Source organism: Burkholderia lata, assembly GCF_902499335.1.
Classification (GTDB): Bacteria; Pseudomonadota; Gammaproteobacteria; order Burkholderiales; family Burkholderiaceae; genus Burkholderia; species Burkholderia lata_B.
The window spans coordinates 1-113,085 of record NZ_CABVQK010000010.1 but is presented as its reverse complement, the minus strand read 5'-3'; the positions used below and the strand labels follow the sequence as shown (position 1 = coordinate 113,085).

The window sequence follows — 113,085 nt, the reverse complement described above, 5'->3', positions numbered from 1 at the left end:
CGCACCGACTGCGAAGCCAAGCTCGACGCGCTCGATACACGCGTTGCCGAAGCGCGCGCCGCCCATGCCGAGGATCGCGTCGCCCGCCTGCGCGCGGTGCGCGAACGCGTCCGCCACTTCTGCGCACGCGGGCACGGCCATGCGTCGGCCGTCCACGCGCCGGCACCTGGCGCACGCTCGCCCGGCGCGACCTCGCAGCCCACCGCGAAGCAACCGGTGTAACGATGCCGGGGCGCGCAAGCCGCGCGCCGATGTTTGCATGGGACGAAAAAAAGCCCGAACGGCTGGTTCGGGCTTAATCCACCATAGGAGGAGGGTGGAGGAGACATTCGGAGGTTGCCGCAGCGCGACAACCAATGAGGCTCATTATACGAACGCACCACCGACTCCACAAGAAAATTTGCATTACGAAATCAAACACCATAATGCGGAATTTCAAGCGGCGCGTTTGAAAAATTTGTTTTCCCTTTAAAATCAATCACCTGATCTCGACGAGTCTGATCAGGCACCGCCCTCGTCTAGAGCAAAACCCCTAAAAACGGACGGGAATTGGCCGTCCGACGCACCGCGCGCGCGGCGCCTGCGTTGCGCGTCGTGCAGCGCATCAGCCGACCGTTACGCAGCGGGCTACAATGCCGGATCGAATCCGAATCAGGCAACGCTGGAGTGCAAGCATGGAATGCAAAGTAAGCTGGATGGGCCAGGACGGCATGGCGTTTTCCGCCGAGACCGGTAGCGGCCACCTCGTCACGATGGATGGCGCGCCCGAAGGTGGCGGCCACAATCTCGCGCCGCGCCCGATGGAAATGGTGCTGCTCGGCACCGGCGGCTGCACTGCCTATGACGTCGTGCTGATCCTGAAGAAGAGCCGCCAGGAAGTCAGCGGCTGCTCGGTCACGCTGAAGGCCGAGCGCGCGAGCGAAGACCCGAAGGTGTTCACGAAGGTGCATTTCCACTTCACCGTCACCGGCCGCAACCTGAACCCGTCCACGGTCGAACGCGCGATCAACCTGTCGCACGACAAGTATTGCTCCGCGTCGATCATGATCGCGAAGACGGCCGAACTCACGCATTCGTTCGACATCGTCGCCGGCTGAACGCACGGCGAGCGCGCATGAAAAAAGGGCCGGCGCTCCGCAAGGAGACGCCGGCCCTTTCGCATTCGAACGGCAAAGCAGGCCGATAAGCCGGATTCTGTGCACGCTGCGCGCCGAAGCGCACAACGCGTGGCAGCCATTCCTCTAGGCGCGCCATTGCTGACGCGCTCAAGCTTCCTACCCGCAGACGAGACGGGGGCCCCGTCCTGCATCCGAAAATGCGCGCCTGCCTACTTGGAATTGCTCCGGGTGGAGGTTACCGTGCCGGCGAACGTCGCCGTCGCCGCGGTGCGCTCTTACCGCACCGTTTCACCCTTACCTGATCCCGGCTTGCGCCGGGCCATCGGCGGTTTGCTTTCTGTTGCCCTGTTCCGCGTGTCACCACGGATGGCCGTTAGCCATCACCCTGCCCTGTGGAGTCCGGACTTTCCTCGCCCCCGCGCGCCCGAAGGCGGCGAGGCCGCGACTGCCTGGCCTGCTTTGCGACGCGCATTCTAGCACCGAGCGCTACCGGCCGTGTGGCCGGGTTCGCGCGGCGGCGCGGGGGTCAAACCAGTTTCCAGCCGATCGTCTCGCCGCCGCGCAGCGGCACGACGGGCGTATCGCCCGCGAAGATCTCGCGGGGCAGTTCCCATGACTCGCGACGCAGCGTGACCGTGTCGGCGCTGCGCGGCAGCCCGTAGAAATCGGCGCCGAAGAAGCTCGCGAAGCCTTCCAGCTTGTCGAGCGCGCCGGCGTGGTCGAACGCTTCCGCATACAGTTCGAGCGCGTGCAGCGCCGTGTAGCAGCCCGCACAGCCGCACGCGGTTTCCTTCGCGTCGCGCGCATGCGGCGCGCTGTCGGTGCCGAGGAAGAAGCGCGGGTTGCCCGACGTCGCGGCCTCGACCAGCGCGACGCGATGCGTCTCGCGCTTCAGCACCGGCAGGCAGTAGTAATGCGGGCGAATCCCGCCGACGAACAGCGCATTGCGGTTGTACAGCAGGTGATGCGCGGTGATCGTCGCGCCGAGCAGGCCGGGCGCCGCATCCGCGTCGCGCACGTAGTCGGCCGCATCCTTCGTCGTGATGTGTTCGAACACGACCTTCAGGCCCGGGAAATCGCGGCGCAGCGGCGTCATCACGCGGTCGATGAAGACCTTCTCGCGGTCGAACAGGTCGATCGACGCATCGGTCACTTCGCCGTGCACGAGCAGCGGCATGCCGGTTTCCTGCATCGCCTCGAGCGTCTTCGCGCATTTCGCGAGATCGGTGACGCCGTGGTCGGAATTCGTCGTCGCGCCGGCCGGATACAGCTTCACGCCGTGCACGAAACCGCTTTCGCGCGCGCGGCGGATCTCGTCGGGCGGCGTGTTGTCGGTCAGGTACAGCGTCATCAGCGGTTCGAACGTCATCCCGGCCGGCAGCGCGGCGAGGATACGCTCACGATAGGCCTGCGCCTGCGCGGTGGTCGTCACCGGCGGCTTCAGGTTCGGCATGACGATCGCGCGGCCGAACTGGCGCGCGGTGTGCGGCAGCACGGCGGCCAGCATGTCGCCGTCTCGCAGGTGCAGGTGCCAGTCGTCGGGACGGGCGAGCGAGAGCGTCGCCGGGGAGGAAGCGTTCGAGGCAGTCATAGGAGGCGTCGTGAGGAACGGCCGGGCCATCGGCGGGGCCGGAACGCGCGTGCGCGGGCCGACTGACGGCAAACCGCAACACGGGGCCTTCGGCCGGCGGAATCCGCTTTTTACCGCTCGGGGCTCGGTGATATGCTAGAAGCCGCATTGTACCGGGGTTCGCCCGGTTCGTTACCCCCCCGCCTCAGCCTGCTGCCCCAAGTAAAATGTGCCAACTCTTAGGAATGAACTGCGCCGCGCCGACGGACGTCACATTCTCCTTCACAGGTTTCGCGGCCCGGGGCGGGCTCACCGATCACCATGCCGACGGCTGGGGCATCGCGTTCTTCGAAGATAAAGCCTGCCGCCTGTTCATCGATCACCAGGCATCGGCCACATCGCCGATCGCCGAAATGGTGAAGCGCTACCCGATCAAATCCAAGAACACGATCGCGCACATCCGCAAGGCGACGCAAGGCCACATCCTGCTCGAGAACAGCCATCCGTTCATGCGCGAGCTGTGGGGCCGGCACTGGATCTTCGCGCATAACGGCGACCTGCAGGACTACGCACCGGACATGGACGGCAGCGTCTACCATCCGGTCGGCACGACCGACAGCGAACAGGCATTCTGCGTGCTGATGCAGGGGCTGCGCGAAGCGTTCCCCGGCGCGCAGCCGCCGCTGCCCGAGCTGTTCGAGCGCGTCGGCGAGCTGACCCGCGGCATCACCGATCACGGCGTGTTCAACTTCCTGATGTCGAACGGCCAGGCGCTGTTCGCACACTGCTCGACACGGCTGCACTACCTCGTGCGGCGCTGGCCGTTCTCGACTGCCCACCTCGTCGACGAAGACCTGTCGATCGACTTCGCGAAATACACGACGCCCGAGGATCGCGTCGCGGTGATCGCGACGCAGCCGCTCACCGACAATGAAGTGTGGACCGCGTTCGAGCCGGGCGAGCTGATCATGTTCCAGTGCGGCGACGTCGCCGCGCGGATGCGGATCCCGGTGCCCGAACGCGTGCTCGAGAAGCTGCGCAATCCGTCACTCGACGCGTCGGCGTCGGCGCCGCGCGACGCACGCGAGGCGCTCGCCACCGCCGCCGACGTCGATTCCGACGACGCGATCGACTTCTGAGCCCGGCGCGCCGGCGCCCGCTTCCCTTCATCTGGCCGCCGCTGCACGGCGAGTCGATGGCCTGCTACGCGTAATCGTGGCCGGCCATTTCGTGCGCATGCGACGCGACGACGTTCGCCATCGGCACAAATAGCCCACCCGAGCACGGATTTCGTTTCATCCGGATCACATTCCGGTATATCGAAGCGGTGCCGATCGACATGCTCTTGATTTAATTTATTTCCAAGAGAAAATAATTCAACGGTAAAAAATAAAACACTCCTCCTGACAACAAATAATCCGGGGGCCGCACTTTAACGCACCAATTTTGCGTGAACCGTGCGTCACCCCACCGATCCGGCAATCGCGAATTCACATCGCTTGAATCGACCAAACCCTTACACTTCAAGGACTTCAGTTCGATTCATCACACAAACAAAAAACATCAAATGAAAACGGCACGATTGCCGCATTTGTAAGCTTCCCGACAATCGCTCACGCTCCCGATCAATAGACTCCGCTCATCCACGGTGTAACGAATCGCGATTGGCGGAGAAACGGCCACGGCCGCCGCGCACCCATTCACGCCATTCCCCACCGCGGATTGCGATTTCACTGCACCGCGGTGAAAACCACATCAAAACAAGAGAGAGGGGCTTGTCGTGAATCATTCATTTCGATCGATCTGGAGCGAGACCACCGGCTGCTGGGTCGCGGTTGCGGAAACGGCACGGGCGCGCAGCAAGCGTTCGGGCCGGCCATCTGGCGCGAGCCGCCGCGTCGCACACGCGGCAACGCGCCGGCCATCGCTTCGCATCGCCGCAGTCGGCGCCGCGCTGGCCGCGCTGTCGGCCGGCTCCGCGTACGCGTCGACGTGCGGCAGCGGCGCGGTCGTCGCGACTGGCGGCACCTGCGCGCTCGGCAGCTTCAGCCCGACCGTCAACGACAACCTCGTCGGCGCCACGACCGTGTCGGGCGGCGACCGGGTCGGCCTGACAGGTGCATGGACCGGTGCGGCCGGCGACATGGGCTACACGCAGATGCCGCTCGGCAGCACGTCCGTCGTGTCGGGCAACCCGAATCAACCGCTGCTGTCGATCGGCGGCAAGACTCGAAGCGTCAGCACGCCCGATTCGATCACCGGTGGCCGGACATCGATCGCGACCTACGATTCGGCCACGTTCTCCGCATCGACTGCGGGCTCGACCAACGTACCGGTCTATCACGACGTGAACGGCAACCAGTACGTGAACACGCGAATCGGCACCGTCGATCGCTCCGGCGGGACGCTCGACGTGTCGATCGGCAATCCGGCAGGCTCGCCGACGGCAACCGGCAACGCGATCACGATGGCGCCGAAGCAGACGGACCTGTTCGTCGCGGACGGCACCGGTTCGGCGCAAAGCGTCATCAACTGGAATTCGCGCAACCAGGTCTGGCTGGGTACCGGTGACTATCTCGCGAATGGCGGCCCCGCAGGTCATGTCCTGCTCGAGGTGCCGGCGTATGCGGGCAGCTTCACCGCCTTCGACGGCAGCACGTGGACCGTCACCGACGAGGCGTCGCTTGCCGCATACAACAACTTCCTCGTGCGCTCGGTGAGCAGCGGCGCGCTCGGCTCGCAGGCCGCCTACGACAGCGCGTTCAACCAGGCCGTCACGTTCACCACGCAATCGTTCGGGTACGCGAACAACGTGTCGCCGGGCGACGAGAACGCGCTGCCGATGAACTACCTGACCGCACTGCACGGCACGGGCGCGAACGCGACACTGCATATCGGCAAGGATGGGCAGATCGACTTCCGCGGCACCAACACGATCGACTCGAGCTCGGCGGTCCTCGCGGAAAACGGCGCGCACTTCGTCAACGACGGCGGCCTGTCGGGCGACTTCACGCTCGTGCGCCTGCTGACCGGCGCGAGCGGCGTCAACAACGGCGTGATCTCGTCCGGCTATGCCGCCGGCGACAACTTCAACACGGGCGGCGCCGCGCCGCCCGACAACTTCAGCCTCAACGCGTACACCGAGGGCAACGGCGTCTACGCGAACGGCGCCGGCACGACCTTCGTCAACAACGGCGTGATGAACGTCGGCGCGTGGACCTTCAACACCACCCGCCCGGACCTGCAGAACTACGCGGTGGCCGCGACCGACGGCGCGAGCGCATCGAACGCCGGCACGATCAACGTCGGCGTCAACGCGACGACGCTCGACAGCCAGGTGATCGGCGGCCTCGTCGCCGGCGGCAGCTTCACGAACGAAGCCGGCGGCACGATCTATCTCGGCCGCGCGGCCCAGTACGATGCCGGCGCGCCGGAAGCCGTGAACGACGTCGCGCTGTCCGCGCACGCGTACGGCATCCTGCTCGGCGCCTCGGGCACCGCGAGCAACCTCGGCACGATCGTGATCGGCTCGCAAACGCAGAACGGCGCCGCGCTGGCGAGCATCGGCTCGTCGTCCGGCACGCTGACCAACGCGGGCGCGATCGTCGTCAACGGCGCGGCGTCCGGCACGCCGCTCGCCAACGTCGGCATGCTCGCGGCCGACACCGCCGCGACCGTGACCAACACCGGCACCATCACGCTGAACGGCGTCAACGGCATCGGCATCATGGTCGTCGGTGCCGGCACGACCGCGACCGCCGCGACCTCGACCGGCACGATCAACGTGGCCGGCGGCCTCGATCCCGCCTCGGGCACGCGCAACTATGGCGTGTGGGCCGAGGGGCCGCGCGCGAAGGCCACGCTCGACGGCGCGCTCAACCTGACGGGCACCGGCGCGATCGGCGTGCATGCGCGTTCTGGCGCGACGATCGACGTCGGCGCCAATGCCGTGCCCGCCTTCATGTCGGGCACCAACCAGATCGGCTTCTACGCGTATGGCACGGGCTCGAAGATCAACGTCGCCGCACAGCACCTCAGCGTCGACACCGACGATTCGACGCTGTTCCGCGTCGCGGGCGGCGCGGCCTACACGGGCGCGTCGACGGCCGGCACGCTGACGACCGACGTCAACGGCCAGCGCGCGCACGGCGTGCTCGCGACCGACGCCGGCACCGTGCTGTCGACCGGCAACGCGACCTACAACGTCAACGGCGCGAACGGCATCGCGATCGCGGTCGAAGGCGGCGCGCAAGGCACGATCGACGCGGGCGCGACGATCAACCTGAACGCGGCCGGTGCGATCGCCGGCGTCGTCGACGGCCAGGCGCACGACCTCGCCGGTGCCAATGCAGGCGCACCGGTCGCGACGATGCTCACCAACCACGCCGCCGTCACGTCATCGACGGCCGGCGTGACCGGCTTCGTCGCGCAGAACCTCGGCACGCTCGAGAACCGCGACACCGTGCTGCTGACGGGCGCCGGCTCGACGGGCGTCGTGATCGGCGCGCTCGGCACGGTGAACAACGCGTCGACGATCCACGTATCCGACGGCACCGGTGCGCTCGTCCAGGGTGCGTCGGCGACGCTCGCCAACGCGGGTTCGATCGAGGCCGACGACGGCATCGCGGGCGTGCACCTGACGGGTGCCGGCGCCTCGGTCGCGCTGTCGGGTGCCGGCACCGTGATCGCGAACGGCAGCGCCGACGGCGTGCTGATCGACCCGACCGTGACGGGCGGCGGGCTCGCGGCCGGCGCGACGTCGATCGCGGTCGGCGGCTCGGGCAAGGGAATCGACAACCAGGGGACGAACGCGACGATCGCGCTGTCCGGCACGCAGATCGGCACGACCGGCGGGGGCGCCGACGGACTGTCGTCGACAGGGGCCGGCGCACGCATCGCGGCCGATGCGGCGACCGTCGTCCGGACCACCGGCGACAACGCGCGCGGCTTCTTCGTGTCGGGTGCGGCTTCGACGCTGGCGGCCAACGGCACGATGGTTTCGACGACCGGCGCGGGTTCGGCCGCGATCGTGACGAACGGCGGCGCGACCGCACTGCTGTCGGGCGCGAAGATCACCACGTCGGGCACGACGGCCGACGGCCTCGTCGCGCAGAACGGCGGCCGCATCGGCGATACGGGCTCGACGATCGCCAGCGCCGCCGGCAACGGCGCCACCGCCGACAGCGGCGGCATGCTCGCGTTGACCGGCACGACGCTCAAGGGTGCGACGGCCGGCGTGCTGACGTCCGATACGCTCGCAAACGGCGCGACGAGTTCGGTGCTGGTCGACGGCGGCAGCGTCACGTCCGCCACCGGGCCGGCCTTCGCCGCGCGCGGCGGCACGGCCGACATCGCCGTGCGCAACGGCACGGTCGTGACCGCCGGCAACGGCACGCTGCTCGACCTGTCGAACCGCAGCAACACCACCTTCACCGCATCGGCCGTGAACCTGGCCGGCGACATCGTCTCCGACGCATCGAGCACCGGCAACGTGTTCCTCGCGAACGGCACCACGCTGACCGGCAAGATCGATCCGGTCGCGCTGACGGTGGACAACACCAGCACGTGGCGCATGACGGGCAGCTCCGTGCTGAGCAGCCTGAACAACGCGGGCCTGGTCGCATTCGCGGCACCGACCGGTTCGCCGACGCTCGCGGGCAGCTACAAGACGCTGACAACCGGCAGCTACGTCGGCAACGGCGGCACGATCGCGCTCAACACGTTCCTCGGCGCCGACGCATCGCCGACCGATCGGGTGATCGTGAACGGCGGCGCGGCGAGCGGCACGACGGGCCTGAAGATCGCCAACACGGCCGGCACCGGCGCACAGACGAAGGGCGACGGGATTCCGGTGGTCGTCACGACCAACGGCGGCACGACCACCACATCGGCGTTCCAGCTCGCAGGCCCCGTGCAGGCGGGTGCGTACGAATACCGGCTCTATCGCGGCGGGCAAGGCGACGCGAACGGCTGGTACCTGCGGTCGCAGCTCGATTCGACGGACCCCGGCGACCCGATCCATCCGTCCGGCGGCGGTGATGGCGACGGTAGCGGCAACGGAAACGGCGGCGGCACGCTCGCGTATCGGCCTGGCGTCTCGGGCTATGCGCTCACGCCGCTGCTCAACGCCGACTATGGCTTCTCGACGCTCGGCAAGCTGCACGAGCGTGTCGGTGACATCTACAACCTCGAAAAACAGCAGCCCGGCAATCGCGACGGCGTGTGGGGGCGCATCGGCGGCCAGAGCCTCGACGCGAACGCGGGCCGCTTCGCGGCCGACGAACGCACGTTCTTCGCGCAGTTCGGCAAGGACTGGACGCTCGACCAGGCACCGAACGGCGGTGGCAGCACGCATGCGGGCGTGACGGCCAGCATCGGCGTGTCGAACGCGAGCTTCAGCGACATGGCGCGCGCCGATACGGCCAACCTGTCGACGTCGACTGGCTCGGTCGAGATGCACGCGCAGAGCATCGGCGGCTACTGGACGAAGTACCTGTCCGACGGAACGTACTTCGACAGCGTCGGGCAGGTCACGCACTACGGCAACCGCTATCGCGACAGCTACGGCAACGAGGCGTCGCAGAACGGCTTCGGCATCGCGCTGTCGCAGGAAGTCGGCAAGCCGTTCGCGATCGGCGCGCTGCCGGTTGCGGTCGAGCCGCAAGCGCAGTTGATGGCCCAGTACCTGAAGCTGAACGGGTTCAACGACAACGTCTCGGCGGTATCGGGCACGACGACGAACGCGCTGCGCGGCCGCGTCGGCGTGCGCATCTTCCGGCCGAACCTCCAGTCGGATTCGGGCGGCGGCGCCGCGACGCCGTACTTCACGGCCGACGTGCTGCACGACTTCCTGTCGCCGGGCCAGACCGTCGTCGGCGGCACGCCGTTCGCGACGCATCTCGGTCGCACGTGGTACGAGCTCGGCGTCGGCGTGACCGCGGGCTTCGGCAAATCGGGCGAGCTGTATGCGAACGCGAAGATCGCGCGCAACATCGGCGGCGACTACCGGCGCGGCATCGTCGGGCAGGTCGGCTACCGCTACAGCTGGTAACGCACGACCTGCGGACGAAAAAAAACCGCCCGGCGCTCGGCCGGGCGGTTTTCGCATCGACGCACCTGCAGCGCCGACGAGCGCGGACGCTCAGTGCAGGATTTTCGCGAGGAAGTCCTTCGCGCGTTCCGATTTCGGATTCGAGAAGAAATCGTCCTTGCGGTCGTCCTCGACGATCGCGCCCTTGTCCATGAAGATCACGCGATGGGCGACCTTCTTCGCGAAGCCCATTTCGTGCGTGACGACCATCATCGTCATCCCTTCCTGCGCGAGTTCGACCATCACGTCGAGCACTTCGTTGATCATCTCGGGGTCGAGCGCGGACGTCGGCTCGTCGAACAGCATCGCGATCGGATCCATCGACAGCGCGCGCGCAATCGCGACACGCTGCTGCTGGCCGCCCGACAGCTGCCCCGGGAACTTGTGCGCATGCGCCTTCAAGCCGACGCGATCGAGCAGCTTCATGCCCTTCTCGTTCGCCTCGTCCTTGCCGCGGCCGAGCACCTTGACCTGCGCGAGCGTCAGGTTCTCGGTGATCGACAGGTGCGGGAACAGCTCGAAATGCTGGAACACCATCCCGACCTTCGAGCGCAGCTTCGACAGGTTCGTCTTCTTGTCGCCGACCGACTGGCCGTTCACGAGGATCTCGCCCTGCTGGAACGGCTCGAGGCCGTTCACGGTCTTGATCAGCGTCGACTTGCCCGAGCCCGACGGGCCGCACACGACGACCACTTCGCCTTTCTTGACCTCGGTCGTGCAGTCGGTGAGGACCTGAAACTGGCCGTACCACTTCGAAACGTTCTTGATGGAAATCATCTTGTGACCTTTTTCTGGAGACCCTTGACGAGAGCAGACGCCAACGAGCAAATCACGAAATAGCATGCGCCGGCGAACAGGACCATCTCGACGGTCGTGCCGTCGCGATCGCCGACGTTGGCCGCCGTGCGGAAGAAGTCCGCGAGACTGATCACGTACACGAGCGACGTATCCTGGAACAGGACGATCGCCTGCGTGAGCAGCAGCGGGATCATCGCGCGGAACGCCTGCGGCAGGATCACGAGGCGCATCGCCTGCGCGTAGTTCATGCCGAGCGCGAACGCGGCGTTCACCTGCCCGCGCGGCACCGCCTGGATGCCGGCGCGGATGATCTCGGAATAATACGCGGCTTCGAACAGCGAGAACGCGACCATCGCCGATGCGAGACGGATGTCGATCGTCGGCGACAATCCGAGCACGCCCTGCAGCAGCTGCGGCACGATCAGGAAGAACCACAGCAGCACCATCACGAGCGGGATCGAACGGAACACCGTCACGTAGCCCTGCGCGAACCACGCGAGCGGCTTGACGCCCGACAGCCGCATCAGCGCCAGCAGCGTGCCCCAGACGATCCCGATCACGATCGCGATCAGCGTGATCTGGAACGTGACGACCGCCCCCGTCCACAGCGTCGGCAGCGCGCCGGGAATACTACTCCAGTCGAACTGATGCATCACTTGCCTCCGATATAGCCGGGCAGCCGCGTACGGCCTTCGATCCAGCGCATGAACGCCATCACGATGAGGTTGATGATCACGTACGCGAGCGTCACCGCAATGAACGACTCATACGTCTGCGCGGTGTAGTCGACGAGCTGGCGCGCCTGCGCGGACAGGTCGAGCAGGCCGATCGTCGACGCGACCGCGGAGTTCTTGAAGATGTTCAGGAATTCCGACGTGAGCGGCGGCACGATGATCCGGTACGCAACCGGCAGCAGCACGTAGCGGTACGTCTGCCATTGCGTGAAGCCCATCGCGAGGCCGGCGGCGCGCTGGCCCTTCGGCAGCGCGTTGATCCCCGAGCGCACCTGTTCGCACACGCGCGCGCCCGTGAACAGGCCGAGACAGATGATCGACGCGGTGAAGAACTGCGTGGTGGGCGGCAACTGCTTGATCCAGGTGCCGATCGACGCGGGCAGCAGCTCCGGTATCACGAGATACCAGACGAAGAACTGCACGATCAGCGGAATGTTCCGGAAGATCGACACGTACAGGGTGCCGAGCGCGGACAGCCATTTGTTCGGCACGGTGCGCAGCACGCCGAACAGCGAACCGACGATCAGCGCGATGACCCAGGCGACGAGCGACACTTCGATCGTCACCCAGAAGCCGGACATCAGCCATCCGAAATAAGTCGTCGGCTCGCCGGTCGACACGGGGCTCAGGAAGATGCCCCAGTTCCAGTGGTAAGACATGGGCAAGACTCCAGCAAAAAGAGACGGAAGAAGCGTGGCCTCTTCCGTCTCATTAGCGTCATTTCTGCATCAACGGCCGTGCGGTCAGTCGAGCGCCTTGTCGTTCGGGTTCGCGTACAGCTTCTTCATCGAATCGGACAGCGGGAAGTTCAGGTTCAGCCCCTTCGGCGGAATCGGGTTCTCGAACCACTTCGCGTAGATCTTCGCGGCGTCGCCCGATTTCTCGACTTGCGAGATCGCGTCGTCGACGACCTTCTTGAAGTCCGCATCGCCCTTGCGCATCATGCAGCCGTACGCTTCTTCCGATTGCGGCGTGCCGACGATCACCCACTCGCCCGGCTGCTTCGCCTTCGCGCGCTCGCCCGCGAGCAGCGCGTCATCCATCATGAACGCGACCGCGCGGCCCGATTCCAGCGTGTTGAACGAATCGCCGTGATCCTTCGCGCTGATGATGTTCATGCCGAGCTGCTTCTCGTTGTTCATCTTGCGCAGCAGGCGCTCGGACGTCGTGCCGGCAGTGGTCACGACCGTCTTGCCCTTCAGGTCGGCGAAATCCTTGACGCCCGAATCCTTCTTCGTCATCAGGCGCGTGCCGATCACGAAGATCGTGTCGGAGAACGCAGCCTGCTGCTGGCGTTCCGCGTTGTTGGTCGTCGAGCCGCACTCGATGTCGACCGTGCCGTTCTGCACGAGCGGGATGCGGTTCTGCGACGTGACCGGAATGTTCTTCACCTGCAGGTTCGGCAGGTTCAGCTTCTTCTTCACCGCGTCGACCACCTTCAGCTGGAATTCGCGCGAATAGCCGACCACCTGCTGGTTCTGGTCGTAGTAGGAGAACGGAATCGACGATTCGCGGTGCCCCAGCGCGATCACGCCCGTGTCCTTGATCTTCTTCAGCGTGCCCGTCTCCTGAGCATGCGCGCCGCTTGCGAACGCGCAAAGCGCCGCGAACATCAGGACTGCCTTTTGGTATTTCATTTTGGTCATCTCCTTGGCTAAAACCCGCGCCAGTGTATCAAAGTAATATTTTTGAAAGTACTGGTTGTTTACCGAACCACGAATCGCGCTGTGCGAAGCCTTCCTCCCGGCTTCGGGCGCCCCTTCCGGCGCCTGAATGCGCACGCGGGCGATGCCGGATTCGGCACCGCCCGCGAGGGTTCATGCACGCAACCGGATGGATTGCGTCATGGATTGATCGTAGTCAACCGATCCGAAATCGGCAACCACCAATCAGGGGTACAGGCCGCGCATTTCGCGCGCCATCAGGATGCGCTTGCACGCAACGATGAACGCCGCCGTACGCACCGACACCTTGTGCTCTTCCGCGACCGCCCACACGCCGGAGAACGCTTCGCGCATCACGCGCTCGAGACGATGGTTGATCTCGTCTTCCGTCCAGAAGAAGCTCGAGAAATCCTGCACCCACTCGAAGTACGACACGGTCACGCCGCCTGCGTTCGCGATCACGTCCGGGATCACGAGCACGCCGTTCGCGGTCAGGATGTCGTCCGCCGCCGTCGTCGTCGGGCCGTTCGCGCCTTCGACGATGATCTTCGTGCGGATCTTCGCTGCGTTCTTCTCGGTGATCTGGTTTTCCAGTGCCGCCGGGATCAGGATGTCGGTTTCGACCGTCCAGAACTCGTCATTCGGCATCGGCTCCGCGCCTTCGAAGCCCGCGACGCCGCCCGTGCGTGCGACGTGCTCGAGCAGCTTGTTCGAATCGAGGCCGGCCGGCTGGTAGATCGTGCCCGTGTGATCCTGCACCGCGATCACCTTCGAACCCGCTTCCTGGAACAGCTTCGCCGCGATGCCGCCGACGTTGCCGAAGCCCTGCACCGCGATGCGTGCGCCTGCGATCTCGAGGCCCTTCTTCTTCGCCGCTTCGCTGCCGACGACGAACACGCCGCGGCCCGTTGCTTCCTTGCGGCCGAGCGAACCGCCGAGTGCGATCGGCTTGCCGGTCACGACGCCGGTCGACGTCTGGCCCTGGTTCATCGAGTACGTGTCCATCATCCACGCCATCACCTGTTCGTTGGTGTTGACGTCCGGCGCCGGAATGTCGGTGTTCGGGCCGATGATGATGCCGATTTCGCTGGTGTAGCGGCGCGTCACGCGCTCGAGCTCACCACGCGACAGCTTGCGCGGGTCGACGCGGATACCGCCCTTCGCGCCGCCGTACGGCACGTTCACGGCCGCGTTCTTGACCGACATCCACGCGGACAGTGCCATCACTTCCGACAGCGTCACGTCCTGGTGGTAACGCACACCGCCCTTGCCCGGGCCGCGCGACACGTTGTGCTGCACGCGATAGCCTTCGAAGTGCGCGACGGTGCCGTTATCGAGCTCGATGGGGCAGTCGACGATCAGGATGCGCTTCGGGCGCTTCAGCGTTTCGAGCCAGCGCGACAGCGAGCCGAGGTACGGCGCGACGCGATCGACTTGCTGAAGATAGTTGCCCCACGGGCCGAGATCGTCGGCGTGCAGGTAGGACGGGATGGACTGCAATTGCGAAGACATGGATGCTCCAACGGTCAACAGGTGCGCACATTGTCGAAAAACCCGTTTTTTTTATCCAATGCCGTTTGCTTATTCGATTATGCGTTTCTTGCATGATCGCGATTTTTCGCAAATCTGCGGTCGATTTGCGCAAGAACGCACGCGATCGATCGTGCATCGCGTGCGTGAAAAATCGTGTTTCCTGGAAGCGGGACGGCCGCCGGACAGCCGCCCGACAGGCGCCGCAAGCTCGGCGACAGCCGGCCGGCCAACGCGGGCGCGGTTAACCGCCCACGGTTAACCCGCGGTTTCGCGCAGTTCGTCGCGCACGACGTCCCACAGCGCACGCACGAGCTTCTGGCGAGGATCGTCGCCCTGCAGCGCGAGCTTGTCGCAGTACAGCCGGATCTCCATCGTCAGCGTGAACGGATGCGCGCCGCCGCGCACCGACCGGTCGAGCCGGATCAGGCGGCCGCCCGCGACCGCATCCTCGACCGCGCTGTGCGGCAGGAACGCGACGCCGTGGCCCGCGAGCGCCATCGCCTTCAGCCCTTCGGCCATGTCGGTTTCATAGACGCGATCGAGGAACAGCGGCGTCGACGCATTCGCGACGATGACCTCCGTCATCCGGCCGAGATACGCGTTCGGCGTATACGACAGGTACGGCACGCGCGCGTCGGCCGTGCCGGGCAGCGTATAGCGCGGCCGCCCCGCGCGGCCCGGCGCCGAGAACGGGCTGATCGGCTCGCTGCCGAGGACCAGCATGTCGTAGCGCGCCGGGTCGAGCGCGACCGGATGGCTCGGGTGGTGGTAGCCCATCACGAGATCGCAGCCGCCCTCGACGAGCGACAGCACCGCGTCGTGCACGTTCAGCGCGCGCAGCCGCGTATGGACCTGGCCCATCTTCGCCTCGATCCGCTGCAGCCAGCGCGGGAAATACGTGAGCGACAGCGTGTGCGGCACCGCGAACTCGATCGTCGGCACCGGCGCGCCGACGTGGCCGCGCAGCAGCGTGCGCGCCTCGTGCGCCTGCGACAGCATCGTCAGCGCCTGTTCGTAGAAGATCTGCCCGGCCTGCGTGAGCCGCGTCGGATAAACCGAACGATCGATCAGTTCGGTCGCGAGCCATGCCTCGAGCGCCTGGATGCGCCGCGAAAACGCCGGCTGCGACACGTGCCGCAGCTCGGCGGACCGGCTAAAGCTGCGCGTTTCCGCGAGCGAAACGAAGTCTTCGAGCCATTTCAGTTCCATGCAGGCAGGCGCGGCGGGCGGCGGTCGGGAAGAAGCCTGCATTCTACCGGCGGGCGGGCCCCGCAGGCGGCCCGGCGAGCGGCCCGGCGCCCCGCCGCGGACGGGCGCCGGCACGGCGTCCGCACGCGGAGACGCCCGCCGGCCGCGCGCGACCGGGATCGTCCCGCGCCGATGGTAAAATGCCGGATTCTCCTTCCCCTCGCTCGACCCGGCCCCAAGGCCCGCCCGATCATGTCCGACACTCGTCCCGATACGCTTTTCGCCCTCACCGCGCTTTCGCCCATCGACGGCCGCTACGCCAGCAAGACCGAAGCGCTGCGCGACTGGCTCTCCGAAGCCGCCTTCATGCGCCACCGCGTCACCGTCGAGGTGCACTGGCTGATCGCGCTGTCGCGCGCCGGCTTCGCGGAAGTCCCGCGCTTCTCCGATGCGTCCGAACAGTTCCTGCTGCAGCTCGCCGAGCGCTTCACCGCGCACGACGCCGCCCGCATCAAGGAAATCGAGCGCGTGACGAACCACGACGTGAAAGCCGTCGAATACTGGCTGAAGGAATCGGTAAAGGGCCAGGAAGAGCTCGAAAAGGCCAGCGAATTCATCCACTTCGCGTGCACGTCGGAAGACATCAACAACACGTCGCACGGGATGATGCTCGCCGGCGCGCGCGAACACGTGATCCTGCCGGCGCTGCGCACGGTCTACCAGCGCCTCGTCGCACTCGCGCACGCGCACGCCGAGCAGCCGATGCTGTCGCGCACGCACGGCCAGCCGGCCAGCCCGACGACGCTCGGCAAGGAACTCGCGAACGTCGCGGCCCGCCTCGCCCGTGCGATCACGCGCATCGAGAAGGTCGAGATCCTCGGCAAGATGAACGGCGCGGTCGGCAACTTCAACGCGCATCTCTCGGCGTACCCGGAATTCGACTGGGAAGCGTTCTCGCGCGACGTGATCGAGACCCGCCTGAAGCTCACGTTCAACCCGTACACGATCCAGATCGAGCCGCACGACTACATGGCCGAGCTGTTCGACGCCGTGGCGCGCGCGAACACGATCCTGCTCGACCTCGACCGCGACGTGTGGGGCTACATCTCGGTCGGCTACTTCAAGCAGAAGACGAAGGCCGGTGAAATCGGCTCGTCGACGATGCCGCACAAGGTCAACCCGATCGACTTCGAGAACTCGGAAGGCAACCTCGGCCTCGCGAACGCGACGCTGCGCCACCTCGCCGACAAGCTGCCGGTATCGCGCTGGCAGCGCGACCTGACCGACTCGACGGTGCTGCGCAACATGGGCGTCGCGCTCGGCTACTCGCTGCTCGCGTATGACTCGCTGATCCGCGGCCTCGACAAGCTCGAAGTGAACCCGGCACGCCTGAACGAAGACCTCGACAACTGCTGGGAAGTGCTCGCCGAGCCGGTGCAGACGGTGATGCGCCGCTACGGCATCGAGAACCCGTACGAGCAGCTGAAGGAACTGACGCGCGGCAAGGGCATCACGCGCGAAGCGCTGCAGGAATTCGTCGGCACGCTCGCGATCCCGCAGGATGCGAAGGATCGCCTGCTCGCGATGACGCCTGCGTCATACATCGGCAAGGCCGTCGAACTCGCGAAGCGGATCGCGTAAGCGCCGCCGTTTTCGCATGTAAAAAAGCCCGGTGCGAGCAATCGCATCGGGCTTTTTTGTTGCCTGCCGCAGCCGGTCAGAACGAGATCATCCGCCCCGGGTTAAGCGCGCTCATCACGCTCATCGCAGCCTTCGCGGCGGGAATCGCGATCGGCGACAACTGGCGGCCGAGCGGAATCGCACGGTGATCGATCCCGGTCAGCATCGAGAAATCGTCGTTGCGACCGACGAAATCGTCGCAGATCGCCTTGCCGATCCGCACCGTCTGCGCGACGCCGTGGCCGCTCCAGCCCTGCACCATGTACATCGGCACGCGGCCGTCGGTCTTGCGGCTGTCCGTCGCGCCGTTCAGCGTGAAGTCGCTCACGCCACTCCAGCAGTAGTCGAGCGCGAACTGGCCGTCGACCTGCGGGAACACCGTGTTCAGCCGCGTCAGCAGGTACGCGTTCACGTCCGGCTGCGCCCAACACGTGCCGGTGCCCTGCCCGCCGAACAGCAGGCGGTTACCGCGTACCGGCCGGTAGTAGTCGATCTGGAACTGCGTGTCGTACACGGGCATGCCGGCCGGCATCAGTGTCGCGACATCGACGTCGAGCGGCGCCGTCACGCTCACGTAGGTAAAGAACGGCACGGTTGTCGCGGCGCCGTCGTCGAGCAGCCGGAACGTCGTGTTGTGCAGCGCCAGCACGACACCCTTGCGCGCGGTGATCGTGCCGCCCGGCGTCGTCGCGACGACACCCTCCGGCGTCTCGTCGAGTTCGAGCACCTCGGTGCCCTCGAACAGCGCGCCGCCGTTCAGCCGGAAGCCGTGCACAAGGCCGCGCACCAGCGCGAGCGGATGGATCTGCCCGCCGATCGCGTCGATCGCCGCGCCGTGGTACAGCCCCGAGCGCACGTATTCGTCATGCAGCTGATGGCGGCCGACGAGCGTCACACCCGCGTCGCCGAGATGGCGGCGCGCGTCCGCGCCGTCGAGCAGCGCGCTCATGTGGCCCGGGTGGACCGCGGCCGTAATGTGGCCGCGCTTGCGGTCGAGCTCGAGCGCGTAACGTGCGCCGATCGCGTCGATCAGGTCCATCGATTCGGCCGATGCAAAGCGCCACAGCTGCTTCGCGTCGTCGTGCGACAGGTGGTCGATCATGTCGGCGGCTTCCCAGCGCGCGAGGCCGGGCGTGAGCTGCCCGCCGTTGCGGCCCGATGCGGCCGAGCCGACGTGGTGCTTGTCGACGAGGATGGTATCGACGCCCGCTTCCGCGAGATGCAGCGCGGCCGACGCGCCGAGCAGGCCCGCGCCGATCACGAGCACGTCGCATACGGCATCGTGCGCGAGCGGCGCGCCGTTCGCGTGGCGCGACAGCGACGCCTCGTACCAGTTCGCCGGGCGCTCGCCGTCGTAGCGGGCCGGGTCGCACCAGTTCCAGTTGTCTTTTTCGATGTTCAGTTGCGTTTGTTCGAAACGCGATTCGCCCTGGATCAGGGTTTGATGATTGAAAGTCATGATTGCACTTGCATGGTCTTGGGCCGCCTGTCGAAGAGCCTTCTGGCTTCGCGGGTGGGGCAGCCGGTTCCACATGGGTGTCAACGAGATAAAGGGCGCGATGGCCCGTGTTGACGGCGGGCACGCTCGTGCCGCCTCGATCCCGGACTGTGCGAAAGCACGTATTGAGAGGTGCCGGGACACCCAATTTCTACACCGCAGAAATAATTCTACAGTGTAGAATTAACTTTCGTCAAGTTTACAGCCGGTGCCGCACCGGCCCGTCAGCCCGCATCGATGAAAGACAAACCCGCCCAGGGCCCGCGCGGCCTCGACAAGGACGCGATCGTCGCGGCCGCGCTCGCGTTGCTCGAAGACGTCGGCGAAGCCGCGTTCAGCGTGCGCAAGCTCGCGCAGTCGGTCGGCTGCGACCCGATGAGCGTGCTGTATCACTTCAAGTCGAAGGAAGGCCTGAGCCGCGCGATCGCGAACGCGCTGTCGCGCTCGCTCGTGCCGGTCGACGCCGCGCTGCCGTGGCGCGAACGGCTGCGCGACCTCGCGCGCCAGTACCGCGCGCTCGCGCTGCGCTACCCGGCCGCGTTCGCGCTGCTGCAGCGGCACATGAGTACGGGGCCGGCCGATCTCGCGCACATCGAGGCCGTGCATCGCGCGCTGGCCGACGCCGGCATCCCGCGCGCGGCGCTGCCGTCGGTGTGCGTCGGCTGGTATGCGAGCGTGATCGGGCTTGCCGCGGCCGAGGCCGGCGGCCTCACGCGCGCCGCGAACGACGTCGAGCTCGCGGAAATGGAAGCGCTGTCCGACGCCGCGCATCCGCTCGTCAAGGCGGCCGCCCCGCTCTATGCCCAGCTCGATCCGGCAGCCGTGCACGACACGATGCTCGACGTGCTGCTCGACGGCATCGCGAAGCAGGCGCCCGCGGCCTGACCCGCCCGCGGCTCACGGGCCGTCAACGAAAAAGGCGCCCCGAAGGGCGCCTTTTGCATGACGATTGCCGCGAACCGCGCTCAGTGCTGCTGCGCGATGCCGATCTTCAGCATGACCTGATCGACGATCTGTTCGGGCGTCAGCTCGATGCTGACCTCGATCGCTTCGTCCGGGCCCGGTTCCTCGAGCGTGTCGAGCTGGCTCTTCAGCAGCGACGGATCGAAGAAATGGCCGGTGCGGCTCTTCAGGCGCTCGTGCAACATCTCGAACGAACCCTTCAGGTACACGAACCGCACGTCGGTGTCGGTGCCGCGCAGCACGTCGCGGTACGACCGCTTCAGCGACGAACACGTGAACACGGCCGTCTCACCGGCACGCTGCTTTTCCTCGATGGCCGCGCGGATCGTGCGCAGCCACGGCCAGCGGTCGTCGTCGGTCAGCGGAATGCCGTTGTGCATCTTTTCCTTGTTCGCCGCGCTGTGAAACGCGTCGCCATCGGTATAGCTGCACGACAGGCGTTCCGCCAGCATTTCGCCGATTAGCGACTTGCCCGCGCCCGACACGCCCATTGCGATCAGAATCATTGCCTACCCCTTGTTACAGAACCATGCTCAGCAGCAGTGTAAAGCCGAGACCGAGCACCGAGATGATCGTTTCGAGCAACGACCAGGTCTTGAACGTCTGACCGACCGTCATCCCGAAGTATTCCTTGATCAGCCAGAAGCCGCCGTCGTTCACGTGCGAGAAGATCAGCGAGCCCGAGCCCGTCGCGAGCACCAGCAGCTCCGGGCTGACCGCCGCGCCGGACGCCGCCGCGATCGGTGCGACGATGCCGCAGGCCGTCGTCATCGCGACCGTGGCCGAACCCGTCGCTAGACGCATCAGCGCCGCAACGAACCAACCGAGCAGCAGCGGCGACAGGTGCGCGTGCTTCGCGGTCTCGACGATCTGCTGCGAGATCCCGCTGTCGCGCAGGACGCCGCCGAAGCCGCCGCCCGCGCCGACGATCAGCGTGATGCCGGCGATCGGTGCCAGGCACTCGCTGCAGAACTTCTGGATCTGGTCGCGGTTGAAGCCCTGCAGCTTGCCGAACGTGAAGAAGCTCACGAGCACGGCGATCAGCAGCGCGACGTCCGAGTTGCCGGCGAAGCGCAGCAGGTTGTTCGGCAGCGACTTCGGCGTGAACAGCAGATCGGCCCAGCTGCCGACGAGCATCAGCACGACGGGCAGCAGGATCGTGAACAGCGTGATGCCGAAGCTCGGCAGTTCACGCTTGCGGCCATCCGTGTGCGTATCGACGAACTGCGCGGCGAGCGGGTTGTTTTCCGGCAGCTTCACGAACTTCGAGATCGTCAGCGCGAACAGCGGACCCGCGATGATCGCGGTCGGCACGCCGACGATCAGGCCAAACGCGATCGTCTTGCCGATATCGGCGCCGTATTGCTGAACGGCCAGCAGCGCGGCCGGGTGCGGCGGGATCAGGCCGTGCACGACGGACAGGCCGGCCACCATCGGCAGGCCGACGACGAGCAGCGACTTGCCGGTGCGCTTCGCGACGTTGAACGCGATCGGGATCAGCAGCACGAAGCCGACTTCGAAGAACACCGGCAGGCCGACGATGATCGCGACGAACATCATCGCCCAGTGGATGTTCTTTTCACCGAACCAGTCGATCAGCGTGGTCGCGATCCGTTCGGCGCCGCCCGATTCGGCCATCATCTTGCCGAGCATCGTGCCGAGGCCGACGACGATCGCGATGTGGCCGAGCGTGCCGCCGGTGCCCGTCTCGAACGACTTGACGATCTTGTCCATCGGCATGCCGACGACAAGGCCCAAGCCGAGCGAAACGATGATCAGCACCAGGAACGGGTAGATCTTGTAGCGCGCGATCATCAGGATCAGCGCGGCAATCGCGATCAGCGTGAATACGAGCAGCATGCTGCCTTGGACAGCCCCCATGTGGCACTCCTCCTAGAATTGTTCGAACCGGGCGAGTTGTTGCGAGTATGCCCGGCTATGCAGGTCTCCGAAACACGGGGGGTACCCACCCCGTCAGGACGCTGAATTTTACTTATCTTTGCGGCTCGCGGATAGAACCGGTTCCATCAGCAAAAACCCTCGGTAAAACAAGCACTAAGGCTCGCTTTCCGAGGGTCAAACTGTCATTTCGTACAAGTCTTAACGGGGGAGCTGGCTCGCGGCTTGCGCGAGGCGTGTGACTTCGGCCCAGTCCTGCGCGGCGAGCGCGGCTTTCGGCGTGAGCCACGAACCGCCGACGCACACGACGTTCGGCAGCTTCAGGAAGTTCGGCGCGGTCTCGACCGTGATGCCGCCGGTCGGGCAGAACTTCAGCGCCGGGAACGGGCCGTGGAACGCCTGCAGCATCGGCACGCCGCCCGCCTGCTGCGCGGGGAAGAACTTCACGATCTCGTAGCCGAATTCGAGCGCCTGGATGATGTCGCTCGGCGTCATCACGCCCGGCAGCAGCGGCAGGCCCGCGTCGAGCGACGCGAGGTGCAGCTCTTTCGTCAGGCCCGGCGACACGCCGAACTTCGCGCCCGCGCGCTTCGCCTGCTCGCAATGCTCGGGCTTCGTGATCGTGCCGACGCCGACGACGATGTCGTCCGCGAGCTGGCTGGCGCGCTGGATCGCTTCCAGGCCGGCCGGCGTGCGCAGCGTGATCTCGAGCACCTTCATGCCGCCGGCGTGCAGTGCACGCGACACGTGTTCGCCCTGCTCGACCGAGTCGAATGCGAGCACCGGGATGACCGGGCCCAGCTTCACGATTTCAGCAATCGTCTTCATTGAATTGGCTCCTTGAAATTCATGCGGCGACGTGGGCGGCCGTTTCGCCGACCAGCGTGCCGAAAACCGATGCGCCCTGCTCGGCCGGCGCGGCGGCCGCGCGGAACACGCCGAACAGTTCACGCCCGAAACCGACTTCGTTCTCGGCCTGGTGCAGCGGCTGCGCGACCGGACGCGCCTGCCACTCGGCGGCGTCGACCTCGATGTCGAGCACGCCGGCTTCCGCGTCGATCACGAGCGTATCGCCCGTCTTCACCTTGCCGAGCGGGCCGGCCAGCAGCGCCTCCGGCGACACGTGGATCACGGCCGGCACCTTGCCCGACGCGCCCGACATGCGGCCGTCGGTGACGAGCGCGACATGGAAGCCCTGATCCTGCAGCACGCCGAGCAGCGGCGTCAAACGGTGCAGCTCGGGCATCCCGTTCGCACGCGCGCCCTGGAAGCGCACCACCGCGACGAAATCGCGCTTCAGCTCGCCGCGATCGAACGCTTCCTGCACGGCTTCCTGCGAGTCGAACACGATCGCGGGCGCCGTCACCTTGCGGTGCTCGGGCGCGACCGCCGAAATCTTGATCACGCCGCGGCCGAGGCGGCCTTGCATCAGGCGCAGGCCGCCGTCCGGCTGGAACGGCTCGCGGATGCCGCGCAGCACCTTCGTGTCGTGGCTCTCGGCCGCGCCGTCGACCCACGTGAGCTTGCCGTCGATCAGCTTCGGCTCCTTCGTGTAGTGCGACAGGCCACGGCCGGCGACCGTCGTCACGTCCTCGTGCAGCAGCCCGCCTTCGAGCAGGTTGCGTACCAGGAAGGCAACCCCGCCCGCCGCGTGGAAGTGGTTCACGTCGGCCTTGCCGTTCGGGTAGATCTTCGCGAGCAGCGGCACGACGGCAGACAGTTCGTCGAAGTCGTTCCAGTCGATCAGGATGCCGGCCGCGCGGGCGATCGCGACGAGGTGCAGCGTGTGGTTGGTCGAGCCGCCCGTCGCGAGCAGCGCGACGATCCCGTTGACGATCGCCTTCTCGTCGATCACATGGCCGATCGGCGTGTAATGGCCGCGCTCGACGGTCAGGTCGAGCACGCGGCGCGCAGCCTCGGCGGTGAGCGCGGTGCGCAGCGGCGTGTGCGGATGAACGAATGCCGAGCCCGGCAGGTGCAGCCCCATCAGCTCCATCAGCATCTGGTTACTGTTCGCGGTGCCGTAGAACGTGCAGGTGCCGTGGCCGTGATACGCGGCCGATTCGGCTTCGAGCAGCGCGTCGCGGCCGACCTGGCCGGTCGCGAACTGCTGGCGGATCTTCGCCTTGTCGTCGTTCGACAGGCCGCTCGTCATCGGGCCGGCCGGCACGAAGATCGTCGGCAGGTGGCCGAACTGCAACGCGCCGATCAACAGGCCCGGCACGATCTTGTCGCAGATGCCGAGGCAGAGCGCCGCGTCGAACATGTTGTGCGTGAGCGCGATCGCCGTACCCATCGCGATCGCCTCGCGCGAGAACAGCGACAGCTCCATCCCCGGGTTGCCCTGCGTGACGCCGTCGCACATCGCCGGCACGCCGCCCGCGAACTGCGCGACACCGCCGTTCTCGCGTGCGGCTGCCTTGATGATCTCGGGGAAATCCTTGTACGGCGCATGCGCGGACAGCATCTCGTTGTACGAGGACACGATGCCGATGTTCGGCTCGCGGATCGCCTTGATCGAGAACTTGTCGCTGCCCTCGAGGCCCGCGAAGCCGTGCGCGAGGTTCGCGCACGACAGCGCGCCGCGTGCCGGGAACTTGCCCTGCGCGCCGTCGATGCGCTGCAGATAGGCGGAACGGGTCGATTGGCTGCGGGCGATCACGCGTTCGGTGACCTTCGCCAGAGTGGGGTGCAGCGACGTCATGCTGGGCGCTCCTGTATGCCGGCCGACACCGGCGGTTGGAATCGTGGGGACGGTCGAACGCGTCGACAGAACGAAGTCAGTCTAGTAGAAAAACTACATGCATGCAATGCAGATTCATCGACCCGCAACCCTTATTCCCGCTACCAGTAAGGCGATACCTAGTGAAAACCCTAATCAACTCCATCGAATGCACCACGCCGGCGCTAGCATTTTCTTGTAGATTTTCTACAATTCGATTGCGATACACTCGCTCATCCGAACCCGATTTCCACGTGCCGTCCCATGCTGCCCCGCATTGAAGCGATCCGCGCCGAGTTGCGCCCGTCCGAGCGCAAGCTCGCCGACTACATTCTCGCCGCGCCGCGCGAGGTGCTCGACCTCGCGATGACCGAGCTGTCGACCCGCGCGGGCGTCAGCCAGCCGACGATCGCCCGCTTCTGCCAGGCGCTCGGCTGCAGCGGCTTTCGCGAATTCAAGATCCGGCTCGCGCAGAGCGTCGCGCCGGGCGTGTCGTCCGTCTATCGCGACGTCGAGCCCGACGAACCGGCGCCCGGCATCATCGGCAAGGTGTTCGACCGCACGATCGGCGCGCTGATCGAGGTGCGCAACAGTCTGTCCGCGGGCAGCGTCGCCGATGCGATCGCGCTGCTGTCGAATGCATCGCGGATCGAGTTCTACGGCGCCGGCGGCTCCGGCATCGCCGCGCAGGACATCCAGCACAAGTTCTTCCGGCTCGGCGTGCCGAGCGTCGCGTATTCGGATCCGCACACGTTCTCGATGTCGTCGGCGCTGCTCGGCCCGCATGACGTCGTCGTCGCGATCTCGAACACCGGCCGCACGCGCGACATCGTCGATGCCGCGCGCTCCGCGCTCGCATGCGGCGCGAAAGTCGTCGCGATCACGCAGAGCCATTCGCCGCTCGCGAAGCTCGCGACGGTGAGTCTCGCGTCGAACGTTGCGGAGGAAACGGACGTGTTCTCGCCGATGACGTCGCGGATGTCGCATCTCGCGATCGGCGACATCCTCGCGGTCGGTGTCGCGCTGTCGCGCGGCCCCGCGCTGATGGAACGGGTCGGCCGCGCGAAGGAGGCGATCACGCGCCGCCGGATCGACGACGGCGCGAAGGATTGAGCAGCCACCGCACCGGCCACGCGTAAACGACGAACGGCGCCCCGTGGGGCGCCGTTGCGCATCAGGTGGTGCCGGCAACCGCGCCGGCGATGCCGCTCAGAACGGCTTGATCACGACCAGCGCGACCGCCGCGAGCATGCCGAGCACCGGCAGCTCGTTGAACACGCGATACCACTTGTCGGTGCGGCGGTTCTCGCCACGCTCGAACACCCGCAGCAGGTGCCCGCAGTACGCGTGATAGACGATGAGCAGCAGCACGACCGTCACCTTCGCGTGGATCCAGCCCTGCCCCTGCCCGATGCCGATCGACAGCCAGAGCCACAGCCCGCAGGCCAGCGCCGGCACCGCGATCATCGTCATGAAGCGGAACAGCTTGCGCGCCATCAGCAGCAAGCGTCGCACGGCGGCCGGATCGGTTTCCATGGCCAGGTTCACGTAGATGCGCGGCAGGTAGAACAGCCCTGCAAACCACGCGGCGATCAGAACGATATGGAACGTCTTGACCCAGAGCATCGCCATCGGTTGTGTGCCTCGCTTTTTACTGGCGGCCTTCGCCGTGTCCGAGCACGACGTACTTCAGCGACGTCAGCCCTTCCAGGCCGACGGGGCCGCGTGCGTGCAGCTTGTCGTTCGAGATGCCGATTTCCGCGCCGAGGCCGAATTCGAAGCCGTCCGCGAAGCGCGTCGACGCGTTGACCATCACGCTCGCCGAATCGACCTCGCGCAGGAACCGCATCGCGCGGTCGTGATCCTCGGTGACGATCGCATCCGTGTGGTGCGAGCCGTAATGGTTGATGTGCTCGATCGCGGCGTCGAGGCCGTCGACGACCTTGATCGCGAGCACCGGCGCGAGATACTCAGTGTGCCAGTCTTCCTCGGTTGCATCGACGAGCGGGCCGACGCCCGCATCGGCGAGCACCGTGCGCGCGGCCGCATCGACGCGCAGTTCGACCTGCTTGTCGCGATACAGCTTGCCGAGCGGCGGCAGCAGCTTCGCCGCGACACCGCTCGAAACGAGCAGCGTCTCCATCGTGTTGCAGGTGCCGTAGCGGTGCGTCTTCGCGTTGTCGCAGACGGTCAGCGCCTTGTTCAGATCGGCGCGATCGTCGACGTACACGTGGCAGATGCCGTCGAGATGCTTGATCATCGGCACGCGCGCCTCGTTGATCAGGCGCTCGATCAGGCTCTTGCCGCCGCGCGGCACGATCACGTCGACGTACTCGGTCATCGTGATCAGCTTGCCGACCGCCGCGCGATCGGCCGTCGCGACGACCTGCACCGCATCCTGCGGCAGGCCGGCCGCTTCGAGCCCTTCGCCGATCAGCTTCGCGAGCGCCGCGTTCGACTCGAGCGCTTCGGAGCCGCCGCGCAGGATCGTCGCGTTGCCCGACTTCAGGCACAGCGCAGCCGCGTCGATCGTCACGTTCGGGCGCGATTCGTAGATGATGCCGATCACACCGAGCGGCACGCGCATCTGGCCGACCTGGATGCCGCTCGGGCGGTACTTGAGGTTGCTGATCTCGCCGATCGGATCGGCCAGCGACGCCACCTGGCGCAAGCCTTCGACCATCGTCTTCAGCGCCTTGTCCGACAGCGTCAGGCGATCGACGAACGCCGCATCGAGACCCTTTTCACGGGCACGGACGACATCGCGGGCATTCGCATCCTTCAGCGCCTGCGCGTCGCGTTCGATCGCACGCGCCACGGCGTCGAGCGCCGCGTTCTTCGCGGCCGTGCTGGCGCGCGCCATCGCGCGGGAAGCGTGCCTGGCGCGACGGCCCAGGTCGGTCATGTACTGATCGATATCCATCGTGTGACTCGAGAAGCGCGCCGCGCTGGGCGGCATGAATTCGTGGGGAAGCGTGGGCAGCGGCGGCCGACGGGCCGCGCCAGCAGCTATCGAAACATTGTAAGCGGGTTGCGCAGCGCGCGCTGAAGGCCCGAACGGGACTTAGCGTCGCACGCGACCCGCGGTCGGCGGTCGCTCGCCGCGGGCACCGGCCACCGTCATCGCGAGCTGGAACAGCCCGTCCCACGGATCGGGCGGCGGCTCGTCCTGCGTGCGGCGGCCCGGCACGACGGCCGTGAGCCCCTTGACCTGCCGGTCGAGCTTCGCGGCAAACGCAAGCGCCTTCTCGAGCACGGCTTCCGACACGCGATTCAGCGCGGGGCCGATCAGCCGCTCGCGCGGCCCCCACACGCGGTTCTCGCGCAGCAGCGTCGCGAGCGGCTTGCCGGCCGTCGTGCCGCGCTTGATCCGCAGCAGCGTGCGCAACTCCTCGACGACGGCCCACATCACGAGCACGATCGCCTCGCCCTCGCCCTTCAGCCCGTCGATCATCCGCGCGAGCCGCGCGGCGTCGCCGGCGAGCATCGCTTCATTCAGCTTGAAGACGTCGTAACGCGCGACGTTCAGCACCGCGTCGTGCACCTGCTCGAACGACAGTGCGCCTTGCGGATACAACAGCCCGAGCTTCTGGATTTCCTGGTGCGCGGCAAGCAGGTTGCCCTCGACGCGCTCGGCGATGAACTGCAGCGCGCGCCGCCCGTCCTCGCCGGGCGCGGCACGCTGGCCCTGCATCGCGAGGCGCTGGCCGATCCAGTTCGGCAGCTGCGCGCGGTCGACCGGATCGATCTTCAGCGCGACGCCGCCGTTCTGCAGCGCGGTGAACCACGCGGATTTCTGCGTGGCCGCGTCGAGGCGCGGCAACGTGACGAGCATCAGCGCGTCGGGGTTCGGCGTGGCCGCGAGCGTCTTCAGCGCATCGGCGCCTTCCTTGCCGGGCTTGCCCGACGGAATGCGCAGCTCGATCAGCTGACGCTCGCCGAACAACGACATCGCCTGGGTTGCGCCGAGCAGCACACTCCAGTCGAAGCCGCGCTCGACCGTATGCACCGAACGCTCGGTGAAGCCGGCCGCGCGCGCGGCCGCACGAATGCGGTCGCACGCTTCCTGCGCGAGCAGCGGCTCGTCGCCGTAGACGGTATAGAGCCCTGCCAACCCCTTCGCGAGGTGCGGCTCCAGCGCATCAAGTCGCAGTTGCATCGATACGTGCGCCGTCGATCAAAGCGGCGGCGGCGGCAGCGGCGCGCGCGGCGCGACGCCCGGCACCACGTCTTCCGGCGCCGGCGTCAGCGAATGGACGATCGCGAGACGCCGCATCAGCTGGTCGACTGCGTCGCTCTGCATGTCGGCGTACAGGATGTCGGCTTCCTGCGCCTTCGCGTTCGTATACTGATCGCTGTACGTCATTGCGCGGTTCAGCGCGATCACGCTCGGCGGAATCAGCACGGTGCCGTCCTTGCTCGTCAGCGTGTAGTTCAGCGTATAGAACAACGCGTATTCCTGCGCCGAGCCGTACTTGTTGAGCGTCAGCGTGTTCTGGCCACGCGACTCCCACATGCGCAGCACGGCATCGGCGTCGTCCGCCAACTTGACGATCTTCGTGTCGCTGCCAGCCTCGACGAGGCGCACGAGGCGCGCCTCGACCGGCGCCGGCGCGCCGGCGATCAGCAGGTGCTTGAACGCGTAGTCCTGCTGGCCGCGCAACTGGAAGCCGCATGCCGACAGCGCGACCGCGCTGCCGACAGCGAGCATCAAAAACGATCTGCGGATCACCTTCGCTCCTTCTGGGTACGTCCGACGGCCAGCGGCCGTCAGACGACGATGTTCACGAGACGGCCCGGCACGACGACGATCTTCTTCGCCGGCTTGCCGTCGCTGAACTTCGCGAACGCGTCGTCGGCCACCGCCGCGGCTTCGATCGCGTCGCGGCTCGCGTCCTTCGCGACCTTCAGCGCGCCACGCACCTTGCCGTTCACCTGCAGCACGAGTTCGATCTCGGCCTGCTCGAGCGCGGCCTCGTCGACCTTCGGCCACGGCGCGTCGAGCAGCGGGCCGAATTCGTCCGCGTAGCCAAGCGCCTTCCACAGCTCGAACGTGACGTGCGGCACGACCGGGTACAGCACGCGCAGCAGCACGCCATACGTTTCGCGCTGCACGCCGGGCGTCGCGCCCTTCGCGCCGTCGATCGCGTTCAGCATCTTCATCGCGGCCGACACGACCGTGTTGTACTGCAGGCGCTGGTAGTCGAAATCGGCCTGCTTCAGCACGCTGTAGATCTCGCGGCGCAGCGCCTTGTCGGCTTCGCCGAGCGCGGCCGCATCGAAGCCCGCGCGCGCAGCGAGCGCCTCGCGGTTCGTCGCACCGAAGCTCCACACACGGCGCAGGAAGCGGCTCGCGCCTTCGACGCCCGCACCCGACCACTCGAGCTGCTGCTCGGGCGGTGCGGCGAACATCGTGAACAGGCGCGCGGTATCCGCGCCGTACTGGTCGATCAGCACCTGCGGATCGACGCCGTTGTTCTTCGACTTCGACATCTTCTCGATACCGCCGAGCACGACCGGCTGGCCGTCCGTGTTCAGCGTCGCACCGACCGGGCGGCCCTTGTCGTCGAACGCGACCGTCACGTCGGCCGGGTTGTACCAGGTCTTCTTGCCGGAAGCGTCTTCACGGTAGAACGTCTCGTTCAGCACCATCCCCTGCGTGAGCAGGTTCTTCGCCGGCTCGCCGAACTTCACGAGGCCGAGGTCGCGCATCACCTTGGTCCAGAAGCGCGAATACAGCAGGTGCAGGATCGCGTGCTCGATGCCGCCGATGTACTGATCCATCGGCATCCAGTAATCGGTGCGCGCGTCGACCATCGTCTCGGCGTCCGGCGCCGTGTAGCGCGAGAAGTACCACGACGAATCGACGAAGGTGTCCATCGTGTCGGTTTCGCGCTTCGCGGCCGCGCCGCACTTCGGGCACGCGCAGTTCAGGAACGCTTCCGACTTCGCGAGCGGGTTGCCCGAGCCGTCCGGCACGAGGTCTTCCGGCAGCACGACGGGCAGATCCTGCTCGGGCACCGGCACGTCGCCGCACGACGGGCAGTGGATGATCGGGATCGGCGTGCCCCAGTAGCGCTGGCGCGACACGCCCCAGTCGCGCAGTCGCCACGTGACCTGCTTGTCGCCGAAGCCGCCGGCGTTGAGATCGGCCGCGACGGCGTCGACGGCTTCCGCGTAATGCAGGCCGTCATACTTGCCGCTGTTCACGCAGACCGCGGTTTCCTTGTCGCCGTACCACTCCTGCCATGCGTCGAGCGAGTACTGCTGGCCTTCGGCCGAGATCACCTGCTTGATCGGCAGGTCGTATTTCTTCGCGAACGCGAAATCGCGCTCGTCGTGGCCCGGCACGCCCATCACCGCGCCTTCGCCATAGCTCATCAGCACGTAGTTGCCGATCCACACCTCGACCGGCTCGCCGGTCAGCGGGTGCGTGACCGAGAAGCCCGTCGCGACGCCCTTCTTCTCCATCGTCGCAACGTCGGCCTCGGCGACGCCGCCGCGCTTGCATTCGTCGATGAACGCGAGCAGTTCCGGCTTGTCCTGTGCGAGGCGCGTGGCGAGCGGATGCTCGGCCGCGACCGCGCAGAACGTGACGCCCATGATCGTGTCGGCGCGCGTCGTGAACACGCGCAGCAACTTCTTCTCGCCGTCGAGTTCGTACGGGAAGCCGAAGTTCACGCCGAAGCTCTTGCCGATCCAGTTCTGCTGCATGATCTTCACGCGCTCGGGCCAGCCAAGGCCGTCGAGGTCGTTCAGCAGCTCATCCGCGTACTGCGTGATGCGCAGGTAGTACATCGGGATCTCGCGCTTCTCGACGAGCGCGCCCGACCGCCAGCCGCGGCCGTCGATCACCTGCTCGTTCGCGAGCACGGTCTGGTCGACCGGGTCCCAGTTCACGGTGCCCGTCTTCTTGTACGCGATGCCCTTCTCGAGCATCTTCAGGAACAGCCACTGGTTCCACTTGTAGTAGTCGGGCTTGCACGTCGCGATTTCGCGCGACCAGTCGATCGCGAGGCCCATCGACTGCATCTGGCCCTTCATGTAGTCGATGTTGTCGTAGGTCCACTTCGCGGGCGGCACGCCGTTCGCCATCGCGGCGTTTTCGGCCGGCATCCCGAACGCGTCCCAGCCCATCGGCATCAGCGTGTTGTAGCCGTTCATCCGCAGATAACGGTACATCACGTCGTTGATCGTGTAGTTGCGCACGTGACCCATGTGCAGCTTGCCGGACGGGTACGGCAGCATCGACACGCAGTAGAACTTCGGCTTCTGCGAATCTTCCTGCGTCTTGTAGGCATCGGCTGCGCGCCAGTCGCCCTGGGCGGCGGCTTCGACGTCGGCGGGTACGTATCTCTCGTGCATGGTGTGGTTCGGACTAGGCTTTAAGCGGCGCGACGGCGCGCGCGCAGGAGTGGATCGAAAATCGTGCTTGCCCGGCGGACCCGCAGGTTCGCTGCTGCCGGACCTGTTCACGGTTTCCGGGCATTTTCCGGGTAACCCGCAGCATGCCCGGGTAGCCTGGAAAATTCCGGGTTACCTGAAAAAGCCTGCCAACCGGGAAAAACGTTGATTATACCGCCCGCGCCGGCCCATTCGACCGGTCTTGCGGCGTGCGGCCCGATCCCGCGGCAGGGACGGGCCCGCCGGCTCCGCTCAGCGGTTGGCCGGCACGGCAGGCGCCGCCGCGGAACCGCCCGCCTGCGGCGGCACGTCGGTCACGAAGCCGATCCGCGTGAGGCCGGCGGCCTGCGCGGCGCCCATCACCTGCGCGATCACGTCGTAGCGGGTCGCACGCGACGCGCGCAGCCGCAGCTCGGGCGGCGCGCCGCCCGCGGCCGCGGCCCGGAAGCGCGCGGGCAGCGCGTCGAGCGCCACGGGCGCATCGTCCCAGTACAGCTTGCCCGCGTCGTCGATCGACAATGTGACGGATTGCGGCGTGTCGCGCGCGACGCTGGCCGCGACCTTCGGCAGGTCGAGCCGGATCGCGTGCGTCATCAGCGGCGCGGTGATGATGAAGATGACGAGCAGCACCAGCATCACGTCGATCAGCGGGGTCATGTTGATCTCCGCCATCGGCGCGGACGTCTTGTGGTGCTCGAGTCCGCCGAATGCCATGGTCGCTCCTCCGGAATGGGCGCGTCAGGCGTCCTGCGCGCACACGAACACGTGCAGGTCGCGCGCGAAGCCGTCGAGTTCCTCGGCGAGCTGCCGCACGAGGCGCCCGAGGATGTTGTAGGCCAGCACCGCGGGAATCGCGACGACGAGCCCGAACGCGGTCATGATCAGCGCCTCGCCGACCGGCCCCGCGACATTCTCGATCTGCGCCTGCCCGCTCGCGGCGATGCTGCCGAGCGCATGATAGATGCCCCACACGGTGCCGAGCAGCCCGACGAACGGTGCGGTGCTGCCGATCGACGCGAGCAGCACCTGGCCGAATTCGAGACGCCGCTGCGAGCGCAGCATCGCGTGCCGCAACGCGCGCAGCACGCGTTCGCCGCGTTCGACGCGCGCGGCCAGCGCGGCCGGGTCGTGGTCGCCGGCCGCATCGCGCGCGGCTTCGGCGAGCGGCACGAACACGCGCTCGCGATCGGCGCCGGCGAGCGCGGCAATGCCCGCGTCGAGCGAAGGCGCGCGCCAGAACGCGGCGAGCGCGCGCGGCCCCTGCCGCTTCGCGCGGACCAGCAGCCAGGCCTTCATGAGGAGGAAGCACCAGCTGGCGACGGACATCGCCAGCAGCACATAGGCAACGGCATGCGTGATCGCATCGCCGCTTTCGAGGTAGTGGACAACGCCGGTGGGTATCGCCATCGGAGTTTCCCCGTGGTGTCAGCGCAGGTCGAGCACGTCCTGCATGTCGAACAGGCCGGCGCCGCGCGCCGACAGGAAGCGGACCGCGCGCAGCGCGCCCTGCGCGTACGACACGCGGCTCGACGACTTGTGCGTGATCTCGATGCGCTCGCCGATCCCCGCGAACAGCACGGTGTGATCGCCGACGATGTCGCCGCCGCGCACCGCGGCAAAGCCGATCGACGACGGATCGCGCTCGCCCGTCACGCCATGGCGGCCGTACACCGCGCACTCGTCGAGCGTGCGCCCGAGCGCGCCGGCGACGGCTTCACCCATCATCAGCGCGGTGCCCGACGGCGCATCGACCTTGTGGCGGTGATGCGCCTCGATGATCTCGATGTCGTAGCCGTGCGAGAAATGCTTCGCCGCGAATTCGAGCAGCTTCAGCGTGACGTTCACGCCGACACTCATGTTCGCCGCGAACACGATGCCGATCTTGCCCGCCGCGGCCTGCAGTTCGGCCTTCTGCTCGGCGGTGAAGCCGGTCGTGCCGATCACGAGCTTCACGTCGTGGCGCAGCGCGGCCTCGATATGGGCCATCGTGCCTTCCGGGCGCGTGAAATCGATCAGGTAGTCGGCCTGCGCGAACACGGCGTCGAGGTCGGCGGTCAGCTTGACCCCGGTTTCCTTGCCGAGGAACGCGCCGGCGTCCTGGCCGAGGAACGGCGAATCGGCGCGGTCGAGCGCGCCGACGAGCTGCGCGTCGGAATCGTTGAGAACGGCTTCGATCAGCATCCGGCCCATACGGCCCGATGCGCCGGCAATCGCAATCTTCATGGCTTTCTACACGACAGGTCTAAAGGCGGGCGGCACATGCCGCCCTGTTTCCGCACGCGGACTTACTGGGCCGGCGCGGTGATCGGCTGGTTCTGCAGCGTGTCCGAGCCTTTCGGGCCGACCGGCGGCGCAGCCTCGTTCGACGCATTCGGCGGCGGCGGACGATGGAACTGGAACTGCGGCTGGATCGCGGGCGCAGCGCCCGGCGGCTGGCCGCCCGGCACCGGTGCGCCGGCCGCTGCCTGCGCGGACGGCGTGAAACGACGCCCGGCCGAACCCTGCCCGGATACCTGGTTGGTCGCGCGGTTCGCCGCGCGTGCAGCCTGCGCGTTCGCATCCTGGTCGACCGCCGCGCCGGACGCCGGCGCGGTGGACGGGCTAGCGGCAACCTCCTGCGCCGGCGCGCTCGCCGCCGCTTGGGCGGCGCTCGCGGCAGCGGCGGCCTCGGCGGCCTTCTTCGCCGCTGCGGCCGCCTTCGCCTTCTTGCCGCCACGGTCGCCGTCGATGTCGGCCAGCAGGTCGAGTTCGGAAGGCAGGTTGTCCGCCCCCGTCCAGCCCGCCAGGCGATCGCCCGAGAACGTCACGACGAGATCGCGCTGCTGGACGACCGCCGTCGAGCCGCGCTTGAAGTAGAAGAGGTAATCCCAGCGGTCGGCGTGGAACATGTCGGCCAGCAGCGGGGTGCCGAGCAGCGCGCGCACCTGCTCGCGCGACATGCCGACCTGTAGCTGCGCGGCCTTCTCCTGCGACACGAAGTTGCCTTGCACGACGGTGATCCGGTAGGGGGTGATGCTCTGCGCGATGCGCTGCGTCACGCTGTCGTACGACGAACAACCAGCCAGCGCGGCAACGGCGGCGGCAGCGATGATGACACTCCGCATGCGACTCCTCTGAAAGTGCGAAAGAGATTCTGGAATCATTTCCCTCACCGTGCAGGCCCGCGTCGCAGGCCGCGCGTATTTCTGGAATGGCGAAAAGCCGGTAACATTGAAGCCCTGCATTGTACTCTAGGGATGCCTAGCCATGACCAATCCGACGGATCTCAAGAATATCGGGCTAAAGGCCACCCTACCGCGCCTCAAGATTCTCGAGATCTTCCAGCAAAGCCCGGTGCGCCATCTGACGGCAGAAGACGTCTACCGGAACCTGCTCAACGAGCAGCTCGACATCGGGCTGGCCACCGTCTACCGCGTGCTGACGCAGTTCGAGCAGGCCGGCCTGCTGTCGCGCAGCAACTTCGAATCCGGCAAGGCCGTGTTCGAACTGAACGAAGGCTCGCACCACGACCACCTCGTGTGCCTCGATTGCGGCCGCGTCGAGGAATTCTTCGACGCCGAGATCGAAAGCCGCCAGCAGGCGATCGCAAAGGAGCGCGGCTTCCGCCTCCAGGAGCACTCGCTCGCGATGTACGGTTCCTGCACGACCGAGAACTGCCCGCACCGCAAGCACTGAATCCGCGCGACCCGCGCATGCGGCACGGCCCGGCCGGCATCTCGCCGCCCGGGCCGTGTTCTTTTCGGGATAAGGCCGCGCAAGCGTTGCGCCCCAGGCTTTCGAAAACCCTTCGACACGCCCGCCCGGGCTGCCGCCAGGCAACCGGAGCCGGGTGCCGCGCCTGCGTCAGGCCGCGCAGGCCGGCTCGAACTCCAGCGCCCACGCGCGCTCGAGCGGGATCTCGTCGCAATTCGGCTGCGGACCGCCGCGATCGACGATCACGAAATCGCTGACCGCATCGAGCGCGAGCAGCGGATGGTGCCAGACGCCCTTCGCATAGTTCACGCCCTGCCAGCCTTCCGCGAGGAATGCACGCATCGCGTCGGGCCGGAATTCGCCGGCCGGCGCGACGACGATCGCGTAGCGCGACACGGCGGCGAGCGGGATGAACGCCTGGCTGCCGTGCGGATGGCGCTCCATCAGCGTGACCGCGACCGGCAGCGGGCGCGGCTGTGCACGGAACACGCTGACGAGCGGGCGGCCGCCGTCCGCGCACACGTCGATCGTCGCGAGATCGTGGAAGCGCTCGGTCGTGCCTCCGTTGATCGGGAAATGCCGCGCACCTTCGAGCGCGATCACGTCGCCGAACGGCGCGAACGCTTCGCGGGTCAGTCGCTCGACGCGCAGGATGTGGGATCCGCTCATGCCGTTGCCCTCCTTCAAGCCGGCTCGCCCCACAGACGCAGGCGCGACACGCCGCCGTCCGGGAAGATGTTGAAACGCACGTGCGTGACGGGGCCGAGCGCGGCAAGCTGGTCGAACGTGTGGACGTGGTCCATCTGCAGCTTCTGCTCGCCGAGCAGTTCGGCCCAGAACATCGCCTGCGTGACGAGCGAATCGTCGGTGCCGCCCGCGACCCGCGCGGCCTGCAGCGAGCAGCGGTCGGGGAAATTACCCTTGAAGAACGCGGTATCCACTTCGACGCGCCGAATGATGCCCGGCCGCGCAAGCGCGACGATCGCCCAGTCGTTGCCGGGCTCGCGGCGGCGCCGCGTTTCCCAGCCGTCGCCCATGTTCACGCCGCGCCCCGGCATCAGCATCTGCGACGCCGGGCCGAAGTGCTGGTTGTTCGCGGCCACCAGGTAGCCGCCGTTCTCGATTGCCGCGAGATCGACGAGCTCGCCGGCCGGCACCTGGCGCCAGTCGCGCTGCGGCTGGCCGTACACGCGCAGCCGTGCGAGGCCGCCGTCCGGGTACAGGTTCACGCGCAGGTGCGTATAGGGCTGCGCGTCGTCGACGCTCACGTAGTGATGCGAATTGCCCTGCAGCGTCGTCGCCGGGACGATCGGACGCCATTCGGCGGTGTCGGGCGGCGTGTCGCCTTCGGCGACGCACGCGTCGATCGACGCGGCCGGCGGGAAGTTGCCGGTGAAGTGGCTCGTGTCGAGGTCGACGCCATGGATCACGCCCGGCCGCGCGAGCCGCACCACGCAGAAATCGTGGCCGGTCGTGCGCTTGCGGCGCGTTTCCCAGCCGTCCATCCACTTGCCGTGGTCGTCGTACTTGCCGGGAATGAACACGGCCGGCTCAGGATTCAGCATGCGCTCCTTCGGCGCGAAGAATTCATCGCTGGCAAAGAGCGCCTGCGCCCCGAGGCGCGGGTCGGCGAGGTTCATGTAACGCCGCGTGAAGGCCGGCGCGTTCGGATCGAGGATGGGGGCTGCCATGTCGTCTCCTGATGTTTGATGTCGTGCCGGCGCATCGAGGCGCCGGCCACATGAATTGCGGTTGCGCGGGACGACCAGGGGAAGCCGCCCCGCGCGGGGGGTGCGCTCAGAGCGCGTGAGCCTGGTCGCCGGCGACCGGCGCCGCGCGATCTTCCTCTTCGGCCGGCACGTAGCGCAGCTCGCGGTTCAGCACGCGTTTCGCGCGGGCTCGATCGATGTCGTTCTCCCACACCGCGACGACCACCGTCGCGACGCAGTTGCCGATCAGGTTGGTCAGCGCTCGGGCGATGCCGACGAACCAGTCGACCGGCAGGATCAGCACGAGGCCGAGCACCGGGATCGCGGGAATCGCCGACAGCGTCGCTGCGAGGATCACGATCGCCGAGCCCGGGATCCCGTGCGCGCCCTTCGACGTGACGAGCGACACGAGCAGCACGACGATCAGGTCATGCGTCGACAGCGGCGTGTTGGTGGCCTGCGCGATGAACAGCACGGCGAGCGTCAGGTAGATCGAGAAGCCGTCGAGGTTGAACGAATAGCCGGTCGGGATCACGAGGCCGACCGTCGAATCCTTCACGCCCATGTATTCGAGCTTGCGCATCACCTGCGGCAGCACCGCGTCCGACGATGCCGTACCGAGCACGATCGACAGTTCCTCGCGCAGGTAGCGGATCAGCTTGAACACCGAGAAGCCCGCGAGCCGCATCACCGTGCCGAGCACGACCGTGACGAACACGAAGCAGCTCAGGTAGAACACCGCGACCAGATAGCCGAGCTGCTTGAGCGACGCGACGCCGTACTTGCCGGTCGTGAACGCGATCGCGCCGAGCACGCCGAGCGGTGCGAGCTTGATGATGAAGCCGATGATCCGGAAGAACACGTGCGACAGTTCCTCGATCAGCGAGTTGACGCGCTGCGCCTTGTCGCCGAGCAGCGACAGCGCGGAGCCGAACAGCACCGCGAACACGAGGATCTGCAGGATGTCGCCCTTCGCGAACGCGTCGATCGCGGTCTCGGGGATGATCTTCATCAGGTAGCCGGCCGTGTCCTTCAGGCTTTCGGCGTTCTTCGCGTACGACGCGAGCGACGACGCGTCGAGCGAGCGCAGGTCGATGTTCATCCCGACGCCCGGGCGCGTGAGCCACGCAAGCACGAGGCCGATGCCGAGCGCGAGCGTCGTCATGATCTCGAAGTAGATGACGGCCTTCAGGCCGACCCGGCCGACCTTCTTCAGGTCGCCCGCGTTGGCCATCCCGCTGACCACCACGCAGAACACGATCGGCCCGATCACCATCTTGATGAGCTTCAGGAAGCCGTCGCCGAGCGGTCGCAACGACTCGGCGAAATGCGGGAAAAACGCGCCCAGCGCGATCCCTAGAATCAATGCGACGACTACCCGGCCAAACAGCGAATTGAGGAATTTCGACACGGCGCTCTCCCGATCCAACGGTTGCAGTTTCGTCTGTTCATACTGGTAAGACCAGTGATGTTATGGTGGATAGTAGGAAGCCGATATAGTCGCGTCAAGGACGATCAAAATAGGGATTTCCCGCCCCTTGCAAGCCAGGTTCCGATGCACCGGACAGGGGCGGATCGTGGCTTTCCCGTAGGCCGGGCATGCACCGCCTGCGTGCGGATTACAATGCCGGTCAGACCGGCCAAAGTTCACATCATGAAAAACGTTCCGCATACCGTGACCGACGCCGCCATCGCGACGATCCGCGACCGGATCGAGGCAGGCGTGTATCCGGTCGGCAGCCTGCTGCCGGCCCAGCGCCAGCTCTCCGAGGAGCTGGAGATTAGCCGCGCGTCGCTGCGCGAGGCGCTGTCGACGCTCGAGGCGCTCGGGATGCTGCGCATCCGCGCCGGCAAGGGCGTGTATGTCGAAAGCGCGCAGGCCACGGCCGCGCATGCATGGCGATTCGCCGAGCAGTCGTCGCCGCCCGACACGTACCAGATGCGCTATGCGCTCGAAGGCTTCGCCGCGCGGATGGCCGCGCACGTCGTCAGCGATGACGACATCGCGTGGTTCGAGGACAACCTCGCCAGCCTGCACGTCGCGCTCACCGAAAGCGCGCTCGACGAGGCGTCGCAGCTCGACTTCGACTTCCACATGCGGATCATCCATCTCGCCGGCAACGCGGCGATCGAGTCGGTGCTGCGCAGCAGCGCGGACATCATGAAGGAAAGCCAGCGCATGCCGTTCTACCGGCGCGAACTGCTGCTGTCGACGTGGCAGGAGCACCGCGCGATCGTCGACGCGCTGATCGCGCGCGACGCGGCCGCCGCGGGCACCGCGATCGAAACGCACATCGCGAACGCCGCGCAGCGCGCGGGCATCTTCTTCCCGACACCCCGCGCGTAACGCGGTCGGGCGGTCAGGCGGCCGCCCGTCGCGCGCGCCGCCCGGTCGGACCGGTCAATCTCCCGACGGATCGCGATACGCGAGCGCACGCTCGATGAACGCGCGCGCCGCAACGCTGCGGTAAGCACCCTTGCGCGTCAGCAGCGCGGCCGTGCGCGCGGGCAGCGGCGGATCGATCTCCAACGCGCACAGGTCGGCGCTCTCGCGCGCGATCGCGTCGGGCAGCACCGTCGCGAGCCGGCCGCACCGCACGAGTTCCAGCACCGCGCTGATCGTATTCGTCTCGATCGCGATCTTCGGCTGCGCGCCATGCTCGATGAAATACCGGTCGATGCTTTCGCGCGTCGCGAACGCGCGGCTCAGCAGCACCAGCGGCTCGCCGCCGAGCTCGGCCGGCGTCAGTGCGCGGCGGCGTCGCGCGAGACGGTGCGTGCGGCCCGTCACGAGCGCGAGCGGCTCGTCCCACAGCGGCAGCGCGTCGATGTCCGGCGCGCGCGGCGGCATGAACGCGAAGCCCGCGTCGAGCCGGTCGTCGGCGAGCAGCGCCTCGATGCGTTCCTGCGGCATCGCGTCGATCGTCAGCGCGACGTTCGGATAGTCGGCATGGAACGCGTCGATCAGCGAGCCGCTCAGGTAGGCCGCGAAGGTCGGCATCATCGCGAGCCGCAACGACCCGCTGCCGAGATCGGCGACGTCGTGCAACGCGCGCTGCCCCGTATCGAGCTCGTGCAGCGCGGCGCGCGCATGGCGCGCATAGACCTCGCCGAACTCGGTGAGCTGCACCGTGCGGCCCGAGCGGTCGAACAGTTGCACGCCGAGCGTTTCCTCGAGCTGGCGCACCTGCTGCGACAGCGTCGGCTGCGATACGTGCAGCGCGTCGGCCGCGCGCGTGAAACTGCGCTGCTCGGCGACGGCCAGGAAATAGCGGATGTGGCGGAGTAGCATGACGGCCGATGTATTGGTTTTACCAATGAAGACCATAACGATCCAGTCTTGGACGCTATGGTTCGATTCCCGCATCATACGCACATCCGTTCCCGTGCATTACCGCTGTCACCGCACCGGAACGGCCCGCCCGGGCCCGCCCTGCCTCCGCCCGCCGCACGACGATCCGCCGCCCGCCCGATCCGGGCCCGGCCGCGATCCGCCCGGCGCGCATCGGCTCACCGCCGATCCGTCGACGCCGGCCCCGATTTCCGTCACCCCGCGCAACCGACGGCCCCGTGCCGCCGGCCGGCGCCGCTGTTTTTCGCGACCATGGAACCGCATCACGACACCCATCCTCCCCTGACCCGCGGCATGACGCTGCTGTTCGCCTGCGCGTGCGGCATCGTCATCGGCAACATCTACTACGCGCAGCCGCTGCTCGCCGCGATCGCGCGCAGCTTCGGGCGTGCACCGACCGAGCTCGGCTATCTCGTCACGCTGACGCAGCTCGGCTACGCGGCGAGCCTGCTGCTGATCGTTCCGCTCGGCGACGCGGTCAACCGTCATACGCTGATCGTGCGGCTGCTGATGCTCAACGTCGTCGCGCTGATCGCGGTCACGTTCAGCACGAACTTCACGATGTTCGTCGTCGCGAACGTCGCGGTCGGCTTCGTCACCTGTTCGACGCAGCTGCTGGTGCCATTCGCCGCGTCGCTCGCCGATGCACGCTCGCGCGGCCGCGCCGTCGGCACCGTGATGAGCGGGCTGCTGCTCGGCATCCTGCTTGCGCGCGTCGCGGCCGGTGCGATCGCCGACGGGTTCGGCTGGCGTGCGGTGTACGGCATCGCCGCGGTGATGGTGGCGGCGCTGACCGCCGTGCTCGCCGCGAAGCTGCCGAAGGATCGGCGCGACGCGCGCCTCGACTATGCGGCGCTGATGAAGTCGCTCGTCGCGCTGGTGCGCGCGCAACCGCTGATCGCGCTGCGCTCCACTTACGGCGCACTCGTGTTCGCGTGCTTCAGCCTGCTGTGGACGGGCCTCACGTTCCTGCTGAGCCAGCCGCCGTACAGCTATTCCGAAGGCCAGATCGGCCTGTTCGGGATCGTCGGCGCGGTCGGTGCGCTCGCAGCGACGTCGGCCGGCCGGCTCGTCGATCGCGGGCACGGCAATGCGGCGACGGGGCTGTTCGCGGCGGCCGTGCTCGGGTCGTTCGCGCTGATCGCGACCGGCGCGCACTCGCTCGCGGCACTGATCGCCGGCATCCTGCTGCTCGACGTCGGCGTGCAGGGCATGCACATCTCGAACCAGAGCGTGATCTATGCGCTGGCCGGCAACGCGCGCAGCCGCGTGACGACGATCTACCTGACGAGCTACTTCATCGGCGGCGCGTTCGGGTCGTTCGCGGCCAGCGTCGCGTACGGCATCGACGGCTGGCGCGGCATGTGCATCGCGGGCGCGGGGCTCGCGGGCGTGCTGATCGCGTTGTGGCTCGCGTCGCAGCGCGTCGGCGTGCGGCAGGTCACGCAGTAATGCAGTCAGCCAATTCCTCGTCACCATGAAAAAAGGCACGCCCCGCGAATCGCGGGCGTGCCTTTTTTCCGATGGCGTCGTGACCGCCTCGCGCCAGCGCGTGACCGTGACCGCTACGCCGCCTCGTCCGCGAAATCGATCAGCACCTTCATCGCGCGCTGCCGGTCGCCGGCCAGTTCGAACGCGAGATTCGCGTCACGCATCGGGAACACGCGCGTGACGGCCGGCCGCAGGTCGACGCGCCCCGCATTGATCAGTTGCACCGCGAGCGCAAACTCCGCGTGGAAGCGGAACGATCCGCAGATCGACAACTCCTTCGCGACCACGACGTTCTGCGGCAGGCTGACGTCGCCGCCGAGCCCGAGCTGCACGACGACCCCGCGCGGGCGCATCACGTCCAGCCCGTCGCGCAGCGCACGCGCATTGCCCGAACACTCGATCATCACGTCGAACGTGCCCTTGTCGGCACTGTAGCGCTCGACCCATCCGGAATCGGCTGCCGCATTGATCGTGCGGTCGGCGCCGAGCGCGCTCGCCACTTCCAGCGGCGCCTCGACCACGTCGGTCGCGACGATCTCCGCCGCGCCGTGCACGCGCGCCGCCGCAACCGCCAGCACGCCGATCGGCCCGCAGCCCGACACGAGCACGCGCTTGCCGATCAGCGGGCCCGCGCGCGACACCGCATGCAGCCCGACCGCGAACGGTTCGGCGAGCGCCGCGAGCGACAGCGGCACGTGATCGGCGACCTTCACGCACTGCACCGCGTCGCACACGAGCGCGTTGCGGAACGCGCCCTGCACGTGCGGCATCCGCATCGCGCTGCCGTAGAAGCGCATGTCGAGACACTGGTTCGGCAGCCCTTCGAGACAGTAGCGGCACGCGCCGCACGGCCGGCTCGGATTGACCGCGACGCGATCGCCGACCTTCACCGACGTCACGTCCGGCGCCACTTCCGCGACCGTGCCGGCCACCTCGTGGCCGAGCACCATCGGCTGCTGCAGCCGGATCGCACCGAAGCCACCGTGCCGGAAGTAATGGAGATCGGAGCCGCAGATGCCGCCCATCGCGACATCGACGCGCACCTGGCCCGGGCCGATCTCGCCTGCGTCCTGCTCTTCCACCCGCAGGTCGTTCGGCCCGTGGATCACGACACACATGCAACGCATACGCATGACAGCCTCCTCAGACGACCGGCGTGACCAGCGGCTCGCCGGCGAAGTGCGCGGCAAGGTTGTCGCGCACGAGCCAGCCCATCGCCTGGCGCGTCTCGATCGTACCGCTCGCATGGTGCGGCTGCAGCAGCACGTTCGGCAACGCGAGGAAACGCGGGTCGATGCGCGGCTCGTTCCAGAACACGTCGAGCGCGGCGCCGGCGATCGCATTGCGCTCGAGTGCGTCGAGCAGCGCCGGTTCGTCGACGGTCGTGCCGCGCGACACGTTCACCAGGTAGCCTTGCGGCCCGAGCGCATCGAGCACGGCCGCGTCGACGAGGTGACGCGTCGTCGGCCCGCCCGCGAGCGTGACGATCAGCAGGTCGCACCAGCCGGCCAGCTCCGCAAGATCGCCGAAGAAGCGGTGCGGGCTGTCCGCGCGCGGCGCGACGTCGAAGTAGCCGAGCTCGACGTCGAAGCCGGACAGCCGGCGCGCGATCGTCGTGCCGATCCGGCCGAAGCCGACCACGCCGACGCGCTTGCCGTAGAGCCGCGTGACGAGCGGCATGTCGCCGTCGCGCCATGCGCCGGAGCGCACGTATGCGTCGCCGGCACCGATGCGGCGCAGCATCGCGAGCGCGAGCCCGACGCCGAGATCGGCCACATCGCCGGTCAGCACGTCGGGCGTATTCGTCACGCGGATGCCGCGCTCGCGCGCGGCGGCGAGATCGATCGCATCGGTGCCGACGCCGTAGCACGAGATGATCTCGAGCTTCGGCAGCGCGGCGATCAGCTCGGCATTCGCGCCGAGATCGCCGCGCGTCGCGATCGCGCGCACGCCGGCGCCGTGTTCGGCGAGGAATGCCGCACGGTCGGCGGCCTCCCACAGCCGGTGGACGTCGTAGCCGGCCGACAGCCATGCGTCGTCCCACGGCTGGTAAGGGCCCGTCATCAGCAGTTCGGGCCGCTGGGTCGATTCGTGCGCCATCTGCGCTTGCTCCTGTCGAGATAAGTTGAATGCGAAAGCGTGCCGGGCCGCGTCAGCCGCCCGGCCCGTTCATGCGTGCCGCGCGAGCGAATCGGCGTCCGGTGCCGGCGCCGCCTGTGCCGCGTCGAGCGGATCGTCGAGATCGCGGTTCAGCGTTTCCGGCATCCGCGACGTCGTGAACAGCGTGATCAGCGTCAGCAGCACCAGGTACGCGGCGATCGGCACCCACGCGCGCACGCCGGCCGCGTGGTCGCCGCCGTGCAGCGCGATCACTGTCGCGATGATCGTCGCGCCGACGAGCGGTGCAATCCCGCCCGCGAGCACCGCCGATACTTCACGTGAGAACGACACGCCCATGTAGCGATGGCGCGCGCCGAACAGTTCGGGCAGCAGCGCGGCCTGCGCGCCGAGCATCCCCCAGTTCGCGAAGCCCTGCGCAACCGAGATCGCGATCACGCTCGCGACCACGTTGCCGTGACTGAAGATCCACCACACCGGAAATGCGAGCGCGAGCTGCAGCCACGCGAACGTGCGATACACGCGCACACGGCCGAAGCGGTCACTCAGCCAGCCGGCCAGCGGCACCGTGCACGCGCCGACGGTCGCCGCGCACACCAGCGCGAGCGCGCCGATCGGCCCCTTCATCCCGATCACGCCGGCGAGATAGCTGACCGCGAGCGCCTGGTAGATCGACGAGCCGCCGTTCTCGGCCATCCGCAGGCCGATGCCGATCAGCAACGAGCGCTTCGAATGCTGCACGGCGCTCTTCAGCGGATTCGCCGACACCTGCGCACGCTTCTCGAGCCGCACGAAGGTCGGCGACTCGTGCAGCCGCACGCGCATGTAGATCCCGACCGCGACGATCACCGCGCTGAACAGGAACGGCACGCGCCAGCCCCAGCCGTCCGTCACGCGATCGATGTTCGCGAGCAGCAGGAAATAGACGGCCGCCGCCAGCACCGTGCCGAGCTGGATGCCGAGGAACGGCAGCGACGCATAGAAGCCGCGCTTGCCCGGCGGCGCATATTCGGTCATCAGCACCGCGGCGCCGGCCTGTTCCGCGCCGGCACCGAGGCCCTGCATGATGCGCAGCAGGATCAGCAGCGCGGGCGCCCAGTAGCCGGCCGTCGCGAAGGTCGGCAGCACGCCGATCAGCGTGCTCGCGACACCCATCAGCAGTACCGTCGCGGTCAGCACGAACTTGCGGCCGATGCGGTCGCCGAGCACGCCGAACACGACGCCGCCGAGCGGGCGCACCGCGAAGCCGACGAAGTAGGTGCCGAAGCTCGCGATCAGCCGCATCTCGGCAGTCTGCGTGGGAAAGAACAGCGGCCCGAACACCAGCGCGGACGCGAGCGTGTACAACGCGAAATCGTAGTATTCGAGCGCGCTGCCGAGCAAGCAGGTCCATGCCGCGCGGTTGAGCTGCTTCGTGTCGACGCCGCGGCGCCCGGCGGTCCCGCCCGGCGCGCCGGACCCTGCATCGTGCCGCGCGGGCGGCGGGGAAATGCGATCCATCGTTGTCTCCTGTCTCCTGCCTTCCGTTCCGGAACCCGGCCGCGTGTCGTGCGACCGGGACATCGGCCCGCTCGTGCGGCGGGCTCTTCTGGGAATTCGGATGCCGGCCTCAGCCGGCGCAACGGCGCTCCGCGCACGGCGCGGGCACGCCGCCGCTCAGACGGCGCTGGTCAGGCCGCCGTCGACGAACAGCGTCTGGCCGTTCACGAAATCGGACGCGGCCGATGCGAGGAAGATCGCCGCGCCGCACAGCTCGTCGACGCGCCCCCAGCGGCCGGCCGGCGTGCGTTTGCACAACCAGTCCGAGAACGCCGCATCGTCGACCAGCGCGCGGTTGAGTTCGGTTTCGAAATAGCCGGGCGCAAGGCCGTTCGCCTGGATGCCGTGGCGCGCCCAGTCGGCGCACATCCCTTTCGTCAGCATCCGCACCGCGCCCTTGGTCGCCGCATACGGCGCGATCGTCGGCCGCGCGAGCTCGCTCTGCACCGAGCAGATGTTGATGATCTTGCCGCGGCCGCGCGCAATCATGTGCCGCGCGACGGCCTGCGCGACGTTGAACACGCCGTCGAGGTTCACGCGCATCAGCGCATGCCAGTCGTCCGGTTCGAACGCGTCGAGCGGCGCGCGGCGCTGGATGCCCGCGTTGTTCACGAGGATGTCGATCGCGCCGACGCGCGCCTCGAAATCGTCGATCGCCGCGCGCACCTGCGCGTGCTCGGCGACGTCGAATACCGCGTAGTCGGCCGTGAAGCCTTCCTCGCGCAGGTGCCGCACGAGCGTCGCGGCCTTCTCCTCATTGCGATCGTTGATGACGATCGCCGCCCCCGCTTCGGCCAGCCCGCGGGCGAGCGTCAGCCCGATCCCGCGTCCGGAACCGGTAATCAGTGCGCGGCGGCCGTCGAGGCGGAACCGTTCAAGCGCGTTGGTCATGCGTGTCTCCTCGTGCCAGTCGAGCCGGCGGCCCATCGCGGCCGGTCTCGCGTTGACGGTATCTTCGGCTGCTGGCCGGGCGTCGCGCCAATGGTCTTTTTTGATCCGGTTATCATGAAACCTGATTACCGCCCTCGCCTGCCCGCCGCCCATGGAACTCAAGCAATTGCGCGCCTTCGTCACGCTCGCGGAAGAGCTGCATTTCGGGCGCGCCGCGCAGCGCCTGTTCATCGTGCAGCCCGCGCTGAGCATGCAGATCAAGGCGCTCGAGGAAGAACTCGGCGCGCGCCTGTTCGAGCGCGACCGGCACAAGGTCGAACTGAGCGATACGGGGCGCGTGTTCCTGCCCGAAGCGCGCGCCACGCTGCAGCAGGCCGCGCGCGCGGAACAGATGGCGCGGCTGTCGAGTCGCGGCGAGATCGGCACGCTGCGGATCGCGTTCGTGTCGTCGGTGCTGCCTACGCTGCTGCCGGCCGTGCTGCGTACGATGCGCGAGCGCTATCCGCTGATCACGCTCGAACTGAAGGACATGCCGACGCCCGACCAGATCGCCGCGCTGCGCGACCGGCGGATCGATTTCGGGATGATCCGACTGCCGGCCGCGTATGCGGGCATCGACACGCGCGTGGTGCTCGAGGAAGGCTTCGTCGTCGCGCTGCCGCTCGACCATCCGCTCGCCGCACACGATGCGATCTCACCGGCCGCGCTGCGCGGCCAGCCCGCGTTCGTGCTCGCGCGCCGCTACGCGCCGGGCTTTCACGACGACATGCTGCTCGCGCTGAGCCGCGCGGGCACGACGCTCGAAATCGCGCAGGAGTTCGGGGAGTTCACGACGATGCTCGCGCTCGTCGCGGCGGGGATGGGCATCGGGCTGATTCCGGCGGAAGCCGCCAGCGCACTGCCGCCGAACGTGCTCGCGCGGCCGCTCGACCTGGCCGGGCACCGCACCGGCATCGGTCTCGCGTGGACCGATCTCGACAGCCCGCTGAAGCGCGCGTTCGTCACCGCGCTCGAGCAGGTGACGGCGGCATCAAGCAATAACGGCGGACAATAAAAAAGCCCGGCCGGAAAACCGGGCCGGGCTCGTTCGCTACGCAGGCCGCCTTGCGGCGGCCGCGCAACGTGCGGGATTACTTCGCGTTCGCGAACGCGACAGCCGTATCCAGCATGCGGTTCGAGAAACCCCACTCGTTGTCGTACCAGCTCGACACCTTCACGAGGCGGCCCGACACCTTGGTCAGCGTTGCGTCGAACGTCGACGAAGCCGGGTTGTGGTTGAAGTCGATCGACACCAGCGGTGCGGTGTTGTAGCCGAGGATGCCCTTCAGCGCGCCTTCCGATGCTTCCTTCATGATCGCGTTGACTTCCTCGACCGTCGTGTCGCGCTTCGCGATGAACGACAGGTCGACGATCGACACGTTGATCGTCGGGACGCGGATCGCGTAGCCGTCGAGCTTGCCGTTCAGTTCCGGCAGCACCAGGCCAACCGCCGAAGCAGCACCCGTCTTCGCCGGGATCTGGCTGTGCGTGGCCGAACGCGCGCGGCGCAGGTCTTCGTGATAGACGTCCGTCAGCACCTGGTCGTTGGTGTAAGCGTGGATCGTCGTCATCAGGCCCGTTTCGAGGCCGATCTTGTCGTGCAGCGGCTTGACGAGCGGTGCGAGGCAGTTCGTCGTGCACGATGCGTTCGAGATGACGGTGTGCTCGGCCTTCAGCACGTTGTGGTTCACGCCGTAGACGATCGTTGCGTCGACGTCCTTGCCGCCCGGCGCCGAGATGATCACCTTCTTCGCGCCGCCCTTCAGGTGCGCGCTCGCCTTTTCCTTCGTCGTGAAGAAGCCCGTGCACTCCATCACGATGTCGACACCGAGCTCGCCCCACGGCAGTTCGGCCGGGTTGCGGTTCGCCAGCACGCGGATCCTGTCGCCGTTCACGATGAGGTAATCGCCGTCGACCGACACTTCACCCGGGAACTTGCCGTGCGCGGTGTCGTACTGGGTCAGGTGCGCGTTGGTCTTCGCATCGCCCAGATCGTTGATCGCGACGATCTCGATGTCGTGCTTCTTGCCGTTCTCGTAGAACGCGCGCAGCGTGTTGCGGCCGATGCGGCCGTAGCCGTTGATTGCGACGCGAATCGTCATGGTCTATCTCCTGATGGCTGAAAAAAATTCGTTTCGTGCAGCTTCACGGTGCGACGCGCGCGAGGGGTAGCGCGCGTCGCGTATGCTTTTAGGCCAGCACGGCCTTGGCGGTCTCGACGACGTGCTCGACGGTGAAGCCGAAGTACTTGAACAGCACGCCGGCCGGCGCCGATTCACCGAACGTGTCGATCCCGACGACGCCGCCTTCGAGGCCGACGTACTTGTGCCAGAAGGCCGTCACGCCCGCTTCGATCGCGACGCGGCGCACGCCCTGCGGCAGCACGCGCTCACGGTACTCGGCGTCCTGGCGGTCGAACACGTTGGTCGACGGCATCGACACGACGCGTGCCGCGATGCCTTGCTGCGCGAGCGGCTCGACGGCCTTCATCGCGAGTTCGACTTCCGAGCCCGTCGCGATCAGGATGATCTTGCGCGCGACGATCTCTTCGTCCCAGTCCTTCAGCACGTAGCCGCCCTTGTCGATGTTCGCGATCTGCGCATCGGTACGCGGATTGAATGCCAGGTTCTGGCGGCTGAAGATCAGGCTCGACGGACGGTCGGCTGCAACCGCGTGCGTCCATGCGACGGCCGTTTCGACCGTGTCGGCCGGACGCCACACGTCGTGGTTCGGGATCAGGCGCAGGCTCGACACGTGCTCGATCGACTGGTGCGTCGGGCCGTCTTCGCCGAGGCCGATCGAATCGTGCGTGAACACGAAGATCGACGGCAGCTTCATCAGCGCGGCCACGCGCAGCGCGTTGCGGCTGTAGTCGGAGAACGTCAGGAACGTGCCGCCGAACGGCTTGTGGCCGCCGTGCAGCGCGAGGCCGTTGATCGCGGCGCTCATGCCGAATTCGCGCACGCCGTAGTTGATGTGGTTGCCCAGCTGGACGCCCGGGCCTTCCGGATTCGCACGGACGGCCTTCGACGCCTTCCAGTTGGTCAGGTTCGAGCCGGTCAGGTCGGCCGAGCCGCCGAGCAGCTCGGGCAGCGCGGCAGCCAGACCTTCGATCGCCTGCTGCGATGCCTTGCGGGTCGCCACCGTCTCGCCGCGCTCGTTCGCGCCGGCGATGATCGCCGCAGCCTTCTCGGCCCAGTCGGCCGGCAGCTGGTTGGCCATCCGGCGCTCGAATTCGGCGGCTTCTGCCGGGAACTTGGCGCGATATGCAGCGAACTTCGCGTCCCATTCGGTTTCCGCGCGCTTGCCGGCTTCCTTCGCGTCCCATGCCGCATAGACTTCCTGCGGAATCACGAACGGCGCCCACGTCCAGCCGAGCGCTTCGCGCGTCTTCGCGATTTCTTCCGCGCCGAGCGCCGCGCCGTGCACGTCGTGGCCGCCGGCCTTGGTCGCCGCGCCCTGGCCGATCACCGTCTTGCAGCAGATCAGCGTCGGCTTGTCCGACAGCTTCGCCTTCGCGATGGCCGCGTCGACCGCGTCGACGTCATGGCCGTTCACGTTCGGGATCACGTTCCAGCCGTAGGCTTCGAAACGCTTCGGGGTATCGTCGTGGAACCAGTTGACGACGTCGCCGTCGATCGAGATGCCGTTGTCGTCGTACAGCGCGATCAGCTTGTTCAGCTTCAGCGTGCCGGCGAGCGAGCAGGCTTCGTGCGAGATGCCTTCCATCAGGCAGCCGTCGCCGAGGAACACGTACGTGTGGTGATCGACGATCTTCGCACCGTCACGGTTGAACTCGTCGGCCATCAGCGCTTCGCCGAGTGCCATGCCGACCGCGTTCGCGAGACCCTGGCCGAGCGGGCCGGTGGTCGTCTCGACGCCCGGCGTGATGCCGTATTCCGGGTGGCCCGGCGTCTTCGAGTGCAGCTGGCGGAAGTTCTTCAGCTCTTCCATCGGCAGATCGTAGCCGGTCAGGTGCAGCAGCGAGTACAGCAGCATCGAGCCATGGCCGTTCGACAGCACGAAGCGGTCGCGGTCCGCCCAGTGCGGGTTCGTCGGGTTGTGTTTCAGATGGCGCGACCAGAGCGCGACGCCGATTTCGGCCATGCCCATCGGCATGCCGGGGTGGCCGGAGTTCGCTTGCTGAACGGCGTCCATCGCGAGCGCACGGATCGCGTTGGCCATCAGGGTGGTGGAGGCGGGAGACGAAGTCGTCATGTCGAGTCCGGAGAACGAGTCGAGGAAACGGGGGCACGGCGGCATCCGGAAGCTCGAGCGTCAATCGTTCCCGGCGCGCGGTGCGGCGCCTGACGGACGCGAAGCGGACGGAGCCTACGGACGGGGCTGCAAAGCTCGTCATTTTAACAGATGGGCTGACATTTCCCTTGTCGGCGAGTAGTGTTCCGGCACGGTTTTCCGTCAAACCGCCCGCCTCCTATAATTCAGACGTCGGAACTGCCTGCCCGGAGTGGCCCGCCCGTGAGCACGACTCTTCTCTTCCACCCTACGCCCGACTCCGCCTACGGCTTCCCGAACGCCCGGCGCCTCGCGCACGTCGCGTCGCCGCACCAGCAGATCGAGGTCTGGGAAACCCCGCAGCTCGGCCGCCTGTTCACGCTGGACGGCCGGCCGATGACGTCGGTCGGCGACGAGTACGTCTATCACGAGTGCATGACGCACCCGGCCGCGCTCGCGCATCCGTCGCCGCGCCGGGCGCTCGTGCTCGGCGGCGGCGACGGCGGCGCGGCGCGTCAGTTGCTCAAGCATGCGTGCATCGAGCGGATCGTGATCGCGGAACTCGACGACGAGGTGGTCGGGATGGCGCGCCGTTATCTCGACGACGTGCACCAGGGCGCGCTCGACGACCCGCGTGTCGAGGTCGTGATCGGCGACGCCGCGCATTTCGTCGATTCGACCGTCGAGCATTTCGATCTCGTCGTGTTCGACCTCACGCCGCCCGATTCGCCGGCGGCCGGCCTCTATACGCGTGCGTTCTACGCCCGGCTCAAGCGGATCCTCGCGCCGTGCGGTGCGATCTCGATACATCTCGGCTCGCCGGTATTCCACGCGGCGCGCATCGCCGCGCTGCTCGACGACCTGCGCGCGAGCTTCGCGGTCGTCGATCCGCTGTCCGCGCACGTGCCGCTCTATGGCTCGCAGTGGCTGATGGCGATCGCGAGCGACACGCTCGACGCGGCCGCGCTGTTCGCACACGACATCGACGAACGGCTCGCCGCCCGCCGCGTCCAGGGCTTGCGCTACTACGACGCGCGGCTGCATGCGTCCCTCTTTGCCCTGCCGTGCGCGCTGCGCGATACACTGGGTGTCCGCCGCTGAGCGTCCGCGCGGCCGCCTCGCTCCGTTTTTTCATCGCGACTTCGCAGGATTCGTGATGTCCGGCACCGGGGCGAAACGCCCCGGACGCCGCGACGCCCCCTGAACGAACGCCGAAGCATGGAATCAGCGCAAGCGCCGAAGCGCCCACACAGGAGATTTTCATGACCGATCCACGTCCGGCCAACGTGCCTTGGTTGACGCCCTACCTGGCCGTACGCAACGCGCGCGCGGCCATCGATTTCTTCAAGGCCGCATTCGGCTTCGAGCTGCGCGACGTGCACGACGAGGACGGCGCGATCATGCACGTCGAGATGGCCTACCGCGGCCAGCTGATCGTGATGTTCGCGCCCGAGGGTGCGTTCGGCTCGACCGCGCTCACGCCGAAGAGCGCGAACGCCACCGCGCCGCAATCGTTCTACCTGTATGTCGACGACGTCGACGCCACCTGGCAGCGCGCGCTCGACGCGGGCGCGAAATCGCTGAGCCCGCCGCAGGATCAGTTCTGGGGCGACCGGTTCGCACAGATCGAGGATCTCGACGGCTACCGGTGGGCACTCGGACACCGCCTCGACGCATGACCCAAACCGCTACACGCATGAACGAAGCCACCACCACCGCGGCCGTGCCGCGCTTTTTCGTCGACGCGGCACTGCGCGCCGACGCCACGCTCGCGTTGCCGGCCGATGTCGCGCGCCACGCGCAGGTGCTGCGCCTGCAGCCCGGCGACGTGCTCGCGCTGTTCGACGGCACCGGCGGCCAGTACCGCGCGCGGCTCGTCGAGATCGACAAGCGCAGCGCGCTCGCGCAGATCGACACGTTCGAACCGGCCGAAGCCGAGCCGCCCTATCGCGTGACGCTCGCGCAAGGCATCGCCGGCGGCGACAAGATGGACTGGGTGATCGAGAAGGCCGTCGAGCTCGGCGTGGCGGCGGTCGTGCCGCTGTCGACCGCGCGCGGTGTCGTGAAGCTCGCCGGCGAGCGCGCGGACAAGCGCGTCGCGCACTGGCGCGGCGTCGTGCGCGCGTCGTGCGAGCAATGCGGGCGAAACCGCGTGCCCGACGTCGCGCCGGTAGCCAGCTTCAACGCGTGGCTCGATACGCTGCCGGCCTCGCCGGCCGAAGGCGAACTGCGGCTGCTGCTGTCGCCGCGCGCGAGCATCCCGTTCGCGTCGCTGCCCGACGCGCCGCCGGCCGCAACCGTCACGCTGCTGATCGGGCCGGAAGGCGGGCTGTCGCCCGACGAGGAAAATGCGGCACGCGCACGCGGGTTCACCGCGCTGTCGCTCGGGCCCCGCGTGCTGCGCACCGAGACGGCCGGCGCGGCCGTGCTCGCGGCGCTCGCGGCGCGCTGGGGCGGGTGGTGACCAAGAGTCGTGCCGCCGTCAGGCAGCGCGACACCTCCGTGACCGCACGATAAGCGGCCGGCATCACCGCAGGAATGCGGCGCGTTTCGACGCGGGGGCTATCGCGACTTACTTGTCGCTCGACGAGCCGTGCGGCATCGAATCGGACAACGTATCGAGCACCGGCGTCAGCACGTCTTGCGGGCTTCCGGTCGTCCAGCCACCCGCCTCCAGGCTGTAAACGTCGATCTTGCCCGTCGCCGGGCGCGTCACCGGCGCGTCGTCCAGAACCTGCGCGATGCCGGAGAAGACCGCCTTGAACGCGGCAACGCGTGCCGCATCGTTCTTCAGGCGCCGGTTGGGGCCAAGCTTCGCCTCGAGCGCCTTCCCGCCCGGCCCCGCATCCGGCACGCGGCACGAGAATTCGACCGTCGCGACCGTGTGGCCCTCGACAGCCGAGTTCGGTCGTTGCGACGACCCGGTTGCCTTGCACTCCGAGCGATTGACCGCACGCTGATAGGCCGCGGCCATGCTCTCGACCGACGGACGCAATGCGGCACTCGCCTTCGGCGGCATCGGCGCCAGCATGCCTTCGGCCATGTCCTTGCGCATCGAATCGCCCATCTTCGACAGCACGTCGATGTCGAGCGCGTCCTTGCCGCTGTAACTCGCACGTACGGCGTCGTTGAACTCGCGGGCTTTCGACACGTCGCCGTTGACGAGTGCGCCGATATAGAGGTCGACGGTCTGCTCAGGCGTAAGCGGCGCGGCGTGCGCGGCGCCCGCCGCGACCAGCAGGGGCAGCACGACGGCGCGTGCGGAACGGGAAATATTCATGGGAAGACAGCCCTCTCTCGATGGTTTGTTGTATGCGCCCGATGCGGCGGCTGCCGCGGCCGGGCCGACCGAGATTGTCTCGAAAAAAAGTGCCCGATGAAAGGTCGATGTCAGCGAGCGACGCGCCGCACCGGCCCGCGCGCATCGCGTGGGCGCAAAAAAGCCCGCTCGAAGCGGGCTTTCAGGGGGTGTTCGGCGGATCGGCCGCTGGCCGACATGCGCTTACGCGAACGAGTAGAACACGCGGAACGCGACCTTGCGCTCGGCCCAGAATTCGGCCGCCTCGCGGAACACGTCGAGCAGCGTCTCGCGCCCTTCCTTGTCGAACTTCTGCGCGATCGGCAGCCCTTCCAGGACGATCACGAAACCGGGCTGCGCGCCAGCCTTCGCGACGAGGTCGGTCAGCGAGTCGTACAGCGCGTCGTAGTTCTTCCCGAAATGCTTCGGGAACAGGAACGACGTCGCGATCGTTTCCATCACTTCCTGCTTCGACTGCGCGGCGCCGCAATACGCATACAGGAAATGCTGGCCGAGCCGGCCGGCTTCGTCGGCGAGATCCTGCACGCGGAACGCGCGGATCGACTGCACGAGATTGGGTCGCACGGTCGTGAAAAGGCTCATAGGCTCCTCGTTCGATGAAAGCCCGGGCTCGGCTTCCTGTTGCTCCGGCGTGCCGCCAGCCTGTGCCGCCGCGTGCAGTTGGATCACGCGCTGAAACAGATTGCCGTCGCCGGCTGCGAACAGTTCCGCCGCCGCCGTTTCGTGCGCGTAGATGGAGTCGCTCATGCCATTCGTCCCGAAGTCATTCAACAATACGTTTAAAACTGTTGTAGTGGTCGCCCGTGTAATAACAGTTGTCGATCCGGCGCAATGGCCCGCCACAGACGATCCGGCGCGCGCCGCGATTGCGGGCACGCGGCGTCGGTACCGTGTACTCATGGTAGTAGCCGCGCTTCGCTTTTGGCAGGATCCGCTCGCGGTTGCCAAACACGACGCCGTCTTTCTCGTACGGATAGGGACCGCCAGCGCCGATCAGGCCCAGCGTGGTCACGGCCTCGCGCGGAAGACGGGCGGTCGGAATCGTATCGAGCCCGCTCGCCGCCACGTCGGCCGGAACGGCCTCCCGTGCGTAAGCGGCGGAAACCAGACTGCCCGTCGGCGTGCCGACGATACCCATCGCGAACATCGCGAAGACGGACGCGAGCGCGCCGTTGCGGAGCCACTTGCGTGCCATGAACCAGGGTTCCCGCTGTTAAATCAAGTAGTTGACGACCAACAAAGGCGTTAGCGTAGCGTTATTGGCCGCGCGAATCAATGTCCGTTTGGGAATCGAAAGACCAGTGATACCCGGAATTGTGCATTTTTTACCGAAATCACACTACATTTATCTTACACGGGATAAAATGCAGACGGCATCTCTGGCATGGCAAGACTCTGCCTCCTTGCCACGCCGCTACGCTGAGTGGAGAGAGATGCTGATGTTGCTTGAGGGAAGCGCGTTTGCGCCCTGCCCGCGGCGTGCCCATTGCGGGCACGCCTCTTTTTGCTTTTGTTTACAATTTCGCCCGACGCGCCAGGCCGGTTCGACCGGCCTGGCGCGTTCGTTTTGGCTCAGCGCGTGGCGTTCACGTCGGCGACCAGCAGCGCGGCCATGTTGACGATGCGGCGAACGGTCGCCGATTCGGTCAGCACGTGCACCGGCTGCGCCGCGCCCAGCAGGATCGGCCCGATCGCGATGTTGTTGCCCGCGGCCGTCTTCAGCAGGTTGTACGCGATGTTCGCGGCGTCGATGTTCGGCAGGATCAGCAGGTTCGCTTCGCCTTCCAGCGTCGATTCCGGCAGGATTTCCTTGCGCAGCGCCGCGTCGAGCGCGACGTCGCCGTGCATCTCGCCGTCAACCTTGAGCTCCGGTGCACGTTCCTGCAGGATCGCGAGCGTATCGCGCATCTTCTTCGCCGAAGGTGCGTTGCTCGTGCCGAAATTCGAGTGCGACAGCAGCGCGACCTTCGGCTCGATGCCGAAGCGGCGCACTTCTTCCGCGGCCATGATCGTGATCTCGGCCAGCTCTTCCGGGGTCGGATCGACGTTCACGTGCGTGTCGACGAGGAAAATCTGGCGGCCCGGCAGCACCAGGCCGTTCATCGCCGCGTACACGCTGCAGCCCGGGCGCTTGCCGATCACCTGGTCGATGAAGTGCAGGTGGCGGTGCGTGGTGCTGATCGTGCCGCAGATCATCCCGTCCGCCTCGCCCTTCTTCACCAGCATCGAGCCGATCAGCGTCGTGCGGCGGCGCATCTCGACGCGCGCGAGCTGCTCGCTGATGCCCTTGCGCGCCATCATCTTGTAGTACGTCTGCCAGAAGTCGCGGTAGCGCTCGTCGTGCTCGGTGTTGACGACCGTGAAGTCGGTACCCGGCGTCAGGCGCAGGCCGTAGCGCTGGATACGGTGCTCGATCACCGACGGGCGGCCGATCAGGATCGGTTTCGCGAGTTTTTCGTCGACGATGATCTGAACGGCACGCAACACGCGCTCTTCTTCGCCTTCCGCGAATACAACGCGCTTCTTCTCTTCCGGCGCGGCGCGCGCGATCTGGAAGATCGGCTTCATCGTCGTGCCGCTGTGGTACACGAACTGCTGCAGGTGGACGCGGTACGCCTCCATGTCCTCGATCGGGCGCGTCGCGACGCCGCCGTCCATCGCGGCCTGCGCGACGGCCGGTGCGATCTTCACGATCAGGCGCGGATCGAACGGCTTCGGAATCAGGTATTCGGGCCCGAACGACAGGTCCTGGATGCCGTATGCGGTCGCGACGATGTCGCTCTGCTCGTGCTGCGCGAGCTCGGCGATCGCGTTGACGGCCGCGATCTCCATTTCACGCGTGATCGTCGTCGCGCCGACGTCGAGCGCGCCGCGGAAGATGAACGGGAAGCACAGGACGTTGTTGACCTGGTTCGGGTAATCGGTGCGGCCCGTGGCCAGCACCGCGTCCGGGCGCACTTCGAGCGCGAGTTCCGGCAGGATTTCCGGCGTCGGGTTCGCGAGCGCGAGGATCAGCGGGCGCTCGGCCATGCCCTTCACCATCTCCTGCTTCAGCACGCCGGCAGCCGACAGGCCGAGGAAGATGTCCGCGCCGTCGATCACTTCGGCCAGCGTCCGTGCTTCCGTTTCGCGGGCGAAACGCTCCTTGTCCGGGTCCATCAGCTCGGTGCGGCCCTTGTAGACCACGCCGGCCAGGTCGGTCACGAGGATGTTCTCGATCGGCAGGCCGATGTCGACCAGCAGGTCGAGACACGCGAGCGCGGCCGCACCCGCGCCGGACGCGACGAGCTTGACCTTCTTGATGTCCTTGTTGACGACCTTCAGCCCGTTCGTGACGGCCGCGGCCACGACAATCGCGGTGCCGTGCTGGTCGTCGTGGAACACCGGAATCTTCATCCGCTTGCGCGCTTCGCGCTCGACGATGAAGCAGTCCGGCGCCTTGATGTCTTCCAGGTTGATCCCGCCGAAGGTCGGCTCCAGCGCGGCGATCACGTCGACGAGCTTGTGCGGGTCGGACTCGTTCAGCTCGATGTCGAACACGTCGATGCCCGCGAACTTCTTGAACAGCACCGCCTTGCCTTCCATCACCGGCTTCGACGCGAGCGGGCCGATGTTGCCGAGACCGAGCACCGCCGTACCGTTCGTGACCACACCGACCAGGTTGCTGCGCGCGGTGAAACGCGCCGCGTTGAGCGGATTCTCGACGATCTCCTCGCACGCGTATGCCACACCCGGCGAGTACGCGAGCGCGAGGTCGCGCTGGTTGATCATCTGCTTGGTCGGGGCGATCGCGATTTTCCCGGGGGTCGGGAATTCGTGATAGTCGAGCGCGGCTTCGCGGAGCTTGGCTTTGGAGGAGGCTTGAGTAGACATGTGTCTCTTGGCGGGCGGATTAGAATAACTCTTCGACGGCATTGTAGCGCCAATCATCGGCCGCCAGACCGGCGATTCGGGTGCAACAGCCGCGACAAAATTGTACTGAACGGTGCAGGAACGCCGCCGTTCGCCTCGTACAATGCCGTTCCTTCCATCGTTTCGGATCCATCCGCCGTGCCAGCCGCCCTCTCCGAGTTTTCGCTGATCGAACGCTTCTTCACGCGCCGCGCCGCGCAGGGCGCCCGTGCGTCGACGCTCGGCATCGGCGACGACTGCGCGTTGATCACGCCCCGATCCGGGAAATTGCTGGCCATTTCGACCGACATGCTGGTGGAAGGCCGCCACTTCTTCCCCGACGTCGCTCCCGACGCGCTCGGCCACAAGACGCTCGCGGTCAACCTGTCCGACCTCGCGGCAATGGGCGCCGAGCCGCGCGCGTTCACGCTCGCATGCGCGCTGCCGCGGGCCGACGCGGCGTGGCTGGAAGCGTTCAGCAACGGGCTGTTCGCGCTCGCCGAGCGCTACGGCTGCGAGCTGATCGGCGGCGACACGACGAGCGGCCCGCTGAACCTGTGCGTGACCGTGTTCGGCGAAGTCGCGCCCGACGCTGCGCTGCGCCGCGACGCCGCGCGCGACGGCGACGACGTCTGGGTGTCCGGCACGCTCGGCGATGCGCGCGCCGGCCTCGGCGTCGTGCGTGGCGAATGGGCGGCCGGCGCGAACGAAGCAGCCACGTTCCGGCGCGCGCTCGAGCGCCCCGAACCGCGCATCGCGCTCGGCCTCGCGCTCGCGGGCGTTGCGCACGCGGCGCTCGACATCTCGGACGGCCTCGCCGGCGACCTGCAGCACATCCTGGCCCGTTCGAACGTGCGCGCCGAGATCGATGCCGACGCGGTGCCGCGCTCGGCCGCGCTCGCGACGCTGCCGCCCGACGTGCAGCGCCGCTGCACGCTGGCGGGCGGCGACGACTACGAACTCTGCTTCACCGCGCCGGCGGCGGCCCGCGCGGCGGTCGAAGCGGCCGGCGTGACGGCCGGCGTGGCGGTCACCCGGATCGGTACAATACGCGCGTTGTCCGCGCCGTCGGAGCAGCCCGCGATCGCGTGGCGCGACGCCGCCGGCGCGCCCCTCGCTCTCACGTTGCACGGCTTCGACCACTTCCATGCAGACTGACCCGACGCCCGCGCACGCCGCGGCCGAGCCCGGCGCCGCACCTGGCGGCAACGCCCCGCAGCGCGCAACCGCGCGCTTCATGCTGTCGCACCCGGCGCACATCGTGTCGCTCGGCTTCGGCAGCGGGCTCGCGCCGATCATGCCCGGCACGTTCGGCTCGCTGTTCGGCTGGCTCACGTTCGTCGTGCTCAACCGCTACCTGACGGTACCCGAATGGTGGGCGCTGATCGCGGTCGGCTTCGTGGCAGGCACGTGGCTCACCGGTTTCACCGCGAGGAAGATGGGCACGGCCGATCCGGGCGCCGTCGTCTGGGACGAGATCGTCGCGATCTGGCTCGTGATGCTGTTCGTCACGCCCGCGACCTTCGTCGGCCAGCTGTGGACGTTCGTCGCGTTCCGCTTCTTCGACATGCTCAAGCCGCCGCCGATTCGCTATTTCGACCGCCGCCTGAAAGGCGGGCTCGGCATCATGGTCGACGACCTGGTCGCCGCGTTCATGACGCTGCTCGTGATCGCCCTGTGGCGCTCCGTCGTCGGCTGACCGATTTCCCGACTCCCGTTTCCCGACGCGCATGCCAACCGATTCCGTCGTCCACCAGCTTGCGATCCGCGCAGGCAACAAGCTGCGTGACGAGCACCTGACGCTCGCCACCGCCGAATCCTGCACCGGCGGCATGATCGCCGCGGCGATCACCGACATCTCCGGCAGCAGCCAGTGGTTCGAGCGCGGCTTCGTCACGTACTCGAACCAGGCCAAGATCGAGATGATCGGCGTGCCGCCCGACCTGATCGACAAGCACGGCGCCGTCAGCGAGCCCGTCGCGCGCGCGATGGCCGAAGGCGCGCTGCGCAACAGCCGCGCGCAAGTCGCGCTGTCCGTCACCGGCATCGCCGGCCCGGCGGGCGGCAGCGAGAAGAAGCCGGTCGGCACCGTGTCGTTCGGCTGGAGCAACCGGCTGCATACCGACGTCGAGACGCTCGTGTTCAAGGGCGACCGCGAACAGATCCGCACGCAGGCGGCCGCGCATGCGCTGCGCGGGCTGCTGAAGCTGCTCGACGAGCGCGAGGGCTGATCCGGCCGGGGGCGCGTGCCGCGCCCCCGCTTGCCCGCTTACTGGATCGCGTCGGGCTTCACGACGATCCAGTTCTTGTCCGCCGTCACCGGCAGGCCGAGCGATTTCTGCTGCGCGGCCGCTTCTTCCGACCACGCGCGGATCTGCGCCATCTGCTTGTCCTTCTTGTTCACCCACACGCGCACGCCGCCGCGCGCGACGTCGGTCGCGTTCAGCAGCATGTAGCCGTCGGACGTCGGCGTGTCGCCCGCGACGAGCACCGGCTTCTTCCACTGGTCGATCCAGCCGACGATCGAGCCGAGCTTGCCCTCGTACCACGTCATCGGGTTCATCAGGAACGGCGTGATCACCAGGCTGCGGTTCGCGGCCTCGTCGTACTTGCCGGCCTTGATCTGCAGCCGGGACGTCGTCAGCGCGCCCGTCGCCGGGTTGCGCAGCAGCGTCGTCACGCCGATCACGTTCTGCGGCTTCACGTTGTAGCCGTACTTCGGGTCGGACAGCACGAGCCGCGCGAGCTCCTCGTGCGCGGCCGTCATCACGTAGACCTCGATCCCGTTCTCGCGCAGCGCGTTGTACAGCTCCTGCATCCCGCGGAAGAAGCGCGGCGGGTTCACCGTGCCGTCGACCACCTTGTCGCCCTGCCAGTAGCGGATCGGGACCGGCTTGCCGTCGGCGAGCATCGCGTCGACGTGGCGCTTCAGGTCGGCCAGCGACTGCCCGGCGAACGCCTGCGCGATCCACGGGTAGCAGACCAGGTCGTCGATCTCGCACAGCCGGTAGTAATAGCTCGTCAGCGATTCCTTGTAGTCGGCGGAATCCTTGAACGGGATCAGCTTCAGCGACGGGTCGAGCGTGTCGCGCGTCAGCACGCCGCGGTTCTCGAGGTACGGCAGCAGCGACTCCTCGAGGTCGTAGCGGTAGGTCGTGTTGTCGGCGTCGAACACCGCGTAGTCGCCGCGGTTCGCGTGCGCCGCGATCATTGCGTTCAGCGCCTTCGCGCTGTCGGCCGGCCAGTGCGACAGATCCGCCGCATGGGCGAACGTCATGCACAGCGACGCGGCGAGCGTGCTCAGGATTCGGCGGGACAGCTTGGGCATGGCGTCACTCCTTTCTTGACATTTTCGTTACAGATCGATGACAAGCGGCAGCATCGCGCGATTGGCACGCGGGGATGCGGTTCGGAAGCGACGGGAAGTTGTCCGCGTGCGTCAGTGCAGCGGACATCGGGGCAGGCAGAGGAGCGGCCCGCGAACGCGGGCCCGGCGATGCAAGGCCGCCCGGGCGGGCGGCCGGTATTTCAGCGATGCGCGTTGATCGTGTCGCGCGTCTTCTGCGCGGCGAGCGCCGCGGCTTCGGCGAAATCCTCGCCCTTGCTCGCGTACAGGATCGCGCGCGACGAGTTGATCATCATGCCGGTGCCGTCGGCAGTGCGGCCCGCGTTGACGGTCGCCTGCACGTCGCCGCCCTGCGCGCCGATGCCGGGAATCAGGAGCGGCATGTCGCCGACGATCCCGCGCACGATCTCGATTTCCTTCGGGAACGTCGCGCCGACCACGAGGCCGAGCTGGCCGTTCTTCGCGTTCCACTTGTTCGCCGCGAGGTCGGCGACGACCTGGTACAGCGGCCGGCCGTTCGTGTCGAGGAACTGCAGGTCGGAACCGCCCGGGTTCGACGTGCGGCACAGCACGATCACGCCCTTGCCTTCATGCTCGAAGTACGGCTCGACCGAGTCATAGCCCATGTACGGGTTCACCGTGACGGCATCCGCGCGGTAGCGCTCGAACGCCTCGCGCGCGTACTGCTCGGCCGTGCTGCCGATGTCGCCGCGCTTCGCGTCGAGGATCACGGGCAGGCCCGGATGCTGCAGGTGGATGTGCGCGATCAGCCGTTCGAGCTGGTCTTCCGCGCGATGCGCGGCGAAGTAGGCGATCTGCGGTTTGAACGCGCTCGCGTATTGCGCGGTTGCGTCGACGATCTGCCGGCAGAATTCGAAGATCGCGTCGGGCTGGCCGTCGAACTGCACGGGGAAACGCGACGGCTCGGGATCGAGGCCGACGCACAGCAGCGAGTTGGTGCGCTGCCACGCGGCGCGCAGCGATTCGATGAAAGTAAGCGGGGAAGACATGGCGGGTACTCGCGGCAAACCGTTGGTAGACCGCGTATTTTACCCGCGTCGCCGGCGCTCCTCGCGCATCGCGGCATTGCCGCGCGCATCGGCGCGCTCGACGGTGAACGCGAAACGCCGCGTGAGCCGCTCGCCGGGCGCGAGCAGCGTCATCCCGTGCGCGGTCGCGCCGCCCGGCAGGTTCACCGCATTGATCGGATGATCGACCGGCTCGAAGCAGAAGAAATCCTCGCCTGGCGGCGTATAGAGCACGTACGCGTCGGCGTCGGCCGCCACCGTCAGCGACAGCCCGCGGCGCGGCCAGCTCACCGTCGCGTGGCCGCCCCAACCGGTGAACGCATGATTGACGAGCGCGGCCGGCAGCGGATACGCGACGCCGAACTGCCAGGCCGGCGGCACGCTCACGTGCCGCACCGGCAGGAAATCGGCACCCGACAGCCACAGCCCGCCGGCGGCCGCGGCCAGCTCGGTCGCGACGTCGCGCACGAGGAACGGATGCACGCCGAGCCCGAACGGCAGCCGCGCGCGCCCCGCGTTCTCGATCGTCAGCGCGATCGACAGCGTCGCGTCGTCGAGTTCGAACGACTGGATCGCGCGGAACGCATACGGCGCGCCGGCGGTGCGATCGAGCGACAGTTGCAGCGACGTGCCGGTCGCATCGTCCACCTGCCACGGCGCGAGCCAGCCGTCGCCGTGGATCGGCAGCGGCTCGTCGCGGCGGTTGCGCGGCACCGCGACGCTGCGCCCGTCGCATTCGAACCGCCCGTCGCCGATCCGGTTCGAGTACGGCAGCAGCGGATAGCACGCGAGCTCGTTCGGATCGGTCGCCGTCTCCGGGTGCTCGCAGCGGCGGAACACCGGCATCAGCGCGCCGTTGTCACCGCGCCAGTCGAAGCGCGCGATGCCGCCGCCAAGATGTGGCAGCACGTCGAGCCGCAGCGACGCATTCGACAGCGTGACGGCCGCCGCATGCGCGGCGCCGACGCCCTGCGCGAAGGCAGCCGTCTGCGGGCCGGGGCTGACCGGCTGCGCGGCGGCGGCCAGGCGCGCGCGGCGCGACTGGCTGGTGGACGACGATGCGCGCGAGGACGTGGCGGTCATGGTGAACTCCTTTCCTTCGTCGAAAATACGATGCGGGTCGTGCGAACGGTCAGGCCCAGCCGCCGTCGACGATCACGTCCTGCGCGGTGATCATCCGGCTGTCGTCGGCCGCGAGGAACAGCGCCATTCGCGCGAGATCGGCAGGCAGCAGCTCGGCATCGAGGCACTGGCCTGCCTTGATCGCCGCGCGGCCCGCGTCGTCGAGCCACAGCCGCCGCTGCTTGTCGGTCATCACCCAGCCCGGCACCAGCGAGTTCACGCGGATGCCGAACGGGCCGAGGTCGCGCGCGAGACCGCGCGTCAGCCCCTGCACGGCCGCCTTCGCCATCACGTAGACGGGATAGCCGCCGTTCTTCAGCATCCAGCTGATCGAGCCGAGGTTGATGATCGCGCCGCCGCCCTGCTGCTTCATGTCGTCGATCACCGCCTGCGCGGCGAAGAACTGGTGACGCAGGTTCACCGCGATGCCCGCGTCGAACGATTCGGGCGTCACGTCGCCGATCGCGTGGCGCGCGTCGTTCGCCGCATTGTTCACGAGCACCGCGATCGCGCCGATGCGCGCGCGGATCGCGTCGATCGCATGGCGCAGCGCGCCGATGTCGGTCAGGTCGCACTGAAGGAACAGCGGCGCATGACGCACGTTCGGCGCGTGCGCGAGGCTTTCCGCCAGCGCGGTACCGGCCGCCGCGTCGAGGTCGACGAACGCGACGCGCGCGCCCTGTTCGGCGAAGTGCTCGACGAGCGCCGCGCCGATGCCGGTCGCGCCGCCCGAGATCAGCACGGCGCGATCCTCGAGGCTCGGATACCGTGCATAGCGCGCGTGGCTCGCGGTGTGCGCGTCGTGCGCGGAAGTGTCGATGGTCATGCGGTTCGTCTCCGTGAGAGCAGATCGGGTCAGTCGCGGACGCCGCGGTTCTTCAGCTGGTCGAGCAGCACGGCCGCGAGCAGGATCGCGCCGCGCACAAGGTACTGGTAGAACGCGTCGATGTTCAGCAGGTTCATCACGTTCTCGACGGTGCCCATGATCAGCACGCCGATCACGACGCCCGAGATCGTCGCGCGGCCGCCCATCAGCGACACGCCGCCGAGCACGCACGCGGAGATCACGTTCAGCTCGAAACCCTGCGCGGCGTTCGGCTGGCCCGACGTGATGCGCGACGCGAGGATCACGCCCGCGAGCGCCGTCACCGCGCCCTGGATCAGGAAGATGTACACGCGCGTGCGTTCGACGTTGATCCCCGCGAGCCGCGAGGCTTCCGGGTTGCCGCCGATCGCGAGCGTGTTGCGGCCATATACCGTCTGGTTCAGCAGCACGCCGAACGCGATGAAGCACAGCAACGTGACCCAGATCGGCAGCGACACGCCGAACAGCGACAGCCCGCCGAGCGCGATGAAGGTATCCGACGACACGCCGACCGCCTGCCCTTTCGACACGATGAAGCCGAGCCCGCGCACGATCTCCATCGTCGCGAGCGTCGTGATCAGCGCGTTGATGCGCAGGTACGCGATCACCGCGCCGTTCACGAAGCCGATCGCGGCACCGGCCGCAACCGCCGCGACGATCGCGACGAACGTGTTGTCGGTCGCGTTCAGCACCATCGCGCACAGCACGCCGGAGAACGCGACGGTCGAGCCGATCGACAGGTCGAAGTCGCGCGACGCGAGACAGAACATCATCGTGCACGCGACCATGCCGATCTGCGAAATCGACAGCGCGAGGCCGAGCATGTTGTCGATCGAGAAGAAGTGATCGACGGTGAGCGACATCGTGATGAACATCACCGCGAAGATCGCGATCAGGCTGTATTCGGTCAGATGCTGCCACCATTTCTGGCGGTCGCTCTGCTGCGGCACCAGCGCGTCGGCCGACGGCTTCACGGCGGCGCTGCGAAGGTTTTCGTTGACTTGCATGATTGTGTCTCCTGCTCCTGCATCGCGCGGCTCGCGCCGCGCGTGTCCGATTCGATTGTCGTGTTCCGCGTCAGGCCGCCTCGACGGCGCTCGTCTGCGGCAGTGCGAGGCTCAGCACCGCGTGCTCGTTCGCCTGTTCGCGCGGCAGCTCGCCCGCGATCCGGCCTTCGCGCATCACGACGATGCGATCGGATACGCCGAGCACTTCCGGCAGCTCCGACGACACCATCACGATCGCGCAGCCGCGTTCCGCGAGCCGGTAGATCACGTCGTAGATCTCGTGCTTCGCGCCGACGTCGATCCCGCGCGTCGGTTCGTCGAGGATCACGACCTTCAGGTCGGGCTCCGCGAGCCAGCGCGACAGGATCGCCTTCTGCTGGTTGCCGCCCGACAGGAAGCGGATCTTCTGCCGCCGGTTCGGCGTCTTGATCTTGAGCCGCTGGATGAAGCGGTCGGCCGTTTCGCTTTCGGCCTTGCGGTTGATGAAGAGCCCCGCACGCAGCGAATGGCGGCGGCAGCTGATGTTGATGTTCTCCGCGACCGATGCGATCGCGATGATCCCTTCTTCCTTGCGATCCTCGGGACACAGCACGATGCCGTGACGGATCGCGTCGCCGGTGCGCTTCACGTCGATGCGCGCGCCGTCGAGCGTCAGCACGCCCGCGCGCCGGTGATCCGCGCCGTACACGAGCCGCATCAGTTCGCTGCGGCCCGCGCCGACGAGCCCGAAGAAACCGACGATCTCGCCCGCGCGCACCGAGAAGCTCGCGGGTTCGCGCAACGCCGGGCCGTCGATGCCTTCGGCGGCGAACCGCACGTCGCCGAGCGCGCGCGGCGCGTAATGGTAGATGTCCGAAATCTCGCGCCCGACCATCTCGGCGACGAGCCGCTCGCGCGGCACGTCGGCCAGCGATTCGTGCGACGCGATCCTGCGCCCGTCGCGGAAGATCGTGCACGCATCGCAGAGCCGGTAGATCTCGTCCATCCGGTGCGAGATGTAGATCAGCGCGCGGCCCTGCGCACGCAGGTCGTCGACGAGCTTGAACAGGACCTCGGTCTCGCGATGAGACAGCGAGCTGGTCGGCTCGTCGAGCGCGATCACGCGCGCATTGCGCATCAGCGCCTTGCAGATCTCGACCATCTGCCGCTGCGCGATCGACAGCCGCCCGAGCTTCGCGTCCGGATCGAGATCGACACCCATCGCCGCGAGCCGCTCGCGCACGTAGCGCTTCGCCTCGCGCTTCCTCACCCAGCCGAACGCATTCGGCAGGCGGCCGAGCAGCAGGTTTTCCGCGACCGTCAGGTCGGGAACGTACTGCAGCTCCTGGTGAATCACCGCGATGCCGGCCGCGATCGACGCGGCCGCACTCGCGAACTGCACGGGCTGGCCGTCGACCCGCACGCTGCCCGCATCAGGCTGGTATTCGCCGCCGAGAATCTTCAGCAGCGTCGACTTGCCCGCGCCGTTCTCGCCCATCAGGCCATGCACCTCGCCCGCATGCACGTCGAACGAAATGCCGTCGAGCGCGCGCACGCCAGGAAAGACCTTGCCGATATTGTCAAAACGCAGTGCCGCTGACACGTCGTCTCCCCACTTCCGGATCGATCGACCGCCGGCCGCCGCATCTCCGCGGCAGCCGGCGGGCCGCTTACTTCGACGCGAGCCCCATCTCGTCGCGCACCTTCGACACGTTGTCGCGCGTCGCGAGCATGCCGGTCGTCAGCGTCAGCGCCGGCGGTGCCTTGCCCTGCGTGATCCACGTGTACATCAGGTCCGAGGTTTCCTCGCCGTGGCGCTTCGGGCTGATGATCACGGTGCCGTAGAAGCCCGTCGGCTGCGGCTTCTTGAACTCGTTCAGCGCCGACTCGGAACCGCCGATACCGATGCCGATCATGTTGTCCGCCTTGAAGCCGCGCCCTTCGGCCGCGCGCACCGCGCCGAGCACGGCCTCGTCGTTCAGGCCGTACGCAACCCAGTGCTTGAACTGCGGGTTCTTCGTGAGCGCGATGTTCGCCGCGTTGAATGCGTTTTCCGTGTCGGTCTTCGCCTGCGGCGCCGCGATCACGTTCGCCTTCGGGAAGCCGGCGGCCACCAGCGCGTCGGTCGCGCCGCTCGTGCGGTCGTGCGCGGTCGGCAGCTGCTCGTAGGTGATGTCGATCGCGCCGACGTCCTTCATGTCCCAGCCGCGCTTCTTGATCTCGGCGGCGATGCCGTCGCCGACCTGCTTGCCGATGTTGTACGCGGAGATCCCCATGTGCGGGACCGCCTCGATCGGCTTGCCGGCGCCGTCGACGAGGCGGTCGTCGACCGTCATCATCTTCAGGTTGTGCGACTTCGCCTTCGAGACGATGCCCGGCCCGAGCTTCACGTCCGGCGTGCAGATGATGAAGCCCTGCGCCTTCTGCGCGGACAGGTTGTCGATCGCGCTCATCACCTTTTCACCGGACGGCGCGCCGATCTTCACGAGCGTGAAGCCTTTTTGCTTCGCCGCCATCTCGGCGAACTTCCACTCGTCCTGGAACCACGGCTCTTCCGGCTGCTTCACCAGGAAGCCGATCTTGACCGGATCGGCCGCGTGCACGACCGGGCTCCCGATCACCACCGCTGCCGCGGCGGCCAGCGTTACGAACGTTCTGCGTTTCATCTCCAGTGTCTCCTTGTCTTCATCGAACAGGATGCAGCCGCTTGTTGGTTTCGACGCAGCGTGCGCGCGGCCGTCGCACGTGCGGTCTTTCGAATCGTTGCGTCAGTCGTGATACAGCGCCGCGCGCCCGCCATCGACGGTGATGCACGCGGCATTGATGAACGGCGCCTCGTCGGACGCGAGGAACACCGCCGTCATCGCGACCTCCTCGGGCCGGCCGATCCGCTTCATCGGCTGCAGCGCGAGCGTCTGCGCGCGCGCGGCGGCCGGATCGGGCTGCGCGTCCCACCAGTCGCGCGTGAGCTGCGTCTCGATGTAGCCGGGCGCGATCGCGTTCACGCGCACGTTGCGCGCCGCGTATTCGATGCCGAGCGCACGCGTGAGGCCCAGCACGCCATGCTTCGCGACCGGGTACGGAAAGCAGCCCGGGATGATCCTGAACGCGTGCGTCGACGCGATGTTCACGATGCTGCCGCGGCCGCGTTCGACCATCCCCTCCAGCGCCACGCGGCAGCCGTGCCACACGCCGTCGAGGTCGACCGCGAAGCAGCGGCGCCAGTCGTCGTCGGTCATCGTCAGCGGATCGGCGAACACGTTGATGCCCGCGTTGTTCACGAGCACGTCGAGCGGGCCGAATGCCGCCTCGGTCTGCGCAAGTGCATCGCGCACCGCATCCTGCCGCGCGACGTCCGCCTTCAGCGGCAGCACGCGCGCGCCGGTGATCTCTTGCGCAATCTCGGCCGCCGTGCGCTGCGCCTGCGGGAAGTCGAGATCGACGAGCGCGACGGCCGCCCCCTCGCGAACGAACGCGCGGGCGATCGCGGCGCCGATGCCCCGGCCCGCGCCCGTCACCATCGCGACCTTGTCCGCGAGGCGGCCCATCATGCGGCTCCGCCGCGCGCCGTGCGCAAGCCGGCCTGGAACGCGCGCGCGTTCGCCGCGGTCGCGTCGGCCGGCTGGCCGGGGCGGTACAGCGCCGAGCCGAGCCCGAAACCGTTCGCGCCGGCGTCGAGGAACGGCTCCATGTTGTCGGGCGAGATGCCGCCGACCGGAATCAGCGGCACCGCTTGGTCGATCACCGCGCGCCACGCCTTCACGACATGCACGCCGAGCTGCTCGGCCGGAAACATCTTCAGCACGTCGGCGCCGTTCGCGAGCGCCGCGAACGCTTCCGTCGGCGTCGCCACGCCCGGCGCGCTCGCGAGGCCGCGCTCGCGTGCGCGGCGGATCACGGCCGCGTCGCTGTGCGGCATCACGATCAGCGCGCCGCCCGCGTCCTGCACGCGGTCGACATACTCGGCGCGCAGCACGGTACCCGCGCCGACGATCGCATCGTCGGGCAACGCACGCCGCAGCGCCGCGATGCTGTCGAACGGGTCCGGCGAGTTGAGCGGCACCTCGACGATCCGGAAACCGGCTTCATAGAGCGCACGGCCGTGGTCGGCCGCTTCGGCGGGCGTGATCCCGCGCATGATCGCAATCAGCGGGCACGCGTCGAATGCACGCATCAGCGCGGCATGGGGCGCGTACGGCGCGGGCAAGGTCAGGTCGGACGGCATCGAAGGTTCCTCTGCAAACAGTTCATTGGTCGGCGCAGACGGGCTCGCCATCCGCGCGCACGAGCCCGGCGCGCGACGCGATCCGCCACAGGCCGCGGTCGGTCGCATGCGCGACGACGCGAGCGTGCGGGTGGCCGAATTCCTGGAGCGCATCGGCGTAGCGCGCGCACAGGCTGTCGTCGCCGATCAGCAGCAGCGGCTGGTCCGCTAGTGCGATGCCGCGCTCCGCGAGCATCGCGTCGAGCGCATTGAGCTCATGGCCGATCAGCAGCCCGGACAGGTAGTCGCCCTGCGCATCGGGTGCGAGCCGGTCGGTCAGGCCCAGCGTGCGCGTGCTGAAGATCGTCGCGAGCAGCCCCGTGCGCTGCGCGCCGCGCGCGACCGAGACGCCGCGCACGAACGCCGCGCGATCGGGCGACGCGCCGGCACGCATCGTGCGGCCGAGGATCGTATGGTCGCGCAGCACCGCGAACAGCTCGCCCGTCATGAAGGTCTGGAAGCGCTCGATCAGCCCGTCCCTCACCCACGCCCATTTCGCATGCGTGCCCGGCAATCCGATCAGTACCCCTGAACGATCGGTGCCAAGCATGGGATCGCTCGCGAGTGCACCGAATATCTGCGTTTCTTCACCGCGCATCACGTCGGGCAGTTCGCCCGTGGCGATGACGCCCGGCACGATCGAGATCGTCGTGCCGCGCGACGTCGTCACCGTGATGAGGCCCGCGACGAGCGCATCGGCGCCGGCCGGCACCGCGACGTACGGCGCCTCGCGCCAGCCCTGTGCGCTGCCGACCATCCCGGCGGCGAGCACCGGCAGGCCCGGCGTGCGGTCGAGCCAGTCGCCGCACGCTTCCTCGAACACCGCGTCGAACGCGCGCGCGCCGCCGCCCGGCACATGCATCACGCCCGCCGCGCGGCTGCGCGTGTCGATGAGCGCGCCGTGCGCGTCGTACAGATAAGCACGCAGCGACGTCGTGCCCCAGTCGAGCGCGATCAGCGACGGGGTGGCGGTGCTGGTGTCCGGAACGGGCCGGGTCGAAGTCGTCATCGTTTGATCCTGCGGGTACCCTGCGGCGGGCTCCAGCCCAGTTCCGCGGAAATGGCTCGCGCTTCGCGCTGCACGAGCGGAATCAGTTCGTCCATCCGGTCGTGCGGCATGTACGGAATCGTGCTCGCGACCGACACGGCCGCGACGATCGCGCCCGATGCATCGCGGATTGGCGCAGCCACGCAACGGATCGACGCCTCGTTCTCCTCGAGATCGAACGTATAGCCGCCGGCCGCGTAATGCGCCATGCGCTGCAGGAACGCACTCGTCTCGGGCCGGTTGTCCGGCTTGAAATTGACGCCGGCAAGCGCACGACGGGCGGCCTCGAACAGCGAGCGCCAGGTGTCGGGATCGGTGTCGAGCATCATCGCCTTGCCGATGCCGGTCGACGCGAGCGGCATCCGGTGGCCGACGCGCGAGCGCATCTCGAGGCCGCGCGTGCCGGGAATCTTGTCGATGTACAGCACGTCGTCGCCGTCGCGCACGCCGAGATGGATCGTGTCGAGCGTCGCTTCCGCGAGCGCCTCGAGGTGCGGGCGCGCCACCGCGGTGAGCGGCATCTGCTCGAGCGCGATCGTGCCGAGCTCGATCAGCTTCGGGCCGAGCAGGTAGCCGCCCTGCACCTGGCGCAGGTAGCGCGCCTGCACGAGGCTGCTGACGAGGCGGTGCGTGGTGCTGCGCGTCGTGCCGAGCGCCGCGCCGATCGCGCGCATGTCGCGCGCGCCGTTCGCGATCGCCTCGAGGATCGCAAGACCGCGCAGCAGCGTCTGCGTGCCGGCCTGCTGCGCAGCGAGATCGAGCGGTGTGCTGGTCGCGCCGATGCTGTCGGTCAGCGACGCATCGTCCGGCGTCGCGCGCCGGGCGTCGAGGGCAAGTGTGTCGGGCATCTTGGTCATGGGGCGGGCTTCTTCAACGGAACCGGTGAAGCCGTTCGCGCGAGGCCGGAACTGCGTCCGGCGTCGCGACGAGGCGGCGGTCGATGCACCGAATAAAGCGCCCGGCGAACTTCATGGAAGGTGTCTCCGTGTGCGTCGGGCGCCGCGCGATGCGTGGGTCCGAAGCTATCGATGTGCTTCGGATTGTAGGAGCGCACGCACTCGTCTCCAATATTTGAATGCGTTGCCCAGATAATGAGAATTCGGCACGAATCCGCCGCGTACGCGACGTAACGGCGGCGCCATGTGCACGGGGGCGGAACCCGCTGTGCCGCAGGTTCCGCCCCCGTTTGTTCACCGCGCGCCGCGCTTACTGCTGGCTCGTGCTGCGTGCCTGCATGTAGCGCTGGACGTCCGCGAACGACACGCGGCCGTTGCCGCCCGAGTCGATCTGCCGGAAGTGGTTCGCGACGTAGCCGAGGCCGGCCGCGCGGGCCTGCGATTCGGTGATCGAACCCGTGTTCTGCGAGTCGGCCGCGCTGAACTGCTGCGCGAGCTTGCGCACCACCTGCGCATGCAGCGCGGCGCCCGTCGTCTGCGTGCCGGCGGTCGGCTTGCGCGCGGCCGGCGGCACGTACGGATCGCCGAGCTGCGCCTGGCGCGCACGCACCGGTGCGGCGGCGTCGCTCGCCTGCGCGAACGCGGATACGGATGCTGCGGCGCCGACACATGCGAGCGCCGCGGCAACGACGATGAAACGATTCTTCATATCAGGCTCCAGTCTGGAATGAGGTCGTCGACGGCAGGCGCGGCGCCACCGCGGGCGCGCGTCGCCTGCCTTGCGCATCGCATCAGTGCGCGGCCGCGTTGTAGAAGGTCACGAGGTCGGCTTTCTCCTGCGGACGCGACGTATCGTCGAGATAGACCATGTGTCCGCCCTGATAGTCCTTGATCGTCAGGTTCGGTTGCGTCCCGAGCCGCGCGAGGTCGAGCTCGGTCTGGTAGAACGGCGTCGCGATGTCGTGATACCCGTTCAGCGACAGCACCTTCAGTTGCGGATTCAGCGACAGCGCCGCGGCGAGATCGGGGATCGTGTCGGGCATCGCGAGGCCGTCGTGCGTCCAGTCCCACGTGTTGATCGCATTGCTGCTCAACGAGTACGCCGACTGCGCGGTGTACTTCAGCTCGTTCGGCAGGTACTTGCCGATCGTGTCGGTGAACGGCTGCGTGATGTACGTGCTCGACGGGTCGCCACCGGATGCCAGCGGGCTCGACACCGGCACGTTCACGCGGGCGTCGTAGCGGCCGATCAGCGTGCCCGGGATCAGCGACAGCTGGAAGCTGTTGTCGAAGAAGGTCGGGATCACGTTGAAGTTCGCGTTCCACAGCGACTGCTTCACGCCGGTCGAATTCACCATCGTCGTGACGAGGGTCGGCGGCGGCGGCGTATGGCTCGCCAGGTACGCGTTCACGGCAGGCGCGTAGCTGCCGGCCGTCAGCAGGCGCATCTGGTCCGCATACTGCGGCAGGCTCGACGGGTTCGGGTTGTCGAGCTGGTAGTACGCGCCGACGGTGCCATAGGACGGCACGAAGCCCGCGCAACTCACCGGGCTCGACCCGTTGTTCGAGTTGCCGATGTAGTCGCTCGCCATGTCGCAGTTCACGTTGTAGTTCAGGATCGACGACTGCAGCACGATGCCGGCGAGCTTCACGCCGGCCGTCTCGAGCAGGTTCGCGAGCACGTCGGTGCGCGGCGTGCCGTACGATTCGCCGAACAGGTATTTCGGCGAATCGTTGCGCTGGTTCACGGCGATGTAGCGCGTCACGAAATCGCGGAACGCGGCGCCGTCCTGGTCGACGCCCCAGAACGTCTGGTTCGTGTTCGGCGCGACCGCTTCGGAGAAGCCGGTGCCGATCGCATCGACGAACACGAGGTCGGTCGTGTCGAGCAGGCTTTCCTGGTTGTCGACGAACGGGAACGTCGACGTGTTCGCGTTCGGGTCGCCCGTCTGGATCCGCCGCGGGCCGAACGAGCCGAGGTGCAGCCACACCGATGCCGAGCCGGGGCCGCCGTTGTACAGGAACGTGACGGGCCGCTTCGCCGCGGGCTGGTTGTCGGCCGTATAGGCGACATAGAAGAACGATGCCTCGGGCGCGCCGGTCTGCGGATTGCGCGCGACGAGGTGGCCGGCGGTAGCCGTGTAGCGGATCGTCTTGCCGTTGATGGTGATCTGGTGATGCGTGACGGCGGCCTTTTCAACCGCGGCGGAGGCGTCGAGCGACGCGTTCGCGCTCGACGAATAACTGTTCGGATCGTTGTACGCCCTGTCCACCTGACTGGCGGGATCGGCTGAATTGTCGGCGCTGGCAGCAGCGGACGATGTCACGTCGTCGTTGCAGGCCGTCAGAATCAGCGAAGAAAACACCACTCCCAACAACAGCTTCGCTTTGCTCGCTGGCATCGTTGCTTTCCTTCTCTCGGATGTTTTTGTGTCGAGCAGCCGGATAAGCCGCCCCCCGCCTCGATTGCGGCCGATAAGCCGAGGCGCTGGCCAATATACGCGAGCCCGTCAGCTTTGAAAAATTTTGAAATATTTGGCCGGCAGCCGGTGCGGCGCACACCTTTCAGGAATAATTCGATTCGCGAAACGTTGCATTTCACGTGCCTTTCATCGACTTTCGCGTTTACTTCGGGAAACTAAAAATCCCTGAATTTCGCGCCATATCGGCTAACAAAATCGCACGACGTCCAATATTGCTCAGCAAAGCGAAATAGACGAATTCGTCTAATGGATGTGGCCCGAAATGCGCGCGACATGAATGCGCTGCAGCGCACAAACGGCTCGAGAGCGGCGCATGAGTGTCGAAACGGTCAATGCGACGGCGCGAGCGCGCCGCCGTTCACTCCGATTGCGGCAGCTCGGCCGCACCCATCCGGCGGGCAATGACGGCCGCGCGCTGCGCCTGGTAGGCCGAGCCGCGGTGCGCGTCGAACCAGCGCGGCTTCGGCAGCATCACCGCGAGGCGCGCCGACTGCCACGCGCCGAGCCGGCTCGCGGGAATCCGGTAGTAATAGCGTGCGGCCGCCTCGGCGCCGTACACGCCGCGTCCCCACTCGACGGAGTTCAGGTAGATCTCGAAGATCCGCTCCTTGTCGAGCACCGTTTCGAGCATCCACGTGATGATGAGCTCCTGCCCCTTGCGGATGTAGCTCTTCTCGCGCGACAGGAACAGGTTGCGCGCGAGCTGCTGCGTGATCGTCGAGCCGCCCGCGACGATCTTGCCGCGTGCCTTGTTCTTCTCCCACGCCTGCAGGATCGCGTCGACGTCGTAGCCGTTGTTGGTTGCGAAGGTCGAATCTTCCGACGCGATCAGCGCGCGCTTCAGGTTGCGCGAGATCTGGTCGTACGGCACCCACTGGTGCTGGATCTGCGCGGGCGGCTTGTCGCGCGACAGCCACCACGCGTCGGTTCGCATGAACGCGGTCGAGCCCGGGTTCACGAACGACCACAGCGCGATCTGCGCGAGATAGAACAGTTGCGTCGCGAGCCACGCGAGCGCGAACACCGAGCCCGCATAGACGATCCAGCGGGTCGGGCTCACCGTCCGCGTGTGCTGCGTGCCGCTCACCGCCGCCACGTGCCGCGCTCCGATCAGTTCGCCGCGAGCGCCTGGCGCAGCGCGGCCAGCACCGGTGCGCCGTCCGGCCGCACACCGCGCCAGATGAAGAACGATTCGGCCGCCTGCTCGACGAGCATCCCGAGTCCGTCGGCCGTGCGCGCGCCGAGCGACGCCGCATGCTGCATGAACACCGTCGGCTGCGCGCCGTACATCATGTCGTACGCGAGCGTGCCCGCGCCGAATGCAGCCGCGTCGCACTCCGGCAGCGCGGCATCGAGGCTGCCGGCCGTCGCGTTGATCACCACGTCGTATGGCTCCGCGCGCACGACATCGGGGCCGCCGCCCGCGAGCGTGCAGCCCGCATCGTGCGCAGCCTGCATAAACTGGCCGACGAGCGCTTCCGCCTTGCTCGCGGTACGGTTCACGATCGTGATCGACAGCGGCGCGCGGTCGAGCAGCGGCAGCACGACGCCACGCGCCGCGCCACCCGCGCCGAGCAGCAGGATGCGTGCGCCCGCCAGCGACACGCCGAGATTCGCTTCGATGTCGCGCACGAGGCCGACACCGTCGGTGTTGTCGCCGTGGATGCGACCATCGGCGTCGATGCGCAGCGTATTCACCGCACCCGCCGCCGCCGCGCGCGGCGACAGCGTGTCGGCGAGCGCATGCGCGTCGAGCTTGAACGGCACCGTCACGTTCGCGCCGCGACCGCCTTCGGCGACGAACGCGCGCACGGCGGCGTCAAACCCGTCGACCGGCGCGAGCCGGTGCGTGTATTCGACCGGCTCGCCGGTCTGCGCGGCGAACTGCGCGTGGATGAACGGCGACTTGCTGTGCGCCACCGGATTGCCGAACACTACATAGCGGTCGGCGCCGCTCGTCGACGCAGCCGCGGTCATGATGCGCGCCCCTCTTCACTCGTGTCGCCGCTCGCGGCTTCGCCGCCTTCACCGGCCGCCGCGCCGTCCGCTTCCGCCAGCGCTTCGGCTTCGGTTTCGGCCGACGCGTCTTCGGCGTCGATCAGCGTGTCGTCACCGCCTTCGGCGTCATCCTCTTCCTCTGCCGCGTCGCCGCTCGTCACGGTCGGCGCATCGAGCACGTTCAGCAACCGCACCGACGCCTCGATCGTCAGCTCGTCGAGCGACATCACGTCGAGCAGCACGCGCGTGCCGCGCGCATGCACGCCGAGGCCCGGCACGTGCAGCAGCAGCGGAATTTCCTCGAGGCGCACGAGGTCGCCCTTCACGACGCTCGCGACGACGTGCTTCTTCTGCTCCTGCGCAAGCCAGCGCAGGCACCAGAAATACTCCATCCGGCGCTGGTAGTCGGCGTAGGCCGTATAGGTGTCGTCGAAGCCCTGCACGACCGCGTACAGGTCGGCGTCCTTCGGCTTGAACGGTGCGGCGAGCTTCGCGGTGACGCCATGCTGCACGCACGCGAGCAGTTGCCACTGGTTCACGAGGTCGACGTAGCGGCGCAGCGGCGACGTGCTCCACGCGTACTGCGCCACGCCGAGGCCTTCGTGCGGCGCGGCCGTCGTCTGCATCCGCGTGCGCTTCGGGCCCGGCGCGCCGAAGCCGCGCTGCGAGCGGTAGATGCCCGGTACCGTGTGGTCGTGCAGGAATGCACCCCAGGTCGAGTTCGCGAGGATCGCGAGCTCCGACACGATCAGGTCGAGCGGCGAACCGCGGCGGCGCGGCGTGATCGACACGTGCTCGCCGTCGACGTAGAAGTTGTAATCGGTGTTGCGCTGCACCTCGCGCTTCAGGCCGTAGCCCGCGCGCGCGACCTGGCGCTTCTCGAACAGCGCCTGCGCGAGCGGCCACAGCACGGCGATGTCTTCCTTGTGCGGATAGTCGCCGGTGCCAGCCGCGAGCGTCTCTTCGTTGACGAGCTCGTCGAGGTGGTTGTGCCGCAGGTTGTTCTTCACGAACACGAGCTCGGCGCGCGTCTCGTTCGCGACGATCTCCTGCGTTTCGCGGTTGACGATGATGTACAGCGACAGCGCCGGGCGGTAATCGCCTTCCTTCAGCGTGAACACGTCGACGACGTCGTCCGGCAGCATCGTGATCTTGTCGCCCGGCATGTAGACGGTCGACAGGCGCGTGCGCGCGATCGCATCGACCTCGTCGCCGCGCACGATGCCGAGCGCCGGCGCCGCGATGTGCACGCCGATCCGCACGCGGCCGTCGGCCAGGTGCTCGACCGAGAACGCGTCGTCGATTTCGGTCGTCGTGATGTCGTCGATCGAGAACGCCTGGACGTCCGCGCGCGGCAGGTCGTCCGGCAGTGCGCAGACCGAGACGGCCGGAAAGCCCGTGCCGTGCGGGAAGAACTCCGCGAGGAAGCGCGCCTCGTGCAGCGCACGCGGCGACGCGATGCCGCCGCAGTCGAGCATCAGCCGCGCCGGTGACACGCCACGCGCACCGGCCGCCGCTTCCATCGCCTTGTATTCGATCGCGTTCTTGTCCGGCCGCGTCAGCAGCCCGAGCACCTTGCCCGCGAACGCGTCCGGCAGCTTGCCTGCCTTCAGCTCCTCTTCATACTGCACCTGGACGAGCGCCTGCTGGCGCTTGCGCTCGAGCGACGCGAGCGCCATCTTGAGCTGCTCTTCCGGCGCGCGCTGGTACTGGCCGCGCCCCTTGCGGCGGAAGTAGACGGGCGAGCCGTGCAGCCGCAACACCAGCGCCGCACGCTCGACCGGGCCGTACGTCGCGCCGAAGTATTCCGCGGCCAGCGCCGTATACGCGAACTCGTCGGCCGGCGCGCATTCCCACAGGAAGTCCAGGTCGATCTGCTGCGCGGCCGTGTCGGCCTCCTGCATCAGTTCGCCTGCGGCCGGCTTGTCGAATTCGATCAGCACGTCTTTCGCGCGCACCTTCGCACGCCGCCCGCCGGGCAACTCGACCTGAAATGCGTCACCCTGGCGCGACAGCACGCTGCCCGCCTTGAAACTGCCCGATTCCTCGAAGAAAACGTTCACTCAGTACTCTCGTTCAGACTGCCGGGCGCCGCGTCGGCGGCGCCGCATGATGATGGGAATTCGATCGGCCCATGGCCGGTTTAAGACGTCTTTCCGTCGCAAAAGGCGAGAACGTCGTCGACATAGTCGGCAAACTCGCTGATCCCGTGATCGCTGCCTTCGATCACGCGTGTTTTCGCGCCCGGGTAATGCGCAAGCATCTCGCGGTAATCGAGCACTTCGTCGCCGGTCGCCGCGAACAGATAGTAGCGTTCGGCACGCGTGATCGCCGGCACGCGCAGCGCATCGAGTTCATGCAGGTGACGACGCTCGACGACGATCGTGCCGCCGCCGTGGTACAGCGGCTGTTCGCCCAGATGCTGCTCGAGATCGCGCTGCGGCACGATGGCCGGATTCAGCAGCACGGCCTTCCAGCCGTGCTTTTCGGCCAGCCACGTGGCGTAATAGCCGCCGAGCGAGCTGCCGACGACGGTCACGTCGCGCGCGCCGGCCACCTCGGCTTCCGCGACCGCGATCGCTTCGAGCGGCGACACCGACAGCGACGGGCACCGCCACTCGTCGGTGCGCCCGAGCTCGGCCATGCGCGCGGCGAGCTGACGCGACTTCTGCGATTCCGGTGACGACCGGAAACCGTGCAGATACAGGATCACGTGCGGCTCCCGAGCGCATCGAGCAGCTTCTGGTGCACGCCGCCGAAGCCGCCGTTGCTCATCACGAGCACGTGGTCGCCCGGGCGGGCCGCTGCGACGACGGACTTCACCAGCAGGTGCAGATCGTCGAATGCGTGCGCCTTCTCGCCCAGCGGTGCCAGCGCCTCGGCCAGATTCCAGCCGAGCGCGTCGCGCCCGGTGGGCGCGCCGTAACCGAACACGAGATCGGCGTCGGCCAGGCTCGCCGGCAATTGCGACTTCATCACACCCAGCTTCATCGTGTTCGAACGCGGCTCGAGCACCGCGAGGATGCGGGCATTCTGGCGGCCGATGCGTGCACGAAGGCCGGCGATCGTGGTGTCGATCGCGGTCGGATGGTGCGCGAAGTCGTCGTAGACGGTCACGCCGTCCACACTGCCGCGCACTTCCATGCGGCGCTTCACGTTACGGAACGACGCGAGGGATTCGGCTGCCTGCGCGGGCGGCACGCCGACGTGGCGCGCGGCGGCGATCGCCGCGAGCGCGTTCATCCGGTTGTGATCGCCCTGCACCTGCCACGCGACTTCGCCGACCCGTTCCGCATGCGAATACACCGCGAAGCGCTCGTCGACCGGCACGCCGTCCTCGGCCGGCAGCGCCTGCCAGCCGCCATCGACGCCGAAGCGCTCGACCTCGCTCCAGCAGCCGCGCGCCAGCACGCGATCGAGCGCGTCCGAGCGGCCGTTCGTGACGATCCGGCCGACACCGGGCACGGTGCGCACGAGATGGTGGAATTGCGTCTCGATCGCGGCGAGATCCGGGAAGATGTCGGCGTGATCGAATTCGAGATTGTTCAGCACGGCGGTGCGCGGCCGGTAGTGGACGAACTTCGAGCGCTTGTCGAAGAACGCCGTATCGTATTCGTCGGCCTCGATCACGAAGAAGCTCGAATCGGTGAGCCGCGCCGACACGCCGAAGTTCAGCGGCACGCCACCGATCAGGAAGCCCGGGTTCAGGCCCGAGTCTTCCAGCAGCCACGCGAGCATCGACGACGTGGTCGTCTTGCCGTGCGTGCCCGCGACCGCGAGCACCCACTTGCCGGCCAGCACGTGCTCGCCGAGCCATTGCGGGCCCGACACGTACGGCAGGCCGCGATCCAGGATCGCCTCCATCAGCGGATTGCCGCGCGTGACGACGTTGCCGATCACGAACAGGTCCGGTTTCAGGTCGATCTGCTCGGCGCCGTAGCCCTCGATCAGCGTGATGCCCTGCGCCTCGAGCTGCGTGCTCATCGGCGGATAGACGCCCGCGTCGCAACCCGTCACCGTGTGGCCCGCCTCGCGCGCGAGTACGGCGAGACCGCCCATGAAGGTGCCGCAGATGCCAAGAATGTGGATGTGCATAGATGAATGCTTTCGCGCCGCCGGGCGCCGTCGATTCAGAAAGGATGTGTGTGCGGCGCGGCGGACGGGCCGTGCGGCCGGCGCCCGGCCAACGGCTTTTGCCGCGACACAAAGGACACTATTGTAACTGACGGCCTGCCGTGCCCGGCGGCCCGAACGCTGCGCGCGAACGGCGCCGGCACGCCGGGCGGCAGGCGGCCGCACCCGCGCTCGGGCCCTGCGGCGATCGAGTATGATTGCCGGATCATGTCTCGCAAAACCCTTCTCGACCCGCGGCGCGTCCGCGAGGAAATCGCCCAGTCCGCCGCGCGCCTGATCGCGGAGGACGGCCTGGACTATGCCGGCGCGAAACGCAAGGCCGCGCGCCAGTTGCTGGGCGATACGCGCGTTGCCGGCGAATGGCTGCCGGATAACGACCAGATCGAGGAAGAACTGCGCGAGTACCTCGCCCTGTTCCAGAGCGACACGCAGCCGGATGAACTGCGCCGCCTGCGTGAAGTCGCGCTCGACTGGATGCGCCGGCTCGCCGAGTTCCATCCCTATGTGACGGGCGCCGTGCTGAACGGCACCGCGAACGCGCATTCGGATATCCATTTGCAGGCATTCACCGACAACCCGAAGGACGTCGCGATCTACCTGCTGAACCAGAACGTCCAGTACGACGTATCCGAGACGCGGCACTTCGCGGGCCGCGCCGACGTCGAGACCCTCAGTTTCCTGTGGCGCCCGCGGCGCGACGTGGATGCAATCGGCATCCACCTCGCGCTCTATGCGAGCGACGACCTGCGCGGCGCGGTCAAGGCCGACGCGCGCGGCCGGGTCGCCCGTGCGGATGCCGCCGCGCTGCGTGCGCTCGTCGAAGCAGGCAAGGCCCCTTCCGAACCGGAATGATTCAACGATGATGATGAAACGCATGTTGGCGCTCGCGGTCGTCGCGGCCGCCGCCGTTGCCGGCGGGCTCGCCGCCGGCCATTGGTTCCGCGGCACCGCCGATGACGGCGTCGCCGTCGCCGCACCCGCCGCACACGGCAGCCCGGTCGAACAGTTGTGGGCGGCGTCGCTGACGGGCACCGACGGCAAGCCGGCCACGCTGTCCGCCTTCAAGGGCCAGAAGGTCGTCATCAATTTCTGGGCGTCATGGTGCGGCCCGTGCGTCGAGGAGATGCCGGAGCTGGTCGCGCTGTCGCACCAGTACAAACAGAAAGGCATCCGTTTCGTCGGGATCGGCGTCGATTCCGAACAGAACGTGAAGAACTTTCTGCAGAAGGTGAAGGTCGACTACCCGGTCTTCGTCAGCGGATATGCGGGCGCCGATCTGGCCCGTAATTTCGGAAATACCGCCGGCGCGTTGCCGTTTACGGTCGTCATCGACGCAACCGGCAAGATTCGCGAGACAAAATTGGGACAAATCCAACCGGCCGAGCTGAAAAAGACGCTCGACGCGCTGTAACCTGCCCAAACGGCGGCCCGCACGTTGGCGGCGATTTGCCCGTCGATCGCCGCAATTTCGCGTGAATTCGCCGATACTTTGCATGCGTGCCGGTAATTCTTGCAGGCCCCGCGCGCTCAGCCGTTCGGCAAAACTAGACAAATTTCTCTAAATAGCGCTAAAGTTCGCGCAATTCCGCAGAAATAGAAGCGACCATGACACGATTGCTGGTGTTGCACGGCCCCAACCTGAACCTTCTCGGCACCCGGGAACCGGAGGTGTACGGCCGCGTCACGCTTGCACAGATCGATCAGGCGCTTGCCGCGCGCGCCCGGGAAGCCGGCGCCGAACTGTCGTCGTTCCAGAGCAACCATGAAGGTGCGCTGGTCGACCGCATCCAGGCCGCGCGGGAGGAACAGACCGATTTCATCCTGATCAATCCGGCCGCGTATACGCACACGAGCGTCGCGATCCGGGACGCGATCGCCGGCGTTGGCATCCCGTTCGTCGAGGTTCATCTGTCGAACGTGCATCGCCGTGAAGCGTTCAGGCACCACTCCTACTTTTCCGACCAGGCCGAAGGCGTGATCTGCGGGCTCGGCTGGAAAGGTTATCTGTACGCGCTCGAGTACGCGCTGGACAAGCTGCAAGGCACGTCGCGCGGCTGATTTCGCGATCTAGATTCAGCGCCGGCCCCTCACCGGCGCTTTCACGTATTGAAAGGGGAATTCCCGATGGATCTTCGTAAGCTGAAAACTCTGATCGACCTCGTTTCCGAATCCGGCATCTCCGAGCTGGAAGTGACGGAAGGCGAAGGCAAGGTGCGCATCGTCAAGAACGCGCCGCCGGTCTACGTGCAGCCGACGGCTGGGTATGTCCCGCAAGTCAGCGCGCCCGTTCCGTCGGCTGCGCTGCCGACCGACGGCGCTGCCGCGCCGGCCGCAGGCGGCGCAGCCGCACCGGCTGTCCCGCAGGGCCACGTCGTGACGTCGCCGATGGTCGGCACGTTCTATCGCGCGCCGTCACCGGGCGCGGACCCGTTCGTCCAGGTGGGCGACACGGTCAAGGAAGGCCAGACGATCTGCATCATCGAAGCGATGAAGCTGCTCAACGAGATCGAGTCGGACAAGGCCGGCGTGATCAAGGAAATCCTCGTCGAGAACGGCCAGGCCGTCGAATACGGCCAGCCGCTTTTCGTGATCGGCTAAGTCCGCCGCGCGGCCTGCGGGCCGCGCGCCGCCGATGCCCGCCAGGCGCCGTTCGCGCGCCCCTCGAAGAGACGAATACTCGCTATGTTTGAAAAAATCCTCATTGCCAATCGCGGTGAAATCGCGCTGCGCATCCAGCGTGCGTGCCGCGAGCTCGGCGTCAAGACGGTGGTCGTCTACTCGGAAGCCGACAAGGAAGCCAAGTACGTGCGCCTCGCGGACGAAGCCGTCTGTATCGGCCCGGCCCCGTCGAACCTGAGCTACCTGAACATGCCGGCGCTGATCAGCGCCGCGGAAGTCACCGACGCCGAGGCGATTCACCCCGGCTACGGCTTCCTGTCGGAGAACGCCGATTTCGCGGAACGCGTCGAGCAGTCGGGCTTCACGTTCATCGGCCCGCGCCCGGAAACGATCCGCATGATGGGTGACAAGGTCACCGCGAAGCAGACGATGATTAAGACCGGCGTGCCGTGCGTGCCGGGCTCGGAAGGCGCGTTGCCGGACGATCCGAAGGAGATCGTCAAGATTGCGCGCGCGATCGGCTATCCGGTCATCATCAAGGCGGCAGGCGGCGGTGGCGGGCGCGGGATGCGCGTCGTGCACACCGAGGCCGCGCTCGTCAACGCGGTCAACATGACCCGCGAGGAAGCCGGCCGTGCGTTCGGCAACCCGCAGGTGTACATGGAGAAGTTCCTCGAGAACCCGCGCCACATCGAAATCCAGGTGTTGTCCGACGCGTACAAGAACGCGATCTGGCTCGGCGAGCGCGATTGCTCGATGCAGCGCCGCCACCAGAAGGTGATCGAGGAAGCGCCGGCACCCGGCGTTCCGCGCCGCCTGATCGACCGCATCGGCGACCGCTGCGCGGACGCGTGCAAGAAGATGGGCTACCTCGGCGCGGGCACGTTCGAATTCCTGTACGAAAACGGCGAGTTCTACTTCATCGAGATGAACACGCGCGTGCAGGTCGAGCACCCGGTATCGGAGCTGATCACGGGCGTCGACATCGTGCAGGAACAGATCCGCATCGCGGCCGGCGAGAAGCTCACGCTGCGCCAGCGCGACATCCAGTTCCGTGGACATGCGATCGAATGCCGGATCAACGCCGAAGATCCGTTCAAGTTCACGCCGTCGCCGGGCCGGATCACGTCGTGGCATACGCCGGGCGGCCCCGGCGTGCGCGTCGATTCGCACGCCTACAATGGCTATTTCGTGCCGCCGAACTATGATTCGATGATCGGCAAGCTGATCACCTACGGCGCGACGCGCGAGCAGGCAATCAGCCGGATGCGCATCGCGCTGTCGGAAATGGTCGTCGAAGGCATCCAGACCAACATCCCGCTGCACCGCGAGCTGATGATCGATTCGAAGTTCGTCGAAGGCGGCACCAGCATCCATTACCTCGAAAACCGGCTCGCCCAGAAGCAGCAGGTCGCACCGGAAGAAGCGTAAGCATGAGCTATCGCGAACTCGTCGTCGAACTGGCCCGTGAGCATGCGGAGGCGCTGTCCGACGCGCTGCTCGAACTCGGCGCGCTGTCGGTGTCCGTGGAAGACGCCGACGCCGACACGCCCGACGAACAGCCGCTCTTCGGCGAGCCGGGCCTCGTGCCCGACCGCACCGCATGGCAGCACTCGCGCGTGGTCGCGCTGCTCGCGGCCGACGATGAGCCGGCCGTGCTGCTCGCGGCAGCCGCGAACGAAATCGGCGTCGCCGACACACCGGCGTTCACCGTCCGCGAAGTCGAGGAACAGGACTGGGTGCGGCTCACGCAATCGCAGTTCGAGCCGATCCCGATCGGCGAGCGGATCTGGGTCGTGCCGTCGTGGCACGATGCGCCCGATCCCGATGCGCTCATCCTCGAACTCGATCCGGGCCTCGCATTCGGCACCGGTAGCCACCCGACCACGCGCCTGTGCATGGAATGGCTCGAGCAGTCGGTGAAGCCCGGCCAGTCGGTGCTCGACTACGGCTGCGGCTCGGGCATTCTCGCGATCCTCGCGAAGAAATGCGGGGCGAACCCCGTCATCGGCATCGACATCGATCCGCAGGCGGTCGAATCGGCGCGGCAGAATAGCGAACGCAACCGTGCGGAAGTCACGTACGGCCTGCCCGATGCATGTCCGGACGGCGAATTCGACATCGTCGTCGCGAACATCCTGTCGAACCCGCTGAAGCTGATGGCGTCGATGCTCGCATCGAAGGTCAAGCCGGGCGGGCGCATCGCGCTGTCGGGCGTGCTTGCGCGCCAGGCGGACGAAGTCGCGGCCGTCTACGCACGCTACGTCGACATCTCGGTCTGGCGCGAACACGAAGGTTGGGTATGCCTTGCCGGAACCCGGCGCGAAAGCCATTAGAATAGCGCTGTCCTTCACTCTGGCCAGCAGGCCGCCCGGCTCGACATGCTTCTTGCGACGCGCTGCCCTCATTGCGAAACCGTCTTCCGGCTGCAGCAGGAACAGCTCTCGCTGCACCAAGGGCTCGTGCGCTGCGGGCATTGCCACGAAGTCTTCAACGCATCCGAGTCGCTCGTTCCCGAGCACGCGCCGCAGCCCGAGCCGGCCCTGACCGAACCGGCTGCCGCGCCGGACGACGGCGACGCGCACCATCCGGCCCCGCCTCGGCTGTTCGCCGCCGAAGCGCCGGCCGGATCACCTTCAGACACCGATTACAAGCCGGAAGGCTGGGACATGTGGGCGCCGTGGCTCGATGCCGGCGTCGACCCGTCGCTGCAGCACAACGTGCAGACCGTGCGCACCGAGCCGCTGATCCCGCTCGCACTTCCGTCCACCGAAGCCGGTGTCGTTCACCTGTCGGGTACGCCCGCACCGTTCGCGCCCTCCCCGGCCGAGCTGGACACCTCCACTGCCGTCGCGCACCCGGCCGAATCGCTGCAGACGCAGACGCAGACGCAACAGGACACCGAACCATCGGCCACGGCCGTCGAACGCGACCCGCGTGAGCCCCGCTTCGTCGCCCACCTTCCATCGGACGCAGATACTGCTCGCGATGCCGCCGAACCCGTCGGCACCGCACACTTCGCCGTGCCGGACGACGAACGCGCGCCGCGCGAACCGCGTTTTGCGTTCGCACCGGCGTCGGCCGTCACCGAAGCCGTATCCGAATCCGAATCCGAACCCGGCACCGGCACCGCTCGGCATGACGAGACGCCAGCCGCGACCACTAACGCGCCGGCCGCACCGTTTCCCGCTGCGCTGACCGACGACGATCGTCCGCACTTCGCCGTCACGCGCGAGACGCGCGCGCCGCAGCGGCGCGGCATGCTCGGCGGCTTTTTCGGCGGCCTCGTCGCTGCCGTACTGGCCGTGCTGCTCGTCACGCAACTTGCGTGGTGGCAACGCGAATCGCTGATGATCTACTGGCCCGTCACGCAGGGCTGGTTCCGGCAGGCCTGCGCGCCGCTCGGCTGCAAGGTCGCGCCGCCGCGCGCGATCGACGGCCTGCGGCTCGACGCCACCGACCTGCGCCAGCTCGACGGCCCGCGCGAGCTCGAGCTGAAGGTGCCGCTGACGAACCGCTACCGCGTCGCACTCGCCTACCCGTCGCTCGAGCTGACGCTGCTCGACGACACGAATCACGTCACCGTGCGTCGCGTACTCGCGCCGCGCGACTACGTGCGCCCGGGCACGCCGATCGACGCCGGGCTGCCGCCCGGCACGACGCAGACGATGGTCGTCCGCCTCGAAACGAACGGCACGCCCGCCTCGAATTTCCGCGTCCAGATTTTCTATCCGTGACGCGCCGCGGCGCGCACATGCGCGCCCGTCTCAACCCGCGCGCCCGAGCGGCGCGCAATTTCGGAGCACGAACATGAGCAAAGTTACGCTGGGTGGCAACCCGATCGATCTCGCCGGCACGTTCCCGGCCGTCGGCGCACAAGGCGCCGATTTCAAGCTGGTCGGCAAGGACCTCGCCGACCTGTCGCTCGCCAGCTTCGCCGGCAAGCGCAAGGTGCTGAACATCGTCCCGAGCCTCGACACGCCGACCTGCGCGACGTCGACCCGCAAGTTCAACGAAGCCGCATCGTCGCTCGACAACACGGTCGTCGTCGTCGTGTCCGCCGACCTGCCGTTCGCCGCTACGCGCTTCTGCACGACCGAAGGCCTCGAGAACGTCGTGACGGCTTCGACGTTCCGCACCGGCCGCGCGTTCGCGAACGCGTACGGCGTCGACGTGACGAGCGGCCCGCTGAACGGCCTGACCGCACGCGCGGTCGTCGTGCTCGACGCGCAGGACAAGGTGATCCACGCGGAACTCGTCGGCGAAATCAAGGACGAGCCGAACTACGATGCAGCGCTCGCCGCACTGAAGTAAGCTTTCTTTCGCTTTCCCCTGCCGCGCCGCGCCTTTCGCGCGGCGTTGTCGCGCAGGGTCCCTCATTTCTACAGGAACGCACACCTTGGCTACGTTGATTTGCGGCTCGATCGCCTACGATTCCATCATGACCTTCGAGGGGCGGTTCCGCGAGCACATCCTGCCCGACCAGGTGCACCTCATCAACCTGAGCTTCCTCGTGCCGACGATGCGCCGCGAATTCGGCGGCTGCGCGGGCAACATCGCGTACGCGCTGCACCTGCTCGGCGGCGATGCGCGGATCATGGGGACGGTAGGCGCGCTCGACGCTCAGTCGTATCTCGACCGGCTCGACCAGCTCGGCCTGCGCCGCGATCACGTTCGCGTACTGCCCGACACGTATACGGCGCAGGCGATGATCACGACCGATCTCGACAACAACCAGATCACGGCGTTCCACCCGGGCGCGATGATGCAGTCGCACCTGAACCACGCGGGCGACGCGCCGGGCATCAAGCTCGCGATCGTCGGCCCTGACGGCTTCGACGGGATGGTGCAGCACGTGGAAGAACTCGCCAAGGCCGGCGTACCGTTCGTGTTCGATCCGGGCCAGGGCCTGCCGCTGTTCGACGGTGCGACGCTGCGCCGCAGCATTGAACTTGCGACCTATGTAGCGGTCAACGACTACGAGGCCAAGCTGGTGAGCGACAAGACGGGATGGTCCGAAGATGAAATCGCCAGCCGGGTCGATGCGCTCGTCATCACGCGTGGCGAGCACGGCGCGACCATCCGCCACAAGCAGGGTACGGAGCAGATCCCTGTCGTGCCGGCCGAGCGTATCTCCGATCCGACCGGCTGCGGCGATGCCTTCCGGGGTGGCCTGCTGTACGGCATCGAGCACGGCATCGACTGGGCAACCACGGGCCGCCTCGCGAGCCTGATGGGCTCGATCAAGATCGCCCACCAGGGGCCCCAGACTTACGTACTGACGCGCGCCGAGATCGACGCGCGCTTCGAGACTGCATTCGGTTACAGTCTCAAATGAATATTGTGGGAGAGCAAAGATGTTGACGAAAAAGACCCTCACGCTCGCGGCCATGCTGACGGCCTCGCTGACGCTCACCGGTTGCTTCACCGCACCCGGCTCGGCGGATGTCTATAGCGTCGGCCAGGCGCAGCGTGAACAGACGGTCCGCATGGGTACGGTCGAAAGCGTCCGTGCGGTGCGCATCCAGTCCGACGGCGGCGGCAGCGCGATCGGCACGCTCGGCGGCGGCGCTCTCGGTGCGGTGGCAGGCAGCGCGATCGGCGGCGGCAAGGGGTCGATCCTGACCGCGATCGCCGGCGGTCTCGTCGGCGCGGTCGCGGGCAACGCGGTCGGCGAAAACCTCAGCACGGCGAACGGTGTCGAAATCACCGTGCGCCTCGACAACGGCGATCTGCGCTCGATCACGCAGGCGGCAAGCGGCGAAGCGTTCCGCGCCGGCGAGCGGGTTCGACTGCTGTCGAGCGGCGGCGTCACGCGCGTCACGCACTAACAGGTACCTCAGCACGCGGCGCAAGCCGCGGTCGAACGCATGTGCGAAGCTGCACATGCGTTTTTTTTCGTCTGTACTCGCCGCAGCCGGCATATGGGCACCCGGCATACAGGCACCCGGCGTAGGAGCACCCTGCACATCGGCAAAGCCGGACGAAAAAAATCCCGCCACCTGAACCAGATGGCGGGACTGATTGAGTAGCGCTACTCAACCCACGGACACCACGTGAGTGTCCGGGTGGTGCAGGTCAGCCTCGATTACGGACGGCTGCCGGTCGGGAACGGCCATGCCGCTGCCGGGTTGAGCGCGGTCTTCACGCCCGATGCCGGCGCAACCGATGCGGTCGACGCGGTCGTTGCCGGCGCAGCCTTCTTCACGACGGCCTTCTTCGGAGCAGCAGCCTTCTTCGGAGCCGCAGCCTTCTTCGCCGGAGCCGGAGCGGGAGCCGGAGCAGCAGCGGTAGCCTTCTTCGCCGGAGCAGCGGCCTTCTTCGCAGGGGCAGCCTTCTTCGCAGCAGGCGCAGCCTTCTTCGCGGCAGCCTTCTTCGCAGGCGCAGCCTTCTTCGCAGGCGCAGCCTTCTTCGCAGCAGCCTTCTTCGCCGGCGCGGCCTTCTTCGCAGCAGCCTTCTTAGCCGGTGCGGCCTTCTTCGCAGCAACCTTCTTCACTGCGACTTTCTTGGCTGCAACCTTCTTCGCTGCGGCCTTCTTCGCCGGTGCCGCCTTCTTCGCAGCAACCTTCTTCACTGCGACCTTCTTGGCTGCAACCTTCTTCGTTGCGACCTTCTTCGCAGCAACCTTCTTCACTGCGGCCTTCTTCGCCGGCGCTGCCTTCTTCGCGGCAACCTTCTTCACCGCGACCTTCTTGGCAGCAACCTTCTTCACTGCAGCGGCCTTCTTCGCCGGCGCAGCAGCCTTCTTCGCAGCGACCTTCTTCACTGCGGCCTTCTTTGCAGCCGGTTTCTTCTTGGCAAGTGCCATGTTGTTCTCCTTCAGGTTCAGATGAGAGTCAGTTCAAACTACACCCTTCGTCAAAACCCGCTTCCCGCGGACGCTGTTCAGGACGTGCGCTTCGAAGCGGGCTATTCATCGGCGTACGCGGATACCACGCGCTTACGCTAATGAATACGGTATGGCGCGCGTGACCACCCGGCCTCGCGCGCCAAATCAAGTCGGTAGCCGGCGCACCTCGCGCCGCTACCCCTAATCGCTTGATCAAGCGGACCGCCACACGGCTGTCCGCTTTTTCCGGAGGGAAGTTTGCCCATCCCACTGAAGGGTTCGCAAAGTGCCTGTCGTATCGTCGTGCCGTTAAGGCACCGGGCATGCTTTGCATCAGGCGTTCTTGCTCCTAAACCTAGGGCCGGGGCCGAGAGGCCGCCGGCTGCTCCATCATGTGACGGGTTCGCTGCTGCGGGTTATTCCCAGGACAGCGCGCCGCCCGTCTGATACTCGATCACACGCGTCTCGAAGAAGTTGCGTTCCTTCTTCAGGTCGATCATCTCGCTCATCCACGGGAACGGGTTTTCCTCGTTCGGGTACAGCGGATCGAGGCCGATCTGCTGGCAACGACGGTTGCTGATGAAGCGCAGATAGCTCTTGAACATCGACGCGTTCAAACCCAGCACGCCGCGCGGCATCGTGTCCTCGGCGTAGCGGTATTCGAGTTCGACAGCCTGCTTGAACAGCTCGCGGATCTCGGCGCGGAATTCGGCGGTCCAGAGATGCGGATTCTCGAGCTTGATCTGGTTGATCAGGTCGATGCCGAAGTTGCAGTGCATCGACTCGTCGCGCAGGATGTACTGATATTGCTCTGCAGCACCCGTCATCTTGTTCTGGCGGCCGAGCGCGAGGATCTGCGTGAACCCGACATAGAAGAACAGGCCTTCCATGATGCAGGCGAACACGATCAGCGACTTCAGCAGCTTCTGATCCGCTTCGAGCGTGCCGGTCTTGAAGGCCGGATCCGTCAGCGTGTGGATGAACGGGATCAGGAATTCGTCCTTCGCGCGGATCGACGTGACCTCGTGGTACGCGTTGAAGATCTCGCCTTCGTCGAGACCGAGCGATTCGACAATGTATTGGTACGCGTGCGTGTGGATCGCCTCTTCGAACGCCTGGCGCAGCAGGAACTGCCGGCACTCGGGCGCCGTGATGTGGCGGTACGTGCCGAGCACGATGTTGTTCGCCGCGAGCGAATCGGCCGTCACGAAGAAGCCGAGGTTGCGCTTCACGATGCGGCGCTCGTCCTCGGTCAGACCGTTCGGGTCCTTCCACAGAGCGATGTCGCGGGACATGTTGATTTCCTGCGGCATCCAGTGGTTCGCGCAACCGGCCAGATACTTTTCCCACGCCCACTTGTACTTGAACGGCACCAGCTGATTGACGTCAGTCTGGCCGTTGATGATGCGCTTGTCGGCGACATTGACCCGCGCTTCCGAACCGCCGGCGGGAACAGCCGATGCTTGCGGCGGCACCGCAAGATCGCCTTCGAAAATGTCGCGGACCTGATGGGCGGCAGGCGTTGCAGCCTGCAGTCCGACAGCCGTTCCTGCGGAGGTGCGCATCGCGTTTTGCTGCGCTCCGCTCGCGGGAGTTACGGCAGTCTTCTCTTCATCCCAGTTGAGCATAAATTCTCACCATCAATTTAGAACGGTTTGTACCATCTTTTCCTGAGCGATAAAAGGGTTCGCTCACGAAAAATCCTTTTTTCGATTCGCGTTGCGACCTCGATACAACACTTTGAGCAACGCATCGTCGTTCATGCAGAGCGCGACGTGTGTCGCGCGTGTATCGCGAGGTGCGCTCGACGCATCGAACGCTGATCGAAACGCGACGTCGTCGGGGATGTTTCGATCGCTTGTCACTGCCTGCAACGCAGGTGCCGCGTTACAGATTCCTTATCATTTTTTTAGTTGAGAGCGGCGCACACTTCAACCTCGATCGGTTGTCGTGTGCGCCGCGCTGACCTTCTTCTCAGGTCAGGCGCACTGCGTTACTGGCACGCTTCGCACTCGTCGAAGCCAGGATCGCCCGGACGCATCGTGCACACCGGACCATCTGCCTCGACCGGCGCGAGTGCCGGTGCTGCGTCGACTGCGCCCGACGACGATGCTGCGCCGCCTGCCGCACCGAAGCCGCCAGCTGCGCCTTGCGCGCCGCCGCTGCTCGAACCGCCGCTCGTCGGCACTGCGTTCAGCGCGCCGTGTGCGACCGTCGACTTCTCGACGTGCGTCGCCGCCATCGTGCGGAGGTAGTAGGTCGTCTTCAGACCGCGCAGCCATGCGAGCTTGTAGACCTCGTCGAGCTTCTTGCCCGACGCGCCGCCCATGTAGATGTTCAGCGACTGCGCCTGGTCGATCCACTTCTGGCGACGCGATGCCGCTTCGACCAGCCACGTCGGGTCGACCTCGAACGCGGTCGCGTAGATCGCGCGCAGGTCGGCCGGGATGCGGTCGATGCGCGACAGCATGCCGTCGAAGTACTTCAGGTCGGCAACCATCACTTCGTCCCACAGGCCGCGGTCCTTCAGGTCGCGCACCAGGTACTCGTTCACCACCGTGAATTCGCCCGACAGGTTCGACTTCACGTACAGGTTCTGGAAGGTCGGCTCGATACAGGCCGACACGCCGATGATGTTCGAGATCGTCGCCGTCGGCGCGATCGCGACGCAGTTCGAGTTGCGCATGCCATGCGTGGCGATCCGCGAACGCAGCGACGTCCAGTCGAGCGATTCGGACGTGTCGACCTCGACGTAGCCGCCGCGCGCTTCGGCGAGCAGCTTCAGCGTGTCCTGCGGGAGGATGCCGCGATCCCACAGCGAACCGCGGTAGCTCGAGTAGCGGCCGCGCTCCTCGGCCAGCTCGGTCGACGCGTGGTACGCGTAGTAGCAGACCGCTTCCATCGAACGGTCGGCGAACTCGACCGCCGCTTCCGACGCGTACGGCGTGCGCAGCAGGTGCAGGCAGTCCTGGAAGCCCATGATGCCCATGCCGACCGGGCGATGCTTCAGGTTCGAGTTACGCGCCTTCGCCACCGCGTAGTAGTTGATGTCGATCACGTTGTCGAGCATGCGCATCGCGACGCTGATCGTGCGCTTCAGCTTGTCGTGGTCGAGCGCGTAGCTGCCGTCGGCCTGCTTCACCAGGTGGGCGACGAGGTTCACCGAGCCGAGGTTGCACACCGCGATTTCGGTGTCGCTCGTGTTCAGCGTGATTTCCGTGCACAGGTTCGACGAGTGGACGACGCCGACGTGCTGCTGCGGCGAGCGGATGTTGCACGGATCCTTGAACGTGATCCACGGGTGGCCCGTCTCGAACAGCATGCCGAGCATCTTGCGCCACAGTTGCGCCGCCGGGATCTTCTTGAACAGCTTGATCTCGCCGCGCGCGACCTTGTCTTCGTAAGCCGTGTAAGCCGCCTCGAATTCCGCGCCGAACTTGTCGTGCAGGTCCGGGCAGGTCGACGGCGAGAACAGCGTCCAGTCGGCGCCTTCCATCACGCGCTTCATGAACAGGTCGGGAATCCAGTTCGCCGTGTTCATGTCGTGCGTACGGCGGCGGTCGTCGCCCGTGTTCTTGCGCAGCTCCAGGAACTCCTCGATGTCGAGGTGCCACGATTCGAGGTACGCGCAGACCGCGCCCTTGCGCTTGCCGCCCTGGTTGACCGCGACGGCCGTGTCGTTGACGACCTTCAGGAACGGGACCACGCCTTGCGACTTGCCGTTCGTGCCCTTGATATGCGAGCCGAGTGCACGCACGCGCGTCCAGTCGTTGCCCAGGCCGCCTGCGAACTTCGACAGCAGCGCGTTTTCCTTCAGCGCTTCATAGATGCCGTCGAGATCGTCCGCGACCGTCGTCAGGTAGCACGACGACAGCTGCGAGCGGTGCGTGCCCGAGTTGAACAGCGTCGGCGTCGAGCTCATGAAGTCGAAGCTGGACAGCACGTTGTAGAACTCGATCGCGCGCGTTTCGCGGTCGATCTCGTTCAGCGACAGGCCCATCGCGACGCGCATGAAGAATGCCTGCGGCATTTCGATGCGGGTGCCTTCGACGTGCAGGAAGTAGCGGTCGTACAGCGTCTGCAGGCCGAGGTAGCCGAACTGCAGGTCGCGGTTCGCGTCGAGCGCTTCGCCGAGGCGCTTCAGGTCGAACTGCAGCAGCTTGTCGTCGAGCAGGCCGGCGTCGACGCCGCGCTTCAGGAACTGCGGGAAGTATTCCGCGTAACGGGCCGACATCTCGGCCTGAACCACTTCCTCACCGAGGATTTCGCGACGGATCGTGTGCAGCAGGATGCGGGACGTGACCTGGCTGTATGCCGGATCCTTCTCGATCATCGTACGCGCGGCCAGGATCGCCGAGTCGTAGACCTGGCTCATCGGCACGCCGTCGTACAGGTTCTTCACCGTTTCGGCGACGATCGGGTCAGGGTTAACCGCAGCGCCGAGGCCGTCGCATGCCGACACGATCAGCGCGCGCAGCGCGTTCAGGTCGAGCGGACGCGTGACGCCGTTGTCGACGACGTTGATGCCGGTGCTCGCCTCGCCGCCTGCTGCCGCTGCTTCCTCGCCCGCATGCTGGCGCTCGAGGTGACGCTTCTCGCGATACAGCACGTACGCACGCGCGACGTTGTGCTCGCCGCCGCGCATCAGCGCGAGTTCGACCTGGTCCTGGATGTCTTCGATATGGAACGTACCGCCGTTCGGGCGGCTGCGCACGAGCGCGCGCACGACGTTGTGCGTCAGTTGCTCGACCTGCTCGCGCACGCGCGCCGATGCCGCACCCTGCCCGCCATTGACGGCCAGGAAAGCCTTGGTCACCGCGATCGCGATCTTCGAAGGTTCGAACGATACGACGCTGCCGTTGCGGCGGATCACCTTGTAGTCGGCGAACGTGGCCTGCGGCGCGAGCGCCTTCGCGCCCTGTTCGGTCCCGCCGAGCGGACGGCTCGAGGCGCTCTCGTACTGGGACGTCGCGTTGTCGGTGGTTTGCATGTGCAAAGCTCCTGGTGTTGGATGGTGCGGAGAGAACCGCGGATTAAAACGAACGCTGCGCAACGTGGTGCGCGAGCGGTAAGAGGCGAGCGATGCGCCGGGGAAGCCGGTTCGGTCGATGCGCGACAACCGATCCGGTCGTGTGCTTCGTCATGTGTACCCTGCCCCGTCGAAGTTCGCTGCGCTGATCGCGACGCCCGGACCGTCCGGCCTGACGCGCCGCCCTGAGAACCCTGTCCGCCGGCGTTGCCCGCCGGCCGGTGCCGCTCGGGTTTCCCCTGCGGCACACACTATATCTAGTACAGAACTGCTCAACTGGCACCAAGTATAGTGGACATTCGGAGGACGTCCAAACGGATAATTTGCGATGGAGGTCTTGACATCGCTCACGCGCAGACACGACAAGGCATTGGTCGGAGAAAAAACTTTCTCCGGTCAAAAAACCCCGCGATCAGTGCTGACGGAAAGGAAAGTATTCGGCGGAAAAACCGGCATCGCTCGCGAAGCGTTGCCAATCGAAATGCGGACCGGGGTCGGTCTTGCGGCCCGGCGCGACGTCCGAGTGCCCCGCGAATGCGTCGACCGGGTAGCGTGCGGCGAGCGCGCGGGAGAGCGCGGCGAGCACCGCGTATTGCGCGTCGTCGAACGGCACGTCGTCGGCGCCTTCGAGCTCGATGCCGATCGAGAAGTCGTTGCAGCGCGCCCGGCCGAAGAACTCCGACGAGCCCGCGTGCCACGCACGCTCGTCGCACGACACGAACTGCACGAGCTCGCCGCTGCGGCGGATCAGGAAGTGCGCGGACACGCGCACGCCGCGCAGGTGGCTCTGGTAATAGGGGTGCGCATCGCAGTCGAGGCGATTCAGGAACAGCGCCTCGATCGCATCGCCGCCGAATTCGCCGGGCGGCAGGCTGATGTTGTGGACGACCACGAGCGTCGGCACCGCGCCTGCGGGCCGCACCTCGAAGTTCGGCGACGGCGCATGGCGCGCTTCGCGCACCCAGCCGTTCGCATCGACCGACAGCAGCGGCGCGGCGCTCATCGTGCGCCGCGACCGCTCGTACGTTCGGCGTGGCGCTGCGCGTGCTCGGCACTGCAGAAGTACTCGCCGCCCGCGGCGACGGCATCGCCCTTCGGCGCATGCACGCCGCATTCGGCGCAGCGCACCATCGGCTCGGGCAGCGCCCGCGCGTCGCCGTTCGGGCGCGCCGCGCCAGCGCCGGGCGTACCGTCGTAACCGGTGCCGCGGCCGGTGCGCGCCTGCGCTTGCTCCTGGGCCTGGCGCAGCTTGCGCGCGACCCACGAACCCGCGAAGAAGAGAAGAATCAGGAGAAGAATCTGTCGCATCGGAAACCTGCGGTCAAACCACGGAACGGTGCAGCAGCACCTCGAAAACGAACCGGCTGCCGACATACGCGAGCAGCAGCGCGGCGAACGACACGAGCACCCAGCGCGCGGCACCACGGCCACGCCAGCCCGACGTCTTGCGGGCGACCAGCAGGCCGCCGAACATCAGCCACGACAGGATCGCGAACACGGTCTTGTGGTCGAGCCGCAGCGCGCGCGCGTCGACCTGCTCGCTGAACAGAATGCCCGACGCGAGCGTCAGCGTGAGCAGCACGAAGCCGGCGCCGATCAGGCGGAACAGCAGCTTCTCGAGCGTGAGCAGCGGCGGCAGTGTCTCGAGCCAGCTCGCGATCCAGCCCGTCGAGCCGTCGCGCCCGCCGCTCCTCAGCGACTGCAGACGCCGCTCGACCATCAGCATCAGGATCGCGTGCAGCGCCGCGATCGCGAACAGGCCGTATGCGATGTTCGCGATCAGGAAATGCAGCTTGAACAGCGGCGCTGCGGCATAAGGAAGCACCCGCACGCCGCCGAACACGAGCGGCAGCAGCGACGCGCCGCACGCGAGCGGCAGCACCAGCAGGCGCAGGCTGTCGAGCGGGAAGAAAAAGCTCTCGATCCAGTAGATGCCGGCGCCGAGCCAGAACATCGCGGACAGCGCGAACGCGAAGCCGAACACCATCGCGTCGTTCGGAAAGATCGTCGTGTGGAGCAGCACGCCGTGCGCGACGAGCGCGGCAAACAGCAGCGCGCGGCCGGCCCCGCTCACCCCGGACGCGGCGGACGCGGGAACCGGCACGGCCGGCACGCTCGCGACGAGCGGCGTCGCGCCCTGGCGGTGCGTGCGCCAGCCTGCGACGGCGAGGCCGCCGTACAGGAATGCGGTGAGGGCATACAGTACAATATCCATGTTCGAAGTTTACACTAGGCCCCCTTCCCGCGACGGCTCCCTTTGTTCGGTTCCGCCGCGCCTTCGGGCCCCACTGTCCATCGCTCCCCATGCTCGACAATCTCACTCAACGGATGGCGCGCGTCGTCAAGACGCTGCGCGGCGAGGCCCGGCTTACCGAGGCGAACACGCAGGAGATGCTCCGCGAGGTGCGTCTCGCACTGCTGGAGGCCGACGTCTCGCTGCCGGTCGTCCGCGAATTCATCGCCAAGGTCAAGGAAAAGGCGCTCGGCGAAGAAGTGATCAGCAGCCTGTCGCCGGGTCAGGCGCTGGTTGGCGTGGTCCAGAAGGAACTGACCGCCGTGATCGGCGGCGACTACGAAGGCAAGGCCGCCGAGCTGAACCTCGCGGTCACGCCGCCCGCCGTGATCCTGATGGCCGGCCTGCAGGGCGCGGGCAAGACCACGACCGCCGGCAAGCTCGCGAAGCTGCTGCGCGAGAAGTACAAGAAGAAGGTGCTGACGGTGTCGTGCGACGTGTATCGCCCGGCGGCAATCATGCAGCTGAAAACGGTGAGCGAACAGGTCGGCGCCGACTTCTTCCCGTCCACGCCGGACCAGAAGCCCGTCGACATCGCGGTCGCGGCCGTCGACTGGGCAAAGCGCCACTACCATGACGTGCTGATCGTCGATACGGCTGGCCGCCTCGGCATCGACGAAGTGATGATGCAGGAAATCGCCGCGCTGCACGGCACGCTGAAGCCGGCCGAAACGCTGTTCGTCGTCGACGCGATGCTCGGCCAGGACGCGGTCAACACCGCGAAGGCGTTCAACGACACGCTGCCGCTCACCGGCGTCGTGCTGACCAAGCTCGACGGCGATTCGCGCGGCGGCGCCGCGCTGTCGGTGCGCCACGTCACGGGCAAACCGATCAAGTTCGTCGGCGTGGCCGAGAAGCTCGACGGCCTCGAGGTGTTCCACCCCGACCGGATGGCGAACCGGATCCTCGGCATGGGCGACATCCTCGCGCTCGTCGAGGAGGCGCAGCGCGGCGTCGACGTGCAGGCCGCGCAGAAGCTCGCCGACAAGGTCAAGAAAGGCGGCGACTTCGACCTGAACGATTTCCGCGCGCAGATCTCGCAGATGAAGAACATGGGCGGCCTGTCGTCGCTGATGGACAAGCTGCCTGCGCAATTCCAGCAGGCGGCGGCCGGTGCCGACATGGGCCAGGCCGAGAAGTCGATCCGCCGGATGGAAGGCATCATCAGCTCGATGACGCCCGCCGAGCGCGCGAAACCCGAGATCATCAAGGCGACGCGCAAGCGCCGCATTGCGGCCGGCGCGGGCGTGCCGGTGCAGGAAGTCAACCGGATGCTGAACCAGTACGACCAGATGCGTACGATGATGAAGAAGCTGAAGGGCGGCAACATGCAGAAGATGATGCGCGGCCTGAAGGGCATGATGCCCGGCATGCGCTGATTCCGCCCATCGGCCGGCGCGCGGGTTTTTGCTGTAGCGCGCGCCGTCCGTTCTGCTTCATTCTTATTTGTATACCGACTGCCCGCCAGAACACATGAACCGCGAAGAAGCCCTCCACATTTTCAACCACTCCGAAGAGATCGTCTCGGCCGACGCCGTCAATGCGTCGATCTCCCGGATGGCCGACGCGATCCGCGCCGAGATCGGCGATGCGTTCCCGCTCGTTCTCTCGGTGATGGGCGGCGCCGCGGTGTTTACCGGGATGCTGCTGCCGCATCTCGATTTCCCGCTGGAATTCGACTACATCCACCTGACCCGCTACCGCAACACGACGCAGGGGAGCCCGGAAATGCACTGGCGCGTCGCGCCGCGCGAATCGGTGAAGGACCGGATCGTGCTCGTGCTCGACGACATCCTCGACGAAGGCGAGACGATGGCCGCGATCCGCGACCGTATCCTCGACATGGGCGCGCAGCGCTTCATGTCGGCGGTGCTGTGCGAGAAGACGCTCGCGAAGGCGAAGCCGCTGCACCCCGACTTCTGCGGCTTCGCGGTGCCCGACCGCTACGTGTTCGGCTGCGGGATGGATGCGAAGGGCTACTGGCGCAACCTGCCGACGATCCGCGCGCTGACCACGAACGTCTGAGCGCCCCGCTCCGCACTATATAAATAGAAAGCGGCGCTCCGGTTTCCCGGAGCGCCGCTTTTTTGTAGCCGTGCGCCGCCTGTCCTACAGCTGGTGCACGAACACACGGACGCCGCCCAGTATCATCTCGACCGAAATCGCGACGAGCACGAGGCCCATCAGCCGCTCGAATGCCGCGACGGTCCGCTCGCCGATCCATTGCTGGATCCGCTCGGCCAGCACCAGCGTCACCGCGCAGACGATCATCGTGACCGTCAACGCGCCAACCCACTCGAGCATCTTGCCGGGCCCCTGCGACGTCAGCAGCATCACCGTCGCGAGCGCGGACGGCCCGGCGAGCGCCGGAATCGCGAGCGGTACGATGAACGGCTCGCCGCCTGCGCGCGGATCGTTGCCGAGCGCGCCGTCCGGATGCGGGAAGATCATCCGCAGCGCGATCAGGAACAGCACGATCCCGCCGCCGAGCCGCAGCGACAGGTCGGTGAGGCTCATCATCCGCAGGAAACGGTCGCCAACCAGCATGAAGAACAGCAGGATCACGAACGCGATCCCCACTTCACGCAGGATCAGCTTCACGCGCCGCTCGCGCGGCACATCCCGCATCGCCGAAATGAACAGCGGGATGTTGCCGAGCGGATCGGTGATCAGCACCAGGAGCACGGTGGCCGACAGGAAGGTGTATTCCACCGCGTTCCCCGGTCGGTGCGCTTAGTGCGCGAGCGCGGCGCGGATCTTCTCCGCGACCGTCGCCGCAGCCGCGTCGGCCGGCAGCAGCGTCGCTTCGGCGTCGCGGCGGCCCTGATACTCGATCTTGCCTTCCTTCAGGCCGCGCTCGCCGATCACGAGGCGATGCGGCACGCCGACCAGCTCCCAGTCGGCGAACATCACGCCCGGGCGTTCGCCACGGTCGTCGAGGATCACGTCGATGCCGGCCGCGGCGAGTTCCGCGTACAGCTTGTCGGCCGCTTCGCGCACCATGTCGCTGCGGTCATAGCCCATCGGGCACAGCACGACTTCGAACGGCGCGATCGACTCGGGCCAGATGATGCCCTTGTCGTCGAAGTTCTGCTCGATCGCCGCGCCGAGAATACGCGTGACGCCGACGCCGTAGCAGCCCATCAGCATCGGCTGCGGCTTGCCCGACTCGTCGAGGAACGTCGCACCCATCGCTTCCGAATACTTGGTGCCGAGCTGGAACACGTGGCCGACCTCGATACCGCGGCAGATGTCGATCACGCCCTTGCCGTCCGGCGACGGGTCGCCCTTCTTCACGTTGCGCACGTCGGCGACGTCCGGCTCGGGCAGGTCGCGGCCCCAGTTCACGCCAGCGATGTGATAGTCGACCTCGTTCGCGCCGACGACGAAATCGCTCATGTTCGCGACCGTGCGGTCCGCGATCACCTTCACGGGCTTCTTCGTGCCGACCGGGCCGAGATAGCCCGGCGGCGTGCCGAACCACTCGACGATTTCCTGCTCGGTCGCGAAGCGGTGGTTCTTCAGGCCCGGCAGCTTCGACACCTTGATCTCGTTCAGGTCGTGGTCGCCGCGCAGCATCACGAGCCAGATGGTCGGCTCGGCGCCTTCGTTGTCGGTCGCGAGCACGATCGACTTGATCGTGCGCTCGAGCGGGATGGCCAGCAGTTCGGCGACGGCTTCGCACTTCGCCTTGCCGGGCGTCGCGACCTTCTCCATCGCTTCGGCCGGCGCCGCGCGTTCGGCGCTCAGCGGCAGTGCCTCGGCCGCCTCAATGTTCGCCGCGAACTCGGACGTCGGGCAGTACGCGATCGCGTCTTCACCGGTGTCGGCGATCACGTGGAATTCGTGCGAGAAGTTGCCGCCGATCGAGCCGCTGTCGGCCGCGACCGCACGGAACTCGAGGCCGAGGCGCGTGAAGATGCGCACGTACGCGTCGTACATCTTGCGATACGACTCGTTCAGGCCGGCCGCATCCTTGTCGAACGAGTATGCGTCCTTCATGATGAATTCGCGGCCGCGCATCACGCCGAAGCGCGGACGGATCTCGTCGCGGAACTTCGTCTGGATCTGGTAGAAGTTCACCGGCATCTGCCGGTAGCTCTTGATCTGGTTGCGCGCGATGTCGGTGATGACTTCCTCGTGCGTCGGCCCGATCACGAAGTCGTTGTCCTTGCGGTCCTTGAAGCGCAGCAGTTCGGGGCCGTACTGCTCCCAGCGGCCCGATTCCTGCCACAGCTCGGCTGGCTGCACGGCCGGCATCAGCAGCTCGATGGCGCCCGCCCGGTTCATTTCCTCGCGCACGATCGCTTCGACCTTGCGAATCGAACGCAGGCCGACCGGCAGGTAGTTATAGATGCCGCCGGCGACGCGACGGATCATGCCGGCGCGCACCATCAGCTTGTGGCTGACGATCTCTGCGTCGGCGGGTGCTTCTTTCAGGGTGCCGATAAAGAAACGGGAAGCTTTCATGCGGACGGTTCCAAAAACGGCGCCCCCAGGCGGGGCGCCCGAAAAAGTTTCAAGGTGAAAAAGCTGCGCGCGACGAACGACGATGGCGCAGACGACGTAGCAGACTAATCAGGGACAATTCAGCCGGTGTACCCCGCGCGGATTCGCTCCGTCACGGTGCGCAGCGCCCGTTATCTGTTTATAATCAAAGCAATTTTAAAGGATTCGAAGGTGGTTGTATGCTGGATCGTGAAGGCTTTCGCCCGAACGTCGGCATCATCCTCTTGAACGCGCGCAACGAGGTGTTTTGGGGCAAGCGGCTCCGCGAGCATTCCTGGCAGTTTCCTCAAGGTGGGATCAAGTACGGCGAGACCCCCATGCAGGCGATGTACCGGGAGCTGCACGAGGAGACGGGCCTGCATCCGGAACACGTCAAGATAATCGGCCGCACCCGCGACTGGTTGCGTTACGAGGTGCCTGACAAGTTCATTAAACGCGAAGTACGCGGTCATTACCGCGGCCAGAAGCAGATCTGGTTCCTGCTGCGGATGGTTGGACGCGATTGCGACATTTGCTTGCGCGCGACCGACCACCCGGAGTTCGATGCGTGGCGCTGGAACGAGTACTGGGTGCCGCTCGATGCGGTGATCGAGTTCAAGCGGGATGTCTATCAGTTGGCGCTGACGGAACTGTCGCGCTTCCTGCGCCGCCCGGCGCAGAAAGCCGAAAAGCCGCGCGGGCCGCGTCTGTCGCGCTATCCGCGCGTCATTGGCGTGCAAGCCCAGCAGACGCTGACGATTGTCGACACATCGGTAGTCTGTTCGGAGATCGAAGTGGAAGCGGGCACGCTCGACGAGATGCCGCCCCACGTGATCGTCGGCAAGTGACGAATCGAACTGCATGACCGGGCGCGACCTTGGTGTCGCGCCCTTTTTTTACGAGGAATGCATATTGAAAGCGATTGCTCTCGCGCTCGCATCGATTGCCGCGGTGGCCACGCTGGCAGGTTGCGCGAATTCGAAGACGCCGACCAACAAGGATGACAGCGAGTTCGTGTATCTGCTCGACCGTCAGGGCACCTGGAAGGAAAACGCGGTCGACTCGCTGCCGCCGCTGCCGCAAACGGGCGACCTGCTACCGTTCAACGTATCCCAGAACACGCCGCTCAAGTTCTTCGTCGACGCGAAGTCGCTCGTGGTCGGCACCGATGGCGTCGTGCGCTACGCGGTCGTCATCACGAGCCCGGCCGGCGCGCGCAACGTGAACTACGAAGGCATCCGCTGCGACACCTACGAATGGCGCCAGTATGCCGGCCTCAATTCGGAACACGACGGCTGGGATCGCACGGTCGAGAACGACTGGCGGCGCATCGAGAACGGCGAACTGAATGCCTACCACTCGGCGCTCTATCAGGACTACTTCTGCTCGAACAAGATGCCGCAGGGCACGACCCAGCAGATCCTGGAGAACATCCGGTTTCACCGCACCGCGATGAGCCAGTTGCGCTGACGGCGCGCGGCGCCCGCCGCCACTGTCCGCCGCATGAAAAAAGCCCGCATCACGCGCGGCTTTTTTCATTTGACGGCCGGGACCGGCACGAATGGTCACACCAGCACCAGGTTGTCGCGATGAATCAACTCGGGTTCCAGCATGTAGCCGAGCACGGATTCGATCTCGCCGCTCGGCTTGCGGTGAATCAGTTTCGTCTCCGCACTGCTGTAGTTCGTGAGCCCACGCGCCACTTCGCGCCCGTCGGGGCCGACACACGCGATGACTTCACCGCGCGCGAACGCGCCCTGCACGTCGATCACGCCGATCGGTAGCAGGCTCTTGCCGCCGGCCGTCAGCTTCTCGACCGCGCCCGCGTCGATCACGACGTGGCCGCGCACCTGAAGATGGTCGGCCATCCACTGCTTGCGTGCCGCCATCCGTGCGGTACGTGCGATCAGTTGCGTGCCGATCGCCTCGCCGGCCGCCAGACGCACGAGCACGTCGGTTTCCCGGCCGCTCGCGATCACGGTGTTCGCGCCGCTGTGCGCCGCACGCTTCGCAGCGAGGATCTTCGTCAGCATCCCGCCGCGGCCGAGACTCGAGCCCGCACCACCCGCCATCGCCTCGAGTTCCGGCGCGCCCGCATTGGCTTCGGCAACGAGCGTCGCGTTCGGATCCTTGCGCGGATCGGCCGTGAACAGCCCCGACTGGTCGGTCAGGATGATCAGCGCATCGCCTTCGATCAGGTTTGCAACGAGCGCGCCGAGCGTGTCGTTGTCGCCGAACTTGATTTCGTCGGTAACGACCGTGTCGTTCTCGTTGATGATCGGCACGACGCCAAGCCGCAACAGCGTCAGCAGCGTCGAACGTGCATTCAGGTAACGCTCGCGGTCCGCCAGGTCGGCATGCGTCAGCAGGATCTGCGCGGTGCGGATGTCGTGCTCGGTGAAGCGGCTCTCATAGACCTGCGCGAGCCCCATCTGGCCGACCGCGGCGGCAGCCTGCAACTCGTCGATTTCCCGCGGCCGCTTGCTCCAGCCGAGCCGCTGCATCCCTTCGGCAATCGCGCCCGAACTGACGAGCACGACTTCCTTGCCCTGGGTGCGCAGCGCGGCGATCTGGGCCGCCCAGCGGCCGATTGCTGCATGATCGAGCCCCTTGCCGTCGTTGGTCACGAGGCTGGAGCCCACCTTCACCACCAATCGCTTCGAATCCGCGATGATCGAACGCATCCTGCACTGTCTCCTGTATCTGATGCCTGCCCGGCCGGGCGCGATTGAATGCCGACGCCGGGCGGCAGGCCCGGCGCGTTCAACCGCTCAGACGTCGTCGCCCGGCGCCGCATCGCCCTTGGCAGGCGGCGCGTCGCGGAAGCGCACGTCCGCCGCGAGATCTTCGGCCTCCGCCGCGCGGTGCGCGTCCGAATGTTCGGAGAGGTAGTCGTAGATCGCGTAGCACAGCGCTTCGCAGCCCTGGCCCGTCAGTGCCGAGATCTCGAACACGGGGCCGTCCCACTCGAAGCGTTCGAGGAAATCCGCGACGCGCGCCTTGCGCTCGTCTTCCGGCACCATGTCGAGCTTGTTGAGCACGAGCCAGCGCGGCTTCTCGTAGAGCGCCTCGTCGTACTTGCGCAGCTCGCCGACGATCGCCGTCGCTTCCGCGACCGGATCGACGGTTTCGTCGAACGGTGCGAGATCGACCAAATGCAGCAGCACGCCGGTGCGCTGCAGGTGGCGCAGGAACTGATGGCCGAGGCCCGCGCCTTCGGCGGCGCCCTCGATCAGCCCCGGGATATCGGCAATCACGAAGCTCTTGCTCGGGCCGACACGCACCACGCCGAGATTCGGCGCAAGCGTCGTGAACGGGTAGTCGGCGATCTTCGGCCTCGCGTTCGACACCGACGAGATGAACGTCGACTTGCCCGCGTTCGGCATGCCGAGCAGACCGACGTCGGCGAGCACCTTCAGCTCGAGCCTCAGCATGCGTCGCTCGCCCGGCTTGCCGTCCGTCTTCTGACGCGGCGCCCGGTTCGTGCTCGACTTGAAATGCAGGTTGCCGAGCCCGCCGGAGCCGCCCTGCGCAAGCATCACCTGCTGGTCGTGCTCGGTCAGGTCGGCGATCAGCTCGCCGGTATCCATGTCGTTGATGATCGTGCCGACCGGCATGCGCAGCGTGACGTCGTCGCCGCCCTTGCCGTAGCAATCCGAGCCGCGCCCGTTTTCGCCGTTGCGCGCCAGGTGTTTCTTCGCGTAACGGTAGTCGATCAGCGTGTTGATGTTGCGGTCGGCGATCGCGTACACGCTACCGCCCCGGCCGCCGTCGCCGCCATCCGGCCCGCCGAACGGGACGAATTTCTCGCGGCGCATCGACGCGCTGCCATCGCCTCCGTCGCCGGCGATGACTTCGATTCGTGCTTCGTCAATGAACTTCATTCGTCACTCCGCCCAGTATTTCCGCTATTGTGCCGCGCGCCGGCGCGCTTGAACAATCTGCCGTTCGGCCGATCGTACGCCGGTTGCGCGATGGTCGCCCGAGCGCACACGCGCCCGGCGGCCAAATAAAAAAAGGCCCCGCGAAGACTGCGGGGCCTTTCGGCTACGAAGCCCGTGGGTGCCTGAACTTAGGCAGCCGCCGGGACAACGATGACCAGATGCTTCTTGTCCGCGCCCTTGGTCGCGAACTTGACGTGACCGTCAACCAGCGCGAACAGGGTGTGATCCTTGCCCATGCCGACGTTCTCGCCTGCGTGCATGCGCGTACCGCGCTGACGCACGATGATGCCGCCAGCATTGATTGCCTGGCCGCCGTACACTTTCACGCCGAGACGCTTCGACTCGGAGTCGCGGCCGTTCCGGGAAGAGCCGCCTGCCTTTTTGTGTGCCATCTGATTGCTCCTTTACCGAGGCGCTTACGCGTTGATCGCGTCGATGCGCAGCTCAGTGTAGTTCTGGCGGTGGCCGCCGTGCTTTTGGTAGTGCTTCCGGCGACGCATCTTGAAGATGGTGACCTTGGCATGACGACCGTGCGACACAACGGTGGCCTTGACGGAAGCCCCACTGACCAGCGGCGTACCGAACTTAATCGATTCGCCTTCGCCCACTGCGAGAACCTGGTCGAGCGTGATTTCAGCGTCAATGTCAGCCGGTATCTGTTCTACTTTGAGTTTTTCGCCAACGGCAACCTTGTACTGCTTGCCGCCGGTTTTTATGACCGCGTACATTGAGAACCTCACTCTGGATCCAATTTTTCCGCACACCACGCGCGGAAAACACGTGATTATACATGGGGTTAGCACCGAAGTCAAAACCGATCGACGATTGCCCCGCGCGGGCCTCGGCCGAACGGCCAAATTCGCGGCTGAAGCACGTGTGACAAACCGGGATATCTCGGATTCGACTTATAATCCGCCGCATCACCCAATTCCATCATCATGTCGTCGTCCACCGCCTCCCCCACCCTCAGCGCCGCCCATCTGCTCGCTCCGATCACCAGTGACATGGAGCAGGTGAATCGCGTTATCCGGCAAAGCCTCGCGTCCGATGTGCTGCTGATCAACCAGATCGCCGAGTACATCATCGGCGCGGGCGGCAAGCGGCTGCGCCCGGCATTGCTGCTGCTCGTCGCCGGCGCGCTCGGCGAGACGTCGCATCAACGGCACGTGCTGGCCGCCGTCGTCGAGTTCATCCATACGGCCACGCTGCTGCATGACGACGTCGTCGACGAATCCGAACTGCGCCGCGGCCGCCAGACCGCCAATGCGCTGTTCGGTAACGCGGCGAGCGTGCTGGTAGGCGACTACCTCTATTCGCGCTCGTTCGAGATGATGGTCGGCGTCGGCAAGATGCGCGTGATGGAGATCCTGTCCGAAGCGACGACGATCATTTCCGAAGGCGAGGTGCTGCAGCTCCTCAACATGCACGACGCGGACGTCGACGAAACGCGCTACATGCAGGTGATCCGCTACAAGACGGCCAAGCTGTTCGAGGCGTCGGCGCGTCTGGGCGCGGTACTCGCGGGCGCCGATGCGCCGACCGAGGCCGCCGCCGCCGAATACGGCCGCCGGATCGGTACCGCATTCCAGATCATGGACGACTGGCTCGACTACGCAGGCACCGTCGAGGCAATGGGCAAGAATGCCGGCGACGACCTTCGCGAAGGCAAGCCGACGCTGCCGCTCATCTATCTGATCGAACGCGGCACGCCCGAACAATCGGCGCTGGCACGCGAGGCGATCGAACAGGGCGGCACCGATCGCTTCGATACGATTTTCGAAGCGATCACGCGTTCTGGCGCACTGGATCACACACTCGAATGCGCACGCCAGGAAGCGCAGGCGGCAGCGGCGGCGATCGCAGCGTTCCCCGATTCGATCTACAAGGAAAGCCTGCTCGCGTTGTGCTCGTACTCGACGTCGCGGCAGTCGTAAGTGCATGTCGTGCGTCGCCGCTACGGCTGCGACGTACGTTCGACACGGGAAAATCACCTGTCTCGAAAAATTTCTTCTCCAAGGCCTTCCCTTTTTGAAGAAACGTCGTTATAGTTATGTTCTTGCTCGACGACGCAGCGGTCTTGAAGAAGACTGCGAAATCGGAAGAGTCCAAATCGGGGTGTAGCTTAGCCTGGTAGAGCGCTACGTTCGGGACGTAGAGGCCGGAGGTTCGAATCCTCTCACCCCGACCAGGTTTCCTTGCAAAAACAGCGGACTAGATGTCCGCTGTTTTTGTTTCCAGGGTCCGCAGTGGCAAATCAGTGGCAATCTCCGCCACTTCGCTACAAATCGCGAAACATCCCCCTGCCTTACGCCTATACGTTGCTCCAAACCTTGGAGCATCGCTGCCATGGCGTCCATCGAGAACCGCTCGCGCATCCGCGTCACCGTCCGCAACCGCGACGACCTGACCCGGACCTTTTCCCACAACGCCGACAAAGCTATCCAGCACTACGTCCAGACGCTGCAGTTGCAGGGACTCAAGCCGAGGCTGGCCAGCCTCGACGACCACTATGTCGTCCGGACACGCAGCGTCGCGCACAAGAACCAGTTCCTCACCGCGCACAGCGAAGCGGAAGCCATCGCCATCAAGCAGCGCATCGAGAGCGAGCAGCGCCAGGGGCTTTTCATCGACTATGCGAAGGGGCACAAGACGACCCTCGCCGACCTGCTGATTCGCTACCTTCGCGACGAGGCGCCGCGCGACAAGAGCTTCGAGGTCCTCGGCTACAAAATCAATGCGTGGCTGGAGGATGCCGGCTTGCCCCGGCAGGACCTCGCCGAGATTCGCGACGCGCATCCCAACCCTTGCCCCACAGTCGCGGCCATGAAAATCCGCAGGTCCACGGGCACTCGCGTCGGGCAGCCGTCGGAGACCAGCAAGTTCATCCGCAAGCCCTTCGCCGCCATCGTCCCGGACGACTTCGGCGACTACATCGAAGAGCGCTGCCAGGTAGTCGAGCCGAGCACGGTGGACCGCGAAATCGACATCTTCTCGGCGGTCTGCCACATCGCCATCGACACCTGGCGGATTCACGTCGCCAAGAACCCGATGGACGGTGTACGCCGGCCCCGCTACTACAACGAGCGGGACCGCCGCCTGAAGGATGGCGAGGAGGCGCGCTTGCTGGCCGCCGCCCGCGAGGAGGACTGCGCGCATTCCATCGCTCTGCGCCTCGAGCAGCTGATGGCAGCAAAACGCGAGGACGCGAACAGCGCGACCACCGTGTACCGGCGCAAGCAGGTTATCAAGGACGCTCGGCAGCGCTACCAGGCGGAAGCCGAGCAGACGTACGAGCACATTCCGATGCTGGAGACTTTCATCCACTTCCAGCTGATGACTGGCGCCCGCCGCAGCGAGACGCTGACGCTGACCTGGTCGAACGTGAACCTGGACGGCCAGGCCGCGTTCCTGCCAGAAACCAAGAATGGCCGGCCCCGCACCCTGCCTCTTCGCAGCGACCTCGTCGAACTGCTGCGCCGGCTGCCGCGCGCCAGCGAACTGGTGTTCCCAATCGGCGTCGACGGCCTGCGCAAGGCTTGGCAACGCATTTGCATCGCCGCGGGCCTGACTGGCGGCAACGAGGTGCGCATCCATGACCTGCGCCATGAAGCCATTTCCCGAGTCGCCGAGGCCGGCAGCCGCACGCCCGGCGGGTTCTCGCTGGTCGACCTTCAGCACTTCAGCGGCCACCGCGATACCCGCATGCTGCTGCGCTATGCGCATCTGTGCGCGGGAAGCTTTGCCAAGCGGCTCGATGACGCTTTCCGGGTCGACTCGCCCGATTCGACACTCCACCGTGGCCGGCTTCGGCTCAAACAGGGTGCGTCCGTCTCGCTCAAGGAGATGCTGGACGACCATGCGCCGGCACCGTCAACCGCCCCGCTCGCCGACGACGTCGCGCCGCCAACACACGGTTCGGACGTCGCCAACACGATGCAGTCTTCAAGAAGCAGCCACGGGAGTCTCGACGCTCGCGCCTGTCAGCAAACAGAGGAGCCGGTCTCATCGACGACATCGACCGGCTCGGCCGGGAACGTCATCCGCGTCGACTTTGCCCGCCGGGTCGCGTGACGGCCACTACTTGTTACGCTTGCCTGCCAGGATGGCGTCAATCATGGCCTTGATATGCTTGCGCTCGGTCTTGGGCAGGCGCACCCACGTGAGCACGAGGTCAGCAAGCTCGTCGTCTTCGCAATAGAAGTAGGCCGCAGGGAGATGAAGCGCCTCCGCCAGTTTGACGGCGATGCCAAAGGGGGGCTCGTGCGTCCCCGTTTCATAGCGGCTCATGCGAGCACTGGCAGTGCTCTCGTCGAGCCCAATCTGGACGCCCAGCCGGTCTTGTGGGATATCGGCCCGCTGCCGCGCAGCCCGTAGGCGGCGGCCGAATAGGGTGGCGGGCTCCTTTCTCGTCATCCTGCGAATATCGTAGGATTCCCTTGCCGTTTCTCTACGTAATTCGTAGAATCTAACGCCGCCCTCCGCGCTGCCCAGCCGCTTGGTGGCGACTCAGCGCGCCGTACGGTTCAAGCCGCGCGCGTGACGCGATACCCGGTTCTCAGCTGGGCACGCACCACCCGAAACAAAATACGGAGGTCCATCTGTGGATGGCCATCGGACGCCTCGGCCGGCAGCGATTGCAGCTACTGCGCCGACCCACAATGAGCCGCATGCGCGGATGTCGATGGAATTGCAGCAGCGCCTGGCTTCGTCTTATCCGTTGTTCTTCCGGGCCATGACCTGTCCGGAGGCATACCCTTCGAACATTGGGCTCCTGGGCATCCAGTGCGGCGCCGGGTGGTACTCGGTAATTGACCGACTCGCGGACGAGACTGAGCGTGAAATTCAGGCGCTATGGGCCAAGGAGGCACACCTGCCCGCCCTTCTCGTGTCGCTCGAACAGGCACTGCGGGAGAAATCTCTTCTGGAGACGTACGACCCGTACCCGGTACTCCCGCTCTGCAGCAGCATTCAAACGACGAACGGCCTGCTCGACATCAGACTGATATTCGGATTCTTCTTTGACATGCCATCGCGTAATCGCATCCGTGACGCGGTCGAGAAGGCGGAGCTTCGCGCGCGAACCGTTTGCGAATGCTGCGGCGGTGCCGGCACGTTCCGGAAGTATTGGTCGCGCGTGTACTGCGACGGCTGCATCGCAGAAGAGCCGGAGTCGTAAACGCACCGCGGAGAGATTGACCAGCTTGCCAGCCGGGCAGCCGCCGCCGACGGCACGAAACTTTTTTCTCACGTTTTCTCAGCGAATCTGAGAAAACCCACCCTGCTGCCCCGGGTAGCCGGCAACCGGCGCTCCTAACCTACGAGATTCGAAGAGCCGTACTTGCCCTACATCTACGTTATTCGTAGAATTCTTGCACGAGTGTGCCGATTGGAGCGCACGGACTCGCCAATCTGAGCGCGGCTCGCATAACGACCACTTCCGCAGCCAGGACGAACCACCGACGCAAAGAGCGCCCCGACGACGGCCGCGGTGATGCGAGTCACGCGATGCCCTCTGCCACTTGGTGCCCAAGGATGCTCTCGAGCATTTCTCAACGCTACGCCGGATTCGGGCATTTAAAACGCAATGCTCTTTGACAGCACTATGACGCTCAAAAAAATCTCCTTCGCTGCGGCCTTGTTTTTGTATTCGCTCGCGGCTCCCTGCGCAGAATCCACGCAGCTGCTCTGCAAGGCAGCGGAGTCGACGACCAGCTATTTCCCGAGGGGCAAGGCGATTGAGGTGCCAGTCGAGAAGCTCGCCGAGGAAGGCACCGAGTATGTCGTCCGGGGCTGGCACTTCTCGAATGACATCCTCCGGGTGTCACGGTCGAGCGGCGAATTTTCGTACGCTACCGCTATCAGCCGCTTTGACCATCCGGCGCGCGCAACAGGCGTGTGCGAATCCAAGCAGCAAAAGCTGAGGTTCTAACGCAACAGGGGCGGGGCGCAACCAGTTTCCGCACCAAATAGCGACGGCCGACGAATTCTGCCGCCACGAACACATCCACACTCCCTGCCCGTCCAACAGCGCTCGCCATTAGCCATAAGTCCCTGCACCCAATTTTGCCAAATGACTTGAACGAGCCGGCTGCATCCCCCGACCGTAACGGACTGCGCACCGGCCGCCCTTCCTGCTACCAGGCGCCAGCACGGCACCTTGGAAGCGACAGCCGCGGGAAGCTACGGGCGGAAGCATTTGCACATCCGTTTCCGCAATCCCGCCCGTCCTGGCAAGCCAGTGCCGCGAGGGCGGAATGATATCCACCTGCGGAGCGAGCGAAGATGCCGCGTCAGCAGCCGCGAGCGTAGCGAGCTGCCTTAACCCCACAGCGCCTTGATTGAAATTCTCCTGTTTATGAATTGCCCTCCCGGAGCCGGCGAGAAGCCGCAGTATTTGCGGGCAGTTTTTGCTGCAGGCCGTTCCGCAAGTCCCCACATTTCATCCGCAAGTCCCCGCCGCGTTATCCGCAAGTCCCTGCATGGCCGGCATGAGCTACTCCTCGCCTATACTTCCTGCCGTCCGTCGGGCGGCCACGTGACGAGACGATAGAGATGCAATGACCGCACTTCCGAACGCCAGCCCGGTGAGATGGCCAAAGCTGCCACTCAAGCACGGATTGAACAATAACCTCGTGACGGCGCACGCCCTCGCGCGCAGCGCAATCTTCAGTACGCGGTTCTACCGCAGCCACGCCGAGCGGCCCCTGTATCGCGAACGAACCCGGTTGCCATCGACGAGCGATATCGAGGTCTTCCAGACGGCCGGCCACCAACTCGACCAGGGCGACGCCGATGTCTTCTATGAGCTTCTGAGGCGTGTATTTGCGGACGGCCACGAAATGTTCCGCGAGTCCCACGTCGCCTTCCGTCGCGCCGAATTGCTGAGGGCGCTCGGCCGCAGCGCTGGCGGCAAGACCCGGAAGCTTCTGGATGAATCGCTTGACCGGCTCTACCGCGCCGAGTTCGAGTTTTCGGTGCATGGCCTTTTTTCCGGCAAGTCCCGGCTCATTCTCAAGATGCATTGCCTCGATAAAAAAACAGCGGCCGGCGAGGACTATGACGTTCTGCTCGATGTCGAGTTGGCCCGATTGTTCGACGGTAATCAGTGGACAGTCCTCCGGCGGTCACAGCGGCGGCTCCTTGACGGCAACCCCCTCGCGAAAGGCTTGCACGCTCTTTTCTCGACGTGGTCAACCCCTTACCCCATGCTTCCGGAGACGTTGCTGCCGCTGGCGGGACGGCAGGGAATGCAGCAAAGCAAGTGGCTCGACGTGTTGCTTCCTGCTCTCGCGGCTGTCAAGCTCGTGACCGGCTGGCCCAAATGCGAACTCGAAACGCAAGGCCTCCATGCGGGAAAAGTCGTCGTAAAAAAAGGCGATTGCATTCCTGCGCGCGCAGGAAAGTCCAAAACTCAAAAACCAGTGTCGGAACCAACTGAACAGCATGACCTCGACGACGACATTTAGTCGCTCGCCGTCAACATCGGGGACCTCCATCTGTTGATTTCCACCGAGTCTTAACCCACCGATTTCATCTAAATCTGACCCACCCTGAGACAGCGTAGTACATCTATT

General features: G+C 66.7%; 103 protein-coding genes, 1 tRNA gene and 1 other RNA gene (1 of these 105 only partly in view). 37 read left to right on the top strand and 68 right to left on the bottom strand.

Annotated features, from left to right (window positions below; all coding sequences use genetic code 11):
* Both BCO18175_RS24830 and BCO18175_RS24825 read left to right on the top strand, forming a co-directional pair.
* Positions 1-222 carry the 3' portion of a DUF1090 family protein gene (locus BCO18175_RS24830; RefSeq protein ID WP_174985047.1) on the top strand. 72 nt of this gene lie to the left of the window's left edge, so only the last 222 of its 294 coding nucleotides appear in the window; its start codon lies beyond the left edge, outside the window; it ends in the stop codon at positions 220-222.
* A 410-nt stretch (positions 223-632) separates the two neighbouring features.
* The gene (locus BCO18175_RS24825; RefSeq protein WP_172625585.1) at positions 633-1,097 is read left to right on the top strand and encodes an OsmC family protein; all 465 of its coding nucleotides are present in this window, start codon (positions 633-635) and stop codon (positions 1,095-1,097) included.
* A 70-nt stretch (positions 1,098-1,167) separates the two neighbouring features.
* Here the strand turns inward: BCO18175_RS24825 and rnpB are convergent.
* Positions 1,168-1,579, bottom strand: an RNA gene (rnpB, locus tag BCO18175_RS24820) — RNase P RNA component class A.
* Positions 1,580-1,644: 65 nt separating this feature from the next.
* Positions 1,645-2,709, bottom strand: a complete 1,065-nt coding sequence (gene pyrC, locus BCO18175_RS24815) for a dihydroorotase (protein WP_174985044.1) — start codon at positions 2,707-2,709, stop codon at positions 1,645-1,647.
* Between the two features lie 206 nt (positions 2,710-2,915).
* Here pyrC and BCO18175_RS24810 point away from each other — a divergent pair, with 206 nt between their 5' ends.
* Complete coding sequence (locus BCO18175_RS24810) at positions 2,916-3,827, top strand: class II glutamine amidotransferase (protein ID WP_174918630.1); 912 nt, start codon at positions 2,916-2,918, stop codon at positions 3,825-3,827.
* Between the two features lie 641 nt (positions 3,828-4,468).
* On the top strand, positions 4,469-9,739 hold the full coding sequence (locus BCO18175_RS24805) for an autotransporter outer membrane beta-barrel domain-containing protein (protein WP_174985043.1): 5,271 nt from the start codon (positions 4,469-4,471) through the stop codon (positions 9,737-9,739).
* 90 nt (positions 9,740-9,829) lie between these two features.
* On the opposite strand, the gene BCO18175_RS24800 is transcribed toward BCO18175_RS24805, so the two are convergent.
* The 6 genes from BCO18175_RS24800 to BCO18175_RS24775 all read right to left on the bottom strand — a co-directional run bounded on the left by BCO18175_RS24800 (position 9,830) and on the right by BCO18175_RS24775 (position 15,716).
* Positions 9,830-10,555: an amino acid ABC transporter ATP-binding protein gene (locus tag BCO18175_RS24800; RefSeq protein WP_011350949.1), complete on the bottom strand. Its 726-nt coding sequence runs from the start codon at positions 10,553-10,555 to the stop codon at positions 9,830-9,832.
* Entirely contained in the window at positions 10,552-11,229 is a 678-nt protein-coding gene (gltK, locus tag BCO18175_RS24795) for a glutamate/aspartate ABC transporter permease GltK (protein ID WP_174974057.1), read from the bottom strand. The genes BCO18175_RS24800 and gltK overlap by 4 nt, the downstream gene beginning before the upstream one ends.
* Positions 11,229-11,969, bottom strand: a complete 741-nt coding sequence (locus BCO18175_RS24790; protein WP_174985041.1) for an amino acid ABC transporter permease — start codon at positions 11,967-11,969, stop codon at positions 11,229-11,231. Before BCO18175_RS24790 ends, gltK begins: the two co-directional genes overlap by 1 nt.
* Positions 11,970-12,053: 84 nt before the next feature.
* On the bottom strand, positions 12,054-12,947 hold the full coding sequence (locus BCO18175_RS24785) for a glutamate/aspartate ABC transporter substrate-binding protein (protein WP_174985038.1): 894 nt from the start codon (positions 12,945-12,947) through the stop codon (positions 12,054-12,056).
* Positions 12,948-13,199: 252 nt separating this feature from the next.
* On the bottom strand, positions 13,200-14,486 hold the full coding sequence (locus BCO18175_RS24780; protein WP_174918635.1) for a Glu/Leu/Phe/Val family dehydrogenase: 1,287 nt from the start codon (positions 14,484-14,486) through the stop codon (positions 13,200-13,202).
* Between the two features lie 276 nt (positions 14,487-14,762).
* On the bottom strand, positions 14,763-15,716 hold the full coding sequence (locus BCO18175_RS24775) for a LysR substrate-binding domain-containing protein (protein WP_174985035.1): 954 nt from the start codon (positions 15,714-15,716) through the stop codon (positions 14,763-14,765).
* Between the two features lie 231 nt (positions 15,717-15,947).
* Between BCO18175_RS24775 and purB the strand changes: the two genes are divergently transcribed.
* Positions 15,948-17,336: an adenylosuccinate lyase gene (purB, locus tag BCO18175_RS24770; RefSeq protein WP_174919082.1), complete on the top strand. Its 1,389-nt coding sequence runs from the start codon at positions 15,948-15,950 to the stop codon at positions 17,334-17,336.
* A 76-nt stretch (positions 17,337-17,412) separates the two neighbouring features.
* Here purB and BCO18175_RS24765 read toward each other — a convergent pair whose 3' ends face one another.
* Positions 17,413-18,834 carry an NAD(P)/FAD-dependent oxidoreductase gene (locus BCO18175_RS24765; protein ID WP_174985032.1) on the bottom strand — a complete coding sequence of 474 codons (1,422 nt, stop codon included), beginning with the start codon at positions 18,832-18,834 and terminating at the stop codon, positions 17,413-17,415.
* Between the two features lie 276 nt (positions 18,835-19,110).
* Here BCO18175_RS24765 and BCO18175_RS24760 point away from each other — a divergent pair, with 276 nt between their 5' ends.
* Positions 19,111-19,758, top strand: a complete 648-nt coding sequence (locus BCO18175_RS24760) for a TetR/AcrR family transcriptional regulator (RefSeq protein WP_174985029.1) — start codon at positions 19,111-19,113, stop codon at positions 19,756-19,758.
* Positions 19,759-19,838: 80 nt separating this feature from the next.
* On the opposite strand, the gene BCO18175_RS24755 is transcribed toward BCO18175_RS24760, so the two are convergent.
* The 4 genes from BCO18175_RS24755 to edd all read right to left on the bottom strand — a co-directional run bounded on the left by BCO18175_RS24755 (position 19,839) and on the right by edd (position 24,439).
* Positions 19,839-20,342, bottom strand: a complete 504-nt coding sequence (locus tag BCO18175_RS24755; RefSeq protein WP_046544931.1) for a gluconokinase — start codon at positions 20,340-20,342, stop codon at positions 19,839-19,841.
* Positions 20,343-20,355: 13 nt separating this feature from the next.
* The gene (locus tag BCO18175_RS24750; RefSeq protein WP_174985026.1) at positions 20,356-21,717 is read right to left on the bottom strand and encodes a GntP family permease; all 1,362 of its coding nucleotides are present in this window, start codon (positions 21,715-21,717) and stop codon (positions 20,356-20,358) included.
* Positions 21,718-21,936: 219 nt separating this feature from the next.
* On the bottom strand, positions 21,937-22,563 hold the full coding sequence (eda, locus tag BCO18175_RS24745; protein WP_174985024.1) for a bifunctional 4-hydroxy-2-oxoglutarate aldolase/2-dehydro-3-deoxy-phosphogluconate aldolase: 627 nt from the start codon (positions 22,561-22,563) through the stop codon (positions 21,937-21,939).
* A 19-nt stretch (positions 22,564-22,582) separates the two neighbouring features.
* Positions 22,583-24,439: a phosphogluconate dehydratase gene (gene edd / locus BCO18175_RS24740; protein ID WP_174985021.1), complete on the bottom strand. Its 1,857-nt coding sequence runs from the start codon at positions 24,437-24,439 to the stop codon at positions 22,583-22,585.
* 282 nt (positions 24,440-24,721) lie between these two features.
* On the opposite strand from edd, the gene BCO18175_RS24735 reads away from it, so the two are divergent.
* Positions 24,722-25,570, top strand: a complete 849-nt coding sequence (locus BCO18175_RS24735; RefSeq protein ID WP_011350936.1) for a MurR/RpiR family transcriptional regulator — start codon at positions 24,722-24,724, stop codon at positions 25,568-25,570.
* Between the two features lie 96 nt (positions 25,571-25,666).
* Here the strand turns inward: BCO18175_RS24735 and BCO18175_RS24730 are convergent, their stop codons facing one another.
* From BCO18175_RS24730 to bamE, 9 genes are all read right to left on the bottom strand, one after another.
* On the bottom strand, positions 25,667-26,089 hold the full coding sequence (locus tag BCO18175_RS24730; RefSeq protein ID WP_011350935.1) for a CopD family protein: 423 nt from the start codon (positions 26,087-26,089) through the stop codon (positions 25,667-25,669).
* Between the two features lie 19 nt (positions 26,090-26,108).
* Positions 26,109-27,380: a glutamate-5-semialdehyde dehydrogenase gene (locus tag BCO18175_RS24725; RefSeq protein WP_174985018.1), complete on the bottom strand. Its 1,272-nt coding sequence runs from the start codon at positions 27,378-27,380 to the stop codon at positions 26,109-26,111.
* Positions 27,381-27,521: 141 nt separating this feature from the next.
* Positions 27,522-28,616: a DNA polymerase III subunit delta gene (gene holA / locus BCO18175_RS24720; protein ID WP_027788384.1), complete on the bottom strand. Its 1,095-nt coding sequence runs from the start codon at positions 28,614-28,616 to the stop codon at positions 27,522-27,524.
* Positions 28,617-28,634: 18 nt separating this feature from the next.
* The gene (locus BCO18175_RS24715) at positions 28,635-29,189 is read right to left on the bottom strand and encodes an LPS-assembly lipoprotein LptE (protein WP_174985015.1); all 555 of its coding nucleotides are present in this window, start codon (positions 29,187-29,189) and stop codon (positions 28,635-28,637) included.
* 38 nt (positions 29,190-29,227) lie between these two features.
* Complete coding sequence (leuS, locus tag BCO18175_RS24710; protein ID WP_174985012.1) at positions 29,228-31,822, bottom strand: leucine--tRNA ligase; 2,595 nt, start codon at positions 31,820-31,822, stop codon at positions 29,228-29,230.
* Positions 31,823-32,113: 291 nt separating this feature from the next.
* Positions 32,114-32,575: an ExbD/TolR family protein gene (locus BCO18175_RS24705; protein WP_059706681.1), complete on the bottom strand. Its 462-nt coding sequence runs from the start codon at positions 32,573-32,575 to the stop codon at positions 32,114-32,116.
* Between the two features lie 24 nt (positions 32,576-32,599).
* Positions 32,600-33,268 carry a MotA/TolQ/ExbB proton channel family protein gene (locus BCO18175_RS24700; protein ID WP_174972064.1) on the bottom strand — a complete coding sequence of 223 codons (669 nt, stop codon included), beginning with the start codon at positions 33,266-33,268 and terminating at the stop codon, positions 32,600-32,602.
* An 18-nt stretch (positions 33,269-33,286) separates the two neighbouring features.
* The gene (dapB, locus tag BCO18175_RS24695; protein WP_174972066.1) at positions 33,287-34,084 is read right to left on the bottom strand and encodes a 4-hydroxy-tetrahydrodipicolinate reductase; all 798 of its coding nucleotides are present in this window, start codon (positions 34,082-34,084) and stop codon (positions 33,287-33,289) included.
* A gap of 62 nt (positions 34,085-34,146) precedes the next feature.
* A complete protein-coding gene (bamE, locus tag BCO18175_RS24690) occupies positions 34,147-34,965 on the bottom strand; it encodes an outer membrane protein assembly factor BamE (protein WP_174972068.1) in 819 nt (272 codons plus the stop codon).
* 142 nt (positions 34,966-35,107) lie between these two features.
* On the opposite strand from bamE, the gene fur reads away from it, so the two are divergent.
* Positions 35,108-35,536: a ferric iron uptake transcriptional regulator gene (gene fur / locus BCO18175_RS24685; RefSeq protein ID WP_006400349.1), complete on the top strand. Its 429-nt coding sequence runs from the start codon at positions 35,108-35,110 to the stop codon at positions 35,534-35,536.
* A gap of 168 nt (positions 35,537-35,704) precedes the next feature.
* On the opposite strand, the gene BCO18175_RS24680 is transcribed toward fur, so the two are convergent.
* The 3 genes from BCO18175_RS24680 to BCO18175_RS24670 all read right to left on the bottom strand — a co-directional run bounded on the left by BCO18175_RS24680 (position 35,705) and on the right by BCO18175_RS24670 (position 38,674).
* Positions 35,705-36,223: an ureidoglycolate lyase gene (locus tag BCO18175_RS24680; RefSeq protein ID WP_174985009.1), complete on the bottom strand. Its 519-nt coding sequence runs from the start codon at positions 36,221-36,223 to the stop codon at positions 35,705-35,707.
* A 14-nt stretch (positions 36,224-36,237) separates the two neighbouring features.
* Entirely contained in the window at positions 36,238-37,245 is a 1,008-nt protein-coding gene (gene alc, locus BCO18175_RS24675; RefSeq protein WP_174916860.1) for an allantoicase, read from the bottom strand.
* Between the two features lie 106 nt (positions 37,246-37,351).
* On the bottom strand, positions 37,352-38,674 hold the full coding sequence (locus BCO18175_RS24670; protein ID WP_174916859.1) for a C4-dicarboxylate transporter DctA: 1,323 nt from the start codon (positions 38,672-38,674) through the stop codon (positions 37,352-37,354).
* A 213-nt stretch (positions 38,675-38,887) separates the two neighbouring features.
* Here BCO18175_RS24670 and BCO18175_RS24665 point away from each other — a divergent pair, with 213 nt between their 5' ends.
* A complete protein-coding gene (locus tag BCO18175_RS24665; protein WP_174985006.1) occupies positions 38,888-39,610 on the top strand; it encodes a FadR/GntR family transcriptional regulator in 723 nt (240 codons plus the stop codon).
* Between the two features lie 54 nt (positions 39,611-39,664).
* On the opposite strand, the gene cynR is transcribed toward BCO18175_RS24665, so the two are convergent.
* Entirely contained in the window at positions 39,665-40,555 is an 891-nt protein-coding gene (gene cynR, locus BCO18175_RS24660) for a transcriptional regulator CynR (RefSeq protein ID WP_174916857.1), read from the bottom strand.
* 312 nt (positions 40,556-40,867) lie between these two features.
* On the opposite strand from cynR, the gene BCO18175_RS24655 reads away from it, so the two are divergent.
* Positions 40,868-42,067, top strand: coding sequence for an MFS transporter (locus BCO18175_RS24655; protein ID WP_174985003.1), 1,200 nt, complete (start codon positions 40,868-40,870; stop codon positions 42,065-42,067).
* A 113-nt stretch (positions 42,068-42,180) separates the two neighbouring features.
* On the opposite strand, the gene BCO18175_RS24650 is transcribed toward BCO18175_RS24655, so the two are convergent.
* The 4 genes from BCO18175_RS24650 to BCO18175_RS24635 all read right to left on the bottom strand — a co-directional run bounded on the left by BCO18175_RS24650 (position 42,181) and on the right by BCO18175_RS24635 (position 46,654).
* Entirely contained in the window at positions 42,181-43,239 is a 1,059-nt protein-coding gene (locus BCO18175_RS24650; protein WP_174985000.1) for an L-idonate 5-dehydrogenase, read from the bottom strand.
* A gap of 10 nt (positions 43,240-43,249) precedes the next feature.
* A complete protein-coding gene (locus BCO18175_RS24645; protein WP_174984997.1) occupies positions 43,250-44,206 on the bottom strand; it encodes a 2-hydroxyacid dehydrogenase in 957 nt (318 codons plus the stop codon).
* A gap of 69 nt (positions 44,207-44,275) precedes the next feature.
* Positions 44,276-45,724 carry an MFS transporter gene (locus BCO18175_RS24640; protein WP_174984994.1) on the bottom strand — a complete coding sequence of 483 codons (1,449 nt, stop codon included), beginning with the start codon at positions 45,722-45,724 and terminating at the stop codon, positions 44,276-44,278.
* Positions 45,725-45,880: 156 nt separating this feature from the next.
* On the bottom strand, positions 45,881-46,654 hold the full coding sequence (locus tag BCO18175_RS24635; RefSeq protein ID WP_041493006.1) for an SDR family NAD(P)-dependent oxidoreductase: 774 nt from the start codon (positions 46,652-46,654) through the stop codon (positions 45,881-45,883).
* 151 nt (positions 46,655-46,805) lie between these two features.
* Here BCO18175_RS24635 and BCO18175_RS24630 point away from each other — a divergent pair, with 151 nt between their 5' ends.
* Positions 46,806-47,708 carry a LysR family transcriptional regulator gene (locus BCO18175_RS24630; RefSeq protein ID WP_174972084.1) on the top strand — a complete coding sequence of 301 codons (903 nt, stop codon included), beginning with the start codon at positions 46,806-46,808 and terminating at the stop codon, positions 47,706-47,708.
* Between the two features lie 76 nt (positions 47,709-47,784).
* On the opposite strand, the gene gap is transcribed toward BCO18175_RS24630, so the two are convergent.
* Both gap and tkt read right to left on the bottom strand, forming a co-directional pair.
* Positions 47,785-48,795: a type I glyceraldehyde-3-phosphate dehydrogenase gene (gene gap / locus BCO18175_RS24625; protein ID WP_174916851.1), complete on the bottom strand. Its 1,011-nt coding sequence runs from the start codon at positions 48,793-48,795 to the stop codon at positions 47,785-47,787.
* A gap of 88 nt (positions 48,796-48,883) precedes the next feature.
* Entirely contained in the window at positions 48,884-50,956 is a 2,073-nt protein-coding gene (gene tkt, locus BCO18175_RS24620) for a transketolase (RefSeq protein WP_174984991.1), read from the bottom strand.
* A 216-nt stretch (positions 50,957-51,172) separates the two neighbouring features.
* Between tkt and speE the strand changes: the two genes are divergently transcribed.
* The 3 genes from speE (at position 51,173) to BCO18175_RS24605 (ending at position 53,393) form a co-directional block, all read left to right on the top strand.
* Positions 51,173-52,030 carry a polyamine aminopropyltransferase gene (gene speE / locus BCO18175_RS24615; protein WP_174916849.1) on the top strand — a complete coding sequence of 286 codons (858 nt, stop codon included), beginning with the start codon at positions 51,173-51,175 and terminating at the stop codon, positions 52,028-52,030.
* Positions 52,031-52,191: 161 nt separating this feature from the next.
* Positions 52,192-52,608 (top strand): VOC family protein, encoded by a 417-nt coding sequence (locus BCO18175_RS24610; RefSeq protein ID WP_174972089.1) that lies wholly within the window; start codon positions 52,192-52,194, stop codon positions 52,606-52,608.
* A 17-nt stretch (positions 52,609-52,625) separates the two neighbouring features.
* Entirely contained in the window at positions 52,626-53,393 is a 768-nt protein-coding gene (locus BCO18175_RS24605) for a 16S rRNA (uracil(1498)-N(3))-methyltransferase (RefSeq protein ID WP_174984988.1), read from the top strand.
* A 108-nt stretch (positions 53,394-53,501) separates the two neighbouring features.
* Here BCO18175_RS24605 and BCO18175_RS24600 read toward each other — a convergent pair whose 3' ends face one another.
* From BCO18175_RS24600 to BCO18175_RS24585, 4 genes are all read right to left on the bottom strand, one after another.
* Positions 53,502-54,209, bottom strand: coding sequence for a hypothetical protein (locus tag BCO18175_RS24600; protein ID WP_174984986.1), 708 nt, complete (start codon positions 54,207-54,209; stop codon positions 53,502-53,504).
* A 222-nt stretch (positions 54,210-54,431) separates the two neighbouring features.
* Positions 54,432-54,995, bottom strand: coding sequence for a barstar family protein (locus tag BCO18175_RS24595; protein ID WP_059528744.1), 564 nt, complete (start codon positions 54,993-54,995; stop codon positions 54,432-54,434).
* A 16-nt stretch (positions 54,996-55,011) separates the two neighbouring features.
* Complete coding sequence (locus BCO18175_RS24590; protein WP_031398890.1) at positions 55,012-55,443, bottom strand: ribonuclease domain-containing protein; 432 nt, start codon at positions 55,441-55,443, stop codon at positions 55,012-55,014.
* Positions 55,444-55,820: 377 nt separating this feature from the next.
* Positions 55,821-58,163, bottom strand: a complete 2,343-nt coding sequence (locus BCO18175_RS24585) for an NADP-dependent malic enzyme (RefSeq protein WP_277403796.1) — start codon at positions 58,161-58,163, stop codon at positions 55,821-55,823.
* A 135-nt stretch (positions 58,164-58,298) separates the two neighbouring features.
* Between BCO18175_RS24585 and thiL the strand changes: the two genes are divergently transcribed.
* From thiL to BCO18175_RS24570, 3 genes are read left to right on the top strand one after another with little or no spacing between them, the layout of a single operon-like run.
* Entirely contained in the window at positions 58,299-59,297 is a 999-nt protein-coding gene (gene thiL, locus BCO18175_RS24580) for a thiamine-phosphate kinase (RefSeq protein ID WP_174984980.1), read from the top strand.
* On the top strand, positions 59,287-59,838 hold the full coding sequence (locus tag BCO18175_RS24575; RefSeq protein WP_174984977.1) for a phosphatidylglycerophosphatase A family protein: 552 nt from the start codon (positions 59,287-59,289) through the stop codon (positions 59,836-59,838). The genes thiL and BCO18175_RS24575 overlap by 11 nt, the downstream gene beginning before the upstream one ends.
* A gap of 31 nt (positions 59,839-59,869) precedes the next feature.
* Positions 59,870-60,370, top strand: coding sequence for a CinA family protein (locus BCO18175_RS24570; protein WP_034186407.1), 501 nt, complete (start codon positions 59,870-59,872; stop codon positions 60,368-60,370).
* A 38-nt stretch (positions 60,371-60,408) separates the two neighbouring features.
* Here BCO18175_RS24570 and BCO18175_RS24565 read toward each other — a convergent pair whose 3' ends face one another.
* From BCO18175_RS24565 to mpl, 18 genes are all read right to left on the bottom strand, one after another.
* A complete protein-coding gene (locus BCO18175_RS24565) occupies positions 60,409-61,467 on the bottom strand; it encodes a haloacid dehalogenase-like hydrolase (protein WP_174984974.1) in 1,059 nt (352 codons plus the stop codon).
* Positions 61,468-61,667: 200 nt separating this feature from the next.
* The gene (gene pyrF, locus BCO18175_RS24560) at positions 61,668-62,495 is read right to left on the bottom strand and encodes an orotidine-5'-phosphate decarboxylase (RefSeq protein WP_011350899.1); all 828 of its coding nucleotides are present in this window, start codon (positions 62,493-62,495) and stop codon (positions 61,668-61,670) included.
* A gap of 39 nt (positions 62,496-62,534) precedes the next feature.
* On the bottom strand, positions 62,535-63,596 hold the full coding sequence (locus BCO18175_RS24555) for an aldose 1-epimerase (protein ID WP_174984971.1): 1,062 nt from the start codon (positions 63,594-63,596) through the stop codon (positions 62,535-62,537).
* 49 nt (positions 63,597-63,645) lie between these two features.
* Positions 63,646-64,461, bottom strand: coding sequence for an SDR family NAD(P)-dependent oxidoreductase (locus BCO18175_RS24550; RefSeq protein ID WP_174984968.1), 816 nt, complete (start codon positions 64,459-64,461; stop codon positions 63,646-63,648).
* Positions 64,462-64,490: 29 nt separating this feature from the next.
* Positions 64,491-65,507, bottom strand: coding sequence for an L-arabinose ABC transporter permease AraH (gene araH / locus BCO18175_RS24545; protein WP_174984965.1), 1,017 nt, complete (start codon positions 65,505-65,507; stop codon positions 64,491-64,493).
* A gap of 70 nt (positions 65,508-65,577) precedes the next feature.
* Positions 65,578-67,089 carry an L-arabinose ABC transporter ATP-binding protein AraG gene (gene araG / locus BCO18175_RS24540; protein ID WP_174984962.1) on the bottom strand — a complete coding sequence of 504 codons (1,512 nt, stop codon included), beginning with the start codon at positions 67,087-67,089 and terminating at the stop codon, positions 65,578-65,580.
* 67 nt (positions 67,090-67,156) lie between these two features.
* Entirely contained in the window at positions 67,157-68,152 is a 996-nt protein-coding gene (locus tag BCO18175_RS24535; protein ID WP_174984959.1) for an arabinose ABC transporter substrate-binding protein, read from the bottom strand.
* Positions 68,153-68,254: 102 nt separating this feature from the next.
* Complete coding sequence (locus tag BCO18175_RS24530; protein WP_174985321.1) at positions 68,255-69,034, bottom strand: SDR family oxidoreductase; 780 nt, start codon at positions 69,032-69,034, stop codon at positions 68,255-68,257.
* Positions 69,034-69,711 carry a 2-dehydro-3-deoxy-6-phosphogalactonate aldolase gene (locus tag BCO18175_RS24525; protein ID WP_174984956.1) on the bottom strand — a complete coding sequence of 226 codons (678 nt, stop codon included), beginning with the start codon at positions 69,709-69,711 and terminating at the stop codon, positions 69,034-69,036. The genes BCO18175_RS24530 and BCO18175_RS24525 overlap by 1 nt, the downstream gene beginning before the upstream one ends.
* A gap of 22 nt (positions 69,712-69,733) precedes the next feature.
* Positions 69,734-70,759: a 2-dehydro-3-deoxygalactonokinase gene (locus BCO18175_RS24520; protein WP_174916835.1), complete on the bottom strand. Its 1,026-nt coding sequence runs from the start codon at positions 70,757-70,759 to the stop codon at positions 69,734-69,736.
* Positions 70,756-71,655, bottom strand: a complete 900-nt coding sequence (locus tag BCO18175_RS24515; protein ID WP_011350890.1) for an IclR family transcriptional regulator — start codon at positions 71,653-71,655, stop codon at positions 70,756-70,758. Before BCO18175_RS24515 ends, BCO18175_RS24520 begins: the two co-directional genes overlap by 4 nt.
* 349 nt (positions 71,656-72,004) lie before the next feature.
* Positions 72,005-72,403, bottom strand: coding sequence for an EF-hand domain-containing protein (locus BCO18175_RS24510; RefSeq protein WP_174972108.1), 399 nt, complete (start codon positions 72,401-72,403; stop codon positions 72,005-72,007).
* 82 nt (positions 72,404-72,485) lie between these two features.
* Complete coding sequence (locus BCO18175_RS24505) at positions 72,486-74,096, bottom strand: S10 family peptidase (protein ID WP_174984953.1); 1,611 nt, start codon at positions 74,094-74,096, stop codon at positions 72,486-72,488.
* A gap of 439 nt (positions 74,097-74,535) precedes the next feature.
* Complete coding sequence (gene mtgA / locus BCO18175_RS24500) at positions 74,536-75,273, bottom strand: monofunctional biosynthetic peptidoglycan transglycosylase (RefSeq protein ID WP_174984950.1); 738 nt, start codon at positions 75,271-75,273, stop codon at positions 74,536-74,538.
* A gap of 14 nt (positions 75,274-75,287) precedes the next feature.
* Positions 75,288-76,154, bottom strand: coding sequence for a shikimate dehydrogenase (gene aroE / locus BCO18175_RS24495; RefSeq protein WP_174984947.1), 867 nt, complete (start codon positions 76,152-76,154; stop codon positions 75,288-75,290).
* Positions 76,151-78,238 carry a ribonuclease catalytic domain-containing protein gene (locus BCO18175_RS24490; protein WP_174984944.1) on the bottom strand — a complete coding sequence of 696 codons (2,088 nt, stop codon included), beginning with the start codon at positions 78,236-78,238 and terminating at the stop codon, positions 76,151-76,153. The genes aroE and BCO18175_RS24490 overlap by 4 nt, the downstream gene beginning before the upstream one ends.
* Positions 78,239-78,318: 80 nt before the next feature.
* Positions 78,319-78,888: a YqiA/YcfP family alpha/beta fold hydrolase gene (locus tag BCO18175_RS24485; protein WP_043191364.1), complete on the bottom strand. Its 570-nt coding sequence runs from the start codon at positions 78,886-78,888 to the stop codon at positions 78,319-78,321.
* Complete coding sequence (mpl, locus tag BCO18175_RS24480) at positions 78,885-80,309, bottom strand: UDP-N-acetylmuramate:L-alanyl-gamma-D-glutamyl-meso-diaminopimelate ligase (protein WP_254608169.1); 1,425 nt, start codon at positions 80,307-80,309, stop codon at positions 78,885-78,887. Before mpl ends, BCO18175_RS24485 begins: the two co-directional genes overlap by 4 nt.
* Positions 80,310-80,516: 207 nt before the next feature.
* Between mpl and BCO18175_RS24475 the strand changes: the two genes are divergently transcribed.
* From BCO18175_RS24475 to BCO18175_RS24430, 10 genes are all read left to right on the top strand, one after another.
* Complete coding sequence (locus tag BCO18175_RS24475) at positions 80,517-81,161, top strand: hypothetical protein (RefSeq protein ID WP_043191369.1); 645 nt, start codon at positions 80,517-80,519, stop codon at positions 81,159-81,161.
* Between the two features lie 7 nt (positions 81,162-81,168).
* Positions 81,169-81,720: a TlpA family protein disulfide reductase gene (locus BCO18175_RS24470; RefSeq protein ID WP_174972115.1), complete on the top strand. Its 552-nt coding sequence runs from the start codon at positions 81,169-81,171 to the stop codon at positions 81,718-81,720.
* Positions 81,721-81,914: 194 nt separating this feature from the next.
* Positions 81,915-82,367: a type II 3-dehydroquinate dehydratase gene (gene aroQ, locus BCO18175_RS24465; protein ID WP_011350880.1), complete on the top strand. Its 453-nt coding sequence runs from the start codon at positions 81,915-81,917 to the stop codon at positions 82,365-82,367.
* Positions 82,368-82,433: 66 nt separating this feature from the next.
* Entirely contained in the window at positions 82,434-82,907 is a 474-nt protein-coding gene (gene accB / locus BCO18175_RS24460) for an acetyl-CoA carboxylase biotin carboxyl carrier protein (protein ID WP_174916827.1), read from the top strand.
* 84 nt (positions 82,908-82,991) lie between these two features.
* The gene (gene accC, locus BCO18175_RS24455; RefSeq protein ID WP_122944425.1) at positions 82,992-84,359 is read left to right on the top strand and encodes an acetyl-CoA carboxylase biotin carboxylase subunit; all 1,368 of its coding nucleotides are present in this window, start codon (positions 82,992-82,994) and stop codon (positions 84,357-84,359) included.
* A gap of 2 nt (positions 84,360-84,361) precedes the next feature.
* Positions 84,362-85,264, top strand: a complete 903-nt coding sequence (gene prmA, locus BCO18175_RS24450; protein WP_174984938.1) for a 50S ribosomal protein L11 methyltransferase — start codon at positions 84,362-84,364, stop codon at positions 85,262-85,264.
* A 45-nt stretch (positions 85,265-85,309) separates the two neighbouring features.
* Positions 85,310-86,665 (top strand): zinc-ribbon and DUF3426 domain-containing protein, encoded by a 1,356-nt coding sequence (locus BCO18175_RS24445; RefSeq protein WP_174984935.1) that lies wholly within the window; start codon positions 85,310-85,312, stop codon positions 86,663-86,665.
* A 73-nt stretch (positions 86,666-86,738) separates the two neighbouring features.
* Positions 86,739-87,242, top strand: coding sequence for a thiol peroxidase (tpx, locus tag BCO18175_RS24440; protein WP_011350875.1), 504 nt, complete (start codon positions 86,739-86,741; stop codon positions 87,240-87,242).
* 85 nt (positions 87,243-87,327) lie between these two features.
* Positions 87,328-88,266 carry a carbohydrate kinase family protein gene (locus BCO18175_RS24435; protein WP_174984933.1) on the top strand — a complete coding sequence of 313 codons (939 nt, stop codon included), beginning with the start codon at positions 87,328-87,330 and terminating at the stop codon, positions 88,264-88,266.
* A 19-nt stretch (positions 88,267-88,285) separates the two neighbouring features.
* The gene (locus BCO18175_RS24430) at positions 88,286-88,759 is read left to right on the top strand and encodes a glycine zipper 2TM domain-containing protein (RefSeq protein ID WP_021161893.1); all 474 of its coding nucleotides are present in this window, start codon (positions 88,286-88,288) and stop codon (positions 88,757-88,759) included.
* Positions 88,760-89,016: 257 nt separating this feature from the next.
* Here the strand turns inward: BCO18175_RS24430 and BCO18175_RS24425 are convergent, their stop codons facing one another.
* The 7 genes from BCO18175_RS24425 to BCO18175_RS24395 form a co-directional block, all read right to left on the bottom strand.
* Positions 89,017-89,736 (bottom strand): histone H1-like DNA-binding protein, encoded by a 720-nt coding sequence (locus BCO18175_RS24425; RefSeq protein ID WP_174984930.1) that lies wholly within the window; start codon positions 89,734-89,736, stop codon positions 89,017-89,019.
* 28 nt (positions 89,737-89,764) lie between these two features.
* Positions 89,765-90,091: a hypothetical protein gene (locus BCO18175_RS24420; RefSeq protein WP_174984928.1), complete on the bottom strand. Its 327-nt coding sequence runs from the start codon at positions 90,089-90,091 to the stop codon at positions 89,765-89,767.
* Positions 90,092-90,173: 82 nt separating this feature from the next.
* Positions 90,174-91,385: a ribonucleotide-diphosphate reductase subunit beta gene (locus BCO18175_RS24415; RefSeq protein WP_039353057.1), complete on the bottom strand. Its 1,212-nt coding sequence runs from the start codon at positions 91,383-91,385 to the stop codon at positions 90,174-90,176.
* Positions 91,386-91,750: 365 nt separating this feature from the next.
* Positions 91,751-94,747, bottom strand: a complete 2,997-nt coding sequence (locus tag BCO18175_RS24410; protein WP_174984925.1) for a ribonucleoside-diphosphate reductase subunit alpha — start codon at positions 94,745-94,747, stop codon at positions 91,751-91,753.
* Between the two features lie 451 nt (positions 94,748-95,198).
* Positions 95,199-95,789, bottom strand: coding sequence for a 1,6-anhydro-N-acetylmuramyl-L-alanine amidase AmpD (gene ampD / locus BCO18175_RS24405; protein WP_174984922.1), 591 nt, complete (start codon positions 95,787-95,789; stop codon positions 95,199-95,201).
* Positions 95,786-96,094, bottom strand: a complete 309-nt coding sequence (locus BCO18175_RS24400) for a PP0621 family protein (protein WP_174984919.1) — start codon at positions 96,092-96,094, stop codon at positions 95,786-95,788. The genes ampD and BCO18175_RS24400 overlap by 4 nt, the downstream gene beginning before the upstream one ends.
* A gap of 13 nt (positions 96,095-96,107) precedes the next feature.
* Positions 96,108-97,001: a cytochrome C assembly family protein gene (locus BCO18175_RS24395; protein ID WP_174984916.1), complete on the bottom strand. Its 894-nt coding sequence runs from the start codon at positions 96,999-97,001 to the stop codon at positions 96,108-96,110.
* Positions 97,002-97,090: 89 nt separating this feature from the next.
* Between BCO18175_RS24395 and ffh the strand changes: the two genes are divergently transcribed.
* Both ffh and BCO18175_RS24385 read left to right on the top strand, forming a co-directional pair.
* The gene (gene ffh, locus BCO18175_RS24390) at positions 97,091-98,458 is read left to right on the top strand and encodes a signal recognition particle protein (protein WP_174984913.1); all 1,368 of its coding nucleotides are present in this window, start codon (positions 97,091-97,093) and stop codon (positions 98,456-98,458) included.
* Between the two features lie 94 nt (positions 98,459-98,552).
* Entirely contained in the window at positions 98,553-99,104 is a 552-nt protein-coding gene (locus tag BCO18175_RS24385; RefSeq protein WP_059528628.1) for a hypoxanthine-guanine phosphoribosyltransferase, read from the top strand.
* 84 nt (positions 99,105-99,188) lie between these two features.
* Here BCO18175_RS24385 and BCO18175_RS24380 read toward each other — a convergent pair whose 3' ends face one another.
* Both BCO18175_RS24380 and BCO18175_RS24375 read right to left on the bottom strand, forming a co-directional pair.
* Entirely contained in the window at positions 99,189-99,791 is a 603-nt protein-coding gene (locus tag BCO18175_RS24380; protein WP_174984910.1) for a MarC family protein, read from the bottom strand.
* Positions 99,792-99,812: 21 nt separating this feature from the next.
* Positions 99,813-101,549 (bottom strand): proline--tRNA ligase, encoded by a 1,737-nt coding sequence (locus BCO18175_RS24375; RefSeq protein ID WP_174984907.1) that lies wholly within the window; start codon positions 101,547-101,549, stop codon positions 99,813-99,815.
* A gap of 218 nt (positions 101,550-101,767) precedes the next feature.
* Between BCO18175_RS24375 and BCO18175_RS24370 the strand changes: the two genes are divergently transcribed.
* Both BCO18175_RS24370 and BCO18175_RS24365 read left to right on the top strand, forming a co-directional pair.
* Positions 101,768-102,415 carry an RNA pyrophosphohydrolase gene (locus tag BCO18175_RS24370; RefSeq protein ID WP_122944413.1) on the top strand — a complete coding sequence of 216 codons (648 nt, stop codon included), beginning with the start codon at positions 101,768-101,770 and terminating at the stop codon, positions 102,413-102,415.
* A 13-nt stretch (positions 102,416-102,428) separates the two neighbouring features.
* Entirely contained in the window at positions 102,429-103,037 is a 609-nt protein-coding gene (locus BCO18175_RS24365) for a CNP1-like family protein (protein ID WP_174916818.1), read from the top strand.
* A gap of 95 nt (positions 103,038-103,132) precedes the next feature.
* Here the strand turns inward: BCO18175_RS24365 and proB are convergent, their stop codons facing one another.
* The 4 genes from proB to rplU form a co-directional block, all read right to left on the bottom strand.
* Complete coding sequence (gene proB, locus BCO18175_RS24360) at positions 103,133-104,251, bottom strand: glutamate 5-kinase (RefSeq protein WP_174984903.1); 1,119 nt, start codon at positions 104,249-104,251, stop codon at positions 103,133-103,135.
* Positions 104,252-104,338: 87 nt separating this feature from the next.
* Positions 104,339-105,451: a GTPase ObgE gene (obgE, locus tag BCO18175_RS24355; RefSeq protein ID WP_174916816.1), complete on the bottom strand. Its 1,113-nt coding sequence runs from the start codon at positions 105,449-105,451 to the stop codon at positions 104,339-104,341.
* Between the two features lie 188 nt (positions 105,452-105,639).
* Positions 105,640-105,903, bottom strand: a complete 264-nt coding sequence (gene rpmA / locus BCO18175_RS24350) for a 50S ribosomal protein L27 (RefSeq protein ID WP_006476999.1) — start codon at positions 105,901-105,903, stop codon at positions 105,640-105,642.
* 24 nt (positions 105,904-105,927) lie between these two features.
* Positions 105,928-106,239: a 50S ribosomal protein L21 gene (gene rplU, locus BCO18175_RS24345; protein WP_006025184.1), complete on the bottom strand. Its 312-nt coding sequence runs from the start codon at positions 106,237-106,239 to the stop codon at positions 105,928-105,930.
* Between the two features lie 210 nt (positions 106,240-106,449).
* On the opposite strand from rplU, the gene BCO18175_RS24340 reads away from it, so the two are divergent.
* From BCO18175_RS24340 to BCO18175_RS24330, 3 genes are all read left to right on the top strand, one after another.
* Positions 106,450-107,445 (top strand): polyprenyl synthetase family protein, encoded by a 996-nt coding sequence (locus BCO18175_RS24340; protein ID WP_034182656.1) that lies wholly within the window; start codon positions 106,450-106,452, stop codon positions 107,443-107,445.
* Between the two features lie 177 nt (positions 107,446-107,622).
* Positions 107,623-107,699: transfer RNA gene (locus BCO18175_RS24335), tRNA-Pro, on the top strand.
* Between the two features lie 158 nt (positions 107,700-107,857).
* The gene (locus BCO18175_RS24330) at positions 107,858-109,582 is read left to right on the top strand and encodes a site-specific integrase (RefSeq protein ID WP_174984900.1); all 1,725 of its coding nucleotides are present in this window, start codon (positions 107,858-107,860) and stop codon (positions 109,580-109,582) included.
* A 6-nt stretch (positions 109,583-109,588) separates the two neighbouring features.
* Here BCO18175_RS24330 and BCO18175_RS24325 read toward each other — a convergent pair whose 3' ends face one another.
* A complete protein-coding gene (locus BCO18175_RS24325) occupies positions 109,589-109,924 on the bottom strand; it encodes a helix-turn-helix domain-containing protein (protein WP_174984899.1) in 336 nt (111 codons plus the stop codon).
* Positions 109,925-110,192: 268 nt separating this feature from the next.
* On the opposite strand from BCO18175_RS24325, the gene BCO18175_RS24320 reads away from it, so the two are divergent.
* The 3 genes from BCO18175_RS24320 (at position 110,193) to trfA (ending at position 112,977) form a co-directional block, all read left to right on the top strand.
* Positions 110,193-110,687: a hypothetical protein gene (locus BCO18175_RS24320; RefSeq protein WP_254608165.1), complete on the top strand. Its 495-nt coding sequence runs from the start codon at positions 110,193-110,195 to the stop codon at positions 110,685-110,687.
* Between the two features lie 426 nt (positions 110,688-111,113).
* Positions 111,114-111,440, top strand: a complete 327-nt coding sequence (locus BCO18175_RS24315) for a hypothetical protein (protein ID WP_254608164.1) — start codon at positions 111,114-111,116, stop codon at positions 111,438-111,440.
* A gap of 628 nt (positions 111,441-112,068) precedes the next feature.
* A complete protein-coding gene (gene trfA, locus BCO18175_RS24310) occupies positions 112,069-112,977 on the top strand; it encodes a plasmid replication initiator TrfA (protein WP_174984891.1) in 909 nt (302 codons plus the stop codon).
* Positions 112,978-113,085: the final 108 nt, after the last annotated feature.

What these genes read in the sequence shown, in the direction of transcription:
- BCO18175_RS24825 (WP_172625585.1), top strand. Translation starts at nt 633, where the DNA reads ATGCCGGATCGAATCCGAATCAGGCAACGCTGGAGTGCAAGCATGGAA.
- pyrC (WP_174985044.1), bottom strand. Translation starts at nt 2,709, where the DNA reads ATGACTGCCTCGAACGCTTCCTCCCCGGCGACGCTCTCGCTCGCCCGT.
- BCO18175_RS24810 (WP_174918630.1), top strand. Translation starts at nt 2,916, where the DNA reads ATGTGCCAACTCTTAGGAATGAACTGCGCCGCGCCGACGGACGTCACA.
- BCO18175_RS24800 (WP_011350949.1), bottom strand. Translation starts at nt 10,555, where the DNA reads ATGATTTCCATCAAGAACGTTTCGAAGTGGTACGGCCAGTTTCAGGTC.
- gltK (WP_174974057.1), bottom strand. Translation starts at nt 11,229, where the DNA reads ATGCATCAGTTCGACTGGAGTAGTATTCCCGGCGCGCTGCCGACGCTG.
- BCO18175_RS24790 (WP_174985041.1), bottom strand. Translation starts at nt 11,969, where the DNA reads ATGTCTTACCACTGGAACTGGGGCATCTTCCTGAGCCCCGTGTCGACC.
- BCO18175_RS24785 (WP_174985038.1), bottom strand. Translation starts at nt 12,947, where the DNA reads ATGAAATACCAAAAGGCAGTCCTGATGTTCGCGGCGCTTTGCGCGTTC.
- BCO18175_RS24780 (WP_174918635.1), bottom strand. Translation starts at nt 14,486, where the DNA reads ATGTCTTCGCAATTGCAGTCCATCCCGTCCTACCTGCACGCCGACGAT.
- BCO18175_RS24775 (WP_174985035.1), bottom strand. Translation starts at nt 15,716, where the DNA reads ATGGAACTGAAATGGCTCGAAGACTTCGTTTCGCTCGCGGAAACGCGC.
- purB (WP_174919082.1), top strand. Translation starts at nt 15,948, where the DNA reads ATGTCCGACACTCGTCCCGATACGCTTTTCGCCCTCACCGCGCTTTCG.
- BCO18175_RS24765 (WP_174985032.1), bottom strand. Translation starts at nt 18,834, where the DNA reads ATGACTTTCAATCATCAAACCCTGATCCAGGGCGAATCGCGTTTCGAA.
- BCO18175_RS24760 (WP_174985029.1), top strand. Translation starts at nt 19,111, where the DNA reads ATGAAAGACAAACCCGCCCAGGGCCCGCGCGGCCTCGACAAGGACGCG.
- BCO18175_RS24755 (WP_046544931.1), bottom strand. Translation starts at nt 20,342, where the DNA reads ATGATTCTGATCGCAATGGGCGTGTCGGGCGCGGGCAAGTCGCTAATC.
- BCO18175_RS24750 (WP_174985026.1), bottom strand. Translation starts at nt 21,717, where the DNA reads ATGGGGGCTGTCCAAGGCAGCATGCTGCTCGTATTCACGCTGATCGCG.
- eda (WP_174985024.1), bottom strand. Translation starts at nt 22,563, where the DNA reads ATGAAGACGATTGCTGAAATCGTGAAGCTGGGCCCGGTCATCCCGGTG.
- edd (WP_174985021.1), bottom strand. Translation starts at nt 24,439, where the DNA reads ATGACGTCGCTGCACCCCACTCTGGCGAAGGTCACCGAACGCGTGATC.
- BCO18175_RS24735 (WP_011350936.1), top strand. Translation starts at nt 24,722, where the DNA reads ATGCTGCCCCGCATTGAAGCGATCCGCGCCGAGTTGCGCCCGTCCGAG.
- BCO18175_RS24730 (WP_011350935.1), bottom strand. Translation starts at nt 26,089, where the DNA reads ATGGCGATGCTCTGGGTCAAGACGTTCCATATCGTTCTGATCGCCGCG.
- BCO18175_RS24725 (WP_174985018.1), bottom strand. Translation starts at nt 27,380, where the DNA reads ATGGATATCGATCAGTACATGACCGACCTGGGCCGTCGCGCCAGGCAC.
- holA (WP_027788384.1), bottom strand. Translation starts at nt 28,616, where the DNA reads ATGCAACTGCGACTTGATGCGCTGGAGCCGCACCTCGCGAAGGGGTTG.
- leuS (WP_174985012.1), bottom strand. Translation starts at nt 31,822, where the DNA reads ATGCACGAGAGATACGTACCCGCCGACGTCGAAGCCGCCGCCCAGGGC.
- BCO18175_RS24705 (WP_059706681.1), bottom strand. Translation starts at nt 32,575, where the DNA reads ATGGCATTCGGCGGACTCGAGCACCACAAGACGTCCGCGCCGATGGCG.
- BCO18175_RS24700 (WP_174972064.1), bottom strand. Translation starts at nt 33,268, where the DNA reads ATGGCGATACCCACCGGCGTTGTCCACTACCTCGAAAGCGGCGATGCG.
- dapB (WP_174972066.1), bottom strand. Translation starts at nt 34,084, where the DNA reads ATGAAGATTGCGATTGCCGGCGCATCGGGCCGTATGGGCCGGATGCTG.
- bamE (WP_174972068.1), bottom strand. Translation starts at nt 34,965, where the DNA reads ATGCGGAGTGTCATCATCGCTGCCGCCGCCGTTGCCGCGCTGGCTGGT.
- fur (WP_006400349.1), top strand. Translation starts at nt 35,108, where the DNA reads ATGACCAATCCGACGGATCTCAAGAATATCGGGCTAAAGGCCACCCTA.
- BCO18175_RS24680 (WP_174985009.1), bottom strand. Translation starts at nt 36,223, where the DNA reads ATGAGCGGATCCCACATCCTGCGCGTCGAGCGACTGACCCGCGAAGCG.
- alc (WP_174916860.1), bottom strand. Translation starts at nt 37,245, where the DNA reads ATGGCAGCCCCCATCCTCGATCCGAACGCGCCGGCCTTCACGCGGCGT.
- BCO18175_RS24665 (WP_174985006.1), top strand. Translation starts at nt 38,888, where the DNA reads ATGCCGGTCAGACCGGCCAAAGTTCACATCATGAAAAACGTTCCGCAT.
- cynR (WP_174916857.1), bottom strand. Translation starts at nt 40,555, where the DNA reads ATGCTACTCCGCCACATCCGCTATTTCCTGGCCGTCGCCGAGCAGCGC.
- BCO18175_RS24655 (WP_174985003.1), top strand. Translation starts at nt 40,868, where the DNA reads ATGGAACCGCATCACGACACCCATCCTCCCCTGACCCGCGGCATGACG.
- BCO18175_RS24650 (WP_174985000.1), bottom strand. Translation starts at nt 43,239, where the DNA reads ATGCGTATGCGTTGCATGTGTGTCGTGATCCACGGGCCGAACGACCTG.
- BCO18175_RS24645 (WP_174984997.1), bottom strand. Translation starts at nt 44,206, where the DNA reads ATGGCGCACGAATCGACCCAGCGGCCCGAACTGCTGATGACGGGCCCT.
- BCO18175_RS24640 (WP_174984994.1), bottom strand. Translation starts at nt 45,724, where the DNA reads ATGGATCGCATTTCCCCGCCGCCCGCGCGGCACGATGCAGGGTCCGGC.
- BCO18175_RS24635 (WP_041493006.1), bottom strand. Translation starts at nt 46,654, where the DNA reads ATGACCAACGCGCTTGAACGGTTCCGCCTCGACGGCCGCCGCGCACTG.
- BCO18175_RS24630 (WP_174972084.1), top strand. Translation starts at nt 46,806, where the DNA reads ATGGAACTCAAGCAATTGCGCGCCTTCGTCACGCTCGCGGAAGAGCTG.
- gap (WP_174916851.1), bottom strand. Translation starts at nt 48,795, where the DNA reads ATGACGATTCGCGTCGCAATCAACGGCTACGGCCGCATCGGCCGCAAC.
- tkt (WP_174984991.1), bottom strand. Translation starts at nt 50,956, where the DNA reads ATGCCGCCGTGCCCCCGTTTCCTCGACTCGTTCTCCGGACTCGACATG.
- BCO18175_RS24610 (WP_174972089.1), top strand. Translation starts at nt 52,192, where the DNA reads ATGACCGATCCACGTCCGGCCAACGTGCCTTGGTTGACGCCCTACCTG.
- BCO18175_RS24605 (WP_174984988.1), top strand. Translation starts at nt 52,626, where the DNA reads ATGAACGAAGCCACCACCACCGCGGCCGTGCCGCGCTTTTTCGTCGAC.
- BCO18175_RS24600 (WP_174984986.1), bottom strand. Translation starts at nt 54,209, where the DNA reads ATGAATATTTCCCGTTCCGCACGCGCCGTCGTGCTGCCCCTGCTGGTC.
- BCO18175_RS24595 (WP_059528744.1), bottom strand. Translation starts at nt 54,995, where the DNA reads ATGAGCGACTCCATCTACGCGCACGAAACGGCGGCGGCGGAACTGTTC.
- BCO18175_RS24590 (WP_031398890.1), bottom strand. Translation starts at nt 55,443, where the DNA reads ATGGCACGCAAGTGGCTCCGCAACGGCGCGCTCGCGTCCGTCTTCGCG.
- BCO18175_RS24585 (WP_277403796.1), bottom strand. Translation starts at nt 58,163, where the DNA reads ATGCCGTCGAAGAGTTATTCTAATCCGCCCGCCAAGAGACACATGTCT.
- BCO18175_RS24575 (WP_174984977.1), top strand. Translation starts at nt 59,287, where the DNA reads ATGCAGACTGACCCGACGCCCGCGCACGCCGCGGCCGAGCCCGGCGCC.
- BCO18175_RS24570 (WP_034186407.1), top strand. Translation starts at nt 59,870, where the DNA reads ATGCCAACCGATTCCGTCGTCCACCAGCTTGCGATCCGCGCAGGCAAC.
- BCO18175_RS24565 (WP_174984974.1), bottom strand. Translation starts at nt 61,467, where the DNA reads ATGCCCAAGCTGTCCCGCCGAATCCTGAGCACGCTCGCCGCGTCGCTG.
- pyrF (WP_011350899.1), bottom strand. Translation starts at nt 62,495, where the DNA reads ATGTCTTCCCCGCTTACTTTCATCGAATCGCTGCGCGCCGCGTGGCAG.
- BCO18175_RS24555 (WP_174984971.1), bottom strand. Translation starts at nt 63,596, where the DNA reads ATGACCGCCACGTCCTCGCGCGCATCGTCGTCCACCAGCCAGTCGCGC.
- BCO18175_RS24550 (WP_174984968.1), bottom strand. Translation starts at nt 64,461, where the DNA reads ATGACCATCGACACTTCCGCGCACGACGCGCACACCGCGAGCCACGCG.
- araH (WP_174984965.1), bottom strand. Translation starts at nt 65,507, where the DNA reads ATGCAAGTCAACGAAAACCTTCGCAGCGCCGCCGTGAAGCCGTCGGCC.
- BCO18175_RS24535 (WP_174984959.1), bottom strand. Translation starts at nt 68,152, where the DNA reads ATGAAACGCAGAACGTTCGTAACGCTGGCCGCCGCGGCAGCGGTGGTG.
- BCO18175_RS24530 (WP_174985321.1), bottom strand. Translation starts at nt 69,034, where the DNA reads ATGGGCCGCCTCGCGGACAAGGTCGCGATGGTGACGGGCGCGGGCCGG.
- BCO18175_RS24525 (WP_174984956.1), bottom strand. Translation starts at nt 69,711, where the DNA reads ATGCCGTCCGACCTGACCTTGCCCGCGCCGTACGCGCCCCATGCCGCG.
- BCO18175_RS24520 (WP_174916835.1), bottom strand. Translation starts at nt 70,759, where the DNA reads ATGACGACTTCGACCCGGCCCGTTCCGGACACCAGCACCGCCACCCCG.
- BCO18175_RS24515 (WP_011350890.1), bottom strand. Translation starts at nt 71,655, where the DNA reads ATGACCAAGATGCCCGACACACTTGCCCTCGACGCCCGGCGCGCGACG.
- BCO18175_RS24510 (WP_174972108.1), bottom strand. Translation starts at nt 72,403, where the DNA reads ATGAAGAATCGTTTCATCGTCGTTGCCGCGGCGCTCGCATGTGTCGGC.
- BCO18175_RS24505 (WP_174984953.1), bottom strand. Translation starts at nt 74,096, where the DNA reads ATGCCAGCGAGCAAAGCGAAGCTGTTGTTGGGAGTGGTGTTTTCTTCG.
- aroE (WP_174984947.1), bottom strand. Translation starts at nt 76,154, where the DNA reads ATGACCGCGGCTGCGTCGACGAGCGGCGCCGACCGCTATGTAGTGTTC.
- BCO18175_RS24475 (WP_043191369.1), top strand. Translation starts at nt 80,517, where the DNA reads ATGTCTCGCAAAACCCTTCTCGACCCGCGGCGCGTCCGCGAGGAAATC.
- BCO18175_RS24470 (WP_174972115.1), top strand. Translation starts at nt 81,169, where the DNA reads ATGATGATGAAACGCATGTTGGCGCTCGCGGTCGTCGCGGCCGCCGCC.
- aroQ (WP_011350880.1), top strand. Translation starts at nt 81,915, where the DNA reads ATGACACGATTGCTGGTGTTGCACGGCCCCAACCTGAACCTTCTCGGC.
- accB (WP_174916827.1), top strand. Translation starts at nt 82,434, where the DNA reads ATGGATCTTCGTAAGCTGAAAACTCTGATCGACCTCGTTTCCGAATCC.
- accC (WP_122944425.1), top strand. Translation starts at nt 82,992, where the DNA reads ATGTTTGAAAAAATCCTCATTGCCAATCGCGGTGAAATCGCGCTGCGC.
- prmA (WP_174984938.1), top strand. Translation starts at nt 84,362, where the DNA reads ATGAGCTATCGCGAACTCGTCGTCGAACTGGCCCGTGAGCATGCGGAG.
- BCO18175_RS24445 (WP_174984935.1), top strand. Translation starts at nt 85,310, where the DNA reads ATGCTTCTTGCGACGCGCTGCCCTCATTGCGAAACCGTCTTCCGGCTG.
- tpx (WP_011350875.1), top strand. Translation starts at nt 86,739, where the DNA reads ATGAGCAAAGTTACGCTGGGTGGCAACCCGATCGATCTCGCCGGCACG.
- BCO18175_RS24430 (WP_021161893.1), top strand. Translation starts at nt 88,286, where the DNA reads ATGTTGACGAAAAAGACCCTCACGCTCGCGGCCATGCTGACGGCCTCG.
- BCO18175_RS24425 (WP_174984930.1), bottom strand. Translation starts at nt 89,736, where the DNA reads ATGGCACTTGCCAAGAAGAAACCGGCTGCAAAGAAGGCCGCAGTGAAG.
- BCO18175_RS24420 (WP_174984928.1), bottom strand. Translation starts at nt 90,091, where the DNA reads ATGCAAAGCATGCCCGGTGCCTTAACGGCACGACGATACGACAGGCAC.
- BCO18175_RS24415 (WP_039353057.1), bottom strand. Translation starts at nt 91,385, where the DNA reads ATGCTCAACTGGGATGAAGAGAAGACTGCCGTAACTCCCGCGAGCGGA.
- BCO18175_RS24410 (WP_174984925.1), bottom strand. Translation starts at nt 94,747, where the DNA reads ATGCAAACCACCGACAACGCGACGTCCCAGTACGAGAGCGCCTCGAGC.
- ampD (WP_174984922.1), bottom strand. Translation starts at nt 95,789, where the DNA reads ATGAGCGCCGCGCCGCTGCTGTCGGTCGATGCGAACGGCTGGGTGCGC.
- BCO18175_RS24400 (WP_174984919.1), bottom strand. Translation starts at nt 96,094, where the DNA reads ATGCGACAGATTCTTCTCCTGATTCTTCTCTTCTTCGCGGGTTCGTGG.
- BCO18175_RS24395 (WP_174984916.1), bottom strand. Translation starts at nt 97,001, where the DNA reads ATGGATATTGTACTGTATGCCCTCACCGCATTCCTGTACGGCGGCCTC.
- ffh (WP_174984913.1), top strand. Translation starts at nt 97,091, where the DNA reads ATGCTCGACAATCTCACTCAACGGATGGCGCGCGTCGTCAAGACGCTG.
- BCO18175_RS24385 (WP_059528628.1), top strand. Translation starts at nt 98,553, where the DNA reads ATGAACCGCGAAGAAGCCCTCCACATTTTCAACCACTCCGAAGAGATC.
- BCO18175_RS24375 (WP_174984907.1), bottom strand. Translation starts at nt 101,549, where the DNA reads ATGAAAGCTTCCCGTTTCTTTATCGGCACCCTGAAAGAAGCACCCGCC.
- BCO18175_RS24370 (WP_122944413.1), top strand. Translation starts at nt 101,768, where the DNA reads ATGCTGGATCGTGAAGGCTTTCGCCCGAACGTCGGCATCATCCTCTTG.
- BCO18175_RS24365 (WP_174916818.1), top strand. Translation starts at nt 102,429, where the DNA reads ATGACCGGGCGCGACCTTGGTGTCGCGCCCTTTTTTTACGAGGAATGC.
- proB (WP_174984903.1), bottom strand. Translation starts at nt 104,251, where the DNA reads ATGCGTTCGATCATCGCGGATTCGAAGCGATTGGTGGTGAAGGTGGGC.
- obgE (WP_174916816.1), bottom strand. Translation starts at nt 105,451, where the DNA reads ATGAAGTTCATTGACGAAGCACGAATCGAAGTCATCGCCGGCGACGGA.
- rpmA (WP_006476999.1), bottom strand. Translation starts at nt 105,903, where the DNA reads ATGGCACACAAAAAGGCAGGCGGCTCTTCCCGGAACGGCCGCGACTCC.
- rplU (WP_006025184.1), bottom strand. Translation starts at nt 106,239, where the DNA reads ATGTACGCGGTCATAAAAACCGGCGGCAAGCAGTACAAGGTTGCCGTT.
- BCO18175_RS24340 (WP_034182656.1), top strand. Translation starts at nt 106,450, where the DNA reads ATGTCGTCGTCCACCGCCTCCCCCACCCTCAGCGCCGCCCATCTGCTC.
- BCO18175_RS24330 (WP_174984900.1), top strand. Translation starts at nt 107,858, where the DNA reads ATGGCGTCCATCGAGAACCGCTCGCGCATCCGCGTCACCGTCCGCAAC.
- BCO18175_RS24325 (WP_174984899.1), bottom strand. Translation starts at nt 109,924, where the DNA reads ATGACGAGAAAGGAGCCCGCCACCCTATTCGGCCGCCGCCTACGGGCT.
- BCO18175_RS24320 (WP_254608165.1), top strand. Translation starts at nt 110,193, where the DNA reads ATGGAATTGCAGCAGCGCCTGGCTTCGTCTTATCCGTTGTTCTTCCGG.
- BCO18175_RS24315 (WP_254608164.1), top strand. Translation starts at nt 111,114, where the DNA reads ATGACGCTCAAAAAAATCTCCTTCGCTGCGGCCTTGTTTTTGTATTCG.
- trfA (WP_174984891.1), top strand. Translation starts at nt 112,069, where the DNA reads ATGACCGCACTTCCGAACGCCAGCCCGGTGAGATGGCCAAAGCTGCCA.